We start from the raw sequence: 82739 nt of genomic DNA on the forward strand, positions 1-82739 counted from the left end.
ATGAACGATTTTCAATTTATTTCAGCTAATGAAACCTATAGAAATTTGTATTACCAATTACCTAAAGTACTTTTTACATCAGAATTTTATAAGACTATGTCTAATGATAGTAAAATAGCTTACGCAATGTTGCAAGACCGATGTGAATATTCAATACAAAATAATTGGATTGATCAAGATGGGCATATATATTTTATCTTTACACGAAATGAACTGATGGATATTTTAGGGTGTAAAGAAAATAAAATTGCAAAAATAAAAAAAGAATTAAAAGACAAAAATTTACTTTATGAAAAACGTATTCCTCCGAAAAAACTCTCTACTGGTGAATTCAAAAACTATCCAAACAGATTGTATTTAGGTAAGCTGGAAGTTTCAGCAACAGATGTTTACGCCATCAGTAATGCTAGCTATACAAATGAGTTTCCCGAAAGTGGGAAAAACCAACCTTCGGATAAACATGATAAAATCAGCGTTTCTTTCGAAAGTGGGAAAAACCAACGTCCAGAAGAATCCAATAATACCAGTACTTTGTTCGAAAGCGGGAAAAACCAACCCAATCTATATCTAACTAATTCTTTAGATACAATAGATACAATAGATACTGAAAAAGAACGATTGCAACAACAATTATTGCTCGATCAGTTTGCAGAAGTTCAAGAGAACACTTTCCTAAGCAAAGATAGCTTAAAATTTATTGCAGCCTTTTCTGATACTATTCAAGAAGCCCATGAAATGGTTGGAACAATTATACGTGCTAAAACCAAAGTTGAAAAAGAATACAATGTTGTTTTAATTGGGGAAGATTATCAAGAAGAAATAGACAAATGTTTGCGACGAGTGATGCACAAAATTAAGACAGATTCTACTGTAAAAAGTCCAAAAGGTCTATTTTACATGTCTTTTTACAATTTATTTGTTGAATGTGCACTAGAGAAAAAAAGTCAATTGAACAAGAAAAGTAATTCTTACACTCCAGGAGTAATCACTCATAACTGGGTTGAAAATCAATAAAGTAGCTGTTTAGTATGAATTTAAATTTATGGAGGAAAATTATATGTCTTTTGAATCTGAAAATAAAAACGTAGAGAAAATAGTTGTGTCTAATAAAACGTATTATCTTGTTGGGACAAGTCACATTTCAGAGAATAGTGTTGAACTTGTTAAAGAGGTTATTGAAAGAGTTCAACCAGATACTGTTAGTATTGAGCTAGATAAAAAAAGATATGAAAAATACACTAACTCTAACCAATGGGGAAATACAGATATTATAAAAATTATTAAAGAAAAAAAATTAGTTGTTCTAATTTCCAATATTGTTTACAGTGCATATCAAAAAAAATTAGCAAATACTAAAGGAACTACTCAAGCTGGTGAATTAATTCAGGCAATTAAAAGTGCTAACGAAATAGGAGCAAACATTCAATTAATCGATCGTGATATCCAAGTTACTTTTAAAAGAATGTGGCGTCATTTAAGCTTTTTGGAAAAGCCAAAACTTTTTATGACATTTTTCACTGAATTTGATGATATTGAACAAGACAAATTAGAAGAGTATTTAGAGTCTGATAGTTTTGACAAAGTGTTTATTTCGTTGTCAAAAAAATATCCTTCGCTGTATCAAGATATGATAACGGATAGAGATAAGTATATGTCTACTAAACTGAAAAATAATACAAGTCAAGTGAATGTTGTGGTGGTTGGGAAAGCTCATATGAAAGGAATTAAAGAGAAATTAGAAAAAAGAACAGAGTTTTCCTTAGATGATTTAAATGAAATTCCACCAAAAAAATTAAGTACTAAATTATTAGAATTTTCTTTACCTGCAATTATCATTATTCTTTTAGTTCTCTCTTTGGTTTCGGGATTCGAAGTAGGCGTATCACAAATACTAAAATGGTTAGTATGGAATGGGGGACTAGCAGCATTATTCACATGTTTTGCTTTAGCTAATCCATTAACAATTTTAACTTCTTTTATAATGGCTCCAGTTGGCGCACTAAGTCCGGTATTATCAGTAGGAATGTTTTCAGCCCTAATGGAAGCTAGTATAAAAAAACCTACGGTCAATGATTTTATGAATGCACAAGACGATATTTCATCAATTAAATCGATTTACAAAAATAGATTGTTAAAGGTGGGCTTAATCTTTGTGTTAGCTAGTGCAGGTGGGGCAATAGGTAATATTATCGGGGGAATAGAATTATTTAAGAATTTAATTTAATTAATAAACTAGGAGGAATTTAATTTATGAAGAAGAGAACGATGCTTTCATTTTTTGTGTAAGTATGCTAGTTTTGATTTTAGGGGCTTGTAATGGAAAAGAAGGAACAAAAAATAACTCTAAATCAAAAGAAGTTGAGCAAGTAGCTACTTTTTCAGCTATGACACCTGTTCAAAGTTTAGACCCAGCAACAGCAGTGGATCAAACAAGTATTACATTGTTGGCCAACGTAATGGAAGGGTTGTACCGATTAGATGAAAAAAATCAACCACAACCAGCAATTGCAGCTGGGCAACCAAAAATATCCAATAATGGTAAAACATATACAATTGTGATTCGAGACGGTGCAAAATGGGCCGATGGAACAGATATTACTGCTGATGATTTTGTAACGGCATGGCAAAGAGTGGTAGATCCCAAAACTGCTTCTCCTAGCGTTGAGCTTTTCTCTGCTATAAAAAATGCTAAAGAAATTGCTTCAGGAAAACAATCGAAAGAAACGTTGGCAGTAAAAAATAATGGCAATAAAACGATAGAAATTGAGTTAGAAAAACCCACACCATATTTTACAGATTTATTAGCATTAACAGCGTACTATCCTGTACAACAAAAAGCGATTAAAGAGTATGGGAAAGACTATGGCACTTCACAAAAATCAATTGTAACAAATGGGGCATTTAACTTAACAAGTTTAGAGGGAGTGGGAACTTCTGATAAGTGGACGATTTCTAAAAATAAGGAGTACTGGGATCAAAAAGAGGTTTCAATGGAGAAAATTAACTTCCAGGTAGTTAAGGAAATTAACACAGGGATTAATCTTTATAATGATGGCCAGTTAGACGATACCCCAGTTACAGGGGAATATGCTAAACAGTACAAAGATAACAAAGAATTTTCCACTACTTTAATGGCTAATACAATGTATTTAGAGTTGAATCAACGGGAAAAAAATTCTATTCTACAAAATAAAAACGTTAGAAAAGCCATTAGTTATGCAATAGACAGAAGTAATTATGCTAAAAACATTTTAGATAATGGTTCTATTTCTGCTGTTGGTGTTGTTGCTAAAGACGTTGCTTTTGATCCTAGTACAAAAAAAGATTTTGCTAACAAAATGTTGGTGCATTTTGATACAGAAAAAGCGCAATCCTATTGGAATAAAGCGAAAAAAGAATTAAATATTAAAGAACAAGTAACTTTAAACATTTTAACCAATGAAGAAGAAACAACCAAAAAAGCAGCTGAATACATTCAAGGACAATTAGAAGAAAATCTAAAAGGTTTAAAAATTACGATAACACCAGTTCCTGCAAATGTACAAATAGAGCGAGTTATGAAACATGATTTTACTATTAGTCTAAGTGGCTGGCAGGCAGATTATCCTGACCCTATGAGTTTTTTAGGTAATTTTGAAAGTAACAGTGTGTTAAATTTTGGAGGTTATAGCAATACTAAATATGATGAATACTTAAAAGATACCTCAGATAAGCGTTGGAAATCTCTAAAAAAAGCAGAAGAATTACTACTTGAGGATGCGGGAGTAGTTCCATTTTTACAAGTAGGTAATTCTAAATTATTAAAGTCAACGCTGAAAAATATTGAGACGCATTCGATAGGTGCAAAATATGATTACAAAAAGATGAAACGACTAGAGTAATTAATCTAGTCGTTTCATCTTTTTTTTAATTATAAGTTTTTTTACTCTATATCTTTGGCTACACTTGAACTAATAGGCACATATTCTTCAATAAAAGCATTGATTGATGAAGGAACTTCAAAATTTTCTTGTTTAGCAATTTCAGTAACTTCTTGTACTAATAATTTATGTTGTTCAGTATGTCCTAGTTCTAAGAATAGATTTACAATTTTTACTGCATTAAGATATTCTTCAATATCTCGATTTTTTAGAAAATTAAAAAGATGGTTAAGATATACAACTTCCAAATTGGTATTTCCATGTAAAATAAATGTAGGTAATTTTCTTAAATTTTCATATTGTTTGAGGAAAAATTGAGCATTTTCAAAATCTTTTTTGTGTAAATAGTTAGTTATTCCATTCTTTATTGCAACTTGAACAATATAATCAAAAGTTTCACCGTTAGATTGAGTGACTGGAAATAATTTTTTGAACAAAAAACTAAAATTATCAGGATCAGTGATTAAAAACAAATTTGCTAAAATTTCGTAATCAATTCCTAAAAAAAATGTTCTCTTTTCATACATTTTTTTTAATTCCTTTATATCAGTTGAATCAAATGTGTGTAAATTTTTACCTACTGAATTACCAACAGCAATACAACCTAGGAATAAACTGTAATATTGTAAGTTACTATGACGATTTTGGTAGGCTTCTTTAAATTCTTCCTCTAGCTTGTAGAGATCATTTGCTAAACTTGGTAACATAATTTTTTTGTTACCAAAGAAACAAGATGCTCTTCTAGTGACGTCAGCTCTGAAAAGGAATTCTGAAAGTCTTATACCTAGTCTGTCTGTGAATCCTTGAATTTCTTCAATTGCAGCAAACTTTGTTCCTTCCTCGATTTTTCGATAACTTGATTTTGAAACTATGTCGGTGTATAAGTCAACTTGTTTAATGTTTAGTTCTTTACGCAATATTTTTAATAATTTATGATAATTCATACTAAAAAATACCTCCAATTGTTTGGATAAGTTTTAACCAAAAAAATTTGTATTTTTGACTGATTATATTTTTAAGGCAAAAAAACGGTTTATATAAAACCTTTTTATAATAAAAAGGTGAAAACAGGCCGGTGCATCAATGTTGTTAGAAGATAATGCACTTGTCTATAAAATTAAATATGGTACTATAAATACATAAGGAGGAATTAAAATGAGAAAATTTAACAAACAATCTATCTTAAAAATTATTCCTTTTGTAATATCATTATCTTTAGTGTTAGCAGGTTAAATATTTATCGCTGATTACTATAGGTAATTATAGCAACTTTTTTTAGTATGTACAAAAAGACAATTTAGAGTTAATTTGAAAAATGGTATTTTCGGTCATTTTTAACACTTTTTTTGGTTTTTTTGCTCATTTATATTAAAAAATGTTTGCATTGTTTTTAAACGTGTGCTAATCTTTAACCATAAATTGAATTATTTTAAATATTAGCACATATTAGATTAAATAGTTTAGTACACACTACTAAATTATTTTGAGAAGTTAGCAGATAAAAAAAAAGAACCCTTCCTCTGGGCTGGTAACCCTTTGGAAGCTAAACAATTCATATGCTTTGGACGGCATGAACTGTAAGGTTCTTCTTGTTGCAACTAATGTTACAACAAATTGTATTATAGCAATTTTTGCTTAAAAAGAAAACGACTTTCGGTCTATTTTAAGTGATTCATATGGATTTTCTTAGATTAGTTTCAAAAGAGATTCATATAAATGCTATTTTATAGTTTAAGTAATTTAGTGCTTCAAAGAGGAGATTACGTAGTTCACGCGTAATCTCCTCTTTTTTTTATCTGTTAACTTGTCAAAAATGAGAGAGTGGAGGTGATGGAAGTTGCGAAAGAAATATTTAAAAACTTGCTCAAAAGATTTTATTTACAAAACTCACACTGTTAAAACGTTTAACAATGAGATTTATGTAAATGCGTGGAATGGTGACTTCATTTCAAGGGATGATCCAATTAAAACCGTAGCGGCTAAGGACTTATATTTCTTAGCAAAGAATTTAGAAAGAGACGGAATGATTGTTGCTTCACGCAAAAACGAATTAGAGCCGCTTAGATTTTTAGAAAAGCCGGTTAAAATTAAACAATATGTTTAAAAATCTTTGTTACTAGGTTTCATTGATTAGTGAAACGTTCTTGTCATTACTTCGGAATTACTGCTCCTTGAAAAATACATACGCAGAGATAAAAAGTAACTTGGTAACTGTCGCTGATTGCTCTCTGCACTTAAAAAAAGACAGTGGGATAGCCTTTTGACAAGAGAAGTTATCCTATTTCTAGCATTCATGCCAGATAAGTAAGTAGTGGAAATTGATCGTTTGTTTCGGCAAGCCAGTTTTCTTTGCGGGTGAAATAGACTGATACTTGTGTCACTTATCGTGTCAAAGGTTTTTGCTTTAGGTCATGAACTAGAAGGAGGCTCCATTCCTGAAGTTGAGCAAGGTACGCTTAACCTGAAAGCGATATTCACTAATGAATGAAATTTAGTAACGAAAAAAGGAGAAATAAATCATGGCATATATTACGAAACAAATGATTGTTGAACTAATTGACTACATGAAAAAGAACGGTAAAAAGAAATTATTGGTTGAAGAGTACATTAAAGAAACACAAAACGCGAAACAGTGGACAACACAACGAAAAATAACGTTGTATAAAGCAGTTCATGAAACGAAAGCTTTATACAAAGATTATTGTCCTGTTAAAAGGGAAGAGAAAGAAACACCTGAATTATATATGCGTGTCAGTTTAATCGGATAAAAAGCATGTGACGAAAAGAACAAGCTATTGCTTGCGATAATAGATACATTTAGGTACGCTAAAATTACAAATCTTAGGAGGAAGAAGAAATGAGTGAAAAACAAGGGTTTAAGTTAAAGAAAAATCAAATTATTGGGGTGTCAGTTGCAGCACTACTTTTAATTGGTGGCGGTTCTGTTTATGCAGTAAATAGCCAAAAGAAAGCACAAGCAGAAAAAATCGAGTTAGCAGAAAAGAAAGAAAAAGAGGACTACAAAAAATTATCGTTACAAGTCGATGATTCAATTAAAAAAGCATATGATACTAGAAATGCTAAGGACATTGAAATGGCTGAAACCATTATTAAAAAATTAAAAGAACAGGAACAAAAAGACCCAAAAGCGAAAATGACAAAACTTCGTTCGTTTTTAGACTTGATTAAGAAAACAGATCAATTGTTAGCGACTGCAGAAAAATCTAAAAAAGATAGTGACATTAAAGCAGCTCAAAACAGCATTAACGAAGAAAAAGACGAATACTTGAAGAAAGATAAAGAAGCACACCAAAAACGCTTAGACAAGCTTAAACAAGGAATTAAAGAGCAAAAAGACAAAGAAGCAAAAGAGAAATCTGAAAAAGAAAAAGCACAAAAGGCTGAAGAACAAAAACAACAGGCTACAGCTGGGAACAACAAAGAAAATGCAACTAATCCAGCACAAGAAAACAAGGTTCAAAATGAAGCAGCAAACGGAACACCAGCTAACAATACAACTAGCCAAGCAGAACGACCACAAGCACCAGCAGTAGAACAGCCAGTAGAACAACCGCAAGCACCTGTCTATAATGGTGGAGGGTATACACCAGCACCACCTGCAGGAAATGGTGGTGGCGCTGTAACACCGGAACAACCAAACCCAACACCACCACCAGTTGACAATGGCGGTGGAAACTCTGGTGGTGGTAATACCGGTGGCGGAAATGTGACCCCTCCACCAAGTAATACAATTGATCCAGGCACGCCACAAGGAAGTTTAGGCCTGTTTCCAACACAAGCTGCTGCTGAAGCTGCGGGTACAGCAAAAGCACGCGAATTGGAAATCTCTACTGGCCAACCTTATAGAGTGCAGACTTGGGAAGTCCTATATACAGATGGAAGATCAGCAGGATTCACAGGTGAACTAGTACCATTTGGATAAAATATTTTAAATTAAAGAGGTAACGATTGAAGAATACTCAATCGTTGCCTTTTTTGATTTTGAGGAGTGATGAGAAATGTTCTTTCCGCGAGATCCACCTTCAGAAGAAGCGCAAATATAAAAATTAAAATTTTGAGGTGGGAAAACAATGAAAGATAAATTAAGTAAAGTAAAAAATAAGTTCCTTGTTCTGTTAGCTATGCTGACCATTGCAGGAGCGAATGTTGTACCTTCGACAATCGCTATGGCCGAAAGCTTGGATAATACTGAACAAGTGGATTCTTCTAGTGAGATAGAAGAGAAAAAGACACCTGAAGAATCGACAGAATCTTCTAGTAAAGTTAATGAATCAACAACAGCAGAACGTACACAAAACACTCAAACGGAGTTAGATAAAACAATAGGTGAAAGCATGAATAGTAATGACAGTCCTATTGATTCTACAACTAATTCAAGCGAAGCTACTAACACTGAAGCAACTTCTACAACTGAAGTAACGGAAGAAACACATGAAAAAGCCGAAAGAACAGGAGAAGAATTAGCCAATCGAGATAATCCAACGGACGTACAAGGCTTGACAGATAACGAAATTATCTCATTAGCTAAATATTTATATGGTGATTATGCAAAAAAAGACTCTTCTTTTGGTATGTCAGTTAAAAATGACAAAGGAGAAAGTATTGAAATTCCTTTTGAACGACGTACTCGTCTTGCACGTTCTATCGGTACTGAAGGCAATCCAATTTATGTAAGATACGATGTTAGCAAAGGTGCATGGACAGCATGGGGTGAATTTTATCAGCCTATGTATATTGATGGAAAACTAGTCTATTGTGTACAACCAGGAGTTGTATTTGTTCCGGGTGCAGGCTTTACACAACAGACAGAATTCGCTGGTATTTCATTAGCAGAAAGAATCAAGATCAATGACATTATGAATTTTGGAGCTAAAAGTGGCGATAGCGTAGAGTACATTATGGCTACAAATATGTATATTTGGGAGCAACTAGGATGGTCTGTGAGTACTAGTCTTCCTAATTATGCAGGATACAAAAATACGATTATTCAAAATATGAAAAATTTCCAAGTAAGACCATCATTTCACAACAAAGACTACAACATTAAGCAAGGACAAACTATAAAAATTCCAGATACAAATGGTGTTTTAGGAAATTTCGTTGTCGTAAATAATTCTGGTTTAACAATCAAAAAGAATGGAAATACGCTGGAAGTTACTGCTACTGCAAGTTCAAAGTCAGGTCGCGTGGATTTTGACAGAAAATCATACTATTCAGGCAATCAATATTTTTGGGTAAAACCAGGGTCTCAATCAGTATCAACAGCAGGGGCTTCTGACCCTACCGTTGCTTTTTTAAGGTTTAACGTAATTAGAAATGGTAAAGCTAAAATTAAGAAAGTGGATGATAACGGAAATCCAGTGGCTGGGGCTAAATTTGAATTGAAAAATCTAGCGGACGGCTCTAAAAAAACAGCTACTACAAACAAAAACGGAGAGCTTGTATCAGTAGAATATACGGCAGATACGAATGTTGAAATGCGCGAAATTGAAGCGCCAGTAGGTTATCTATTAGATCCCACAGTTAAACGAGTTAAGATTGAAGCTGGAAAAACTAAAGAAGTGAAGTTCACAAATCCTAAAATGACCTTGAAAACAACAGCGACAGACAAAGAAGATAGTGACAAAGTACTTTCTCCAGAGAAAAACGTCACAATTAAAGATAAAGTGAATTACACAAACCTTTACACTGATGGCCGAGAATACGTTGTTAAAGGAAAATTAATGGATAAAGCAACAAACAAACCATTACTAGTAAATGGAAAAGAAGTGACTTCAGAGAAGAAATTCAAACCAACAGCTAAAAATGGCTTTGTTGAAGTATGCTTCACCTTTGACGCGTCAGCTCTTGCTGGTAAAACAGTGGTTGTATTTGAAACACTGTATCAAAACAACAAAGAAATTGTTGTTCATGCGGATATTAATGACGTGCCGCAAACTGTCACCTTTGACAATCCTAAAATTACAACAACTGCAGTCAATGAAGAAAACAATGGAAAAGAATTTGATCCCGAAGAAAAAGTCGTATTAAAAGATACAGTGGCTTATGAAGGCTTACAACCAAACAAGTTATACAAATTGAATGGTAAATTGATGGATAAAGCAACAAATAAACCACTGTTAATCGATGGGGAAGAAGTAATCAGTGAAGCAACATTCAAACCAACAAAGTCTAAAGGAACAATTGATGTTACTTTTGAATTTGACGCACGCGAATTGAAAGGAAAAGAACTAGTTGTTTTTGAATATCTAAGCCGTCAACGCAGCGATTCAAAAGAATGGTATGACGTAGTTAAACATGCAGATATCAATGACATGGGCCAAACTGTGAAAGTAAATAATCCTCAAATTCAAACAGAAGCGCATTTTGAGGAAGACGGTTCAAAAGTTTCTGATCCTTTAGCTGAAGTAACTATTGTTGACGTGGTATCTTTCAAAAATTTAATATCAGGAAATACCTATGAATTAAAAGGTAAATTAATGGATAAAGCAACAAACAAACCATTGTTAATCGATGGGGAAGAAGTGACTGCTAGCAAACGTTTTACACCAACAACGTCTGAAGGGAGCGAAACGATTGAATTTAAAGTAAATGCGAAAGATTTACAAGGAAAAACAGTCGTTGTATTTGAAAATCTGTACAAAAATGAAACAGAAATTGCGATCCATGCAGACATTGAAGACGAAGGACAAACCGTTGAATTTACAGAGCCAAAACTAAAAACAACGGCGTTGGACAATGATTCTAACAGTCATTCTGCCGAAGCGTTAAAAGAAGTAACAATCACTGATACTGTTTCTTATTCAGATTTATTAGATGGAAAAGTGTACAACATTTCTGGTGTGGTAATGGATAAGAAAACAAACACTCCGCTATTAATCGACGGAAAAGAAGTGCGAAATGAAGTGAATTTCATTGCTCGTGATGGAAAAGCAGAAATCATTGAAGACCAAAACGACGCAACAAATTTTGAACAACCAGGTGAGACGGATAAACCAGCAATGAGAGCTGCTGCTGTACAAATTAACCGTGTTTCAGGAACGGTTGAAGTGACATTCACAATGAATGCTGAACAGTTAAAAGGAAAGTCAGTTGTTATTTTTGAAACATTAACACGTGAAAACACTGAAATTGCTGTCCACCACGACATTGACGATAAAGGACAAACTGTTACATTCACAGAGCCAAAACTAAAAACAACAGCGATTAATCAAGATTCAGGAGATCACAAAGCGGATGCCTTGGAAAAAGTGACAATCACTGATACTGTTTCTTACACTGATTTAATTGAAGGTAAAACCTATGAATTAGCAGGTGTTTTAATGGATAAAGCGACAAACAAACCATTGTTAGTCAATGGAAAAGAAGTTCGTAATTCATTGAAATTTATCGCACGTAATGGAAAAGCAGAAATTGTCACCACTGAAGCAAAAGTTAAAACTGTAGAAAAACAACAATCACCGTTAGTAACTGGAACAGTGGATCTTTCATTTGAATTAAACGCGAAAGACTTGCAAGGAAAAGAAACGGTTGTTTTTGAAACCTTGACACGAAATGAAACTGAAGTCGCAGTTCATGCCGACATTCACGACAAAGACCAAACCATCGAATTTAACAAACCGACATTAAAAACCACGGCTACAATCAACAATGGCAAGCTAGGTGTTTCTGGCGGACAAATGACCATTAATGATAAAGTGAAATACACGAATTTAACACCAGGTAAAACTTACACAGTTAAAGGTAAGTTGATGGATAAAACGACGAATAAACCATTTGTCGTTAATGGTAAAGAAGTGCAAGCAGTTAAAACGTTTGTACCAAAAACCGCAAATGGCGAAGTAATTGTTCCATTTACGTTTGATTCTAAAGGTATTACTTCAGAAGTTCATGTGGTTGTTTTTGAAGACCTATATCGAGACAATTTAAAATTAACAACACACGCAGATATTAATGATTTAGCTCAAACAGTTCGTATTGTACCACCAACTAAATTCTTGCCAAAAACAGGCGAACAAAAAGGAATTCTATTTACTATTCTAGGATTCATTTTATTAGCAGGCGCAGCATATCTTGTAACAACAAAAAGAAAACAGAATAACTAACCACAGACAGAAAAGCTCTCTTTTGTGTCTTTTTTTGTGTCAAAAAGTGAACGTCAAAAACAGGAGGAGGTGATACAGTGGATTTATTTTTATATACACCGGAACTAAAGGAATACTTTTTGTTTGATCAAACAGGTCGTGCAAGTGAAATCATTATCCCAAAAGGAAAACTACAAGAGTTAAAAGGAAATAAAATTTTTAATGAAGAGAATCTAAGTGAATACACGCGTATTATTTTAACTTTTGGGAAACAAAAAGTTCCTGTAAAGTTAGAAAAAGGCTCAGGAGAGATTGTAAGAAATCTACCTATAAAAGGAAACAAACAATTAAAAAATCAAGCAGTATTGAAGTTTAAAATTTCAGACGAATCACATTTTTCAATGGCAAAACTAAATTACTTTGCTAAAAAAGAATCAGATTGGAAAGAACGATTTATAGACAGCATTGAGTTTAGTTAAATACAAAATTAGGAGGGGAATCAGTGAGGAAACTAATTACTATTTATTCGACGATTCTTTTACTTTCTACTGCAGTTCCAATCACTGCTTTTGCAGACGAAACGAGCAATGAAACGGAAACAATGGAATCTAGTCAAGTAGTAGACGAAACGAAACCAAGTGAAACGATGGAAGCAACAAGTGAGACACAGCAAACTGAAACGTCGGAAACCTCTGGTAGTACTGAAAAGACAGTTGAAACAACGGAGAGTTCAGAACAATCAACAAGTACAACTGAAACTCTTCCAGACAGTTCCAAAGAACAACCTGTTACAACCGATGAAACACAACCACCGATAATTGTTCCAGAAACCACGCCTAGTGTTTCAATGGAACAAGAAATCGTTTCAAGTGAAACACCCAATGAAACAGTCGCACAAGAACCAGTTGTAACAATCTCTTACAACACAGAAACTATTCATTTTGAAAAAGTGAAAAGTACTGAAGAGTTTGTTTTACAGATCGGTGAAACGGCAAGGAAGGTCGCAAAAGACAATGATTTGTTCGCAAGTGTCATGATTGCGCAAGCCATTTTAGAAAGTGGTAGTGGTAGCAGTGAATTAAGCCATGAACCAAATTACAATTTGTTTGGAATTAAGGGCGATTTTAACGGCCAATCTGTTTCGTTTCTGACAGCTGAAGATAATGGAACAGGGCAGCTATATTCTATTCAATCAAACTTTAGAAAATATCCGAGTTATAAAGAATCATTCGAGGATTACGCAAAGCTCTTAAAAGACGGTGTGAGCTGGAACACAGCGATTTACACAGGCACACATAAAAGTGTAGCGAAAACATACGAAAATGCCACACAGGCGTTAACAGGAACGTATGCGACCGATACTCAATACAATCAAAAATTAAACGGTTTGATTGAAACGTACCATTTGACTGAATTTGACCAGGAGAAAACAATTACGCCGAGTGAATCAGATTTTCCTGGTTACAACGGTGTAAATTACGATTCAGGAAATAGCTATGCCTGGGGGAATTGTACGCAATATGTATACAACCGAATCACTCAATTAGGAAAACATATCGATCTAACAATGGGCAATGGCCAAGATTGGGCAGAAACAGGACGTGCTCGTGGCTATGAAGTCACAAGAACGCCAAAAGCCGGCACAGCTGTTTCATTTCCTGCAGGTATTTTAGGCGCAGACAGTACTTATGGTCATGTGGCATTTGTTGAACGAGTGAACTCTGACGGTAGTATTCTTATTTCAGAAATGAACGTAAAAGGGTTAAACGTGGTTTCTACACGAACAATTGCAGCTGAAAATACAAGCTTGTTGTCCTATGTACAACCTAAATAAGGGAAGGAAATAATCCATGAAGACAGTAATGTTTTACATTTTAGCACCTATGATATTGGCTTTTTTTCTTTTAGGCTCACTAGGGGTTGAAATTATCTTTAAATTACAATTATTTAGATACAAATATCTAATATGAGACCCTGAAAGGAGGTGAAATGAATGGCTACAGAAGAGGAGACACTTTACGATTTGCTATGTGCAATATTAGCGAACACATTTGAAGATATCAATCGTTACAAAAAGTTTGAAATGAGTATTGTACCAAAGGAATTGAAATCTAAACAAAGTCAATATTTGCCCAATTTTCGTAAAATCGAATTATTTACACTAACTCAGCCACCTGAAGCGACGATATTAACTATTTTAAGGGAACTTGCTCGTCATGTAACGTTTATGGATGAAGGTGAGTTAAAAAGTAATGATGTGTTTTACGAAAGATTCTATTTGCTACTTACAACAGCAATGTCAATGGATTTACTGTCTGAAGACACACTAATAATTTACGCAATCAAAGAGTATGATCAATTGATTGAACAGTTTGGAGAAGTTTCTACATGGAATCTATCAAATAAATCAGTTAACAATTCCTTTACGGTCCATGTCACGAATAGTTATGAAGCACGTGTAGTTTTAAAACAACGAATGTATCGCTGGTTTACATTGGCGAAAGCTTGGGAAAAAGAATTTACAACAAAAAAAGAAGCTGACGAAGAAGCCAATTATCTAACTAAACAATTTCCTAGTATCGATGTCCAAGTTTTACGACCTATAGAGGCGCTTTTCTGTTTGCATTATTATATTGGCGTTGTTGGTGGATTTGATTGTAAACAACAACTTTATCAAGCTGGGTATATCTGGCAAGGATATGGTCGGAAAAAAGAATGGGTTAAGAAGGTCCCAGTTGGGGCTTATAACGAAGAAATGGAATTCTTACATGAATTGCGGCTTGTTGGGAAACGATTTACACCAACATTTCCTAAACAAATGAATACAGCCAAAAGAAAACAAGCAAACCAATTAAAACGTAACAAAAAGAAAATTGTTAGCTATTAGGAGGAACTTATGAAAATTACACAAACTGAACTGAATAATCGTAAAAAATTAGCAAAAGCCATTATGGAGGCTAAAAACGAAGATCATGACACGTGGTTGGGAGAGCATTATCAACAATATATATCAGCAAATCAAGCAACATTAACCAAAGCGTTACTGTTAATGTCAAAGCGTTCACAACCAGAAAAACAAAATAATAATTCTACACAACAGCATACAAAAGGAGGTCAGGCATAATGGATCGTATTCAAACAATCTTAATCTTTTTAATCGGTGGAATATCCACGTTAACTGGTTCTTGGGCTACTCTACAGTTGTTACAAGCTGCTTGGAACATGATGCGCAAAAATCAACGAAAAGTGGAAGAAGCAAAAGAACATATTGAACACATTGTAATTGGGATTGTAATTGCAGTTGCTGGTGCAGCAATTGTGAATTGGCTAATGTCTGCGTAATGGAGGAAAGAGTATGTATGTTCAAATAACCGGAGGGAGGAGGGTGAAAAAGCTTCTTCCTCCATCAAGAAAAAAGCTAAGCTTAATAGAAACGAATATACTTTTACAAAGGCTTGAAACCTTTGCTGAAGATACAGGAATAAAAGATACGATACGCATTAAGCTTGTAAAAGATAAAGACGTACTTTTTCGCGACGATTGTGTAATAGGAGAAGGGATTTCACGAAACCTTCTTCTCGTTGTTCAGCATACGTTTACTACTCTTTATGGGAATACAAATTCTACAGAATGTATGGAATTGATCACAGTTATTCAGCAAGAACTAGAGAATCCAAAAGTGACAGAGCCAGCAAATGATTTAAACAAAAAGAAACAGAAAAAAGAGAAAAAATCTACGAATATTCACCGAGAACGTCGTCACTTTTCCGGTGGAACTTTAAAGAAAAGAAGCATTTTCTTCATACTAATGGGGGTGCTTCTTTTTTCTTTGATCGGTGGCAGTTTATTTTTTGTTAATTCTTACTCAAAAAAAGAGGAAGCCCCTTCTAAACCAACGTATGAACAATTGTTGGAAGAAGGGAAGTACTCAGAAGCAGCAGTGGCATTTCCCGATAATCGTGAGGCTATCGAGCAGTATCTTGTAGAGAAACAAGAATTTCAAGAATTAAAATCGTTCAATGAAAAATTCCCAACGAATGAAGGAACGTTTGATCTAGCATTCTATCAAAAAGAATGGGAGAAAGTTGTTCAAACTGAAGGGACAGAATTGAATGCTGATCGAAAAGTAATGCTTGCTTATGCGTACATTCAGTTAGACCAGTTAGAAGAAGCGGAAATATTAAACAAAACGTTAAAAAGTAAACAACTGACAACTGAGTTGAACAAGGCATGGATAAGAAAAGCAATTCGAATGATCAGAAAAGAAGAGTTTTCAGAAGCGGAAAAAATCAACAAAAATCTAAAAAATAATCAATTAGGTGAATTAATTGAAACGGGAAAAACGTGTCAGGAAATGGTCCATTTCTATCGAGAAAAAAAAGATACGAAGAATGAGACTCTTTGGAAAAATCGTTTATCTCAACTAGGAGAGGAGTTTTACAATGAAAACGAATAACCCAAATAATTCTTTTTTTGACAAAGACTTGTTGAAAAATAAGAAAGTTATGGGAATAGCGGCCGCAATTTTAGTTTGTACAGGAACAGTGGGCTATGCTGCGTATCAATCGTTCACACCAGCAAAACCACAAGCTGCAGAAAAAGTAGCCCCTAAAAAGGAGAAGGAAAGTTCGTCATGGATTATTCCGGAAGATAACAGGAAAAAGAGTAAAAAAGAGCAAACAAAAAAAGAAGATACGGACGTATCTAAAAATGTTTTTGATCGTTTTGGTCTATCAGAAACAGAAAAAATGGATACAAATAAACAAGATAGTGTCCAATCGTTACAACCAAAAGAACTATTAGCAGTAGCACAAACAATTAAGGAACAGGACAAAGAACAACAGCCAACCATAGTTGATCAAATTGTTAAAAATCCTGCAATTGTGATACCCGATAAAGTTCCGGAGAAACCAATTGTACCAAGTAAGCCTAAGGAAGAAGAAACAAATCCGTCTAAACCGGACGATAATAAGCCAGTTAACCCAGATCCTCAACCACCAGTTGTAGTTGTAGATTACGGCGTTTTAGAACGTTTGGTTGCAAATGCTGAAGGCCTACCAGCAGAAGCGTATTTATCAAAATCTTATGAAGCTATGCAAGCCCAATTAACCCAGGCTAAAGTTATGTTAGCAGAAAGAAATGCAACACAATCGCAAGTAAATGCTCAAGTACAAGCGTTACAAAATACGATTAATCAATTAGTTTTGCGAGGAAACATGACTGAACTAGAGAATTTGATAGAACAGGTTAAAAATATTAATCGGGAACTTTATACAACTGATAGTGCTAGACAACTAGATCAAGCAAATGATTCTGCTAAAGAGCTAGTTCAACAAGGGGAAGCAACCCAGGAAACAATTGATTCTGTTCTCAAAGAATTAAACCAAGCGATTATGCAGCTAGTAGCACGTGGAGATAAGGAAGTGCTACGGAATGTTATAAATCAAGCGAAAAGTATCGATCGTGAGATATACACTGCAGAAAGTCTTCAGGTTTTAGACGAAGCAGTAGGACAGGCACAGCATTTGCTTACCCTAATCGATGCAACCCAGGAACAAGTCAATGAAATGGTCCAATTAGTACAAACTGCTTTAGACAGCCTTCAGAAAGTTGGCGAACCAGATTTGAGTCTGATTGAATTAAATCGTTTAATCGCTGAATACGAAACACTAGATTTATCTGGATATACTGAACAAACAGTTGCTCATTTTATGGATGAACTTAATAAAGCTAAAGCTTTAGTCTCTAATGGAAATGTAACTGAAGAAGAGGTGAAAGCACAGATTACAGCCTTAAAACAAGCAAAAGAAGGTTTAGAAATCAAAGTGGATAAAACCTCATTAACACAATTAGTATCTGAAGTAATGCAATTGGAAGCTGATTTATACACTACAAGTAGCTGGGAAGTCCTTCAGACTGCTTTAGGAGAAGCAAACCAAGTATTATCAGACACACAAGCAACACAACAAAACGTTGATACCGCATTTAATAACCTACAATTGGCTAAAGATTCATTAATCAAAGCATAAATAAAACGTGTGAAAAGAAGCAAGGTACTCTTACCTGCTTCTTTTTTTAGAATGAAGGAGGAGAACAATGAATAAACAAAGTATTGTACGTATTACCTCGGTTGAGCCTAATCGGCTCCATGCAAAAGATATCGATACAAAAGAGTTGCTAGTGACAGAAGTAGACGAAGTCGTTGCTGAAGACTTTCAACGTATTTTTCGCGAAAAAAGTCTACAAGGTGAAGGGGTGTTTATGACCAGAGAGGAGTTTTTCAATGGCTAAGTATCAAAAACGGACAAAAGAAGAAATTGAACAAGAAGTCAAAATGATGACGGACCAAACACTTACGTTTGTAAAAAAACACATGAATACCTTAGAAGACAAATTGGAATTTTTCCAATTCATGGATCGGTTTCATGAATATTCCTTTCGAAATCAAGTATTGATACAAACGCAATTTGAGGGGGCAAAAGCAGTTGGTAGTTTTGCTTTTTTTAAGAAAATGGGCTTTTCGGTAAAAAAAGGCGAAAAAGGCATTCGAATATTAAAACCAAATGTTTTTGAATATATTAATGCCGATGGAAAGCGAATTCCTGTAAACAAAGCAACGAAAGAGCAACAAGAAAAACTGAAGACTGGAGAGCTAAAAAAACACAGTATACAAACCTTCTCTCCTACAACGGTCTTTGATATTACACAAACGAATGCAAAACCAGAGGATTATCCCAAATTGTTTCCTAATAAACGATTTGAATTTACTATGAGCAATGCAACCAACCTATCAAGTCTTAAAAGTGCATTGACAAAAGTATCTAAAAATATGGGTGTACCAGTCCATACTCCTGCTAGTTCTATTTTTGGTATCCGAGAACTTGGGGCAGCTAAGGGGCTTTTTGCTGTAGGGAAAGACGGCCATAAAGAAATCGTGCTAAATCCGAGAAATACACCTAGTGAGGAAGTCGCGACGTTGATTCATGAATTGGCACATGCTCAATTACATGACACAACAAGAGTACAGGAAGCTGGAAGTTACTGGTCTACAAAAGATGTAACTGAGTTGCAAGTAAGTATTAAAGAGCTTCAAGCAGAAATGGTCTCTTACGTTGTTTCAAGTCATTATGGTATTGACACAAAAGAACATGCCATTCCTTACATTGCTGCATGGACGAATAATGGCCAAGAATTTTATGGGGAAACGCCAGAAGAACAAGTCGCGATTATGGGAGGTATTCAAAAAACGTGTAAAGGCTTTATTCAACAATTAGATCAATATTATGAAAAAGAACAGAGTGCTACAAAAGAAAATAAGCAATCGCAAGAAGTAGTAACAATAAGGAAAACAAAAAGTACTTCTAATGCGAAAAATGTTGTAAAAGGATTCAGTCGTTAGTGAGGGATTAACTGTGAATAAAAAGTATAAACAATGGAAAAAGATTCTTGCACACCCGGCTGTGATTACATTAGTAGGGGTACTTTCGTTTGTTTTCTTCCTTCTTTTCTTTATTTTGATTTCTAAAATGTTTTTTGTATTAGGTGAAACGCTGCTCAGCATCAAAAAACAAGGGGCTTCGTCTGCAAATTTAGACGTCATAAGCGAGGTCCCAGATAAAATAAAGAGCTATATACAAGATACGTCTCTTCTTAAACCTGCACCAATTTTTGGTGTCTACACCCAGTTTTATCCTAACTTAGTGATTATTATCTGGGCTTTACTGATTCCTAAAAAGTTGTATCAAATGCGTATTGCGTTTAGGGATATAAATAAAGGAACAAAAGGAGTTGCACGGTGGACAACCTTTAAAGAAATGATCCAACAATATCCTATTGTTGCTTTAGACCATAAAGAATACGAAGGTGAAAGTGGCGTTCCTGTGCTACATTTCAATTTAAATCCTTTTCGATACTTTTTTTGGAAAATAAAAGGGTTCAATCTTCCCTATTGCAAGAATGGCTATGTGTTCATTGATCGAAATAAAACAAATGCTTGGATAGACGCAGGAACACAGTCAGGTAAAACTGAAATGTGGAGTTATCCAACATTAGATTTGATTATGCGTGCAGGAATCAAAGACTCTGTAATAGTAACTGACTTAAAAGGAAATATGATAAAAAATACTAAAGAAGAATTCGAGAAATTTGGTTTTGATGTGTTCTGTTTGAATCTAGTTCAGCCTTCATATTCTATTGGATATAATCCATTAGAGTTAATAAAGAATGCTTATTGGGAAGGCGATTATGATTCTGCCCAGTTGTTATGTAATACATTTTCGTATTCTATTTTCCATAACGATAAATCAAATGCTGACCCAATGTGGGAAGAAGCATCAATCGCGTTAGTGAATGCTTTGATTCTAGCTGTTTGCTTTATCTGTAAGGAAAATGACACACCTGAAAAAGTCACTATGTATACAGTTGCTGTTATGTTAAGTGAGCTTGGCCAAGATCCTGACGAAAATGGATTGACTTCATTAGACGCATTCTTTAGCGATCTTGAGCCAACGAATCCTGCAAAATTACAGTTTGCGACAATTAAGTTCTCACAAGGGATTACTCGTTCAGGGATTTATACTGGAACAATGGCGAAGTTGAAAAGCTTTACCTTTGATAGCATTGGACGATTAACAGCAACAAGTGATTTTGATTTTGAAAATTTAGTTTTTGGTGATAAACCAGTTGCTTTGTTTATTGTTTATCCAGACTATGACGATTCTAACTATGCGCTGATTTCAACCTTTATTTCTCAAGCTGGCTATGTATTAGCTAAAAGTGCGACCATGTCAAAAGAATCTACCCTACCACGTAAAGTTAAACATTTATTTGAAGAAGCAGCGAATATTCCACCGATTCATGGGTTAGGTAGACATATGAACGTCGGTTTGGAGAGAGGAATGGTTTATTATCTGATCACACAATCGGTTGTGCAACTAGAGGATCGTTATGGAGATAAAGCTGCGCGTACGTTAATCAATGCTTGTGGGAATAAGTATTACATTATGGGAGACGGCGAAGACGATGCCAAGTACTTCTGTAATATGTTAGGAACAACAACCGTTATAGCAGCTAGTCGCCACGGGGATCCACTAAGTATGGATAAAAGTTATGGTGAATCAGAAGACGGCCGGGAGCTGCTAAAAGAAGAAGAGCTACGCATGTTAAAACCTGGGGAATGGGTTGTTTATCGTACCAAAATGCGTAGGGATTTAAAAGGAAACGGTGTTAATCCACGGCCAATTTTAGCAAGTGAAGCAGAAGGTACTAAAATGTTACACCGTTACGAGTATCTAATGCCTCGTTTTGATCACCCAATGACGTTTGAAGAGCTGCACCAAAACACGAGCGAACATGCTGAATTGCATATGAAAGATTTAATTATCAATTTTAAGATTGATACTGTTGACTTAGAGGATACTGGTGAATACACGAAGGACCCTCAAGAACTTCAAGAAACTAGGGAGGTGGACGATATGGATTTGTATCCAGAAGTATTAAGTGATGAAAAAATGAGCCTAGAAGAGGTATCAACACTGTTAGAAAGTATTGAAGAAGTACATGAAAATTTAACATTACTAACGGATTATTTCAGTGAAGATCAGTTGGCTCTTATGCGCTCGATTGTACAACGCTCTGTTGACGAAGATCAGTATGACTATTTCGCTTCATTACAGCATGTAGAATTAGTTGAAAATTGGTTGGAAAACTTCCAAATACCAGAAGTACAAGAGTTATTTTATGGTGTGCTGAAGGGATAGGAGGGCTATATTAAATGTCAAATGAGGAAATTATTGCTCGACTGCTTGAGTTTAATCCATTATTAAAAGTCGCAGACTTTTGGACCAATGCGTTGAGAGGGATAGGATACTCAATTTTGTTAGGCCTAAAGGGATTTGTAGACTCCTTAGGTGATGGCGTAAGTCAAATGTACAAAGTGATGAATTTTTGGGAAAGTCCTACAATCCAGAGTTTTATCGAACCTTATCGACCTATCGTTATATCTCTTATGACATTGGCAATGCTGTGGATCGCCTTTCGATTAATGGGTGATCCTAAAAAAGACAAACAAAAAATTGTAAATAACGTGTTATTTGCTATTTTATTATTTGTTGGGTTGCCTTTTTTCATGACACAAGCTGGACAACTTGTAACTGCAGGTAGAGAGAACTTACAGAGTCCGTCTGAAGCAACGACTCAAATATTTCAGAATAACATTACAGATCTTTATGCGATCGATAAACAAGAATGGAGATACCCGGATAATGATTTGGGCGTTAACGACATAAAAACAGTGAACAATTTACGTTTGTTAGACATAAAAGAAGCTGTTGATACTGGTGGATTATTTTTTGACGATTCGCCACTGTCTAAACAAGGAAAAGAAACGTTGAGTAAAAAGGTTATTGAAGTCAATGGCGAACCCCAACTAGCAAAAATGAAAGGTATGTTTAAATTTGACGAGGCGTATTACCGTTATACCTGGCACCCTTGGTATATTCTTTTAGAATTATTGGCCTATGGATTGGTACTAATCTTTACTATTTTCAAAACAGCGAAGATCAGTTATGAAATAGGCGCAATGAAAATTCTTAGTTACGGTTTAGTATTGACTGATTTAGATAGTGGCCAACGAAACAAGACACTGTTCCTAAAGATTCGGGATTCGTTTATTGTCTTGTATTTGCTGTCATTGCTGTTAAACCTATTTACTATCTATATGTCTGCAGTTAGAGAATTATCGTTGGATAAACCATGGGATATGATTGCTATTTTGGCTGGAGCTATGGCTGCAATTGACGGTCCAAATATAGTAGAGCAGTTGTTTGGAATCGATGCAGGATTAAGTTCTGTAGGAAGAAGCTTAATTGGTTTAAGTCAAAGTGGAATGGCATTGTCTAGCGCTGGAAGAGCTACTGCAGCAAGTGTCAACAAGTTGGGCCATATGGCGAAATCAGTTGGTGGAAAAGCTGTACGTGGTGCTACAAATACAGGTTCAGCAATTGGTGGTTTATTAAGTGGATTTAAGGGGAATGTTTCACCTAATACTGAAGGAGGATCTTTAAGTAACTATAAAAATGAAGGTTCTTCCGGTACTAACGAAGCGTCTACCAACTCAAATAATAATCCAGAAAAAGGACTCGGTAAAAATGGTTCTCAAGTGAATGAAGATAACGGGAATTCTAATAATACGGGAGAAGGACCTTCAGATAATGGGCGCCCAACTCCTCCAACAATTAATGATCCAAAAGAAGCAGCAAAAGTTTTAGATAAAATAAATGGGAATAACAAAGAAGAGTCGCCTTCACACCCTGGGTTAGGTAAAAACTCAGAAACTCAAAACAGGAAAGCGAAGGTACCAGCACCTTCTAATGTATTTTCTAAAAAAGGTGTTCAAAATCAAGCGTCTAAAGCACCAGGTGCGTTGGCTGCTTATCAAGCTGGTAAAGGCGAAAAAGAAAATAGTTTTACAGGGGTTAAAGCTAATCCAATGTCGTTACCAAGTGAAGTGAAAGAAGCACGTGCACAACTAGAAAAAGATTTATCTGTACCTATGTCAACTGACACACTTAACGATGCTTTGGTGGATAAATATATAGGTGCGCGTCAGGATCTATCGAAAACAAAATTAGTACGTGGCGGTGCTCGTAGCTTTGAACTAGGAAAAAATACAGGGAAAAAATGGAGAGATAAGCCATGAGACGACAAATAGCAGTGCCTAAACGATTAATTGAAAAAGAAAAATACAATCAAAAATTAAGCATGAAAGACGTGATTATCTGCGTCCTTTCAATTCCTTTAGGTTACTTAATTTCTACTTTTTTTGTAGGGATTTTTCAGGGGATATTTTTAGTGATATTTCCACTAACCGTTTATTTTTTAATTAGTCCGTCTGAAGTATATGAAAAAAAGAATTTTCAGGTGATATTCCGTGCGTTTTATAAAACGCGCGGAGTTTATCACCCAATTCATGCACCAAAGGAGGAGAATAGTGATGGGAATTGATGCGATTGCTGAACGAAAAAAGAAACAAAGTAGAGAATCCAAAAAGAATCAGAAAAAAATCCTAGAAATTACCAAAATCTACCCAGTTGCCGGGATAACACCTGAAGGATATATAAAGTTAAGAAATAGTTATCGCGAAATTTACGCAGAAATTACTGTCCCTAAGAAGTATGATTTAGACTATTTAACTTATGAAGAACTGGATGTAATTGAAGCAAACTCTTGGAAGTTCATGCGAGAGTACAAATCACTAGTGAAAGAAGTTTATATGAATTTTCCAGAAAAGAACAAATTACAGCAAACTTATTACAAAAAAATGATTGATCACACGACAAATCCCGTTCATTTACGATTACTCCAAAATGAGTTAGAAAAGTTGAAATGGCTTGAGAAAGAAGTTATGCGGTTTACTTCGTTTTCTTGGTTTTTTGGTAATACGGTGAAAGAACTGGAAAATAACTTGAAAAAAGCGGCTATTCACAAGGTATACTCATTTGAACCTATATCAGAACAAGATAAAGTATTGGTATTACAGCTAATGAATAATACAGGAGGGATTCGACTTGTGGAAGAAGAATAAACGTAAAAAACAAGTATCAGAACATACCAAACAAAGTAGAAGAGATTTACAATTTATCTATGATACACAACCTAAAGGAGGGGTATCAACAGCCCACGAATACTTTATACGGATGGGTGATAGTTATAATACCTGTGTTCACGTAATTGATCGTCCTACAATTTTTACGGATAATTGGGTGAAGCAATTAGTCTCACCGAATACAACTTTAATTGTAGATTACTACACACCAGAAGAAAGGAATTACAAGCAGGAAATTGCTGATTCGATTAGTGAAATATCTTCTCAAAAAAGACGAGCACAAACGACAGCTGAGTATGACGAGTTGGCAGCTGAAGAACAAATTTCTCGTGAATGGTCTTTGTCTTTGAGTCAAACAGGGGAACAAATGAAGCAAGTTCATTTGCGTATTTTTGTTTATGATGCAACGGAAGAAGGACTGGAAAAACGAGTCAACGATATACTACAAACCATTGGAAGTGAAGGATACACTGGAACTGTTTTTATGGATGAAAATGACGATGAATACCGGTCAATGTTTTTACCTATTAACGAACAAGAACGTTTATCCAATGCACGACAAAGTTTACCGTTACCTGGAGAGGTAATGGGACTAGGTTTTTCTCATAATCAAACAGCATTAAACGATCGACGTGGTCGCTATTATGGAACGACTTTTACAGGAGGAACAGTTTATATTGATTTTTTTGAAAAAACCGGTAAAAGAACGTATTATAATGCCTTTCTTTCAGGAGATATGGGTGCAGGTAAATCTACCACGTTAAAAGCAATGTTATTTGATCGTGCAATGCGTGGAGATTTAATTCGGATATTTGGAACCACTAAGGAAGCAAATTCTCTAGTACGTGCGTTTAACGGTACTGTAGTAAATCTGGATGGAACTGATGGAATGATAAATATGTACCAGGTGTTTCCAACAGCTATTCGAGAAGACGGCACAGTGGATGAACAAAGTTCCTTTCAGCAACATATCTCTAAAGCAGGAATTAAGTATCGAATGATTGATAAAGAGGCTGGATCAGATACGATAAAATTGTATACGAATACGCTGCACGATTTTTATGAATCACTTGGTTTCACAGGTGAAAATCAAAAGGGCCCAATTACAGGACTTCCGGTTGAAGAGTACCCTATTTTAAGTGATGTAATCACCTATTTTGAACAGAGAAAAGAACAAGAGCGCGAACCTGATTATAAAACGTTGTACTCAAGCATTTTGTTATCTTTAACCCAGTTAAGAAAACAGTATGGAAATATGTTTAATGGTCCAACAACCTTTAAAGATCTAGGGGACGTCCAAGTAGTTTGTTACAACACGAATACTTTGTTACAACTTTCAGAAGATATTCAAGATTTACAGATGTATAACGCTATTGATCAAACCAACGAGGCGTGTATGCGACAAGGAATGAAAGAATTTGATTTGTATAATGAACGAATCAAAACAATGGATTCAGAAGAAGCATTGGATTTGGCACGACATTTTGTAATTGCAGTAGACGAATGTCATAACTGGATAAATACAACGAAATCTTATGTAACGAAGTTCTTTATGACAATGATGTCTGAAGCTCGAAAACTGTTTGGTGGTATCTGGTTAGCAACACAACGGCTTGAGAGAATGTTTCCAAAAATGGATCAAATTTCAGATAAAGAAATGGCCAAAGCAGCTAATGATATTTCTCAATTATATGGTTTGTGTCAATACCGTTTTCTTTTAAAACACAGCAAAGTATCATTGGCCATTATCCGACAGTTGTTTGGAGATAGTATTACTGAGACGCAATATGATTTGATTCCTCAGTTTGAAAGAGGGCAAGGATTGTTGTGCATCGATGGGGCAGAAAACTTGTTAATGAGTATTGAAGTTACAAAAGAAGAATTGAATATTTTTGGAGGTGGTGCGTAATGAAAAAGCCTAAAGGATTTTGGCTGTTAACTGCGGGCCTTTTTGGTGCGTTTTTCATTTTTGGGCTTGCAATAAATCTATGGCCAACAGATAAGAAAGACGTCGAGAAGGAAGAGTATATTCTTTCTTCAACTACAGACGTTTCTTCGGAATCAGAAGAAACAACGTCTTCCTCAACTGTGATGTCTAAGACGAAAAACTCAGTCAATAAAGAACAACCTTCACGGAATTCTATTGATAAAGCAAATTGGAATGAGGCTAACCTTGATTCGATTACTAAATTAGAAGCGATAGGCACACAATTTATTGTTTCTTTAATGGATCCTGATGTGAAAAAAGATTCTTCAATTAAAACAATTGTGAATGATTCTGTTTACAAGAAATTAGTTGGGGGACAGTACCCTTCGTTTCAATTAGTGCAAAACATTGAGAAAGAAGAGGTAATTCATTATGGCTCCAAGGAGCAGTTAATTTATTCATTTATGGGTGTAGATAAGCATAACCGCGGACTGTCAATGACCTGTAAAATTCTTTTTGAGCAAACTGAAAAAGAATGGAAAATAGAGGAGGTCTCTTTTCAAGAAAAGGAGTAGCGTAAATGGTTAAGAAGCTATTGAAACATAAGGTATTATGTTGGCTCATACCAGGAGGATTCTTCACCATACTATCAACTCTTTTTATAACGATACTCGTAACCATAGGCGCTTTTCTTATTGTACAAGCTGATGGTTCAAACGGCTCGAATGGATCAGTTGAAGGTGTGGTTGGAAATCAAAATTTGAGTCAAGAAGTACTGTCGAAAAAGTCAATTGTAGAAAAATATGCGCGTGAAGAAAAGATCCCAGAAGAGGTGCCGGTCCTATTAGCCATTATGATGGTTGAGTCAGGCGGAAAAGAGCCGGACCCGATGCAAAGTAGTGAATCAGCTGGGTTGCCACAGTTTACTTTATCCGATTCTGAATCGTCAATTCGTCAAGGGGTTAAGCACTACAAAAAATGTTTGGAAGAGGCACGAGCCTTAGGAAATGATCGTTGGACAGCTGTCCAATCGTATAATTTTGGACGTAACTATAACGTATATGTTGCGCAAAATGGGAAAGTACATTCAACGAAATTAGCGGATCAATATTCATTAAAAGTGGTCGCACCGTCGTTAGGAAATACCACTGGTCAACGGTATAAATATAACGATCCTATTGCTGTTTTATACAATGGCGGTTGGCTCTATTTAAACGGTGGTAACTTCTTTTATTGTGACAAAGTAAAACAGTATATTACTACAAAGCAGGAAGAAGGAACAGGAGGATCAATTAGCTCTCTTGATGGCTTGCTGGGACAAACAATCAATGGAGGTCAGTGTTATGGACTCACAGCTTATTACGTAACTCAGTTAGGAGGGCCGCAGCTAATGGGATCAGGTAAAATGTACGCGTCGCAAATAGGGACTGACTATGAGTGGACCTCCTACGGTTGGGAAGTAATTGTAAATCCTTCATATGAAGATATACGTCCAGGAGACGTAATTAATTATGGTCAAGGTGGCGTAGCAATAAGTGAATTTGGTCATACTGGGATAGTAGCTAGCGTAGACGGTGATGGGAAGTATTCAAGTTATGAACAAAACGCAGAGAAGGGACAAATTGTTGCTAAATATTTACGTCAATGGAGTAAAGATTTTCCAATTACGACTAGTCTCGTGAGAAAAAAATAAGTTGCGGAAGGAGGGAGAAAATGATTCCTGAATTGTCATTAAAAGACGGTCGAGTAAAAAAGTATAAACGGATAGGATACGTTCTTTTAACAGTCGTTCTCTTCATGTTAGGCAGTCTATTTTTTTACAAAGGAAGCGAAAAAGACAAAGGGGTAAAAGTAGGAGAAGCTGTTGAGCAAGGACAAAATACTGTTCAAATCGTTAACATGAATTACTATGAAGATCGAGAACTTTTACAGTTAGGTGTTTACTTTCAAACAAATAAAATTGATCCTTTAGATCCTATTCAACCTGTAGCACGAAAAACAAAAAATACATTTAATTCCTTGGACCTAGAAGTCGAAAAAATCACGGATGATTACTATCAAATTTTTGTGAAGTCTGTTAAAAAAAATTGGGATCATATCTATATTGCACTCTACACAAAGAGTGAGGTGAAGAGCCTTATCAGTTCCACAGAACTCTTTCCTGTAGCAGAAAAATATACGAATTCAGAGACGAAGTTTGAACCGAAATCCAAGCAAGAATATTTAAAAATTCTCTATAAATTTTTAGAAGAAGAAGCCAGAAAAAAAGTGAAACAATCAGAAAAAACTATTCAAAATACAAAAGAAGATATCAAAGTTTTGGAAGAGTCAATCAATGAAATAAAAGAGAGCCTTTCATTAAAAACAAGCGAGCAACGCACTTCGGATGAAACGAAAATATCACAGAATCAGACCAAGATAAATACCTTGACTCAGTCAATAGAAGAAGAACAAAAACGAGTCAAAGAACAGAAGGAAATGATTAAACAATACCAAAAATTGACTGAAAAAACGGGGGAAAAGTAACGGGAAAACAAACGGCTACAGGTTATTCCTAGTCGGCTAGCCGTTAATAAGTGTTGTTTAGTCGGCTGTTCAAGGTCGGCTAAAGATGTATTTTAGCCGATTTTTGACAAAAATCTGTTATCACCTCAAACCCAAACCGCACTGCGGTTTATATCATATTTGATATCAGGGTTGCCTTATGCTCTTACAAGATAGTTGAGGGCTTGGCACAAGCCCTCAACTATCTTGTAACGCGATGGAGATAAGCTCCACTTATTCCATCGTACGATACTTCAAATTTTTATAGAAAGGACTGTCGTTATGCCAGATATTTTATTACGTAAACTCTCCCAAAAAACAGTGGCGGGTCTCGATGATTTAGCCAAACAAAAATCGAAAAGCCGCGAAGCTTACGCAAAGTCTGTTTTAGCTTCTCACGTGGCCAGTGTCGAGTTCACTGGTGAACGTCTGGAGTGGGAGGTGCTTATCAAAAACCACGAGCTAGTTTTGTCCGAAGCATTAAAGGTGATTAAGGAACAACAAAAAATTATTGAACGATTTTTACAAGACTATGGGGAGGTGTCCTAATGGAAGAACGTGTCCGGTTTGAAGCAAAGTTTGTCCCAGGAAAGCATGATGTTGCAATGAAGTATTTTGCAAAGCAGCTTGAAGAAAAAAAGGGGAAGACAAAGGCAGATATCTTGCAAGACTTATGTGTGGAACTAAACGAGCTGCGCAATGAGTTAGACTCGATGCAGTTTCTGCGTGAATCTATTATTGCAGATATAAAAAAAGAGCTAGACCCTATCCGTATCCGTACGGGATACGTTGACAAAAATGTTAGGGTACTGATGGATATTGAGAATGGTCGGTTGATCAAGGAAGGAATCTCGTCTCTAGGTGGAATGAATGACTTAGTAGCCAAGCCAATGAAACAATCGATTCAACGGGTAACGGACGAGATAGCAGCCTATCGCATGAAAAAAGTGGAGCGTGAACAAAAGAATACCAATATAAATCCAGGTGGTCATGAATGAGTGAAGCGAAGAAACGTCCCGGTGTTGTCTTTGCTTTTAAATATGTCACAGGTAACGCAAAAGTGTTTAAAGAATATGTTGATTATTTAGACCGGGAAGAAGCAATCCGTACAGCACATTATGACCAGTTTAATGCAGCGACCCAAGACAAAGATGGTTACCTAGAATACATGGAAAACCCAGAGAAGAGTGAAGGGATTTTTACAGCACACAAGGATGAATTATCACGGCCGGAACGACGTGCCATGAAGGAAGTTTTTCAGCGGGCCCAGGAACAAGATTCGGTCATGTGGCAAGGCGTGATTTCATTTGATAACGCGTGGCTTGCTCGTTACGGATTTTGGGAACCAAAAACAAAACACCTCGATGCGGAAGCGTTAAGAAAAGCCGTTCGATATACGTTAGAAGAAACGCTAGTAGAAGAGCAGTTAGCAGAGTCGGCAAAGTGGGCTGCTTCTATTCATTACAATACGGATAATATCCACGTTCACTTTGCGATTGTCGAACCAGAACCGACTCGGCCCTATGGGACATTCCTTAATAGGAAAACAGGAGAGTCCTATCAAGCGCGTAAGGGGAGTTGGAAGAAGAAGTCACTCGATCATGTTCGTAGCCGAATGGTGAGTTCTATGTTAAATAGGGATCAGTCATTAGAAAAAATATCAACGCTTATTCGTAAGGAAATTACTGGCCCTGGTTATTCATGGAATGTAGCGTTGCGGGAGGATCCCTACAGAAATTTGTATACAAAAATTTATGATCGTTTGCCAAATGATAAACGGTTGTGGAAGTACAACAACAATGCGTTAAAAGAGGTTCGTCCATTTATTGATCAATACATTGAAACCTATTTATCTGAGTTTCAACCCTACTTGATTACTCAGTTGGATCAACAGTTAAAGGAAGAAATGGATATACGAGAACGGGCATACGGGACAGGTGATATTGAGTACAAACGTATACTTGATTATCGGCGAAATAAGTATCATGAGTTATATACACGACTAGGTAATTCTTTGTTACGTGATATGAAGGAACAGGATAAAGAACGCAGACAAAAGTCTCCTCTTTCTTTTGTAAGAAACCAGGAGGAGTGGAGGAAAACAACGGCTCAAAAACCGCTAGTAAGTCAAAAACAACTGAATAAAATAAAGCGTGGTTTAGATAAGCAATTAGAACATGCCAAAAACCAACGTGTTTACCAGCAAGTGATCCGTGAACAAGAACAAGAAAATAGTAGATAAAGAAAAAGACAGAACGAATAGATCTGTCTTTTTTTGTCGTTAGATGGGAAGGAAAAAAATAAATGTTATCAAGAAAAAACTGAAGGAGGCGTTTATAAATGCCGGAAAAAAAAGGAAAGTCTAATTCGCAGTCCCAGGAAAAAGTGTCTGAAGATCGTTCTCATTCCAACGAGAATGAGAACAGGGCTAAGCTGTCGTTTAATGAATTAAAGGCTAAAGCAAAGCAGGTGTCTATTGTGGACTTTGCTCGTGCGCAAGGTTTAGATATTATCGACTTAGGAAACAAGTGGGCAACGGATGCAGAACATGATAGTCTACGAATTAATAAATTTACCAATCGCTGGTGGCAAAACTCAGTAATTAATGCGGATGGAAAGACAAGTGGCGGTGATACAATTGCATTCGCACAAGAGTATTTGCAACTAGGCACATTCAAAGAATGTGTTGCAATACTTACGAATACAGAATTTCCAAAAGCAGAAATAAAAATAGAAAAAAAGGAACCTTTTCGCTACTATTTCAAGCATGCAGCTTCTACAGAAAAAATCGAAAATTATTTAATCAATAAACGCGGGTTGGACGAAGAAATAGTGAAGAGTCTTATTCACAAAGGGATGATTCAACAAGACATTTACGGCCAAGTTATTTTTGTTTGGAATCAAGGTGGTAAACGGGTCGGAGCTACTGTTAAAGGAATAGAAGTAGACTATGAAAAGAATGGACCTAGAGGCACTGTTAACAAGATTGCAAAAAACTCTCAAAAGCATTTTGGATTTAACATTACACTAGGGAAAAATCCAAATAAAATCTTTTTCTTTGAAGCACCTATTGATGCTTTGTCCTATTGGTCCTTAAACAAGGAGAAGCTGAAAGATTGTATGTTGTTTTGTTTAGATGGAAGGCATGGTATGAATATAGAGACAGTGATTTCAGCTGTTAATTATATGAAAGAGACGAAAGGTACTAAACCTGAACAAGGATTGTTTTTTGGTTTGGATAATGATCCTACAGGACATCAGTTTTGGGATCAAATGAATAAGTACGAAAAATTTCATTCATTAATTCCGTTGGACCACTGGGTATTAAAAGATAATATCCGACATTATCAGGCAGCTTCAGCAGCCGTAAATGGTTCGGTAGAGTGGGAATTAATTGCAGGGGTCCACAAAGCATTAACGGATATGTCCAATAAAACAACAGTGGGAAATGGCTGGAATTATCGTGGTTATTATTCTGCAATTTCACCTGGAGAACGGAATGATCATGTGATAGATGTTGCCCAGGTTTCTGTTCAAGTTGCAAAAGCATTAAATGAGTCTAGAAATGCAAATACAGGGTATATTGATGTGCAAGAGTTTTTGTGGAAACCGCAACCTGATATTGGCGTAGACGTCTTGCGTAGTTTAGATTACAAAGTAAAGCGATACTACGGACTATACAAAGAAGAACGCTACAAACCAGTAGATGTGATATATAAGGATTGGAATGACATTTTAAAAGTACGAACGGCACAAGGTTTGGAAAGAAAAATGATCTCAGAAGCATATGAACGGCAAGACGGAGAACAATTAGAACTATCGGTGAAGAAACAAGAAGGAAAGAAAAAAATGATTGCTACTAGAAAACGTTTTGATCAGACCGTTGGATTTTATGAAGCAGATTCTGCGCAAGAAATGGCCTTTTTACTGAAGAACTATGGCTATCAAGCAGTAGATAGAGCAGACCAAAAGAAATACGCAAAAAAAGCACAATTAGCAAGAGCATAAAAAAGAGGACGTAAATATCAGTCCTCTTTTTTGTGTATTCTTCGTCTGTTTTTACCGTATTCAATCATTTCAGATTTCAAATATAGCTTAAAAGTGGTGCGGCCGTTCTTTTGTTTAGAGAAGAATGGCTGTATCACTGAGTTTAGCTTTGCCGTCGAATCAAAACTTGCTTGCGTTTGTTGCGTAAACTTTGGTGCTTCGTCTTTTGTAAGTAAATTTTCTTGCAGATATTCTTTAAGAAATAATGGATGATTGTCTAGTATCTTGTTGAACTCTTCTTTATTCAAAATGATACCTCCTTGATAACTCTTATCCAAAGTATACTTTATAAAGGTAAAAAAATCAATGTATTATCTTTACAAAGTTAACTTTATAAGGTATAATAAAGTGAATAAGAATTTCAGGAGGATGAATGGTAATTTAGTGCAAGAGGAGGGAGTAACATGGAAAATATTTTACTTTTTTTAAAAGGTGTCTATTCTTTTGTAAGTGCAGGAATAGATTATCTATTATCATTGCTTATCCAGGCGTTAGGTTTTCCGTTGTTATATGTTTTAGAAGGTATTTCTAGGACGCAAGGTTTTGAAAGGATATGTTTCTTGAGTGCTTTGTTTATGCTAGTTGCTATCTATTTAACTATACTTTATTACATTTGGACTTATATTGTGCCGCTTCTTGTCTTTTTTGTGCCACTTATATCATTTGTCGCTAAAATTCTTTTTATAGTAGCTGCTGCAGCAGTCATTTATTTAACTTTAAAAAAACAATGCTTACGAATTCAGAAAAAATAAAAAAAGTAATAGGAGTGTGATCAGTATGTTGAATTCAAGTACTTTAGTTGGGAGATTAACGAAAGATCCAGATTTACGCTATACTGCAAATGGGACAGCAGTTGCGACCTTTACCTTAGCAGTCAACCGGAATTTTACAAATCAAAATGGTGAACGAGAAGCTGACTTTATTAATTGTGTCATATGGCGCAAATCTGCAGAAAGCTTTTCTACTTATACAAAGAAAGGAACACTAGTGGGGATAGTAGGAAGGATTCAAACGCGTAACTATGAGAATCAACATGGTCAACGAGTGTATGTTACTGAAGTATTTGTGACAAGTTTTTCATTATTAGAATCAAGATCGAAAAATGAGTCGAAACAACAAGAACAACCGCAGCAAGAATCAAACAATCAAATTCCTAGTAGTTCATTTAATGAGAGTGCAAATGGATCATTTAGTCCTCAAGCAGATCCTTTTAGTGACGGACGTCCTATTGATATTTCGGATGATGATTTACCATTTTAATTTGAAAACATTTTAAAAAAAGGAGCTTTATCTACATGGAAAAAGAGGACTTAAAGAAAAACTATCAAGATAGTATTAAAATGCGCAAAATGAAGACAGACAAGTGGGAACGGGCTTTGGAAGGTGTTGCTTTCAAGAAAAGCAATGAGAGTGACAAACAAATTGATTATTCTATAAAACAGAATAAATAAATATTGGGGAAGAAAAAGGTGTTTATATGAAAAAACTAAACAGAATAAAGTGGCTACTGCTTACAGCAGCAGCCACTTTATTCTTATCAGGCTGCGCAAATCTTGAACAAAAAACACAAGATTTTATTCAAGACCTATCACAAGATGTTAATGCAGGCTTTTTTCAAGCTATTTCAAACGATCAACGTATTCCAGCTGAATTTGTTCGACACGTAGATGGTGACACAACGGTTTTGAGGATTGACGGAAAAGAACAAAAGGTTCGATTTTTATTAATTGACACACCGGAGACGGTAAAACCAAATACAAAAGTTCAGCCCTATGGCTTAGAAGCTAGCAACCGTACAAAAGAGCTTTTGTCTACTGCTTCAGAAATTACTTTTGAATATGATCAAGGCGATAAAAAAGACCGCTACGGCCGAGCGTTGGGTTACATATTCATAGATGGAACATTACTACAAAAAACGCTTGTGAGTGAAGGTTTAGCACGTGTTGCTTATATCAAAGAGCCTAGCACTAAGTATTTACTAGAATTAGAGGAAGCACAAGAAAAGGCTAAAAATGAATCACTCGGAATCTGGAGCATACCAGGTTATGTGACAGACAAAGGGTTTTAAATAAATGAAAATGGATATAGAAAGGGAGGCAGGAACATGGTATGTAAAAAGAATTTTGTTATTAAAGTTTCTCAAAATTTTGGTGGTGGTATTGAACAATGGTATTACTTTTCAGGCACAACATATACTGTTCAAGGAGAAGTATTTGGCAATTTTGTGGACGATATAAGAAATGCGAAAGATTACACGTCAAAAAAGAGAGCTGAAAATGCAATGGAAAAGTTGAAAATAAAAGTATGGAACTGGAGTAACATGATGGTTATACAAAAATAATTTGAAATAACGGCTTTTAAGAGAGGTGAGGACATGACAGATACACACCTGAATAAACCAGGTACACAGCAAAAGAAAAGGATTTATTTTGAAGTATCTAAAGAAGCTGCCAAAATGTGGGAAGAAATTGTCTCACATGAAAAGAAAAAAGCTGCAAAAAACAAGAGATACTATCCAGCGCATACAATGGAAAAATTAATTAGAGATAGACACGAGTTGTTGAAAGCATTTGGTGATTAGCAGCATAGCAAGAACAAGCAACCGATCAAAGAATACTTGATAGTTCTTTGATCGGTTGCTTTTTTATTTCATAATATACTTATTTTTATCTCGTAAATACGTTTCAAATTCAATAATTTCTTTTCTTTTTCTTTTTAATACCGAGTCGTTCATTGCCTTAGGGAAGACACCTTCTCTTTCAAAAATTATATTTTCAATGATGTATATTTTTTTGATTAAAACAGCGACCTTTTCTTCTTCGTGAGCACGAAAAGCAATATCTTTTGATTTACGAGCAATCTTCAGCAAGTAATACAGCGTAAGTGTTTTTTCCGATAATAAGTCAATCGTTGAGCGATTAAGAACTTCATTTTCTTCGCCTAAGATAGGGATTTCATAAGGAATTTGTGATGATCGTTCTTTATCTTTGCATACAGAGTCTAGTGAAAAACCAATTTCACAAAAATTACATGTTAATCGTTCTGATAGAGTAGTACCGCAGTATTTACAGGTATAATGTGTATTCATAATAAAATACTCCTTTTCTTTTCTAATATCTATTGTATGTATTTGTTGTAAATAAGTAAATGATCTGTTAAAAAAACAATGATGCCGATTGACCTTCTTTTTAAGGGAGGGCTTTTCCTTTGTAAATAATAATGGATCACTCCTGGAATGAGTAACAAGGGCTTACAGCTGTACCAGCTTTAGCTGGATACAGGCGTTAGTGTATTTACCCTTGTTACTTGAATGGAAGGTGTGATACCAGGCAATGAAATTGCCGTGCCCGAAGGAAAAGCCCTTTAAAAAGGAGGACGTAGTCCGATAGCCCGTTGTAAACGGGCGGGAAGTGTGCGTAGCACACGCAGGGGGACCCAGCAATCGTAGATTGATGGGGGAAAAGGGGCTGCAAGCCCCGTTCCCTTTCAATAAAGGGCAGCTGTGTAACAGCTGGCTGAATTTGTCAATATAGCGAAGCGTCAAAGGAAGAGAGCGACGTCGAAGACGGTACGAGCGAACGACTGTATATTGACAAATTCATAGGCATTCGTGTAGCGAATGCCAACCAAGATCTGTAGACAAATTCTACCTATCTCATTGATAGGTAGAATACGTAGTCTATGCAGTCCTTACTAGACTGCCGTATTTATTAACAAAGCAAATAGTTCCAAACTCAGATAATTCAGGATAGTCTAAATTATAAACAAAGACAAATTGTTGCCTACTCGTAATATCTTCTCTATCCAGATTCCAATTTTCTTGATTGGGACTTACGTATAATAATGATAAAAGCCGACCGAACTCTGTGTCTGTCATTATAGCATGATAAACTAAGCAATTATGTTCACTTTCAAAGTCTTGTACAATGGCTTTCATTTGATTATCTAATTTATAACCAAAGCCGTTCACTGAACAAAAAACCTGTTTTTTTAATTTAAATGCTACAATTCGTTCTGGGGTGATTTGTAATCTGGATAATCTCCGAAGTGCCTCTTCTTGTAATGTATGCTTTTCCATTTATCAATCTCTCCTTTGTTATAAGAGAAACCTTATAAAGGCTTCTCTTGTTTATAGTTCAAAAAATATTCGAGTTGTAGTAATCGTTCTTTTGCGTTTTCAAGACAGCCATAATTTAATAATAGATAAGGAGTATCATTTGTAATCATTGCATTACTTATTTTATTATGTTCTGTTCGTGCATTATTTAACTTTGCTTTTAAAACCGAGTTATCAGTTGTTTTGATATTACTTGATTGTATCGAGCTCTTTTCTAATGAAGATTCAACTTGATAGACATAGTAAGAAAAATGTTCCATGATAGAATAGTTATTTTTAACAATATCTAATACTTCAGCATAGTTTTGTTTATTTTCAAGACAAGCGTATAAGTCGTGAGTAGTAATTCTTGTAATCGTATCTGCTGTATACTCTTTATTTCTAAAAGTCATTGTATTGTTCCTCCTTGATAAATGAGTAAGTAGCACCATTTTCTTTAATGTTTGCAAAGTAGTCCAACCATACTTTATCAACGGTTTTTGCTTTTTTATCTTCGATAAATTTAGACCATGTTAGTTCTAATGCTTGATATTCTGCAGGTTTGATAGTGCTAGGTTTTATACCCGTATCTACACAAAGAAGTGCTTGGAAAAGCCACTTAGGATTCGTTTTTAGCAACTGCTCTAATGTCCGATAATAAGTATCTATAAGATTAATTTCGACACTATGCTCTATGATTTCCTCTTGAGATGTCTCTAACATTTTCTTGTAATGCGATTTTGGCACTTTGGTTTCTTTGTATTGATAGGTCATGTTTTCCATTTGTTGAGCCATTTTATCCTTTGTTAGTTTGATAAAATCGTCAAAATAGATTTTTGGCATGGGGGTTCCTCCTTTTTTGAAGGGATGTCCTTCTTGTTGTTTTTTTATTTTTTTGTTAAGAAAAATAGATCCTATCTGAAGTGTTTAACAAGGGCTTACAGCTGTACCAGCTTTAGCTGGATGCAGGTGTTAGTGCATTTACCCTTGTTAATCCAACGGAAGATGGGATATAAGGCAATGAAATTGCCGTTTTTTCAAAAAAATAAAATGACAAGAAGGTGGAGGCCGAAAAGGCCGGTGCGCGACGGCGGAGCGCTAAAGGGAGGACGTAGTCCGATAGCCCGTTGTAAACGGGCGGGAAGTGTGCGAAGCACGCGCAGGGGGACCCAGCAATCGTAGATTGATGGGGGAAAAGGGGCTGTAAGCCCCGTTCCCTTTCAATAAAGGGCAGCTGTATAACAGCTGGCTGAATTTGTCAATATAGCGAAGCGTCAAAGGAAGAAAGCGACATCGAAGAAGGTACGAGCGAACGACTGTATATTGACAAATTCATAGGAAAGTCTGTAAGACTTTCTTTCAATAGTTTTTTATCTTAAAAATACGATTAATCAGTTGTTTAGAATAGTTGCAGTAAATTTTGTGATATAATTGTAAATGACTACACATTCTAAACTTTATACAAAATTGATACTTTGGAAAGTAGTGGAACATGGATTTTTAATAATATTTTTTGACATTTAGAAAATATAAAAGGATATGATTTATTATAAAATGAAAGATAATATAATTGATACAAAGCAAATAAAAATAAGTGATTTATTTAACAATAAATTTTACAATGTGTCAGATTTTCAGAGACCCTACGCTTGGGGAAAAGAGCAACAAGATGAACTTGTAAAAGATTTAGTGGACAATTTAAGTGTAAACAAAGAAGGTGGACAGTACACTTATCAATTCCAAGAATACTTTCTTGGAAATATTATTCTTAAAAGAAATCAAGATAATGATTTTGATATTGTCGATGGGCAACAAAGGCTGATTACTTTAGTTGTATTGTTAATAAGTATAAGAAATAGACTTGATAAAATAGTTTCCAATAAACGTAATAAGGAGCAAGCGCGTAAGTCATCAGAAAGTCTGATTAAATCAATTGAAACTATTGTTTATATTAATAGAGGTAAAAAAAAAGAGCCGCTAATAACACCTTTGGGAGTAGAAAAAGATTATTTCTGGAGATACATTTTGCCAAGGGAATATTGTATTGAGAAGCCAAATCAATCAGATGAAATTTTAAATAAGTATGATAAGTGCTTGCTTGTTATAAATGATAGAATCGATTTCTTTTTGGAAGAAAAGTATGGGGGAAGTTCTTTAAAAGAGTACAAATTTTTAGAAGGAATTTACAATCAGATTATTAACACAACAGTGATTAGTATTACTATTAATGACGAAGCAGCAGCCTACAAAATTTTTTCTAATATAAATTCAAAAGGTATGCATTTGGCCCCAACTGACTTAATAAAAAATGATTTCCTTTACAAGACTAGGAAAAATGAAAAGATTCCTGGTGTAAATAGTTCTTTAGACTTGTGGAATGAAATTTATAAAAATATCAGAGAAAATACTGCTGTTAGTTTTAATGATTTTTACAAATACGCTTGGTTTACAATACATTCGAAAGATATTTCAGAGTATTTTGATGAAGGCACTAATTTGTTCGAACTCTTTCAAGAAAAATATTCTAGTGAAAGCCAATCCGATGACATTTTAGAATTCTTTTGTAATTTAAATAAATTGAGTCAATTTGTAAAAGATTTTAAGTATCCACAACAAGTGAAAGAATGGAAGGGAAATGATTGGCCTATTTATGTTGAAAAACTTTCATTTCTATCTCTAATCACTAAAGATGGTGAATCTAATAAATATATATTGTGGCTTTTACCCATGTATTATAAATATAAACTAAGCAATGATGAGAAAGAGAAAAAGAAATACCTTAGTGAATTAAAGAAAAGAATAACATTTATTTCAGATGTCCTATTAATTTATACATTGATGAAAGAGAAATTGCCTGATGAAGTTAAAAGCATAGAAAACATACAAGATTTTTTTGATAGAATATTTAAAGAAATAGCTACATTTAACCTCAATAACAGTGATATATCTGAAAGAGAAAATCTAGAAAATTTAGAAAATGATTTTATGGGTAATATTGAGAATGAAACAAATTTAATTAATATGTTGTCATTGCTATCTTACTCTAAACATAATCATCATTTAGTTACAGATAGATTCTATATTGAGCGTATATTGAAACGCTTAAATGAAGATAAAAAAAATGCTTTGCTTGATTACAAAGTAAGTATTGAACATATAATTGAAGATGCTGAGGGAACTAAATGTAGTTCTAACATTGGGAATTTAGTTTCATTGGAAAAACACTTGAACGATGAAGCAGGACGCATAAAAAAAGATAAAGGAAAGCAAGCATTATTAAAGGAAAAATTTGAAACTATATATCCAAAAAGTAGTTTTCCAGAGGTGGAAAAATTGCTTGAGAATTTTTTATACTACGATTTTGATTGCAAAGCTATTGATGATCGCTCAAAGATAATAATAAAAGATTATATTCAAAAAGCCTTTGGTGAATTTTCAATCAAAAGCGCAGAAAATAGGGGTTTTAGTTGAATATACTATCAATAGAGATTTATACAGATCTAGCTTTAATACTACTATATTTAAGAAAACTGTGTATTTAAAAGAATAGAATTATTCTTGTATTACAATTGCCGATTTATAATAGTAAACTATCGTCAAAAAGCAGAAATCCTTTAAAATAGGATTTCTGCTTTTTTATTAATCGTTTTTATTAGTAAACTAGGAAAGGATAACTGTTAAATAGGGATTTTGACACTATGTATTCTTTAATATTGTTATTATTATAATAAATAAAAAAAGAAAGTAGGGAGTTAAACATGGAAATTACTTTTTCTAAAAAATCAAAGTTCTTCTGTCTGGCAATGTCGTTATTGATGGTATTGAGTCTATTTGCCAATGCTGGTACAAGTGTATATGCTAGTGAATTAGATAATGAGATTAGCAAAGAAGATAAGGCTATATTAGACAACATAGACGTCAATTCATTTTATTCAGATGCAAACAAAGGATTGGATGAATTCTTTTCAAAAGCTGTTTCTGTAAATCCTACAAACGGTAAGTTTATTGTGAATGAAAATGGTATTAAAGATATGTTTGGCAGTGGAGTTGAATATGAAGCTATTTTAGACTTCATAGAATTTTTTAATGATGATAACAACTTCAATGAACTTGGTAGATTTGAATTTAGAAATAATATTAGTACATTAGCACAAGGTGCTATACCGATACAACCTCGTGCTGGTGGAGCATTAGCTAAATGTGCTGTAGATTGGGCTAAAAATACATTTGGAGTGGGTATTAGTGTAGCAGCATTTAAATCCGTGTTGAATACTTATGGTTTTGCTAGGGCAGCAGCATGGTTAGCAGGGAAGGTAGCTTCTGCTGCCGGGAGAAATGTAGCTGCTGTTTTGACATTAGTGTACACAGCGATGACTTGTGCTCCTATAGAAGCTGAATAAAAAAAGAAGGGCTAAACTTTAGCCCTTCTTTTTTCTTGCCAAATCAGTAGTAATGCAGAAATTACACTAATTATACCTGTGACGTAAAAGATATTTTTTGAGATTATTGCTGTATTAGACATGAAAAATATTTTTATTAAAATAATTAAAAACAAAAATAGTGACCATAAGCGAACAACCTTATCAAAGAAAACTATTAAGGTATTAGAAATATTATCGTTGTTTTTCATAAATTGCTGGTCCTTTCTAAATTAGATTATATCTAGCCTGTTTATTTTAGTATATATTAATAGTGTTACTTCTGCAAAAATTCAATAATATATAAAGACATTAAAAAAGTATTCTACTATCAAGTAAGTGCCAACAGGGTATGCCTTGTTGGCTCTTTTTTATATTCCAGTTTTTACCAGGTATATAGTAGGACTCCCAAGTTGGGCACACTTGATTTGTGTAAACTTTGAGTATACGGGGTATCAGTATTGTGGTTTTTTAGGATGGAATAAACGTTAAATAGGGATTTTGATAATAAGCTACCTTAAGTATTGCTATAATTGCAACAAATAAAAAAGAAAGTAGGAAGTTATACATGAAAAATACTTTTGATTAAATTTCTTCTAGACAAAAAGGCTACAAACAAGGGGACATAACTATACAATTTAGAAATTAAACTTATGAATGGAGTGTAATTATGAAAAACAGCTTAAGAATTTCTTCGATAACACTATTGTCAGTATTAGTTTTAGGTATGATAGTTCCAGGAACAACTGCTTTTGCATCAGAATATAATAGTGGGAATCAAACTTCACTATGGGATATTGAAAATGAAACAAATCCTAGTTATGACAAGAACAATAAACAGTCTTCCAATCCTTTAAATAATGATGAGATAAACTTTTTAAAAAGCTTAGGATTGACAGATTCTGATATTAATGAAGTTAATAGCCAAGTTCCTTCTAATGTTGATTTGATAAATGGGTATGTTGTGAATGGAAATTCAGATAGACAAGTTCGGGGAAAATGGTCTGCGGCAGCTAAAATTCTGTTAAAGAATTATAACAAGTTACCAGGGTGGATAAAAGCTGTTGTTGGTTACGGGGCAGCTAATAGTTTGGCCAAGACATTAGAAACATTTTCTGGAACATTGGAAGATGGACTAACTGTAGGACTAGAAGCATTAGGCTTCAGTGGTGGAGTAGCAAGAAAATTTGCACAGGGAATAGCTTGGGCATTATTCTAAAAAAGAAAGCACTCCTCTTTAAGAGGAGTGCTTTCTTTTTGCAATAATATAAAGTATTAACAATCCTAATAAGAATCCCACAACAAGTTTTACAAGAGTATACAATATGCCATTTTGTTTAGTAAATAAATCAATCACCTTGGCGCTAATAACAATACTAATAAGCCAAACTATAATTTGTTTCCAAAAAGGGATATGAGAAAATATATCATTAAAAGTAATCTTCATAAATTACGCTCCTTGTATTAACTTATTTTATATTACCGCAAATCATAGAAATAGTAAAACAAGAACTTTAAAGATATATTAAATTTTTTAAATTTCCTATTTTTACATTCCAAAGATTCCAGTTATTTAAAAGCTGAAAATTTTATGAGATGAAAAGTTTAGAATAGTATGTGTAATTTAAATTTTAACAAATCTAGTTTATAGATGGTTCAGACATATTAACAACAATTAATTTTCTGAATTTTGAGTATACATATTATTTTAAAATTTTTGTTTAATAGCACTTTTAGTAGTAAATTAATATGTGAGTAATTACTTATGTTTGTTATATTAATAAACATTCATCAAGCTTTTGTAAAAGAATTTATTATTTTTAGTTCATTAATAGTTTAACTTTTTTTTGAAGTTTAATGGGTGGATTTTTACTGTCTAAAGGAACAGCTAAAAGATTATCAAAAGACAAAGAAGCATACTAATGGAAAAATAAACATATAAGGAGAGAAAAAATCATGAAAAGTGTAGTATGGATTTATACAATAAATACTAATGGAACTGTTATTAGAAGTAGTGGTTATGCTATGGTGTGGATAAGTTCTAAGAGATTTCAAGACAAGTTAAAAAAAGAATTACAACCTGAATGGGATTTAACTATAATTAGTTATGATATAGCACAAGATGATATTCCTAATGCAGATATTATTATGTATAATGAGGTGGATGCATCGTATCTTGATGAAAAAATTAAGAATATTGGATTACCTTTATCATATATAGATTTACAGACAAGAAAAGCTGATAGTATAAAGAAAAATTTAGAAAGCTTCGCCAATAATAAAATACAAAATAACTATTATAAGTTACTGATGCAAAAGTACCAATAAGTATATATTGTTGTAAATTATTATTTCTTTAAAATAATTGTCTATTCAATAATGAAATGGCATAAAAAATTGTAGGAAGCACAAATCACTTCTTTAAAGTGCTATCTCTTTGAGCAGTTGCTTTTACTACTCGTTTTTCTCACTCTGTAAGCTATATATCACCATGTATATTTTTCTTCCAAATTATTGTTTTCATCTAATGTACATTAAAGAATTGTTAATTTATTAAAATATTGTTATAATGTATCAGGTACACAAATTAATACATTTCGGTGGTTTTAAAATCGCTAGAAGGAGATGACAATGAAAAAGAAAGCTTTTTCCTACATATCTTTAGCAAGTTTAATAGTGACGTCTTTTTTGACTCCGATTGTGAATGTTCGAGCAGATGATCAGCAAGAGAGTTTAGAGCAAACAACTAGTGAAGATTCTGAAAAAATGAATAAGGCAAATATAACGTTGGATTCTTCAAGAACGTCAGAGAAATCCTCTGATTCTTCGACAGAAGATAAAAATGAGTCCACAGAAGAAACAATTACGGAAAACTCTACTAACGGCGCAGAATATTACGGGGAAACTCATGGAAATAACCAAGTCAAAAATGAAACAACAGGACAAGCTTCTGAAGATCAATCTGAAGTCGCTGTGGCTAATGGTAAAGAAGACCTTGCAACTTGGATGCCGGATCCAATTCTACAATCCGTGGTTGCTAAATCACTAGGTATAGAGGTATCTGAAATCACGAAGGAACAGATGAACAAACTTCAGACTCTTTATATATACGCTGCAGATTCCGCTATTGCTGATTTGAAGGGATTAGAATTTGCCATGAATTTATCATCGTTTTATATGAGCGGACAAAATCAGATTACTGACTTTTCAGTTTTAAAGTCTTTAAATAAGTTAGCTTATGTATATTTAATGGGAGCAAATGTAACCGATGATAATGTACCAAACTTTGGTGACAATGTAACTAGACTAAATCTTAGTTCCGCAAGCGTAACCGATGTAGTGTTTTCAAAAATTGTTAATATGAAAGGACTAGAGTCGCTAAGTTTTGAGTCTAATATGAATATTACGACTATTGCACCGTTGACTGCATTGCCAAATTTAACAGAATTAAGAATTCAGACTTGTGGTGTGACAGATTTTACTGTGATAAATGATTTCCCAAAATTATCAAGTCTGGCCGCATATGGTCAAAATACAGGAAGAAATGACGCAGTCACTTCACTATCTGCAAAAGAGTTAAACTATGATTCCAATAATCAATCATTTTTTGTTCCGTTTTCCATTATGCCTAATCGATTAACAAATTTTGATGGGTATCAGCCTCCTTTTACAACATCAAATAGTACTAGTCAGACATACTTTGATTTGAATGGTGTGCAGATACCTTCTTCAAGATTAACTATTACTGAAGATGGGATTACTGTATCTGGGGTTACTCAAAGTGAATTTGAAAATATTGAAACAATGGAATACAATGCTTTTTATAATAATCCAGCTGGGTCATATGCACAACCGGATGGTTATAGTTTTTATGCCATTTCATCAGGAACCTACTTGCACCAATTTTCGATCAATCATCAAGAAGCCGCTGCAGATGTTACGGTGAATTATATTGATACGGACGGGAATGAATTGAAACCTTCTCAAAAGATTAGTGGCAATATTGGTGAATCTTTTGATGCAACAACGCCGGATTATAGGCTAGAAATAGAGGGATATACTCTAAAAGAAGTTCGAGGCAATCCTACGGGTAAGTTCACAGATCAACCTCAAACGGTTACTTATGTATACGTGAAGAATCCAGTAAAAGCAGCAGAAGTGACAACTAAATATGTTGATACAGAAGGAAATAAGATTTCAGATGAAGTAGTGAAAACGGGTAATATTGGAGATGACTACACCACTGAACAAAAAGCGATTGATGGCTATACTTTCAAAGAAGTTCGAGGCAATCCTACGGGTAAGTTCACAGACCAACCTCAAACGGTTACTTATGTATACGTGAAGAATCCAGTAAAAGCAGCAGAAGTGACAACTAAATATGTTGATACAGAAGGAAATAAGATTTCAGATGAAGTAGTGAAAACGGGTAATATTGGAGATGACTACACCACTGAACAAAAAGCGATTGATGGCTATACTTTCAAAGAAGTTCGAGGCAATCCTACGGGTAAGTTCACAGACCAACCTCAAACGGTTACTTATGTATACGTGAAGAATCCAGTAAAAGCAGCAGAAGTGACAGCCAAATATGTTGATACAGAAGGAAATAAGATTTCAGATGAAGTAGTGAAATCTGGTAATGTTGGAGATGACTACACCACTGAACAAAAAGCGATTGATGGCTATACTTTCAAAGAAGTTCAAGGCAATCCTACGGGTAAGTTCACAGATCAACCTCAGACTGTAACTTATGTGTATATGAAATATAAAATTTATCCTGCCTCAAAAGCGGATAATAAGCTTGACCATAAAGATAAAACTAATAATAAAGAAACATATTCATCATCACAGCACACTTTACCCAAAACTGGTGAAAATAAAAGGCTGGCGTTGATAAGTACTGGAATAGGTTCAGTATTTTTAGTACTAGTTCTTATAACTTCTGTTTTACGTTTTCAAAAGTCAAGAAATAGCCATCATAAATAGTAAGAAAGAATCATAATTAAAAAATTTCAAATTTATTTGGATTTTTTTCAAATAATGTTGGTAAAGAGAAATTGTAGAATCGATTCAAGTCCAGAGGAGAAAATCCTCTGGACTTTTTAATTTGGGTTGTATTAATCGTCCTTGTTGGACGAAAATCCGTAATTTGAAATTATAGAAATTACGAAAACCACAGGCGTTCCACTTTAACACTTTGATATGATTATTTAGATACTTCAATGAAATAGGTTTATTCCCATCAGTGGGTAATAACAAATCAAATAAATTAAGTAAAATATATGAAATTAGCATAATTATTTGAAATATATCGTACCTAGCAGTACATTAGTTTTGTAACTAATATTAATTAGGAGGGGTTTCTGTGAAAAAAATTTTAATTTCTGTTCTAGGGGTTTTGTCTATCGTTGTTTCTATGGTACTTTCTTCTTATTCTGTCAACGCAGCTTCTAATGATTGGTCTTGGCCACTAGGCAAACCATATGCGGGAAGATATGAAGAAGGACAACAATTTGGGAATACCGCATTTGATCGAGGAGGCACTTATTTCCATGATGGATTTGACTTCGGCTCTGCTATCTATGGAAATGGTAGTGTGTATGCTGTGCATGATGGTAAAATTTTATATGCTGGTTGGGATCCTGTAGGTGGAGGTTCATTAGGCGCATTTATTGTATTACAAGCAGGAGATACAAATGTGATCTATCAAGAATTTAGCCGAAATGTCGGGGACATTAAAGTTAGCACGGGACAAACTGTTAAGAAAGGACAGCTTATAGGGAACTTTACTTCTAGTCATTTACATTTAGGAATGACAAAGAAAGAATGGCGGGCTGCTCATTCTTCTTGGAATAAAGATGATGGCACTTGGTTTAACCCAATTCCTATACTTCAAGGAGGATCTACGCCTACACCTCCAAATCCAGGACCAACAAATTTCACAACAAATGTACATTATGGTTTACACGTCCTTGGGGGATCTTGGTTGGGGGAAGTAACAAACTTTAACAATACTAATGATGGTTTTGCAGGTTATCCTAATCGTCAACATGACATGCTTTATATTAAGGTAGATAAAGGGGAAATGAAGTATCGTGTTCATACAGCTCAAAGTGGCTGGTTAGCTTGGGTAAATAAAGGAAATAAAAATGATACAGTGAATGGTGTAGCAGGTATTCAAGGACAAGCAATTGATGGTGTTCAGTTAAACTATATAACTCCTAAGGGAGAAAAATTATCACAAGCATACTATCGCTCACAAACTACGAAACGATCAGGATGGTTAAAAGTAAGTGCAGATAATGGTTCTATTCCTGGATTAGATAGTTATGCAGGAATTTTTGGAGAACCGTTAGATCACTTGCAAATTGGTATTTCACAGTCTAATCCATTTTAAATTTAAAAAATAACAGCACGATTACGCATTTAATAAATTTTAAAGAGGTGAATGAGTATAAATAAAGATATAGTCAATATACTGAAAAAAACATTTATTTTGCCTGTTGTTGGAGTATTCTTTATGCTGAGTACCAATGCTTTTGCTTCTGAAGATTATAATTTACTTGGAGTAAAAAATTATGATCAGTATGCATTAGGAGCACCTAGTGGGTGTGAGGGAGCTTCACTATTACAAGGATTACAGTATAAAGGGAAAATTCCAGATTGGGACTTAATCAAGTTTTTGAAGACAATCCCTATCTCTTCTAGTGGAAATCCTTATGATGGATTTGTAGGTAGTCCTTTTGTTGAAAACTCATGGACTTATTCCGCTATCTATCCTATTCCTTTAGTAAAATGGGGACAAGCATATGGTGATGTAAAAGATATGTCAGGTCATTCTTTAGATGAATTACTAAATGAAGTGAAAAATAATAATCCAATTGTTGCTTGGGTAACGATAAAATTTCAACCGGCACGATGGGGAATGTGGAATTTTGGTAGAGCAGTAAATAATAATCATGCAGTAACTTTAGATGGTTATGATTCAAAAAAAGGAAAACTTCACGTATCGGATCCGATTTCTGGTAAATATTGGATCGATAAGAATACATTTGAGAGTGTATACAAGGAGAGGAATTTCGCGGTTGTAATTCGTTAAAACGTATTATTAAGTATTAGTTAAAAATAAAAGAAAGATATTTATGTTTAAAAATATTCCGCTTAAAATAAATTTTTATAGAATGTAAAATAATATTTTAAGGTATTTTAATGTCAGTAGGTCATGACCTGCTGACATTTTTATTCACTACTAATCAACCTTATAGATTGGATTGATAAAAATATGTAGCAAAAATTAACCTTAAGAAGGTCTTCTAATTTGTACTTGTTTTTAACCTATTCTAGAATTTGATAATAATTGATAAGTATAATACATAAAGGGGAAATCAGTAAAAGTAATCTAAAATAATAGATGTATTGACAACACACATCTAGTTAACAAAGAAGTTTATTAAACGATAAAATATGCCAAATTTGTTCCTAAAAAAATAAAAAAATATTTAATATGGTATGATTGTATAAAAAAGGAGGTATCTCATGAAAAAAATATTTATAATTAGTTTTATGATGCTAATAATACTCTTTGTTGCTATATTTTTGCTTATAAAAAATAATGAACAAAAAGCTACATCCATTTCCGGTGGATCAGACCAGTCATCGATTGAGTTCTCTGCTACGCTTATCGAACCACCGAAGAAAGTAGACCAGACAGATGACTATTTCATTTTGTTTGATGACGTAAAAGTGGTCGATGAGGAAGACCAAAGCAATCTAGATACATTTAATGAGGGTGGAAGACTGATCACCACGTTACCTAAAAATAAAGAGATTAGAGTAGGAGATAAAATAGTAGTAAGAGTGCATAAAGACTTTGCTACAACACGTTCTATACCACCTCAAATAATAGGAAATAGTGTGATTTCTGTATCATTTCAATAAAAAAACTATAGTGAAGTAAAATGGCAGATGAAGGCTTAGATGATTAATTTAAAGTTAAAAAATGTACGAAATGGTATGTTGCTGATATTCATGATTAAAAAGCAGAGACATTCGTGAATTAAGTAACCAAGAAAGTTCAAGACTTTGAAAATTATGTAAAGGAATGTTCTGGCTTTTTTTATTAAAAAGAACAATATTGTTTTAATAAGCCACTATTAGGTTGATTGTTAATTAATAATACTCAAAATTTTGAGCATAAAATTTTTATAGAATAAATACTTTTGGTAAAATTTTATTGTGATAAATTTCATATGAAAGCAGGGGGGATCGATGACGAAGGGAAAAAAAATACTTTTTAGTTTTATTACTTTTATTTTTGGCACTTTTTTATTTACAATTTTTGTTCATTATCAATTTGTCTACTCATTGAGCGTTCATTTTATTAGGCCAGAAGACTATCCTTTGATAGGTAGATATCTACCTTTCTATCTTTATTGGGGGAGTGTCATAGGAATGATAACTGTTGCTTTAACTATTTTTGTAACTATTCTAAGCCCTACAGAAGTTACGTCTATCAAGTTGAATGAAGATAAAGGCAAATTAGAGATAAAAAAAAGTGCGATTATAGGTTTAGTTCAATCACAAATAAACCAGTCTAACTTGTTAAAAGATTCGAAAGTAAAAGTAAAAATGTATAAAAAAAAGATAAAAATAAAAATCGTTGGAAATACCAGTAGTAATATAGATATTATTGATCAGACGAATCAGTCAATTAGAAAAATTGATACCTATATTAAGAATTTCATTGGACTAGATACATCGATAAAAACAGAAGTTATCTTTAAAAATGTGGCTCGTTCAGACGATAATAAAAAAGAAAAAAAACGAGTAATATAAAGAAAGAGGGGAGAATTTGAAAGAAATATTAACAGTGTATAAGTCTCCAATTATTGGCGGACTAACGGGATTAGTCTTTGCAATTTTATTTTTGACTGTAGGATTTTTTAAAACAATTCTTGTTGTTATCATGGTTGTATTAGGTATATTTATAGGGAATTATATTAGCAAAAGTGATTTTCTTGGGAAAATCATTAATAAATAAAAAATATAAACGTATAGGAGCGATTTTTAATGGATAAAGCAAAAGAAAACACAAAAGAATTAAAAAAAGTAGAAGTGGTTAAAGGAAAATTAACATATGAAGACAAAGTAATCAAAAAAATTATTGGCATTTCATTGGAGAAAGTGGATGGACTGCTTACGGTAGACGGTGGTTTTTTCTCAAATTTGGCTGGTAAACTAGTAAACACAGATGATGTCACATCTGGTGTAGATGTTGAAGTAGGAGAAAAACAAGTGGCGGTAGACTTAGATATTGTCGCAGAATATGGAAAAGATATCCATAAAATTTATAACGAAATGAAAGAAATCATTACAAGAGAAGTTAAAAATATGACGGGCTTAGAAGTAATCGAAGTGAATGTAAATGTTGTAGATATAAAAACTGAAGAGCAGCATGAAGAAGATTCTGTAACATTACAAGATAAAATGGGTGATGCTACAGAAGCAGTAACTAACTTTACCAGTGAGCAGACAGATAAAGCAAAAGAACTAGCTTCAAAAGGTAGTTCTAAAGCAAAAGAATTAACTGAATCTCGTGTACAATAAGTATAGATATTGTACACTTAAAGCGAGAATTAAAAAATTCTCGCTTTTTTTACTTTGAAAATGTATTATAGCTTTTTGAAAAATATGATCCAAGCTTTATTATTTTGTATGGATCTTATGCAAACAGAACAAATAATAATAATAGCGATTTTGACATATTAGTAATAAGCTATACTTGTCAATATATACATGATACATCTTTTGTAGATGACATCCAATTGGATTTATTTGTGTATCCCAAGTCTTATTTTAAAAATCAGAGATTGATTTTATAAGTTTTGTCCAAATTTTTGACGGAGAAATTGTTTATGACAGTGATAAAATAGGAATGTGGCTCAAAAAAAGAGTGAATGATGTAATAAGTTCCATTCCGTATAAAAATTACGAAGAAAATAAAGCCCAAATTGAGTGGTGTGAAAAAATGCTAGCTAGATCGTTAAGAAAAGATCCTGAAGGATATTATAGACTACATTGGGTTCTAGTTGACAGTCTAGAAATATATTTTGACATTTGTTCATTAAAATATTATGGACCTAAAAAATCATTAAGTTATATGAAAAAAAAAAGATCCCGTTTCACATGCGCTGTATGCCGAGGTACTTGAAAAAGCGACACATACATCTTTGGAGAAATGGATACATCAATTAAGAAATATCCTAGAAAAAGTAGAAGAAAAAGATTAAAATTAAGTGCTCATCGAGAAAAGTATTTATAAATTAGAAACTAATTTAAAGAATAGCTGAAATGCAACTTGTATAAAAGTGATAGTTGTATTAAAAGATAATCCAATGATCGCTTTAAAAATAATACTAAAACTTATTTATCAGGATGATTAGTAAAGTGAACAGAAATTTTTTATTTCTGTTCACTTTTTTTTAAAAAATTTATTTATAGACTAAAGTTAATATGTATAAATCTTGTTTATTAATGATACTCTATCATTTTACTGTAAAGATATGTAAGGTTTACACAATAAATCTTGTATTAAACAGATATCTATGGAAACTCTGCTGAGCATATTTTGGGTAAAAAAATCGATATACAAGGATTAAAGTTTTATACATCAAATAATATTTAATTATAATCTGTTATAAGTCTAGTTTTACTTTTCTATTTTAATGAGAATGTATATGGTAAAAGTATGGAAAATTTTAAATATAAATTTTCACACCTCATGTAGAGCTCTGTTTATACTGAGTGATTTGATAATAAATTGTATATAGATGCTTAAGATCTATAAATTTTACGTTTTTTTATATAGATTACTAAATATAATTAGTTATAATAGAATTCTTTTGTAACTGGAAATATTTAGCTGAAAAAAATTCTTGCTTTTTTTTTTACTTTAAAAGACACTTACATATGTTGTATAGTTAGCTTTGTATTTTTTCCGTAGAAAGGATGATAAATTTGTTACCTGAAAATGTTCTTAGACTTTTTTTTTCAGAAATACAGCTTCAAAAATTTCTAATTATTCATGATTTACACAACTATGGTATACAAGTAACGGTGTTAGAAAGAAAATTAAAAGTGTCAAAAAAGAAAGTGAAGAGAGCTATCAATAGTCTTCAGCTAGATATAGCTGATTACAATGATCAGAACAAAAAAGAATTATTACTTATAGTAGATAAAAATGTTGTTCATTTATCAAAAAATGTAAAAGATGAAGACTATGTTCAATTGTTACAGTATATACGAGAAAAATATTTACTTAGTTCAAGCTTGTATAACAGTTTATTGTTTGTTTTAGAGCAGAGAAAATTTACTGTAATGGAGTTAGCTAATAACCTTTCCTACAGCGAGTCTTACACATATAAATTATTAAAAAAAATTGAAAGTTTTTTTTTAATAATGGATCTGGGTGTAAGTATTTTTAAAAAAAGTGATAAGATCCTATGTTTATCAGGAGAAGAAGTGGTAATACGCTTATTTCACTATCTAATGATAAATATTATTTCATCGAAAAATAGTTGGTATTTTCAAACTATATCTGAATTACAAATAGAAACTATACATTCTTTCGTATACTCTAAAAGAATAAAAACCTTTTCTCCATCCAATCTGAAAAGAGTAAACATCATCATGGCGGTGTATGAAGTAGCAATCAGAAAAGGGTATGTATCTGCTGAACTACCAGATTATGTTAAATCTGTCGGTCGTATATTAAATAAAGAAAAAGAGTTGCCTATGTATTTAACATACTTACAGAAAAGAGAACTAGGAGAGATAGGTGGGCTTCATGATGAATTGATTCAGCTAGCATTCATTCTTAATTATTTTACTAGAGAACTAAGAACGAAAAATGAAAAAATAGTACTAGGAAAAGAGCTAGTAAATAATAATAGAAACAAAATAATCAATCCCTGTGTTTTATTAATCAATCAGATTTGTGAAAAATATACCTTAACCGAAGAAAGTTATTTTCTTCTTGTATATTCTATTTGTAATCATTTTATTGTCATTCATTATTTAAAACTTTATAAATTTATGAAGTTTGACAAATTCCAATTAAGAAACGAGAAGACAGAAAAGTTCATTAAGTCAGCTATCAAAAAAAGTTTTAGTAAGTATTACAAGGAACCCTCATTTGACAAATTGGTTTTTAATTTTACGAAAATCATAATGGGATATGTCAAGTTGAACAAAGATATTCCAGTAGGAGTGTATGTTGAATTTCAACGTAGACCAGAGTATAAATCTGTTGTTGAGAATGCATTGACCCATAATTACAGCGCAAATGCTTTAAAATTGGTTAATAATTATAAAGATGCCGACATCATAATATCTGATAATTACGTTGTGAAGACAAATCAGGAATATTATTATTTTAGAGACGTATTTGATAAAGTTGCTTGGAACAAGCTAGGTGCTTACTTGAATGAAATTATAAACAAGGAAATTGTTAAAAGTGTAGGATTCTCTGAGTAAAAATTTTAGTTTTATCTTAATGGAATTTTTTTTCTTTCAAGATACTTATAAACTGTAGGTCTAGAGATATCATATTTTTTTGCAATATCTACGATAGAGTTAGTTGTGTTCAAGTAATCATATATAACTTCGTCTATATATTTATTTTCTAATGGTCGACCTAAAGTTTTTCCATTCGCTTTTGCAGCCTCTAACCCAGATAGTACTCGCTCCCTTATGAGGTCAGCCTCCATTTCTGCAAAGGCACTCATGATTGTAAAGAAAAATTTGCCTATTGAAGTACTAGTGTCAATATTGTTTTGAATACTTATAAAGTTAATACCACGATCATTAAAGTCTTCCATCAAGCACAACAAATGCTTTGTCCCTCGAGATAATCTATCAAGTTTAAAAATTACAAAAGTATCACCAGATTCTAAAGAGTCCAGTGCACGTTTAAGTTCTCTTCGATGCGTATTTCTTCCACTATCGAATTCTGTAAATATTTTTGTGCATCCATAATTTGATAATGCATTTAGCTGCGAGTCTAATTGTTGGTGGATGGTACTAACACGAGCATAACCGATTGTTTTCATAAATTCCTCCAGAGATAATTTTAGATTAGTAGATAATCACCTGCTATATTATCTCAAAATAGAAAAAAAAGTCAAAATAAGATAATAGAAGATCAATATATTTGTTATAATTTATGAGCAGTCATTGTATGTCATCTATTCAAATGTTTTAATTACACCCCTATTTTAATACATATTAAGAAAGAAAACACGTTAATTCCAAGGAAATTGATGTGTTTTTTTTTGTTATTTTAAATGTAAGTAAAACATTTGTTTTGTTTACGAAAAGGAATATTATAAGAATAATAAAAAAAGAGGTGAATATTTTGAAAAAAATATTTTGTGTTCTACTTTGTGTACTTCCATTTATTTACTTTCCTAAAGAAGTACATGGAGCAGAGCCAGTCACAATTACAATATCAGGAAATGTTGCTACAGCTAAGCTAACAGGTGAGCCAGATTCCTATACAGTTCAATCAAAAATTTATGATACTTTAATTAATCAAAAAAATGTTATCAAACTTATTATAGACGGTAAATTCGGTGAAAATAATGCGTCGGGCATGGCTAGACAATTAAGCTATACAAATATTTCAGAGTTAGAAGTTAAAAACTCGAATTATCTGCCATCACAGTTCTATTGTGCTGGTGCTAATGGACAACCAGGTAAACTAACTTCATATAAGGATGACGGGACTGTAAAAGAACTAATGTGGGATTCTTTATCTACGTCTAGTAACTATAAAGACCCCAATCGATTAATATATTTTGAATCACCATCTGCAGAAAAAATATATCCTGGGGTATTTGACGGTTTTAGAGGTGAAGAATTGATAGTACCTCAAATAAAAGAGAGTGTACACAACACAAGCAGTAATTATAACAATTTTGAACAAATGCCTAATGTTAAAAAGATTAACTTATCAGGTCTAGAAGAACTTACAGGATATGGATTATTTACTGAAATGCCTAATTTAACTAGTTTGGACTTGAGTAATGTAAAAAGTTTAACATCAATGAATTTTCTAAACAATAATAATACTTCCCCTACTTATGTCAATTTAAGCAATCTGATAACCTTAAATGAAAAGTATAGTGTTGGAAGTAAAACAAGTACAAATCCGGTCTATATTAAGTTAGGAAATAGTCATCCAGAAAAATTATTTAATGAAAATACAAATGCTATATTTTATAAGTCTATATCCCCTAAATTAAATTTTGAAGTGGAAAAAGGTACCGATATTAAGGTTTCCAGTATTGGAGATTCGTCGTTTTTATCCTATAACACAAATGACTGCAAAGTAATATGGTATATAGACAATGCGTTATCTCAATACGTAGGGACTGATATTAATGTTGAAACTAATAACTTAAGTGAAGGAGTTCATAGTCTTACTCCAGTAATATCCTACAAAGGGAAAGAAGACAGAGGCTTTTTTGGAAACATGACTATAAATGTTAATGTATACGAAAAAAAATTGACAGCTGAGCCAGCATCCCAAACAACTAGCCTAGGGATAGATATATCAAAGTTTGACTACTCTAAATTTGTAAAAAACGTTAAATTAGGTGATCAGGTATTATCTTCTGACCAGTACAAAGTAGAATTGATTAATAGCCTTGCAACAGACACCGTAGGAACAAAAACCGCGAAAATAAGAATTACCTTAAAATCTGATGCTTCAAAAACAGTGGAGGTAGATGTGCCAGTTGAAGTAGGTTGGGGAAATAGTGTCGTTTATGGTAGTTATGATTATGGAGCCAACGGTAGAACATCTGCAGCGTTTACGTTATACACAGAATCAACTCCAACTATTGTTGCATCTCAAGGTCAAAATGATGATAATCTAGCAATTCATTCAAATTTTCCAAATCAACAGTATTACACTTTTAATTGGTTTGACTTATCTAACAAACAGATTTTGAAAATAGATGAGTCGAATAATGGGGATAAATACATTAAAGCAAGTGGAAATGAATTAAAAAAAGATAAATTGAAAGAGTGGGGAACTGCTCAAAATCAAGCTGTAAACTATGGTGATATTGTTCGAGCGTGGCAAACTGAAACTGGCAAAAATTGGCTATACGAAAATGAACAGAAGCAAGCTTATAATGATGCTAAAAAAGCAGTTTACTATGAGATTACTACGTCAGGATACCGTCCTTTACACTTCAATCAATTAACTCCTAAAACAGGAAAAATACCAATTTATTCCACAAATATATATTTAGATGAACATGTTAAAGATTATATTGATTTAAAAGGCTATTCAAATATAGATGTAAAGGGATTTGTAGAATATCCTGATACTACCTCATCTGGAGATAAAAGAGCTAAAATACTTGTTGAAGAAACATTAACTACTGGTAAAAAAGTGCAATATGAATATGAAGTAACGATAAACGTTGAACCAGGAACGTTGACCTATACAGTTCCTAAGACATTAACATTTAAAGAATTTTCAAAATCAAAAAGTGAACAGATTGTCCAAAGAAAATATTCTGGTAGTCTGGGTCTTTTAATAAAAGATAACCGTGGATCAAATAAACAAGGGAATTGGACACTAACGGCTAAAGCATCATCCGATTTAAAAGGTATTGCACCATACTTGATTTATCGTAATGAAAAAGGAGTTGACAGCTATTTGAATGGCTCGGCAGTTCCTGTCTATACACAAGATAAACAGGTAAGTGCTACCGAACCTTTAGAAGTTGAAGTCTCAAATAAATGGAAAAGCACTGATGGTATATTATTAAAAGTCCCTTCAAAAAATAATTTAGCTAGTCAAGAATATTCCACAACAATTACTTGGAATCTTGTGGAGGGACCATAGTATGATAAAAAAACTATTATTGAGTTTACTTTTATTTCTAACTGTTAGTATTCCATTATGTTTCATCAACGTATCTGTATTTGCTGAAGAAATACAAAGTAAAGTGACTGTAAGAATTATACATGATGATTCGTTAGAACCTGAAAAGTCAAAAGAAAGCACTAACGATTCAAGTAAACAAAAATATAAAGAATCAAACACGAAATTGAATAAAAAAAACAGATTACCACAAACGAATGAGCGTATTAATTTATCTATCTCAATTATAGGATTACTAGTACTCTTATTAGGAGTAGTTGGGATATATATAAATAATAAACGAAATGGAGAAGATAAGAATGAAGAAGATTAGTTTAGTAGTAGTAGGTTTAGCAACAATTGGGGTATTAGGTTTAGGTCAGTCAGCCCAAGCAGAGGAAACCACGGCTACAGTAAAAGTTAACTCAGGCGGTATTAAAATTTCTGAAGCCACAAACATTACTTTTAATGATGTAACCGTAAAAAAAGGTGGAACAACAGCGACAGAAAAAGATAAATCAAGTATTACCATTGAAGACTTACGTGGTTCAAGTAGTAAAGGCTGGACATTAACAGCTAAATTAAAAGATGAAAACTTTAAAGGCATGGGATTAAATATTACGCCAAAGATTGAGTCAAATGCTACAGTAGCTAAACCTGGATCATCCGCTGATTTAAATTCACAGCCACAGACGATTGCAACAGTTGCAGATACTGACATTAAGACAACAGATTTTGATACAAATGTTAGTTTAAACGCTAAGTTAACAGTTCCAGAAAAACAATTGGCCACTACTTATACAACGACTATCGTATGGAACTTGTCTGAAGGTCCAGGAACTAAATAAAGTATTAATCATAAAGAGCCTCCGTATCGGGAGGCTTTTTATCACAGAGGAGAAAATGATGAGAATAATAAAGAAAGCTGTGCTATTCCTTATGTTTGCTTTCTCAGCTTTAGGTTTTCAGCAACTAGTATTAGCTGACAGCAATGATTTTTCTGTTACACCTGTATTAACAGAAAATCAGAATCCTGAAGTTCCTAGTTATTTTGATTTAACTGTCACACCAAATCAAAAGCAAACGCTCAAAATAAAAATTAAGAATAACTCGAATGAGAGCGTAAAATACAAACTATATGTGAATACAGCAACTACCAATCAAAACGGAATTATTGACTACTCTATCAATAATTTTGAAAAAGATGAATCGTTGAAAATATCTTTAAAAGATTGTTTAACACTAACAGAACAGCTTGTTGACGTTCCTGCAAATAGTGAAAAAGAAGTTTCTCTTGAATTATCAGTTCCAGAAACACCATTTGAAGGGATAGCTTTAGGAGGAATTACTGTAGAGCCTTCTATAGAGAAGGGATCTAACGGTGTAAATAACATATTTACACGAACATTAGCAATTCAACTTACGGAAACAGCCAAAAAAATTTCTCCTAAATTAGAAGGAGGAGAAGTAAAAGTTTCTCAAGAAAACTTGAGAAATAATGTTAAATTTGAATTAAGAAATATTACACCTACCATTATCTCAAAAGTGAACGCAGAGATAGCAATAACTAAAAAAGGAAATAAAAACCCCCTCCTCACGCAAACAAAAGATCAGTTGAATTTTGCTCCTAATTCTAAATTTAATCTTATGACAGAGTGGGATAAGCAATTTGATCCTGGAGACTATACTTATAGCATTAATTTGACTGATGGAGAAGGAAATAAGTGGTCTTTTTCCAAAAAATTTAAAATTGAAGCAGAAATAGCAGAGAATTTAAACAAAACTTCTGTTGATAGAAAAGAAAGCTTCTTTGAGAAGTATTTTATATATATTATAGGACTGCTTTCAATTTTATTTATTGTGTTTGCATTGCTTATGTTAAATAGGTATTTCAAAATAAACAGCTGATTTCTTATGCGTTAAATAATCTCTTATTAAAAAAATAAAAGATGTTTAGTAAAAGGAGAATTTTCAAGTGAGCTTGTATCTATACATTGTTTTCGGACTTATAGCACTATTTAGAGTTACTGTATTACTTATCTCAAAGAACAATGAAAAAAAGTTGATCTTGTTAGGTGGAAAAGAATATGGGAAATTAGTGTCTAAATTATTAGCAATTTTACACACTTTATTTTATTTTTGTTCTTTTTTTGAAGGGATATATAAGAAAGTTGAATTAGATATTTATAGTGTAATAGGAATAATAATCATAACTTTTTCTTTCATTATTTTGATAAGAGTGATACAAGTTTTAGGAGAAAATTGGACCGTGAAACTTATTATTGTAGATGAACAATCATTGAATTCAAGTTGGCTATTTAAATATATCAAACATCCAAATTACTTTTTAAATATTATTCCTGAACTGATAGGCCTTACAATGTTTTTTCATTCTTGGATTACTATAATGTTTTTTTTCTTGCCTTATGGAATATGTCTATATATGCGAATAACGGAAGAAGATAAGCTATTGGCAGAATTAAAATAGTTTGTAATCTTTACAGTAGCTATGATGAAAGTTCAATTTTTTATAAAAAAATGTAGAAAGGAAAAAACTAACATGAACAAAAAAGATTTGATTGATTACTTATCAGACATACCTAGTAAGGAAGTATCCGTAAAAAAGATGATTATTGACATACTAGAAATCGATAAGTCTAAAATATATGAGAATGATAAATTAATAAGAAAAGAAATGCTCAAGGTTATGTCTGTAGTAAGTAAAAATGAAGAATTTAGTATTAAATATGCATATTTAACTGATCAAGTCGAAACAATATTATTTTTATCATAAAACATTTAGCAATGGAAAGGTGAATACAACTTGAAAAAATTCATAAAAATTTTAATAGTAGCATGCTTAATTTCTCCCAGTCTTTTTATAGTATTCGATTCTAATGACGTATATGCTGCAATAGAACAACGTGTTTCAGAAGCAAAAAACGAATCAAAAACAACTTTAACAGACGCAGTTAAAAAAATGATTTCTAATAGTTCAAATCAACATATTAGTACAGTTTCACAGCCATTAAATAATCTTTATTCATATAAGACAGGAAATTCAAGAACTTATAGCGAAGGAGATATTACATGGGGGAAAGAAGCATACGTTATCAGCATGAACCCGATATACACTACAGATGGAGTTGATACTAACTTATTAAAGATTGATTATAATCGACCTGGAAATGGTACGACGGAAACAAGCCCCAGCAGCATTTCTATCAGTGCAAAGACCAACAAGAAAATAGATACAAGTTTTTGGTTAGAAGTGCGTAGTGTTTACACAGTTTATCATACACTAGAATGGGAAACATTTTCAGGGAGTACAAAGAAAACCTTATATTCACAAGATTTATTAGAAAATCCTATTTCAATTCGAGTACACGTAACGAAGGACAATGAAGAAGGTTCAGTTCGTGTTAGTTATACAGATGTCGATTCAGGTACATCAATTATTAACGATAATACTGTGTTTGGTAAAATTGGCACTAACTATGATAACGACGTGAAAGCCGATTATAGTTCAAAAAAAGAGTATATTGAAAAACAATTCTATAAATATATTGGTGAGAAAAATACTTCTGGTAAATATATAGACGGTACTATCCAAGCTGAATATCAATTTGAAAGAGTCCAAGGAGGGGATACTACTGTCAATTTCTTGAATAAAGAGACTAATCTAAATGAGCGTCAAAAAGAGGCGTTTGGAGAACCCTCCTCGGATACTTTAAAAGGGAAGTACGGAGAAGTAAAAATTGCAGAAGCTAAAAATATTCCACACTATGAAACAATTGATGGGAAGCTAAACAAAGAAATAACTCTAAATGAAAAACCTCAGACAATAACATTTGAGTATAGATTATCTTCAGCTAAGCCTTTAACAGTGAAATACGTAGATCAAGATGGAGCTCCTATTCCTGGAGTTGATAATAAAGTTATTAGTGGTAGATGGGGCGATGATTATGTTGTTACTCCAAGAGAAGAAATTCCTTTTTATACACTTATAGATAGCACTGATCCAATAAAAGGATATTTAGATGAAGAAAGCAAAGAGATTGTTTATCATTATCAGGTATCTGAAGGTGGACCAATAATTGTACATTATATCGATGAAAATGGTACTAAACTGAAAAAAGATAAAACAATTACTGGATTGAAGTTTGGTCAAAAATTTAATGAGAAAGCAGAACAAATTGAACACTATCATCAAAAAAAAGATGAAATTTCTGGTCAAGTAACAGATAAAAAACAAGAAATCACTTTTGTTTACACAATTAACGATGGAAAACCTGTTATTGCTAATTTCAAAGATCAAACAGGAAATATAATTCATGAAAGTTATTTATTATATGGTAAGTATAATTCTTCTTTCGATGTTAGTGATAAAAACAAAGAAATTGAATCAATTTTGAAAAAATTAACAAATAACCATTACGAACTAATTAAAACTACAGGAAATATATCTGGTAAGTTTATAGACACAGAATCCGAAACCTATTCGGGCCAAGTTAGTTATATATTCAGAAAGAAAAAGGCTTCTGGTAAAGTAACTGTTCGGTATATAAACAGTATGAATAATAAAGAAATTTCTGAACCAGAAATTTTGTCAGGTAATTTTGATGACCCCTATACTAGTCAGCCTAAAATTATAAATAATTATCATTTGACTAAGATTCCAGAAATAACCACAGGTAAATTTTCAGATGACGATACAGAGATTATATATTCTTATGAACCTGATGTAGGTGGGACAGTAATACTTAATTATTTAGATAAAGATACACAAAAGCCCATTGCAACAAACGATGTAAAATCTGGTGGCGTTAATCAACCGTATCAGTTTAATCCTAAGAACATTCAACACTATCAGATTAGCAGTATTCCTGAAAATGCACAAGGTGTTTATCCAGACGCTAACAAAGTGGTTAATGTCTATTTTGAATATGATCGTGCACCAGCAAAACCAATTCATGTCGTATACCAAGACGAAGAAGGAAACATTTTTGAAGAATATGAACTTAATACAGCTAATAAAAAATGGAATGATTCTTTCAGTACTGAAATTAAGTCATTTAAAGGGTATGAAGTAAAAAATATAACAATTGATGGAAAAGAAGTTAAATCTGGTAACGGATTATATGATGACGAAAAAGAACAAACGGTTATTTACACGTACAAGCTAAAAAAAGCAGCTCCTATTCATGTGAGGTACATGGATATTGAAACACAAAAAAATATTCTTCCTCAAGAAAATATATTAGATCCGAACGCTGTGTTTGGTGATATATTTGAAAGTAAGTCAAAAGAAATTGAAGGATATATATATTTAAAAGCAGAACTAAATGGTGTTGAAAAAGAAGGGTCTGACATAATAAGTAAATACACAGATTTAGAACAAAATTTAATTTACTATTATTCTAGGGATAAAACATCTTTAGAAACAAAAGACTCAGTTATTTACGAAGGGGACATTTGGAATCCTTTAGATAATTTTGTAAAAGCTACCGACAAAGATGGTAATCCAGTAAAATTTGAGGAAGTAGGAGTTACTGGAAACGTGGATACACAAAAAGCAGGAGTATATGAAATCACCTATAGCTATGAAGGTATAACAAGTAAGGCGAAAGTGGATGTAAAAGAAAAACAAACGGCCCTAAATGTTCATGACTCTACTATATACGTAGGAGAAAAATGGACAGCGAAAGAAAACTTCGATAGTGCGATGGATAAGGAGGGCAAACCAGTAAAATTTGAGGAAGTAAAAGTTACTGGGAACGTGGATACACAAAAAGCAGGAGTATATGAAATTACCTATAGCTATGAGGGTATAACAAGTAAGGCAAAAGTGAATGTGAAAGAAAAACAAACAGCCCTAAATGTTCATGACTCTACTATATACGTAGGAGAAAAATGGGCAGCAAAAGAAAACTTCGATAGTGCGATGGATAAAGAGGGCAAACCAGTAAAATTTGAGGAAGTGGAAATTACTGGGAACGTGGATACACAAAAAGCAGGAGTATATGAAATTACCTATAGCTATGAAGGCATATCAAGTAAGGCAAAAGTGAATGTAAAAAATGTTCCCCAATATGTCATCTATAAAAATAAGGAATCAAGTAAGAGAATATATCCTAGGACAGGAGAACAAAAGAATCATTTAATTAGCGTTGTGGGAGTGATTCTTCTGTGTGTAGTTCTGTTTAAGATAGAAAATAAAAGAAAGGAAAATAAATAAAAATATCTATTTTGCTTGGATATATTCCATTACTATAAATAATACAAGAAACCGGGAGGAGAAATATTATGAAAAGAAAATTATTAGGAAGTTTATTTACAGCAACAACTTTAATGGGGATGGTTCTAATGCTAAACACAGATTCAGCATTTGCACATGGATATGTAGAAACACCTCCAGCAAGAGGTTACCAAGGTCAGTTGGACAAACAAACTGTAGGATGGACTGCTGCACTTAATCTGTATGGAAATGTTATTACTAATCCACAATCATTAGAAGCACCTAAGGGATTTCCACAAGGAGGTCCATCAGATGGCCGTATTGCATCTGCAAATGGCGGCTTTGGACAAATCGGAGATTATGTACTAGATAATCAAACAAGCGACAGATGGAAGAAAACAGATATAAACACTGGAGCTAATACATTTACTTGGCATTATACAGCACCTCACAAGACAACAAAGTGGCATTACTACATGACTAAACCTGGTTGGAATCAAAATGCTCCATTGAATAGAGATGAACTTGAACTTATTGGGACAATTGAGCATGATGGCTCGTCTGCATCAAACAATCTAAGCCATACAATTAATGTTCCTCAAAATAGAGTGGGTTACAACGTTATATTGGCCGTTTGGGACGTCGCAGATACATCTAATGCGTTTTACAACGTGATTGATGTAAATGTTAAAAATTCTGAAATTCCTGTATTACCGGCTAAACCGACAAATGTAAAAGTAACAAATGTTACTAAGAGTACTGCTTCATTATCTTGGGATGCTCAAACTACAGCAGAAAAATATAATGTCTATAGAGACGGAGTTAAAATTGCTACAGTAAAAGAAAATCTATTTGAAGATAGCAAATTAAATGCATCAACTGAATATAAATATGAAATTCAGGCAATTGGTCAAGCAGAAAAATTATCAGAGAAAAGTGATCAGATTGTTGCTAAAACCCTTAGCGAAGACGCCCAAGAGAAACCAACTGCACCTAGCGGATTGCACTCGATGGGCGAAACAGATAGTACAATTTCGCTTATGTGGAATAAGGCTACACATTCATCCGGTATTAAAGAATATTTAGTATATAGAGATAATATTTTAATTGCTACGACATCTAATACCCATTACAAAGACAAGAACTTAGATGCATCTACAAAATATAAATATACTGTAAAAGCAGTTAGTGTGGATGGAGTTTATTCTGAAGAAAGCAACGAAATCACTGTATCAACAAAGGTACCGGTTATTCCTAATCCTGGAGGGGGAAGAGAATTTAAATTAGGATCAATTACTAATCCGGAATTATACGAAAAAGGAGAAATTGTTTCGTATGAAGGCACAAATTATATTTCTTTAGTGACACATTACAATTATGGTGATGCATCATGGAATCCTAAAGAAGCACATAGCTTATTTAAAGCTTGTTAATCAGCAGATATTTTTTTAAAATCAATATTAATTAATTGATAACTTTGACAGCTTAGTAATAAAAAAAGGGTTTTTATTTTTAAATAAATTGAAAAGTGTTTGTTTATAATATGTCAATATATATAATTTTTTTTAAAGTTAGTATAAAAAATTAAATAAAATATTTGAGGAGTGTTTTTTATGAAAAAAAACTATTTAATATATTTTACTGTAGCATTTTTACTTTCAATTAGTCTATCAGCAACAGTACATGCAGAAACTTCTACCAAGGAAGACAACATGTTAAAAAATAACAAATTAACTTTGAAAGAGATAGGCGGTAGTTGGAGTGGAGAACTGCATGGAGGAATGGGGACAAAACCTGTCGTTATTGGAAATTGGAATAAAATCTCTGATAATCCTTATTTTTTAATGCTTGATGTTGTTAATGGAGGACCTCTATCTTTAAATTGGTCTGCAGCAATATATAATGTTTCTAAAAATAAAGTTATTTGTGACTGGACTAACTTCAATCACAATTATAGTAACTTGACGTTACGTTATAAGGAAAAACCATCAAATGGGGACCAATTGCAATTGTGGCTGCATGCTAATTCAGGATCAGGTGTAGTCTATGTAAGATATTAAAGCTTATAATAAGTGAATTATATGTAACAGCCCCAGAAACTCATACATAAAACTTGAGCTTTCTGGGGTATTTTATATATTTAAAAATTTTTTCTAGTCTTAATTCATCTAATATAGGAATTCCATTAGCTGCAAACAAGGGAATTGAAGGTTTTATTTTTCTTGCTTCTTTTACTGCATTTGGAAAAACTTCTACAATTCTATAGCCGTTCTTTTGATAAAATCTTAGAGCTTCTAAGTTATCATTAGTAGTTATGACAGATATTTTTTTTACGCTCAGATCTCTACTAGTTTTTTCTAAGTGATTTATTAAAGCAGTCCCTATTCCTTTCGATTTTATGGTGCTGTCTACAGATATAATTTCTAAATTTGTGGCTCTCTGAATGAATGTAATTAATCCAACAACGCAGCCAACATCTTTGTAAATATAGGCTTGTAAATTTTTATAATTGTAGCGACCAGAAGAAATAACCATTTCACAGTCTCCCCAATTTTTTTTTAGAAATTTCTCTAATTGATTTTTGTCGGAATCTCTTGCTTTAAAAATTTGCATATGTACACGCTCTTTTCTTTATCACTTTTATCTACAATATATAAATAAAATCTAGCCCTGTATAGTGATAATTCATAAATAAACTATTACTTTTCAAATAGAGACTAAATAACTGGAGGTCATTGATAAATGCTGAGATATGAAAATTACAAATTATTAAGGGTAAAAATTTCTTGTACTAAATTGGAAAAAAATATATATAGAAATATTGCTTTTCCGATGGGTATAAAAAATTTTGAAATTTTAAAAATTTTGCAAGAATCTATTCCAGAATCAATAATACTATGTTATCAGGAAGAAAAAGTTATATTTGTTTGTGATGATATAGAAAAATCTATGGGGCGTATTGAAGGATTAATTGATAAATATTGGATAGACGGGTTAGAATATGTTATTGAGGTAAATGAGAAAAATAAAGAATACAATCCAGTATTAGTTATATGTAAGTATGATACTGATAAAAATGAGCTGCTCAAAAGTATGGAGTCAATAATTTCGTCAGATAAAAAAATAATTATAGATGAGTTAGCAGATTGTTGGATGTTGAAAAAAGAATACTGTAGTATACTTTTATCATAAACTTGTAAAAGCGATAGAATACATTATTGAGTAGTATTTAGAAGAGGAAGTGGAACTGTAATGAATTTTTATGGGATAAATTATTTAGAATCGCAGTCTGATATTAACGACTATCTTAGATATTTTTTGATATTTGGTTCTCTTTTTTTATTAGTAATTGTATTTATTCTTTATTTACGACATCGTATAAAGACAAAGTATAGGGATTTAAGCATTATTTTTTTACTGTTATTAATATTTGCCTCTGGGGTCCAATATTCTGACTATCAATCAAATCAAGCAAAACACACCCAATCATCTCAGATGGTAAACTTAGTTCAAAATTTAGCAAAAGAGAAAAAAATAGATGAAAGTGATATATTTGTTAACTCGACACAATTAGTAGATGGAATAATGATCAAAATCAAGAAGAATTATTTTAGAGTAAACCTAAGTTCTGATCAAAGCTCTTTCACTCTTGAGAAAGCCTATTTGATTAATCAAAATATAGTCTTAAATAAATAAAGGAGAGAATATATGCAATTTTACAGTCCAATCATTATTAAATTTGCCTTGGGGATTATTTGTTTAATTATTCAAATTAACTTAATGGGAAAAGGAAATTTAGCTCCTTCTTCTGCAATGGATCAGGTTCAAAACTATGTTTTAGGCGGGATAATAGGTGGTGTCATTTATAACGATTCTATTACGGTTTTACAATTTGTATTAGTGTTAATTATCTGGACGTTACTGGTATTGATATTAAAATTTGCTAAAGAGCATAACAGATACGTTAAATACATTGTTGATGGAAAGCCTATTACTCTTATTAAGAACGGTATTGTAGACGTGAATGAATGTTTAAAAAATGGTATATCTGCAAATGAATTGATGTTTAAATTAAGATCTAATGGAATTTATGAGGTACAGCATATTAAGAGAGCTGTTTTAGAACAAAACGGTCAATTGACACTTATTGAATTTGGGGATGAAAATATCCGATACCCTATAATTGTTGATGGCCAAGTAAACTTTGACGTACTAGAATTGATTAATCATGATGAAGAATGGTTGGAAAATGAAGTTGTAAAACAGGGCCATAGCAGAATAAGTGATATTTATTTAGGAGAGTATTTATCAGGGAAACTTAATCTATATAGCTACCATTCATAACAATGTATCTAATATAATTAATTAAGGGGGATTCAAAAATGAAAACAGTAATGTGGTTCAGGCGTGATTTGAGACTTCAGGATAATAAGGCGTTATATCATGCTTTAAAAAATGTAGATTCGAAAGAATTGATATTAATATTTCAAGTAAACCCACAACAATTTATAAAAGACAGCCCTAATCACGATGCTTTTTTTTCAAGCGTAGCTTTATTCAAAAGAAAAGTTGATAAAGAGTCCCATTTGCAAATTATGTTTGGAGACCCTTTGGACTCATTTATTCGTTTAAAAGAAAAACTTCCAGAATGGACATCTATTTATTTTAACGAAGACACGTGTGGTTATGGTACGTTTCGCGACCAACAGGCAATTAGTTTTTTTGAAAAAAATAAAATTGAATATTCAATTTTTCAGGACACCTATTTACACGGATATAATGAAATAAGGAAGAAAGACGGTGGAAGTTACCAAATATTTACGCCATATTATAATAATTGGAAAGAAGCAATGAAGGAAACGCCAATTGATGTTCCCTACACTTCCGAAAAAATTTTTTCTGAGTCATTATTTCCTGAAGATGAAAAAAGATTCAATAAGATGATGGATAATATCCCTATTGCGAATTTTTGTAGGGGGGAGGAAGCGGCACAATCCATGCTAGAATCCTTTATTTCTAATGATTTACAATCATATGAAAAAACACGTGATTTTCCTTACAAAGACAAAACGAGCCATATATCTACATTTTTAAGAACTGGAGAAATTTCAATCCGGACAGTTTGGCATAAGCTAGACTCAGTCGTAACTAGTCTTGGTAAAGAGACATATAAGAAGGAATTAGCCTGGCGAGACTTTTATAATATGATCTACAGTACATTTCCTCAACAAAAAGAAGTAGCAAATCAAGAAAAATTTCGCTACATTAAATGGGAAAACGATCAAGAAAAATTTGTTAAATGGCAAAATGGACAGACTGGTTATCCTATAATAGACGCTGCAATGCGTCAGCTTAAAGAAACGGGCTGGATGCATAACCGCTTAAGAATGATTACTGCTTCTTTTTTGGTGAAAAATTTGCACATAGATTGGCGATGGGGTGAAAAGTATTTTGAAAAGATGTTGATTGATTATGATGCGGCTAGTAATATTGGGGGATGGCAGTGGGCAGCATCTACTGGAACGGATGCTGTTCCGTATTTTAGAATTTTTAATCCTGCTGTTCAGTCAAAGAAATTTGATAGTGAAGGTTTGTTTATAAAAAAATATGTCATCGAATTAAAACAAGTACCTACAAAATATATCCACCAACCAGAATTAATGAATAAAGAATTACAAAATCGATACAACGTGAATTTGGGTGAGTCTTATCCTTATCCAATTGTAGATTATGCTGAAAGTAAGAAAAAGACAATTGTTCTTTACGAATCTAGCAAAGAATACTACAGAGAAATGCTACACAAAAAATTAAGATAATCAATCAAAAGAAACAGCTTTAGCAACGTTTTATTTCATAACTTTCTTGTCATAAAATGGAAACTGATTGAAAAAGTATTTAACTCAATTGTGGTATGTTTAAATGCTTTTTCGATCAGTCTTTTATAAGATAAAGTGCAAAGAGATTTTTAAGTAGTATGGAATTAAATTATTTGTAATAGAGAGAAACATTAATTATAATTAATATTAACTTTATAAGTAGGGTCAAAACTCATATGGGAGATTGTGCGGGTTCAAATCCTGCTTGGCCCGTTATTAATGGAAATAGACAAGGAGATAATCATCTTTGTCTTTTTTAATTTGTAAAAATAATTTAGTTAACATAAGATATATTATTAAAAGTAGTTAGAAAAGGGCGAATGTTAGGATTAAGTGCAACATATGATTGTTTTAGTATAACAATAGTTCGTGTTTTGCTCTGTTATATCACGTTATGATTTTTCTATATATATTGTTGTTCGTTTTATTTTTTTTAAACCAATGTGAAATTTGTTTGTAGGTTTCTAGAAAACTTTCGATATTTGGAATCGGGTCGTTTAAGTAATTTACATATATTTTTTGTTTTAAATCGTTTGTTTAGCAATGTTTATCATTAAATTTGATTAAAGAAATAAAAAGAGAACTAGAAACATCTAGTCCTCCAAGCATAAACCAAAGTAATATATCCTATTTGACTTGAATTTGCACCTAATAGCAAACCATACGTATTGTGCGGTATTTTTACTAAGTCGTTCTTTTATTTGCACAAATGCTCTAACCTATTCTGTATTTATCATATGTAGTCTTCAGAAATTAAGTTGTATTTGACATTATTTTAGTAATTTAATTTTAATTCTGTTTCATCGGAATAATTCACTATGTGAGCCTATTCTAGCTAAAGTTAGAATTAATTTATCACCATCAATTTTATAAATCAACAACCAGTCTGGTTCAATATGACATTCTCGTGTGCCTATATAATTTCCTGTTAGTGCATGGTCTTTATACTTTGGTGGCAATGTTTGTTGTTCTTATAAAAGTACTAGTACTTCTTTTAACTTCTCTAAATTCTTTCCTTGTTTCTTTGCTTTCTTAAAGTCTTTTTTGAATTGGTTCGTGTAAAATATTTCAAGCATTTAAATCCTCCATTAGAGCATCAACGGAAGAAAATCCTCCATGAACATTTCCTTCTTTTAAGTCCTTTAATGCTTGTAAAGTCTCTTTATTTCCCTTATTAATCATAAAAGGAATTGCTTGCTCATTAATAGACTGTTTTAAAAAAATAGTAATTGCACTTGTCATGTTTAAACCTAAATCATCAAATAATTGTTCTGCTTCTTCTTTTAAATTTTCATCAACGTTTACATGTATAGGTTTCTTTTTTGTCGTAGCCACTGCTATCCCTCCTTTATGTGAATAATAATAACATGTAATGTTGTTAAAAACAACATGTATTTTGTTTGTTTGATTTAAATGTTCTATCTTATAAAGGATACAAGATTTATGTAAATGTTGTGGTTTAAGACACCTCTTCTTCTAATAAATATTCTTTACAAAGCATTAACAAGACTGATTTTCCTACACGACGAATCTCGGTAATAACCTTAATAAAGTCAGAATCTTTAAATTGAATAAGCTAATTAAAGCAAATAGACCTTTTAAACATTTTCATCCTTCTGTTGAAGTAAAATTCTATTATAAAATTATTTCAACATTATTTGAAGTTAACTTCAAATAATGTTGACTTTTTAAAACAATAGGAGTTCAAACAATCTCACAGTGCTATGTATCAATGTGAGAAAACCGACTGTTATTAATTTGTAAAAAAATGAGTAAAATAAATAATGTATTCGATTTTTGATATTAAGTAATGTTGCATATAGTATTAGCAAAATTTTAGCTTAATAAAATTAAATATGCTAGAATTTTATTGTAGGAAGCATATTATTCACTTCTTTACAAATCTATCTTAGTCTTAGACAGTCGGCGGAAAACGACTGTCTATTTATCTGGTGAAGTATTTTAGGTATGTCTATTTAGTGGTCGATTAGACATGAATAAAAGAGCGATTCTGAAAAGAATCGCTCTTTTATTTAGTTAGTTGTAAAGCGTCCTAAGTAATCCACGTTGAAGTCAAAACTAATTCCAGGAATGAAATCAAAAGAACCTTGACTACTCCATTGCCAAGCGGCTGTATCTGTGTGCAATAAATTATTAGCACTTGGGTTCGCCGGCCATTCTGCTACCCAACTATTTTCTTTACCTAAAACGTCATATTCCATCCAATTATTATTGAACCAACTAGCGCTAGAATAATGGACAACATTTTTAAAGCCACGTTTTGCTAATTGATCTCTAAAGTAGACAGAAACTTTTGTGGCATCTGCGTTAATCATTGGTGTTGTTTCTGCATCATTAACCATGACACTATTTTGGGATAGCCCTAATTCTTCTGCGTAATCCGCATAGTAATTGGCTTGATCAATTGCTTCTTGTTGATTTTCAAACCAAGAAAAATGATATGTTGAAACAGTTAGACCTGCTTTTTTGGCATTGGTAATTTGACTAGGGGCTAACGGGTTTTTGTAGGTTGTTCCTTCAGTTAATTTGACTACTACGCCTTTAATTCCCATGTTTTTCATCTTTTGAAATTGTTCTACAGAAATCTCTCCATTATGAGAGGAAATATCGATAAAATCCACTCTAGGAGGTGTTTCACTGAGGCTGCGTTTACTTCTTAGTAAGGAATAATTGACAGGGTCATTTTGAGCAAAACTTCCTAATTCATAGTTACTCGTCACAATATTTTTTGCTTCTGCTGGAACACTTGTTATAAGACCTCCAAAAGTTAGGCCTATTCCTAAAACAAATAATTTAGCTGAAATTTTCATTTAACCATTCCCTTCTTCTTCTGTTGTATGGTACATTAACAGGATAGATCATTAATGAAAAATAATAAATGTTTTTTATTATTACATATAAAAGGTTAAGTTAAACGGTTTTAACAATGAACGCTTGTAAGACATATAAACTACTAGTCTCATTGGTAAGTGCTGCATGCGTAACAACTTGAATTTTTCTTTAAAATGAAGCCTTTAATTTATAAGTCCTCAACATTGTATTCGGTGTATCCTTCATAATAATAGCTAATATCAATACCCTTCATGAAGATTTCTCTATCATTAATTTTATCAGTTAAAGCATTTGAGATTAAATATTTAATTTCCAAATCTTTGACTGGACTTCTTTCCATTGCAGATAAATAATCTTCTTTATCAATTAAGTTCCAATCTACAACCTGCTTTAATTCTTTTTTCAAAATTAAGTCTAACCATATTCTCGTTGCTCTACCATTGCCCTCACGAAAAGGATGTGCAATGTTCATTTCAACATATTTGGCTACAATTTCATCTAAATTTCTTTGGGGCATTTTATCTATATGTTCTAAAGCGATTTCTAGGTACATTACTGGTGCAAAGCGAAAATTTCCTTTAGAAATATTTTGACTTCTAACTTTACCTGCAAATTCATAAATATCTTCAAACAAATAATTATGAATATATGATAGCCCCTTGAATGTTCCAATTTCTACTCTGTCAATATCTCCAGAGTCATATAATTGTTTTGCCTTTTCTTTACTGACACGTTCCTCAACTCTGTTTAACTCAAGTTGGTTAATAATACCTAATTTGTTTTCTAACAACTGAATTCACCGCCTATTAATTATTAATCCTTTTTTTCAATAACTTTTTCAACTTTCATGCTAAGTTTTTCTATGTATTTTAGCACGAAATCTACATAACAATCAAAAATATAAAGACACTTGCTATTCTCATTTTTTCATATGGTAAAAATAAACTCAATGCCATTTTTGAGATATGCTGCATCGTCATGATAGATTATTGATGATGTATAATAAACACTTTTTTTCTACATATAAGATATTAATTTATATAGTTTTAACGATGAATGCTTGTAAAATATCTAATTTACTAGTTTCATTAGTAAGTGCTGCATTCCTAACAACTTGTATTATTCTTTTAGATGAAATTTTTAATAACCCTATTTCTTTAGGAAGCTGTTTAAGTGCAATGAGTGAGATATCTTCAGGAACAACGACCCAGCTATAATTAGTTTTAGTATTTAAAATTATATTGTTAAGTTTGTTATCCGAAAAAACTATTTCGATGCTATGTGTATTTAATTCTTGTGTGTATTTACTAGACACGTTTTCTAGCAATAAAAAATCTAAAGTAACAGATCTCATCAATAACGAAGAATAAAAGGAAAAATTGGGAATTAGCTTATAAACTGATTTTCCTTTGTGATATGAATTCTTAGCAATTTGTAACCACGAACTTTCTGACAATGCAAACGAAAAATCAGATATAGTAAATATTTGTTCGTCACTACTATCAATTTTAGAGTATCTATTCTTTTTAACGATTCCCCCACCCTCTTTAGCTTGAATCGTTTTAATAGTTGACCAAGTGTTTACTAAATCAGATCGCTTAATATCTTTTACTAAAACTTGTTGCATTAATTCATCTTTTATTTGGCTGTTTCCTTGGCTAATTTTTTCTACTAATTCAAAGTTATCTGGACTGACTTCTACGTCCTCTATGTTAGGAACACTAACTCCCCTACTTCTTGCTCGTTGTTGGTAGTCAAAGTATATTTCTCCTGCTTTTTTTCTTTTCCATATTAGAGATTCAGTTACTCCTGTTACATATGCTAAATGTTTAATCCACTGTGTAAAAGAACTATACTCATTACGCCATAATTTACTATATTCTACTTCTCTTATTAGCTCGTATAGACGCACCCATGAATGAGTATCCTTAGACAATATTTCTTCAATTTCATGTTCTATTTTTCTTAGGTTCAATTTATCCTCCTTTCTGTCTATTTACTATAATACGTTATAGTAAATAGACGTTATAAAAAGAAAGAATTCATGAACATTAAATATTATATGTATTCTTTCTTCCTATTATAATTAAAAAATGTATTCAATGATTTGATCTATTTTAGCCATATCCTTTAATGGTAAATGTTCTATTTGGCTTAACTTTCTTTCTGTAAAATCTAAAGATTTTAATTGGGAAATAACGACTTGTCCATGAGTTTCCATTTCATCAGGTAATGTATAACGAGTGGGCATGTTTTTAATTGTAGAAGTTATGGGACAAATTACTGCAAACATTGTCTTTCTATTAAACTCATATCTAGAAACTACTAGACCTGGACGTCTTTTCTGTATTTCTTTTCCAGCTGAAGGATCGAAATCTATCCATACAATATCGCCCTTTTTAGGAATATATTTCTTTTCGTCACTCATTAAAATAATTCTCTCCCTCCAGGTTCAATGTCATGCCATTCATCTTTTTCGTAGTACTCCCCTTCTAATCCACCACTAAATGGATCTTGTAATTTAGGGACTAATGTAATTGTCCCATCATCAGAATACATCACTATATATTCTTGGTCTGCTTTTGGTTTCTGTCCGTTATTAGATGGTAAGGTCAATACTACAGAACTTCCTTGTTTTCTAGATTTTGTGGTTAACATACAATCACCTCTTGTCTTTTATTATACTAAATAATTAAATAGTTTCAAATAACTATATACTACATTTAGTTAACTTAGTGTGATTTAATTAAATAGTCGAAATTAGATATTTTAGAATTAATTTGTTAGGTTCAGAAACTTAAAAGTTTTTGACCTCTTTATTTTTTCGTGCTATACTTGGAATTATCAAGTGTCAAAAACTTATGTTCAGAAAAGGTGAAGAAATTTTGTCTATTTATGGTTATTCAAGAGTAAGTACTAGTAATCAAGATTACAAAACCCAGATTCAAAAACTAGAACAAGCCGGATCAGAAAAAATCTTCAGTGAAAAATATACGGGAACAAAAAAAGAAGGAAGGAAAGAATTAGAAGAACTACTTTCTATTGTAAAAACTGGCGATAAAGTTTTAGTGACGAAAATTGATCGGTTGGCTAGAAGTATTGTTGATTTAAATTCAATTATCTCTTCTTTAAACAATTCAGGAGTGACTATCACCTTCTTAGATAATGCCCTAACCTTTGAGCCAAATAAAAGTGATTCTATGCAAACGTTAATGATGAATATGCTGGGTAGCTTTGCGCAATTTGAAAGAGATTTAATCGTGACGAGAACGCAAGAAGGGAAACAGTGGCATCGAGCGAACAATAAAAATTATCGAGAAGGACGTCCGAAAAGAGTTCTAAATGATAAATACAAACATGCACTAGAGTTAATGGAAACAAACAGTATGCGGGAAGTAGAAAAGAAAACAGGAATTTCTTTATCTACACTCAAACGAATCAAGAAACAAGCAAAGGAAGAACAGTTACTTAGTGAGAAATAATTCAGGAGTGGTTAACATAGAGAATAGAGAAAAGATTATTCAGTTGTTGAAAAATTCTTTAGTAACAGGTTATGGGATAGAGATAATGTCAAATGGGCGACTCTATTCAGCAAACTTCCAAAGATATAAGAATCGAGTAAAGAAAGAAGAGAACCCGTTGATTATTTTTGAGAGCATGACAGAAAAAGTTGAGCAGGTATTTTTAGAATTAGCTGAAGAAGTCATACGAACGAACCCTAAAACAAAACAAGAATTCAAGGAAATGATTAAAGAATATAGTTATAAGGAGGATAACAAATGGTAGTTCGAAAAATATATGATCATTGGGGGATCGAAATCAGCACATGGAACAAAAGTAATATAGTTACTTTTATTGATTGTGACTGCGGTCAATTAGCTAAAAGAGAACTAGGAAAGTATAATCAGTTTAAATGTGATAGATGCAATAAAGATTACAAATTGTATCAAGGCAACTATATCGCAATTGATGAAAAAATAAATGAAGTAGCTCAAAACGATTGAAAAAGTAAAAAAGATTGTTTGATTGTGTACTTTCAATAATTTAAAAAAGGTGGAGAGTTTAATGAATTTTGGGTATTTGAATTTTGGAACAAAAGACGCCGTTTTAGTGATCGCAATATTTATTATCTTAATTTTAACGGTACTGTTTCGTTGGTCAGCTTTAGAATTTGTCTTTTCTTCAGGTGCAGTAGGAATTGCTTTTTTTGCTGGAAATATGAAACAAGACAAAAGGATATCAGACAGGCAAAACAAAAAGATAGATAAGAGGTAAATGAAATAATAGCGAAAACGATGCACGACTCCAATAGGGATTTTAACTATTTCTTGAAGGTGTACCAGATAAAGAAGTTGAAGAAAAAAAGGTATTAACAGACGAGACGGACTCTTAAAAGGTATCGTCAGCATTACGGAGTTACTGCAGAAAAGAGAAAGAAGGAAAAATAAAGTAGAGAAAAATTCTACTCCATAAAAAATACTTGTTTGATTCTGTATTACGTTAACCGACAAATTGTTATAATTTGATTAAAATATTAAATATGATATAATTTTTTATAATTTAGTCTGAATTACAATTAGTTGATTAGCATTATTTCTACAGAGGAGATGATAAAATGGGTATATTTACTAATTTTTCTGATTTTTTAGAAGAAAGAAGAAAAAAGAAACATGATAAAATAAGAAAAAAAGCTGAAGCTATGAAGCGTCAAGGTAAAAGCCCAGTAAAGAAGGGCTGGGGAACAATGGTCGATACTGGATCAGGTGGAATAAACAAAAACCCAATTGATAGAGTTTACGATATAGGACAACAACAGAAAAATTTATCTTCTAAAAGTGATGAAAAAAATAAATTTTCAGAAGACTAAAAAATAAAGAAAAGAAGTTAAAAATCTTCTTTTCTTTATTTTTTGGACTTAAATTAATTTTCTTGCTTGACTAATAAGTCTGTAGCTTTTAAAGATGATGGAATAGGATAAGGTCCTCCTTGAAGATAGAGAGTTCCTGCGTAGGTTCTCCAATTTCCTGGAGCATAGCCTGTAGAAATTAGTGTCAAATATCCGTGGTATCGACGCTTAACTGCTGTATTTTCGACTGAAACATAAATTGTTGCAGGCGGGTATCCAACGTACGAACGGTAAGTTGTGTAATACCAAGTGCTAGGAGCATATGCTGCACTTTGTTGGATAGCGTCGGTAGTAGATAAGCTAGACGATAATTGTTCATTTAAAACATCGGGTGCATAAGATTCTTGTGATGGAGTAACATTTGACTCTTGTGATTCTGCATTTGTCTGTTGGGAAAATCCGAATAGAATGATACTAGCAAGAAATAAAAATAAAACACTTTTAAATTTCATAATTAACTCCCTTTTCTATAATTAAATGTTAATTAATATTTAATTATAAGTCAAGAATTTATAAAATTAAAATAATAAAGGAGGTTTAAACATGAAAAAAAATATTCTAGAAGAATATAGAGCTACTAAAAACAAAGGAGAAGATTTTTTACATTGGTTATTAATTAGGAAAGTGAATACCTTTGGAAAAGTAGTTATCGCGATTATATTATGGCTTTTGTGGTTAAAATACGCATTCAATCTAGTATTCATGGTGAACTTTCTAAAAATAACAGTATTAATTACAATTATTTACTGGCTGACTGATATCTACTTGCGCGTTAAAAACAAACTAAAAAAATAATGACTGTAGATTTCTGAGCTACTTTAAATTCAAGATAATTCGGAAAACTGAAATTTTGCTGTTGCAAAACAGAACGTTAGTTCGTATAATGTAACTCGAAAGGACGGTTTTTTGCATGAAATTTGATTATTCCAAAGAACCCCGGAGAGATGTTTTATGTATCGATGTAAAATCCTTTTACGCGAGCGTAGAATGTGTAGAACGTGGCTTAGATCCCCTCAAGACAATGCTTATAGTAATGAGTGGTGCGGATAATGCAGGCGGATTAGTGCTTGCTGCTTCGCCACTGGCAAAAAAAGTCCTGGGAATTTCTAATGTGACTCGTAAAGATGAAGTGCCTGATCACCCAGAACTGCTTATTGTTCCACCAAGAATGAATTTATATATGAAGAGAAATAGTGAAATTAATAATCTACTCAAACGGTTTGTGGCAGATGAAGACCATTCTGTTTTTAGTGTGGATGAAAGCTTCATTGATATAACTGCTTCTCTGAAGTATTTTAATTGTGATACTGCTTATCGATTGGCCAAAATTATTCAACGTGTCATTTATAACCATATGGGGCTGTACGTCACGATTGGCATTGGAGATAACCCATTGTTAGCCAAGCTGGCCCTAGATAACGAAGCAAAAAATACAACAGGTTTTGTTGCAGAATGGAGATATGAAGATGTACAAGAAAAAGTTTGGTCTATCTCCCCTATCACTGAATTTTGCGGGATTGGCAAGCGTATGGCTGCTCGTTTAAAGATGTCAGGAATTGAGTCGATTTATGATTTAGCACAAGCAGATCCTTATCTATTAAAACACCGCTTTGGTGTCATGGGATTACAACTGTTCGCACATGCTTGGGGCATTGATCGTAGTTTTTTAGGAGAAAAAAGCCAGGTGGCCAAAGAAAAATCATTCGGTAATAGTCAAGTATTACCTAGAGACTATGCTCGAAAGGATCAAATTGAATTAGTGCTGAAGGAACTTTCAGACCAGGTAGCAACCAGGTTAAGAAATTCAAACTGTCAAACTGAATGTGTTTCAATTTTTGTTGGTTATTCTAAAGGACAAGTTGATGGACTGGGCAGGTCTGGTTGGCGAAAACAGCTTAAAATCGCTCGTAGCAACAACACAAAAGTGTTAACCGAGCATGTTTTGAAACTTTTTCGAGAAAACTATGTTCCTGGTATGGATATTCGAAATTTAGGAGTCTCCTTTGGAAAGCTGGTTTGGGATACTACACTTCAAATAGATCTCTTCTCCCCTCCTGAAGAACAAATAATAAACAATCAGTTAGACTTTCTAATTGATAAAATCCGTCAGAAATTTGGTTTTAAAGCATTGATTCATGCGTCCTCACTTCTTGAAGGGGCGACAGCTGTGAATCGTTCGGGCTTAGTTGGTGGTCATGCAGGTGGCAACGTCGGTCTTGGAGGTTAACAAATGAAGAAAACTAAAAAGGAATTTACACCTTATAACGATTATGTAGACCGCCCTTTTGATTTGAAGTGGCCAACTGCTTTCCCTTTAGGAGAGTTGCAAGCAGCAATCAAAGAAACGGATGAATTTAATGCACGAGAGATTGAAAGACTGCCACAGCAATCTCAAGTACAAATAGAATACTTATTAGATCGCTCAATTAAACAAAATAAAGTGCTAGAAATTCAATTAAATTCGTTAGACGAATATGGTCGTGTAAAACCTCATGTTTTCGGAGTTTTTCGTGGCATGGCTGAATTTGATGTTGTTTTAATTGGAGATTTTCAAATTGATTTTTATGACATACGCTATATTAAAATTCATAACTTTTTGAAGTGGTCTGCAGTAGATACATTGGAAAATCCTTTCGCAGACGTCGTACTTCCAGAATTATCAGATGAAGAACAAGAATCAATCGATGCTTTTATGAAAGATTATTACGATGATGGAGAATTTTATGAAGAAATTTAACTACCAGGGTGCAGTGATTAAAGACAACAATAAAATAAGTGGCGTTGCATACGTACAGTGTGCGTGTGGATGTCTTGCGAGCAGAGTGTCAAGTGATTCAGGTAAGTACAAATGCTCGTTATGTAAACGAGTATACGTACTAAAAAGAGAGATAAAAGTTGAAGTAAAACACTGAAGGTTTACTACTGTATAGGTATATTCGAATTTATGTTATAATTATTGCGGCAACTTGCCTCCGATTGGGGGTGCTGTTTATGTACGAACTTATGTCTTTGGTTATTGCCCCACTTTTTGTGGGTCTAGTAATCTTACTAGTTGACCATTGGTTAGATGATTAGCAGATAACCATGCAAGTTGTCCTAACCCACACGTCTATCCGCAAGACGAAAAAAATAGCCCAAACCTGTGACGAGGTTTGGGCTATTGTGCTGTTCATATCGAACTTATGTCTTCCGCATTATTAGTATAACACATTATTAAAGAAGGTCAACAAAAAAGAAGCAGCTACGCCCTTCCCTTATTGCATGTTTTTTAGTACAATATTACTGCAAACGCATTAATAATCTAAGAAAGGAAACTTACCCACCATGTCTAGAAAAACCTTTGTGTATCCGCACCCTATCAACACATACATTATCAAGCAACTAGGGATTACTGTTGAAGAATTTTGTGAATTACACGCTTTCTCTCAAGGAACTGTTTCTTCTTGGATTACTCGCAACAAAAAAATTGAAACACTTCCTATCTCATTTATTTATTCTCTTTCTCTGTCTGCCAGCAAAACTATGGATCAGGTTTATTCAGACCTTTTAAAACTGCAAGACGATTATTTGCTGCACTTAGAACGCCACAGACGAACTAAAAAAATTATAGACGAAAAATGATATTGTAATATCACACTATTGTAACATCGTATAGTCAAACTATAATAATATTGTATTATTACAATATCACGTTGCTACAATTTCACTATATCGCGAAGTAACAATACTATGCAATTGTAATATCGTAATATTAATAAATCGCAATAGTATGACTCCACGATTGAACAATATTGTAATATCAATAAATTATGATATTGCAATATTGCGATATTGTGATATAATAATGACATAACATCACAAGGAGGACATTATTATGGCACGAATAATTTCAGTTGCAAATCAAAAAGGCGGTGTTTCAAAGACAACAACTAGCATTAATCTTGGAGCGGCATTGCATTTTACTTTTAACAAAAGAGTTCTTGTAATCGACATGGACCCTCAGGGGAATGCTACTGATAATTTTGGATTTGATATTGATGGTACGAATGTTCCAACAATTTATGAAGTATTAAAAGATGAAGCTTCGATTACTGAAGCTATTTTAAATTACAAAGGAATCGATGTAATTCCTGCTGATATTGCTCTCTCTTCAGCAGAGCGAGAATTTACACAAGTTGGTAGTGAACATCGACTTAAAAGAGTTCTTCAACCAATTGAAGAAAACTATGATTATATTATTATTGATTGCCCACCAAGTTTGGGTATATTAACAGTAAATGCGTTTACTGTCTCAGATGAAATTATTATTCCTGTAGAAGCAGCATATTTTTCATTAAAAGGATTAGTTAAATTGAACGAAACAATCGAGACTGTTAAAGAATACACAAATGAGAGCTTAATCATACGAGGCGTTCTTTTCACAAAATATAATGAAAGATTTAATATTTCAAAAGAAATGAATAAAACAGCAAATCAAATTTCTGATGCCCTCCACGTCAACATATTTGATACTTACATTAGACGAACTATCACTGTTGATGAAGCCCAAGCAGCAGGTTCCGACTTGATTAGCTTTAATAAGACTTCGACCGCTGAAGACGATTATATCCAGTTTACAAAAGAATTTTTAGAGAAGGTAGGAGATTTGAATGAGTAATAGAGGAAAATCAGCTGCGGAACGACTTCTGGGTACAGGAAAAGAAGACACCAATTCAACTAAAGCAACTACTCCCAATGACAAAGAATTAAAAACTACACATGAACACATTGTTATGAATAAAAAAAACATAGAAAAATTGATTAAGCAACAAGGTAACAGCAAAAGAAATGCTGATAGTATTCGGATCAATCCAATCCTTGCAAATGCTTTAAAATACTGGACTTCAATTGGCGAACCAGAAAAAAGCAAACCTGATGTTATCGAAGAAACGCTTTTGAAATCTATTCCTGAAGAGTATTTAATTAAAGGATATGAAATGGCAAAAAAACAAAATAAAATTTGATAATATTGTGGAATCACAATATTACAATATTAGACAACAACAATATCATAATATTGTTGTTGTTTTTTTTCTACAAACGCTGTTGTATCAATAATAATCTTTTGAACATTGTAATATCACGATATTGCAATATTACAATTGTATTATATCGCAATATCGTGATATAATAAGAAAGTAGGAAAATACTGATATATCAGTATTTGCAAGGGAAATAAAAGTAGGTTAAACTATAAACTAACAAAAACAGAGAGGTAAAGCT

The 82739-nt window shown here is 33.0% G+C and carries 88 protein-coding genes and 3 pseudogenes; 73 read left to right on the forward strand and 18 right to left on the reverse strand.

The genetic code is table 11. From position 1 onward, the window contains the following. From MKZ30_RS12840 to MKZ30_RS12850, 3 genes are all read left to right on the forward strand, one after another. Complete coding sequence (locus MKZ30_RS12840; protein ID WP_249958824.1) at positions 1 to 1014, forward strand: replication initiator protein A; 1014 nt, start codon at positions 1 to 3, stop codon at positions 1012 to 1014. Between the two features lie 28 nt (positions 1015 to 1042). Next, positions 1043 to 2224, forward strand: a complete 1182-nt coding sequence (locus tag MKZ30_RS12845; RefSeq protein ID WP_349645167.1) for a TraB family protein — start codon at positions 1043 to 1045, stop codon at positions 2222 to 2224. A 64-nt stretch (positions 2225 to 2288) separates the two neighbouring features. Beyond that, the gene (locus MKZ30_RS12850) at positions 2289 to 3881 is read left to right on the forward strand and encodes a peptide ABC transporter substrate-binding protein (protein WP_249958826.1); all 1593 of its coding nucleotides are present in this window, start codon (positions 2289 to 2291) and stop codon (positions 3879 to 3881) included. A 41-nt stretch (positions 3882 to 3922) separates the two neighbouring features. Here MKZ30_RS12850 and MKZ30_RS12855 read toward each other — a convergent pair whose 3' ends face one another. Beyond that, on the reverse strand, positions 3923 to 4864 hold the full coding sequence (locus MKZ30_RS12855) for a helix-turn-helix domain-containing protein (RefSeq protein WP_016616539.1): 942 nt from the start codon (positions 4862 to 4864) through the stop codon (positions 3923 to 3925). A gap of 893 nt (positions 4865 to 5757) precedes the next feature. Here MKZ30_RS12855 and MKZ30_RS12860 point away from each other — a divergent pair. The 25 genes from MKZ30_RS12860 (at position 5758) to MKZ30_RS12980 (ending at position 33108) form a co-directional block, all read left to right on the forward strand. Next, on the forward strand, positions 5758 to 6024 hold the full coding sequence (locus tag MKZ30_RS12860) for a hypothetical protein (protein WP_249958827.1): 267 nt from the start codon (positions 5758 to 5760) through the stop codon (positions 6022 to 6024). Positions 6025 to 6439: 415 nt separating this feature from the next. Next, on the forward strand, positions 6440 to 6688 hold the full coding sequence (locus MKZ30_RS12865; protein ID WP_174126091.1) for a hypothetical protein: 249 nt from the start codon (positions 6440 to 6442) through the stop codon (positions 6686 to 6688). A gap of 89 nt (positions 6689 to 6777) precedes the next feature. Then, complete coding sequence (locus MKZ30_RS12870) at positions 6778 to 7863, forward strand: hypothetical protein (protein ID WP_249958828.1); 1086 nt, start codon at positions 6778 to 6780, stop codon at positions 7861 to 7863. 148 nt (positions 7864 to 8011) lie between these two features. Continuing rightward, positions 8012 to 12046 (forward strand): VaFE repeat-containing surface-anchored protein, encoded by a 4035-nt coding sequence (locus MKZ30_RS12875; RefSeq protein WP_249958829.1) that lies wholly within the window; start codon positions 8012 to 8014, stop codon positions 12044 to 12046. Positions 12047 to 12123: 77 nt separating this feature from the next. After that, positions 12124 to 12504 (forward strand): hypothetical protein, encoded by a 381-nt coding sequence (locus MKZ30_RS12880; RefSeq protein ID WP_202573907.1) that lies wholly within the window; start codon positions 12124 to 12126, stop codon positions 12502 to 12504. Between the two features lie 23 nt (positions 12505 to 12527). Beyond that, positions 12528 to 13859, forward strand: a complete 1332-nt coding sequence (locus tag MKZ30_RS12885; RefSeq protein ID WP_249958830.1) for a glucosaminidase domain-containing protein — start codon at positions 12528 to 12530, stop codon at positions 13857 to 13859. A 159-nt stretch (positions 13860 to 14018) separates the two neighbouring features. Further along, complete coding sequence (locus MKZ30_RS12890; protein ID WP_249958831.1) at positions 14019 to 14912, forward strand: hypothetical protein; 894 nt, start codon at positions 14019 to 14021, stop codon at positions 14910 to 14912. A gap of 9 nt (positions 14913 to 14921) precedes the next feature. After that, on the forward strand, positions 14922 to 15149 hold the full coding sequence (locus MKZ30_RS12895) for a hypothetical protein (RefSeq protein WP_010815346.1): 228 nt from the start codon (positions 14922 to 14924) through the stop codon (positions 15147 to 15149). Then, positions 15149 to 15367, forward strand: a complete 219-nt coding sequence (locus MKZ30_RS12900) for a hypothetical protein (protein ID WP_010815347.1) — start codon at positions 15149 to 15151, stop codon at positions 15365 to 15367. The genes MKZ30_RS12895 and MKZ30_RS12900 overlap by 1 nt, the downstream gene beginning before the upstream one ends. 13 nt (positions 15368 to 15380) lie before the next feature. Next, the gene (locus tag MKZ30_RS12905; RefSeq protein ID WP_249958832.1) at positions 15381 to 16481 is read left to right on the forward strand and encodes a response regulator; all 1101 of its coding nucleotides are present in this window, start codon (positions 15381 to 15383) and stop codon (positions 16479 to 16481) included. Beyond that, entirely contained in the window at positions 16468 to 18054 is a 1587-nt protein-coding gene (locus MKZ30_RS12910) for a coiled-coil domain-containing protein (protein WP_249958833.1), read from the forward strand. Before MKZ30_RS12905 ends, MKZ30_RS12910 begins: the two co-directional genes overlap by 14 nt. Before the next feature lie 67 nt (positions 18055 to 18121). Next, on the forward strand, positions 18122 to 18316 hold the full coding sequence (locus MKZ30_RS12915) for a hypothetical protein (RefSeq protein ID WP_010815350.1): 195 nt from the start codon (positions 18122 to 18124) through the stop codon (positions 18314 to 18316). Next, on the forward strand, positions 18309 to 19424 hold the full coding sequence (locus MKZ30_RS12920; RefSeq protein WP_202573917.1) for an ArdC-like ssDNA-binding domain-containing protein: 1116 nt from the start codon (positions 18309 to 18311) through the stop codon (positions 19422 to 19424). Before MKZ30_RS12915 ends, MKZ30_RS12920 begins: the two co-directional genes overlap by 8 nt. Positions 19425 to 19437: 13 nt before the next feature. Then, positions 19438 to 21783: a VirD4-like conjugal transfer protein, CD1115 family gene (locus tag MKZ30_RS12925; protein ID WP_249958834.1), complete on the forward strand. Its 2346-nt coding sequence runs from the start codon at positions 19438 to 19440 to the stop codon at positions 21781 to 21783. A gap of 14 nt (positions 21784 to 21797) precedes the next feature. Continuing rightward, positions 21798 to 23723, forward strand: a complete 1926-nt coding sequence (locus MKZ30_RS12930) for a pLS20_p028 family conjugation system transmembrane protein (protein WP_249958835.1) — start codon at positions 21798 to 21800, stop codon at positions 23721 to 23723. After that, complete coding sequence (locus MKZ30_RS12935; protein ID WP_010815354.1) at positions 23720 to 24028, forward strand: DUF5592 family protein; 309 nt, start codon at positions 23720 to 23722, stop codon at positions 24026 to 24028. Before MKZ30_RS12930 ends, MKZ30_RS12935 begins: the two co-directional genes overlap by 4 nt. Then, positions 24018 to 24608: a hypothetical protein gene (locus tag MKZ30_RS12940; RefSeq protein WP_249958836.1), complete on the forward strand. Its 591-nt coding sequence runs from the start codon at positions 24018 to 24020 to the stop codon at positions 24606 to 24608. The genes MKZ30_RS12935 and MKZ30_RS12940 overlap by 11 nt, the downstream gene beginning before the upstream one ends. After that, complete coding sequence (locus MKZ30_RS12945) at positions 24592 to 26538, forward strand: putative type IV secretion/conjugal transfer ATPase (RefSeq protein ID WP_202575240.1); 1947 nt, start codon at positions 24592 to 24594, stop codon at positions 26536 to 26538. Before MKZ30_RS12940 ends, MKZ30_RS12945 begins: the two co-directional genes overlap by 17 nt. Next, positions 26538 to 27131, forward strand: coding sequence for a hypothetical protein (locus MKZ30_RS12950; protein ID WP_249958837.1), 594 nt, complete (start codon positions 26538 to 26540; stop codon positions 27129 to 27131). Before MKZ30_RS12945 ends, MKZ30_RS12950 begins: the two co-directional genes overlap by 1 nt. 5 nt (positions 27132 to 27136) lie before the next feature. After that, entirely contained in the window at positions 27137 to 28249 is a 1113-nt protein-coding gene (locus MKZ30_RS12955; protein ID WP_016616487.1) for a lysozyme family protein, read from the forward strand. 20 nt (positions 28250 to 28269) lie between these two features. After that, the gene (locus MKZ30_RS12960) at positions 28270 to 29082 is read left to right on the forward strand and encodes a hypothetical protein (protein ID WP_249958838.1); all 813 of its coding nucleotides are present in this window, start codon (positions 28270 to 28272) and stop codon (positions 29080 to 29082) included. Between the two features lie 300 nt (positions 29083 to 29382). Beyond that, positions 29383 to 29649, forward strand: coding sequence for a 50S ribosomal protein L7/L12 (locus tag MKZ30_RS12965; protein ID WP_249958839.1), 267 nt, complete (start codon positions 29383 to 29385; stop codon positions 29647 to 29649). Then, positions 29649 to 30098 (forward strand): hypothetical protein, encoded by a 450-nt coding sequence (locus MKZ30_RS12970; RefSeq protein ID WP_010831088.1) that lies wholly within the window; start codon positions 29649 to 29651, stop codon positions 30096 to 30098. Before MKZ30_RS12965 ends, MKZ30_RS12970 begins: the two co-directional genes overlap by 1 nt. After that, positions 30095 to 31342 carry a MobP2 family relaxase gene (mobP2, locus tag MKZ30_RS12975; protein ID WP_249958840.1) on the forward strand — a complete coding sequence of 416 codons (1248 nt, stop codon included), beginning with the start codon at positions 30095 to 30097 and terminating at the stop codon, positions 31340 to 31342. Before MKZ30_RS12970 ends, mobP2 begins: the two co-directional genes overlap by 4 nt. A 98-nt stretch (positions 31343 to 31440) precedes the next feature. Then, the gene (locus tag MKZ30_RS12980) at positions 31441 to 33108 is read left to right on the forward strand and encodes a DUF3991 domain-containing protein (protein WP_249958841.1); all 1668 of its coding nucleotides are present in this window, start codon (positions 31441 to 31443) and stop codon (positions 33106 to 33108) included. Between the two features lie 17 nt (positions 33109 to 33125). Here the strand turns inward: MKZ30_RS12980 and MKZ30_RS12985 are convergent, their stop codons facing one another. After that, positions 33126 to 33395 carry a hypothetical protein gene (locus MKZ30_RS12985; RefSeq protein WP_025189703.1) on the reverse strand — a complete coding sequence of 90 codons (270 nt, stop codon included), beginning with the start codon at positions 33393 to 33395 and terminating at the stop codon, positions 33126 to 33128. 156 nt (positions 33396 to 33551) lie between these two features. Here MKZ30_RS12985 and MKZ30_RS12990 point away from each other — a divergent pair, with 156 nt between their 5' ends. Genes MKZ30_RS12990 through MKZ30_RS13015 form a run of 6 tightly spaced genes read left to right on the forward strand, consistent with a single transcriptional unit; the run spans position 33552 to position 35728 of the window. Then, positions 33552 to 33899 carry a hypothetical protein gene (locus MKZ30_RS12990; RefSeq protein WP_249958842.1) on the forward strand — a complete coding sequence of 116 codons (348 nt, stop codon included), beginning with the start codon at positions 33552 to 33554 and terminating at the stop codon, positions 33897 to 33899. Positions 33900 to 33924: 25 nt separating this feature from the next. Beyond that, positions 33925 to 34407 (forward strand): single-stranded DNA-binding protein, encoded by a 483-nt coding sequence (gene ssb, locus MKZ30_RS12995; protein WP_249958843.1) that lies wholly within the window; start codon positions 33925 to 33927, stop codon positions 34405 to 34407. A 35-nt stretch (positions 34408 to 34442) separates the two neighbouring features. Then, positions 34443 to 34598 carry a hypothetical protein gene (locus tag MKZ30_RS13000; RefSeq protein WP_010818210.1) on the forward strand — a complete coding sequence of 52 codons (156 nt, stop codon included), beginning with the start codon at positions 34443 to 34445 and terminating at the stop codon, positions 34596 to 34598. A gap of 26 nt (positions 34599 to 34624) precedes the next feature. Continuing rightward, positions 34625 to 35215 (forward strand): thermonuclease family protein, encoded by a 591-nt coding sequence (locus MKZ30_RS13005; protein ID WP_010818209.1) that lies wholly within the window; start codon positions 34625 to 34627, stop codon positions 35213 to 35215. Between the two features lie 36 nt (positions 35216 to 35251). Continuing rightward, on the forward strand, positions 35252 to 35488 hold the full coding sequence (locus tag MKZ30_RS13010) for a hypothetical protein (RefSeq protein ID WP_010818208.1): 237 nt from the start codon (positions 35252 to 35254) through the stop codon (positions 35486 to 35488). Between the two features lie 33 nt (positions 35489 to 35521). Continuing rightward, positions 35522 to 35728, forward strand: a complete 207-nt coding sequence (locus MKZ30_RS13015) for a hypothetical protein (RefSeq protein WP_010818207.1) — start codon at positions 35522 to 35524, stop codon at positions 35726 to 35728. Positions 35729 to 35791: 63 nt separating this feature from the next. Here the strand turns inward: MKZ30_RS13015 and MKZ30_RS13020 are convergent, their stop codons facing one another. The 4 genes from MKZ30_RS13020 to MKZ30_RS13035 all read right to left on the reverse strand — a co-directional run bounded on the left by MKZ30_RS13020 (position 35792) and on the right by MKZ30_RS13035 (position 38086). Continuing rightward, positions 35792 to 36235, reverse strand: a complete 444-nt coding sequence (locus MKZ30_RS13020; protein ID WP_249958844.1) for a hypothetical protein — start codon at positions 36233 to 36235, stop codon at positions 35792 to 35794. A 591-nt stretch (positions 36236 to 36826) separates the two neighbouring features. Continuing rightward, positions 36827 to 37225, reverse strand: coding sequence for a hypothetical protein (locus tag MKZ30_RS13025; protein ID WP_249958845.1), 399 nt, complete (start codon positions 37223 to 37225; stop codon positions 36827 to 36829). Positions 37226 to 37257: 32 nt separating this feature from the next. Next, a complete protein-coding gene (locus MKZ30_RS13380; RefSeq protein ID WP_338350772.1) occupies positions 37258 to 37656 on the reverse strand; it encodes a hypothetical protein in 399 nt (132 codons plus the stop codon). Further along, positions 37646 to 38086, reverse strand: coding sequence for a hypothetical protein (locus MKZ30_RS13035; RefSeq protein ID WP_249958846.1), 441 nt, complete (start codon positions 38084 to 38086; stop codon positions 37646 to 37648). Before MKZ30_RS13035 ends, MKZ30_RS13380 begins: the two co-directional genes overlap by 11 nt. A gap of 696 nt (positions 38087 to 38782) precedes the next feature. Between MKZ30_RS13035 and MKZ30_RS13040 the strand changes: the two genes are divergently transcribed. The 3 genes from MKZ30_RS13040 (at position 38783) to MKZ30_RS13050 (ending at position 42880) form a co-directional block, all read left to right on the forward strand. Further along, positions 38783 to 40714 carry a DUF262 domain-containing protein gene (locus tag MKZ30_RS13040; protein ID WP_249958847.1) on the forward strand — a complete coding sequence of 644 codons (1932 nt, stop codon included), beginning with the start codon at positions 38783 to 38785 and terminating at the stop codon, positions 40712 to 40714. Positions 40715 to 41001: 287 nt separating this feature from the next. Beyond that, a complete protein-coding gene (locus MKZ30_RS13045) occupies positions 41002 to 41643 on the forward strand; it encodes a hypothetical protein (RefSeq protein WP_249958848.1) in 642 nt (213 codons plus the stop codon). Positions 41644 to 42331: 688 nt separating this feature from the next. After that, positions 42332 to 42880, forward strand: a complete 549-nt coding sequence (locus tag MKZ30_RS13050) for a hypothetical protein (protein WP_249958808.1) — start codon at positions 42332 to 42334, stop codon at positions 42878 to 42880. A gap of 18 nt (positions 42881 to 42898) precedes the next feature. Here MKZ30_RS13050 and MKZ30_RS13055 read toward each other — a convergent pair whose 3' ends face one another. Continuing rightward, complete coding sequence (locus tag MKZ30_RS13055; protein ID WP_173958771.1) at positions 42899 to 43108, reverse strand: hypothetical protein; 210 nt, start codon at positions 43106 to 43108, stop codon at positions 42899 to 42901. 509 nt (positions 43109 to 43617) lie between these two features. Between MKZ30_RS13055 and MKZ30_RS13060 the strand changes: the two genes are divergently transcribed. The 10 genes and pseudogenes from MKZ30_RS13060 (at position 43618) to MKZ30_RS13105 (ending at position 54198) form a co-directional block, all read left to right on the forward strand. After that, positions 43618 to 43989 carry a hypothetical protein gene (locus MKZ30_RS13060; protein WP_010821204.1) on the forward strand — a complete coding sequence of 124 codons (372 nt, stop codon included), beginning with the start codon at positions 43618 to 43620 and terminating at the stop codon, positions 43987 to 43989. A gap of 297 nt (positions 43990 to 44286) precedes the next feature. Beyond that, positions 44287 to 46650 carry a MucBP domain-containing protein gene (locus tag MKZ30_RS13065; protein ID WP_249958809.1) on the forward strand — a complete coding sequence of 788 codons (2364 nt, stop codon included), beginning with the start codon at positions 44287 to 44289 and terminating at the stop codon, positions 46648 to 46650. Between the two features lie 379 nt (positions 46651 to 47029). After that, entirely contained in the window at positions 47030 to 48061 is a 1032-nt protein-coding gene (locus tag MKZ30_RS13075; RefSeq protein WP_010821201.1) for a M23 family metallopeptidase, read from the forward strand. A gap of 51 nt (positions 48062 to 48112) precedes the next feature. Further along, a complete protein-coding gene (locus MKZ30_RS13080; RefSeq protein ID WP_202254753.1) occupies positions 48113 to 48763 on the forward strand; it encodes a C39 family peptidase in 651 nt (216 codons plus the stop codon). Between the two features lie 437 nt (positions 48764 to 49200). Next, positions 49201 to 49602 (forward strand): hypothetical protein, encoded by a 402-nt coding sequence (locus tag MKZ30_RS13085; protein ID WP_202524754.1) that lies wholly within the window; start codon positions 49201 to 49203, stop codon positions 49600 to 49602. Positions 49603 to 49932: 330 nt separating this feature from the next. Further along, entirely contained in the window at positions 49933 to 50499 is a 567-nt protein-coding gene (gene amaP / locus MKZ30_RS13090; protein WP_202473225.1) for an alkaline shock response membrane anchor protein AmaP, read from the forward strand. Positions 50500 to 50515: 16 nt separating this feature from the next. Continuing rightward, complete coding sequence (locus MKZ30_RS13095; RefSeq protein WP_010821197.1) at positions 50516 to 50704, forward strand: DUF2273 domain-containing protein; 189 nt, start codon at positions 50516 to 50518, stop codon at positions 50702 to 50704. Positions 50705 to 50733: 29 nt separating this feature from the next. Then, positions 50734 to 51270, forward strand: a complete 537-nt coding sequence (locus MKZ30_RS13100; RefSeq protein ID WP_010829182.1) for an Asp23/Gls24 family envelope stress response protein — start codon at positions 50734 to 50736, stop codon at positions 51268 to 51270. Between the two features lie 86 nt (positions 51271 to 51356). Beyond that, positions 51357 to 51545: pseudogene (locus MKZ30_RS13415) on the forward strand (nucleotidyltransferase domain-containing protein); the annotation flags it as partial. Between the two features lie 1135 nt (positions 51546 to 52680). Then, positions 52681 to 54198, forward strand: a complete 1518-nt coding sequence (locus MKZ30_RS13105; protein WP_249958810.1) for a helix-turn-helix domain-containing protein — start codon at positions 52681 to 52683, stop codon at positions 54196 to 54198. Positions 54199 to 54209: 11 nt separating this feature from the next. Here MKZ30_RS13105 and MKZ30_RS13110 read toward each other — a convergent pair whose 3' ends face one another. Continuing rightward, a complete protein-coding gene (locus tag MKZ30_RS13110) occupies positions 54210 to 54773 on the reverse strand; it encodes a recombinase family protein (protein ID WP_249958811.1) in 564 nt (187 codons plus the stop codon). A gap of 305 nt (positions 54774 to 55078) precedes the next feature. Between MKZ30_RS13110 and MKZ30_RS13115 the strand changes: the two genes are divergently transcribed. From MKZ30_RS13115 to MKZ30_RS13155, 9 genes are all read left to right on the forward strand, one after another. Next, positions 55079 to 57586: a WxL domain-containing protein gene (locus MKZ30_RS13115; RefSeq protein ID WP_249958812.1), complete on the forward strand. Its 2508-nt coding sequence runs from the start codon at positions 55079 to 55081 to the stop codon at positions 57584 to 57586. 1 nt (position 57587) lies between these two features. Next, positions 57588 to 57938 (forward strand): EF2685/EF0750 family sortase-dependent surface protein, encoded by a 351-nt coding sequence (locus tag MKZ30_RS13120; protein WP_249958813.1) that lies wholly within the window; start codon positions 57588 to 57590, stop codon positions 57936 to 57938. Further along, positions 57925 to 58452: a WxL domain-containing protein gene (locus tag MKZ30_RS13125; protein ID WP_249958814.1), complete on the forward strand. Its 528-nt coding sequence runs from the start codon at positions 57925 to 57927 to the stop codon at positions 58450 to 58452. Before MKZ30_RS13120 ends, MKZ30_RS13125 begins: the two co-directional genes overlap by 14 nt. A gap of 55 nt (positions 58453 to 58507) precedes the next feature. Further along, complete coding sequence (locus MKZ30_RS13130) at positions 58508 to 59512, forward strand: WxLIP family cell surface protein (RefSeq protein WP_249958815.1); 1005 nt, start codon at positions 58508 to 58510, stop codon at positions 59510 to 59512. A gap of 67 nt (positions 59513 to 59579) precedes the next feature. Beyond that, entirely contained in the window at positions 59580 to 60092 is a 513-nt protein-coding gene (locus MKZ30_RS13135) for an isoprenylcysteine carboxylmethyltransferase family protein (RefSeq protein ID WP_249958816.1), read from the forward strand. A gap of 72 nt (positions 60093 to 60164) precedes the next feature. Further along, complete coding sequence (locus MKZ30_RS13140) at positions 60165 to 60398, forward strand: hypothetical protein (protein ID WP_010829188.1); 234 nt, start codon at positions 60165 to 60167, stop codon at positions 60396 to 60398. Positions 60399 to 60428: 30 nt separating this feature from the next. Further along, complete coding sequence (locus MKZ30_RS13145; RefSeq protein ID WP_249958817.1) at positions 60429 to 63842, forward strand: MucBP domain-containing protein; 3414 nt, start codon at positions 60429 to 60431, stop codon at positions 63840 to 63842. Positions 63843 to 63910: 68 nt separating this feature from the next. Further along, entirely contained in the window at positions 63911 to 65275 is a 1365-nt protein-coding gene (locus MKZ30_RS13150; protein WP_249958818.1) for a lytic polysaccharide monooxygenase, read from the forward strand. Positions 65276 to 65455: 180 nt separating this feature from the next. After that, positions 65456 to 65902 carry a hypothetical protein gene (locus MKZ30_RS13155; protein ID WP_202473237.1) on the forward strand — a complete coding sequence of 149 codons (447 nt, stop codon included), beginning with the start codon at positions 65456 to 65458 and terminating at the stop codon, positions 65900 to 65902. A gap of 40 nt (positions 65903 to 65942) precedes the next feature. On the opposite strand, the gene MKZ30_RS13160 is transcribed toward MKZ30_RS13155, so the two are convergent. Beyond that, entirely contained in the window at positions 65943 to 66455 is a 513-nt protein-coding gene (locus tag MKZ30_RS13160; protein ID WP_202473238.1) for a GNAT family N-acetyltransferase, read from the reverse strand. Between the two features lie 129 nt (positions 66456 to 66584). On the opposite strand from MKZ30_RS13160, the gene MKZ30_RS13165 reads away from it, so the two are divergent. From MKZ30_RS13165 to MKZ30_RS13180, 4 genes are read left to right on the forward strand one after another with little or no spacing between them, the layout of a single operon-like run. Beyond that, positions 66585 to 67034, forward strand: coding sequence for a hypothetical protein (locus MKZ30_RS13165; protein ID WP_208783321.1), 450 nt, complete (start codon positions 66585 to 66587; stop codon positions 67032 to 67034). 60 nt (positions 67035 to 67094) lie between these two features. Further along, positions 67095 to 67538, forward strand: a complete 444-nt coding sequence (locus MKZ30_RS13170) for a DUF3290 domain-containing protein (protein WP_010829195.1) — start codon at positions 67095 to 67097, stop codon at positions 67536 to 67538. A 12-nt stretch (positions 67539 to 67550) separates the two neighbouring features. After that, positions 67551 to 68186 (forward strand): DUF421 domain-containing protein, encoded by a 636-nt coding sequence (locus MKZ30_RS13175; protein ID WP_202254778.1) that lies wholly within the window; start codon positions 67551 to 67553, stop codon positions 68184 to 68186. A 38-nt stretch (positions 68187 to 68224) separates the two neighbouring features. Continuing rightward, positions 68225 to 69658, forward strand: a complete 1434-nt coding sequence (locus MKZ30_RS13180) for a cryptochrome/photolyase family protein (RefSeq protein ID WP_249958819.1) — start codon at positions 68225 to 68227, stop codon at positions 69656 to 69658. Between the two features lie 860 nt (positions 69659 to 70518). On the opposite strand, the pseudogene MKZ30_RS13185 reads toward MKZ30_RS13180, so the two are convergent. The 8 genes and pseudogenes from MKZ30_RS13185 to mazE form a co-directional block, all read right to left on the reverse strand. Further along, positions 70519 to 70794 (reverse strand): annotated as a pseudogene (locus MKZ30_RS13185) (type II toxin-antitoxin system YafQ family toxin). Continuing rightward, positions 70787 to 71053 (reverse strand): type II toxin-antitoxin system RelB/DinJ family antitoxin, encoded by a 267-nt coding sequence (locus MKZ30_RS13190; protein ID WP_016614869.1) that lies wholly within the window; start codon positions 71051 to 71053, stop codon positions 70787 to 70789. Before MKZ30_RS13190 ends, MKZ30_RS13185 begins: the two are co-directional and overlap by 8 nt. A 127-nt stretch (positions 71054 to 71180) precedes the next feature. After that, positions 71181 to 71291: pseudogene (locus MKZ30_RS13195) on the reverse strand (ATP-binding protein); the annotation flags it as partial. A gap of 460 nt (positions 71292 to 71751) precedes the next feature. Beyond that, positions 71752 to 72549: a GH25 family lysozyme gene (locus MKZ30_RS13200; protein ID WP_202473241.1), complete on the reverse strand. Its 798-nt coding sequence runs from the start codon at positions 72547 to 72549 to the stop codon at positions 71752 to 71754. 209 nt (positions 72550 to 72758) lie between these two features. Then, positions 72759 to 73361 carry a protein adenylyltransferase Fic gene (gene fic / locus MKZ30_RS13205; RefSeq protein ID WP_010821245.1) on the reverse strand — a complete coding sequence of 201 codons (603 nt, stop codon included), beginning with the start codon at positions 73359 to 73361 and terminating at the stop codon, positions 72759 to 72761. Positions 73362 to 73607: 246 nt separating this feature from the next. After that, entirely contained in the window at positions 73608 to 74546 is a 939-nt protein-coding gene (locus MKZ30_RS13210) for a hypothetical protein (protein ID WP_010829201.1), read from the reverse strand. 111 nt (positions 74547 to 74657) lie between these two features. After that, entirely contained in the window at positions 74658 to 74999 is a 342-nt protein-coding gene (locus MKZ30_RS13215) for a type II toxin-antitoxin system PemK/MazF family toxin (protein ID WP_001278770.1), read from the reverse strand. Continuing rightward, positions 74999 to 75229, reverse strand: coding sequence for a type II toxin-antitoxin system PemI/MazE family antitoxin (mazE, locus tag MKZ30_RS13220; RefSeq protein WP_249958820.1), 231 nt, complete (start codon positions 75227 to 75229; stop codon positions 74999 to 75001). The genes MKZ30_RS13215 and mazE overlap by 1 nt, the downstream gene beginning before the upstream one ends. A gap of 203 nt (positions 75230 to 75432) precedes the next feature. Between mazE and MKZ30_RS13225 the strand changes: the two genes are divergently transcribed. From MKZ30_RS13225 to MKZ30_RS13245, 5 genes are all read left to right on the forward strand, one after another. Beyond that, on the forward strand, positions 75433 to 76053 hold the full coding sequence (locus tag MKZ30_RS13225; protein ID WP_249958821.1) for a recombinase family protein: 621 nt from the start codon (positions 75433 to 75435) through the stop codon (positions 76051 to 76053). Then, the gene (locus MKZ30_RS13230) at positions 76043 to 76357 is read left to right on the forward strand and encodes a hypothetical protein (RefSeq protein ID WP_016616017.1); all 315 of its coding nucleotides are present in this window, start codon (positions 76043 to 76045) and stop codon (positions 76355 to 76357) included. The genes MKZ30_RS13225 and MKZ30_RS13230 overlap by 11 nt, the downstream gene beginning before the upstream one ends. Then, positions 76351 to 76575 (forward strand): hypothetical protein, encoded by a 225-nt coding sequence (locus MKZ30_RS13235; RefSeq protein ID WP_086318235.1) that lies wholly within the window; start codon positions 76351 to 76353, stop codon positions 76573 to 76575. The genes MKZ30_RS13230 and MKZ30_RS13235 overlap by 7 nt, the downstream gene beginning before the upstream one ends. Before the next feature lie 61 nt (positions 76576 to 76636). Beyond that, on the forward strand, positions 76637 to 76846 hold the full coding sequence (locus MKZ30_RS13240) for a hypothetical protein (RefSeq protein ID WP_002363054.1): 210 nt from the start codon (positions 76637 to 76639) through the stop codon (positions 76844 to 76846). Between the two features lie 340 nt (positions 76847 to 77186). Further along, on the forward strand, positions 77187 to 77438 hold the full coding sequence (locus MKZ30_RS13245; protein WP_010711381.1) for a hypothetical protein: 252 nt from the start codon (positions 77187 to 77189) through the stop codon (positions 77436 to 77438). Between the two features lie 53 nt (positions 77439 to 77491). Here the strand turns inward: MKZ30_RS13245 and MKZ30_RS13250 are convergent, their stop codons facing one another. Next, a complete protein-coding gene (locus MKZ30_RS13250) occupies positions 77492 to 77929 on the reverse strand; it encodes a hypothetical protein (RefSeq protein WP_208784554.1) in 438 nt (145 codons plus the stop codon). A 91-nt stretch (positions 77930 to 78020) separates the two neighbouring features. Between MKZ30_RS13250 and MKZ30_RS13255 the strand changes: the two genes are divergently transcribed. The 8 genes from MKZ30_RS13255 to MKZ30_RS13290 all read left to right on the forward strand — a co-directional run bounded on the left by MKZ30_RS13255 (position 78021) and on the right by MKZ30_RS13290 (position 82480). Beyond that, positions 78021 to 78272 carry a hypothetical protein gene (locus tag MKZ30_RS13255; protein ID WP_086318238.1) on the forward strand — a complete coding sequence of 84 codons (252 nt, stop codon included), beginning with the start codon at positions 78021 to 78023 and terminating at the stop codon, positions 78270 to 78272. A gap of 115 nt (positions 78273 to 78387) precedes the next feature. Further along, entirely contained in the window at positions 78388 to 79704 is a 1317-nt protein-coding gene (locus tag MKZ30_RS13260) for a Y-family DNA polymerase (RefSeq protein ID WP_249958822.1), read from the forward strand. Between the two features lie 3 nt (positions 79705 to 79707). Further along, complete coding sequence (locus MKZ30_RS13265) at positions 79708 to 80214, forward strand: hypothetical protein (protein WP_202254788.1); 507 nt, start codon at positions 79708 to 79710, stop codon at positions 80212 to 80214. Next, a complete protein-coding gene (locus MKZ30_RS13270) occupies positions 80189 to 80389 on the forward strand; it encodes an excinuclease ABC subunit C (RefSeq protein WP_242366021.1) in 201 nt (66 codons plus the stop codon). Before MKZ30_RS13265 ends, MKZ30_RS13270 begins: the two co-directional genes overlap by 26 nt. Before the next feature lie 91 nt (positions 80390 to 80480). Then, the gene (locus MKZ30_RS13275; protein WP_154080948.1) at positions 80481 to 80552 is read left to right on the forward strand and encodes a type I toxin-antitoxin system Fst family toxin; all 72 of its coding nucleotides are present in this window, start codon (positions 80481 to 80483) and stop codon (positions 80550 to 80552) included. A 249-nt stretch (positions 80553 to 80801) separates the two neighbouring features. Beyond that, positions 80802 to 81098 carry a type III secretion system protein PrgN gene (locus MKZ30_RS13280; RefSeq protein ID WP_202584639.1) on the forward strand — a complete coding sequence of 99 codons (297 nt, stop codon included), beginning with the start codon at positions 80802 to 80804 and terminating at the stop codon, positions 81096 to 81098. Positions 81099 to 81351: 253 nt separating this feature from the next. Further along, positions 81352 to 82134, forward strand: a complete 783-nt coding sequence (locus MKZ30_RS13285; RefSeq protein WP_002404599.1) for a ParA family protein — start codon at positions 81352 to 81354, stop codon at positions 82132 to 82134. Continuing rightward, on the forward strand, positions 82127 to 82480 hold the full coding sequence (locus tag MKZ30_RS13290; protein ID WP_249958823.1) for a hypothetical protein: 354 nt from the start codon (positions 82127 to 82129) through the stop codon (positions 82478 to 82480). The genes MKZ30_RS13285 and MKZ30_RS13290 overlap by 8 nt, the downstream gene beginning before the upstream one ends. The last annotated feature ends 259 nt before the right edge of the window (positions 82481 to 82739 follow it).

The organism is Enterococcus sp. LX10, assembly GCF_023539285.1.
In the GTDB taxonomy this organism is placed as follows: domain Bacteria; phylum Bacillota; class Bacilli; order Lactobacillales; family Enterococcaceae; genus Enterococcus; species Enterococcus faecalis.

Bases quoted from the DNA above. Each gene is read 5' to 3' on its own strand.
- MKZ30_RS12840 (WP_249958824.1), top strand. From the start codon at position 1: ATGAACGATTTTCAATTTATTTCAGCTAATGAAACCTATAGAAATTTG.
- MKZ30_RS12845 (WP_349645167.1), top strand. From the start codon at position 1,043: ATGGAGGAAAATTATATGTCTTTTGAATCTGAAAATAAAAACGTAGAG.
- MKZ30_RS12850 (WP_249958826.1), top strand. From the start codon at position 2,289: ATGCTAGTTTTGATTTTAGGGGCTTGTAATGGAAAAGAAGGAACAAAA.
- MKZ30_RS12855 (WP_016616539.1), bottom strand. From the start codon at position 4,864: ATGAATTATCATAAATTATTAAAAATATTGCGTAAAGAACTAAACATT.
- MKZ30_RS12865 (WP_174126091.1), top strand. From the start codon at position 6,440: ATGGCATATATTACGAAACAAATGATTGTTGAACTAATTGACTACATG.
- MKZ30_RS12870 (WP_249958828.1), top strand. From the start codon at position 6,778: ATGAGTGAAAAACAAGGGTTTAAGTTAAAGAAAAATCAAATTATTGGG.
- MKZ30_RS12875 (WP_249958829.1), top strand. From the start codon at position 8,012: ATGAAAGATAAATTAAGTAAAGTAAAAAATAAGTTCCTTGTTCTGTTA.
- MKZ30_RS12890 (WP_249958831.1), top strand. From the start codon at position 14,019: ATGGCTACAGAAGAGGAGACACTTTACGATTTGCTATGTGCAATATTA.
- MKZ30_RS12895 (WP_010815346.1), top strand. From the start codon at position 14,922: ATGAAAATTACACAAACTGAACTGAATAATCGTAAAAAATTAGCAAAA.
- MKZ30_RS12900 (WP_010815347.1), top strand. From the start codon at position 15,149: ATGGATCGTATTCAAACAATCTTAATCTTTTTAATCGGTGGAATATCC.
- MKZ30_RS12905 (WP_249958832.1), top strand. From the start codon at position 15,381: ATGTATGTTCAAATAACCGGAGGGAGGAGGGTGAAAAAGCTTCTTCCT.
- MKZ30_RS12910 (WP_249958833.1), top strand. From the start codon at position 16,468: ATGAAAACGAATAACCCAAATAATTCTTTTTTTGACAAAGACTTGTTG.
- MKZ30_RS12915 (WP_010815350.1), top strand. From the start codon at position 18,122: ATGAATAAACAAAGTATTGTACGTATTACCTCGGTTGAGCCTAATCGG.
- MKZ30_RS12920 (WP_202573917.1), top strand. From the start codon at position 18,309: ATGGCTAAGTATCAAAAACGGACAAAAGAAGAAATTGAACAAGAAGTC.
- MKZ30_RS12930 (WP_249958835.1), top strand. From the start codon at position 21,798: ATGTCAAATGAGGAAATTATTGCTCGACTGCTTGAGTTTAATCCATTA.
- MKZ30_RS12935 (WP_010815354.1), top strand. From the start codon at position 23,720: ATGAGACGACAAATAGCAGTGCCTAAACGATTAATTGAAAAAGAAAAA.
- MKZ30_RS12940 (WP_249958836.1), top strand. From the start codon at position 24,018: ATGGGAATTGATGCGATTGCTGAACGAAAAAAGAAACAAAGTAGAGAA.
- MKZ30_RS12950 (WP_249958837.1), top strand. From the start codon at position 26,538: ATGAAAAAGCCTAAAGGATTTTGGCTGTTAACTGCGGGCCTTTTTGGT.
- MKZ30_RS12955 (WP_016616487.1), top strand. From the start codon at position 27,137: ATGGTTAAGAAGCTATTGAAACATAAGGTATTATGTTGGCTCATACCA.
- MKZ30_RS12960 (WP_249958838.1), top strand. From the start codon at position 28,270: ATGATTCCTGAATTGTCATTAAAAGACGGTCGAGTAAAAAAGTATAAA.
- MKZ30_RS12965 (WP_249958839.1), top strand. From the start codon at position 29,383: ATGCCAGATATTTTATTACGTAAACTCTCCCAAAAAACAGTGGCGGGT.
- MKZ30_RS12970 (WP_010831088.1), top strand. From the start codon at position 29,649: ATGGAAGAACGTGTCCGGTTTGAAGCAAAGTTTGTCCCAGGAAAGCAT.
- mobP2 (WP_249958840.1), top strand. From the start codon at position 30,095: ATGAGTGAAGCGAAGAAACGTCCCGGTGTTGTCTTTGCTTTTAAATAT.
- MKZ30_RS12980 (WP_249958841.1), top strand. From the start codon at position 31,441: ATGCCGGAAAAAAAAGGAAAGTCTAATTCGCAGTCCCAGGAAAAAGTG.
- MKZ30_RS12990 (WP_249958842.1), top strand. From the start codon at position 33,552: ATGGAAAATATTTTACTTTTTTTAAAAGGTGTCTATTCTTTTGTAAGT.
- ssb (WP_249958843.1), top strand. From the start codon at position 33,925: ATGTTGAATTCAAGTACTTTAGTTGGGAGATTAACGAAAGATCCAGAT.
- MKZ30_RS13000 (WP_010818210.1), top strand. From the start codon at position 34,443: ATGGAAAAAGAGGACTTAAAGAAAAACTATCAAGATAGTATTAAAATG.
- MKZ30_RS13005 (WP_010818209.1), top strand. From the start codon at position 34,625: ATGAAAAAACTAAACAGAATAAAGTGGCTACTGCTTACAGCAGCAGCC.
- MKZ30_RS13010 (WP_010818208.1), top strand. From the start codon at position 35,252: ATGGTATGTAAAAAGAATTTTGTTATTAAAGTTTCTCAAAATTTTGGT.
- MKZ30_RS13015 (WP_010818207.1), top strand. From the start codon at position 35,522: ATGACAGATACACACCTGAATAAACCAGGTACACAGCAAAAGAAAAGG.
- MKZ30_RS13020 (WP_249958844.1), bottom strand. From the start codon at position 36,235: ATGAATACACATTATACCTGTAAATACTGCGGTACTACTCTATCAGAA.
- MKZ30_RS13025 (WP_249958845.1), bottom strand. From the start codon at position 37,225: ATGGAAAAGCATACATTACAAGAAGAGGCACTTCGGAGATTATCCAGA.
- MKZ30_RS13380 (WP_338350772.1), bottom strand. From the start codon at position 37,656: ATGACTTTTAGAAATAAAGAGTATACAGCAGATACGATTACAAGAATT.
- MKZ30_RS13035 (WP_249958846.1), bottom strand. From the start codon at position 38,086: ATGCCAAAAATCTATTTTGACGATTTTATCAAACTAACAAAGGATAAA.
- MKZ30_RS13040 (WP_249958847.1), top strand. From the start codon at position 38,783: ATGATTTATTATAAAATGAAAGATAATATAATTGATACAAAGCAAATA.
- MKZ30_RS13045 (WP_249958848.1), top strand. From the start codon at position 41,002: ATGGAAATTACTTTTTCTAAAAAATCAAAGTTCTTCTGTCTGGCAATG.
- MKZ30_RS13050 (WP_249958808.1), top strand. From the start codon at position 42,332: ATGAAAAACAGCTTAAGAATTTCTTCGATAACACTATTGTCAGTATTA.
- MKZ30_RS13055 (WP_173958771.1), bottom strand. From the start codon at position 43,108: ATGAAGATTACTTTTAATGATATATTTTCTCATATCCCTTTTTGGAAA.
- MKZ30_RS13060 (WP_010821204.1), top strand. From the start codon at position 43,618: ATGAAAAGTGTAGTATGGATTTATACAATAAATACTAATGGAACTGTT.
- MKZ30_RS13065 (WP_249958809.1), top strand. From the start codon at position 44,287: ATGACAATGAAAAAGAAAGCTTTTTCCTACATATCTTTAGCAAGTTTA.
- MKZ30_RS13080 (WP_202254753.1), top strand. From the start codon at position 48,113: ATGAGTATAAATAAAGATATAGTCAATATACTGAAAAAAACATTTATT.
- MKZ30_RS13085 (WP_202524754.1), top strand. From the start codon at position 49,201: ATGAAAAAAATATTTATAATTAGTTTTATGATGCTAATAATACTCTTT.
- amaP (WP_202473225.1), top strand. From the start codon at position 49,933: ATGACGAAGGGAAAAAAAATACTTTTTAGTTTTATTACTTTTATTTTT.
- MKZ30_RS13100 (WP_010829182.1), top strand. From the start codon at position 50,734: ATGGATAAAGCAAAAGAAAACACAAAAGAATTAAAAAAAGTAGAAGTG.
- MKZ30_RS13110 (WP_249958811.1), bottom strand. From the start codon at position 54,773: ATGAAAACAATCGGTTATGCTCGTGTTAGTACCATCCACCAACAATTA.
- MKZ30_RS13120 (WP_249958813.1), top strand. From the start codon at position 57,588: ATGATAAAAAAACTATTATTGAGTTTACTTTTATTTCTAACTGTTAGT.
- MKZ30_RS13125 (WP_249958814.1), top strand. From the start codon at position 57,925: ATGAAGAAGATTAGTTTAGTAGTAGTAGGTTTAGCAACAATTGGGGTA.
- MKZ30_RS13130 (WP_249958815.1), top strand. From the start codon at position 58,508: ATGATGAGAATAATAAAGAAAGCTGTGCTATTCCTTATGTTTGCTTTC.
- MKZ30_RS13140 (WP_010829188.1), top strand. From the start codon at position 60,165: ATGAACAAAAAAGATTTGATTGATTACTTATCAGACATACCTAGTAAG.
- MKZ30_RS13150 (WP_249958818.1), top strand. From the start codon at position 63,911: ATGAAAAGAAAATTATTAGGAAGTTTATTTACAGCAACAACTTTAATG.
- MKZ30_RS13155 (WP_202473237.1), top strand. From the start codon at position 65,456: ATGAAAAAAAACTATTTAATATATTTTACTGTAGCATTTTTACTTTCA.
- MKZ30_RS13160 (WP_202473238.1), bottom strand. From the start codon at position 66,455: ATGCAAATTTTTAAAGCAAGAGATTCCGACAAAAATCAATTAGAGAAA.
- MKZ30_RS13165 (WP_208783321.1), top strand. From the start codon at position 66,585: ATGCTGAGATATGAAAATTACAAATTATTAAGGGTAAAAATTTCTTGT.
- MKZ30_RS13170 (WP_010829195.1), top strand. From the start codon at position 67,095: ATGAATTTTTATGGGATAAATTATTTAGAATCGCAGTCTGATATTAAC.
- MKZ30_RS13175 (WP_202254778.1), top strand. From the start codon at position 67,551: ATGCAATTTTACAGTCCAATCATTATTAAATTTGCCTTGGGGATTATT.
- MKZ30_RS13180 (WP_249958819.1), top strand. From the start codon at position 68,225: ATGAAAACAGTAATGTGGTTCAGGCGTGATTTGAGACTTCAGGATAAT.
- MKZ30_RS13200 (WP_202473241.1), bottom strand. From the start codon at position 72,549: ATGAAAATTTCAGCTAAATTATTTGTTTTAGGAATAGGCCTAACTTTT.
- MKZ30_RS13215 (WP_001278770.1), bottom strand. From the start codon at position 74,999: ATGAGTGACGAAAAGAAATATATTCCTAAAAAGGGCGATATTGTATGG.
- mazE (WP_249958820.1), bottom strand. From the start codon at position 75,229: ATGTTAACCACAAAATCTAGAAAACAAGGAAGTTCTGTAGTATTGACC.
- MKZ30_RS13225 (WP_249958821.1), top strand. From the start codon at position 75,433: ATGTTCAGAAAAGGTGAAGAAATTTTGTCTATTTATGGTTATTCAAGA.
- MKZ30_RS13235 (WP_086318235.1), top strand. From the start codon at position 76,351: ATGGTAGTTCGAAAAATATATGATCATTGGGGGATCGAAATCAGCACA.
- MKZ30_RS13240 (WP_002363054.1), top strand. From the start codon at position 76,637: ATGAATTTTGGGTATTTGAATTTTGGAACAAAAGACGCCGTTTTAGTG.
- MKZ30_RS13245 (WP_010711381.1), top strand. From the start codon at position 77,187: ATGGGTATATTTACTAATTTTTCTGATTTTTTAGAAGAAAGAAGAAAA.
- MKZ30_RS13250 (WP_208784554.1), bottom strand. From the start codon at position 77,929: ATGAAATTTAAAAGTGTTTTATTTTTATTTCTTGCTAGTATCATTCTA.
- MKZ30_RS13255 (WP_086318238.1), top strand. From the start codon at position 78,021: ATGAAAAAAAATATTCTAGAAGAATATAGAGCTACTAAAAACAAAGGA.
- MKZ30_RS13260 (WP_249958822.1), top strand. From the start codon at position 78,388: ATGAAATTTGATTATTCCAAAGAACCCCGGAGAGATGTTTTATGTATC.
- MKZ30_RS13265 (WP_202254788.1), top strand. From the start codon at position 79,708: ATGAAGAAAACTAAAAAGGAATTTACACCTTATAACGATTATGTAGAC.
- MKZ30_RS13270 (WP_242366021.1), top strand. From the start codon at position 80,189: ATGGAGAATTTTATGAAGAAATTTAACTACCAGGGTGCAGTGATTAAA.
- MKZ30_RS13280 (WP_202584639.1), top strand. From the start codon at position 80,802: ATGTCTAGAAAAACCTTTGTGTATCCGCACCCTATCAACACATACATT.
- MKZ30_RS13285 (WP_002404599.1), top strand. From the start codon at position 81,352: ATGGCACGAATAATTTCAGTTGCAAATCAAAAAGGCGGTGTTTCAAAG.
- MKZ30_RS13290 (WP_249958823.1), top strand. From the start codon at position 82,127: ATGAGTAATAGAGGAAAATCAGCTGCGGAACGACTTCTGGGTACAGGA.